The organism is Mycobacteroides salmoniphilum, assembly GCF_004924335.1.
In the GTDB taxonomy this organism is placed as follows: domain Bacteria; phylum Actinomycetota; class Actinomycetes; order Mycobacteriales; family Mycobacteriaceae; genus Mycobacterium; species Mycobacterium salmoniphilum.
Genome location: NZ_CP024633.1, coordinates 2,389,773 through 2,502,921 on the forward strand (window position 1 = coordinate 2,389,773; position 113,149 = coordinate 2,502,921).

115 protein-coding genes and 1 riboswitch (2 of these 116 only partly in view) are annotated in these 113,149 nt (G+C 64.7%); of the genes, 42 read left to right on the top strand and 73 right to left on the bottom strand.

Translation table 11 applies throughout. From position 1 onward, the window contains the following. Positions 1–335: the 3' portion of an HIT family protein gene (locus DSM43276_RS11790; protein ID WP_078329936.1), read on the top strand. 94 nt of this gene lie to the left of the window's left edge; the window shows 335 of its 429 coding nt (coding positions 95–429); its start codon lies off the left edge, out of view; the stop codon is at positions 333–335. Between the two features lie 10 nt (positions 336–345). Continuing rightward, positions 346–804 carry a peroxiredoxin gene (locus DSM43276_RS11795; RefSeq protein WP_078329935.1) on the top strand — a complete coding sequence of 153 codons (459 nt, stop codon included), beginning with the start codon at positions 346–348 and terminating at the stop codon, positions 802–804. Between the two features lie 10 nt (positions 805–814). Here the strand turns inward: DSM43276_RS11795 and hisI are convergent, their stop codons facing one another. Genes hisI through hisD form a run of 8 tightly spaced genes read right to left on the bottom strand, consistent with a single transcriptional unit; the run spans position 815 to position 7,175 of the window. Next, a complete protein-coding gene (hisI, locus tag DSM43276_RS11800) occupies positions 815–1,165 on the bottom strand; it encodes a phosphoribosyl-AMP cyclohydrolase (protein WP_078295581.1) in 351 nt (116 codons plus the stop codon). Then, positions 1,162–1,935 carry an imidazole glycerol phosphate synthase subunit HisF gene (gene hisF, locus DSM43276_RS11805; protein ID WP_078329934.1) on the bottom strand — a complete coding sequence of 258 codons (774 nt, stop codon included), beginning with the start codon at positions 1,933–1,935 and terminating at the stop codon, positions 1,162–1,164. The genes hisI and hisF overlap by 4 nt, the downstream gene beginning before the upstream one ends. After that, entirely contained in the window at positions 1,932–2,747 is an 816-nt protein-coding gene (locus tag DSM43276_RS11810) for an inositol monophosphatase family protein (protein ID WP_078329933.1), read from the bottom strand. The genes hisF and DSM43276_RS11810 overlap by 4 nt, the downstream gene beginning before the upstream one ends. A gap of 1 nt (position 2,748) precedes the next feature. Then, the gene (gene priA, locus DSM43276_RS11815) at positions 2,749–3,480 is read right to left on the bottom strand and encodes a bifunctional 1-(5-phosphoribosyl)-5-((5-phosphoribosylamino)methylideneamino)imidazole-4-carboxamide isomerase/phosphoribosylanthranilate isomerase PriA (RefSeq protein WP_078329932.1); all 732 of its coding nucleotides are present in this window, start codon (positions 3,478–3,480) and stop codon (positions 2,749–2,751) included. Next, the gene (gene hisH, locus DSM43276_RS11820; RefSeq protein WP_078329931.1) at positions 3,477–4,127 is read right to left on the bottom strand and encodes an imidazole glycerol phosphate synthase subunit HisH; all 651 of its coding nucleotides are present in this window, start codon (positions 4,125–4,127) and stop codon (positions 3,477–3,479) included. Before hisH ends, priA begins: the two co-directional genes overlap by 4 nt. Further along, positions 4,124–4,747, bottom strand: coding sequence for an imidazoleglycerol-phosphate dehydratase HisB (hisB, locus tag DSM43276_RS11825; protein ID WP_046253775.1), 624 nt, complete (start codon positions 4,745–4,747; stop codon positions 4,124–4,126). Before hisB ends, hisH begins: the two co-directional genes overlap by 4 nt. Continuing rightward, positions 4,744–5,877 carry a histidinol-phosphate transaminase gene (locus DSM43276_RS11830; RefSeq protein WP_078329930.1) on the bottom strand — a complete coding sequence of 378 codons (1,134 nt, stop codon included), beginning with the start codon at positions 5,875–5,877 and terminating at the stop codon, positions 4,744–4,746. Before DSM43276_RS11830 ends, hisB begins: the two co-directional genes overlap by 4 nt. Further along, positions 5,874–7,175 (bottom strand): histidinol dehydrogenase, encoded by a 1,302-nt coding sequence (gene hisD, locus DSM43276_RS11835; RefSeq protein ID WP_078329929.1) that lies wholly within the window; start codon positions 7,173–7,175, stop codon positions 5,874–5,876. The genes DSM43276_RS11830 and hisD overlap by 4 nt, the downstream gene beginning before the upstream one ends. A 221-nt stretch (positions 7,176–7,396) precedes the next feature. On the opposite strand from hisD, the gene DSM43276_RS11840 reads away from it, so the two are divergent. Further along, entirely contained in the window at positions 7,397–7,771 is a 375-nt protein-coding gene (locus DSM43276_RS11840; RefSeq protein ID WP_078329928.1) for a nitroreductase family deazaflavin-dependent oxidoreductase, read from the top strand. Positions 7,772–7,776: 5 nt separating this feature from the next. Beyond that, on the top strand, positions 7,777–8,433 hold the full coding sequence (locus tag DSM43276_RS11845) for a nitroreductase (protein ID WP_078329927.1): 657 nt from the start codon (positions 7,777–7,779) through the stop codon (positions 8,431–8,433). On the opposite strand, the gene DSM43276_RS11850 is transcribed toward DSM43276_RS11845, so the two are convergent. Together DSM43276_RS11850 and DSM43276_RS11855 are read right to left on the bottom strand one after the other, a co-directional pair. Then, positions 8,417–9,085, bottom strand: coding sequence for a response regulator (locus tag DSM43276_RS11850; RefSeq protein WP_078329926.1), 669 nt, complete (start codon positions 9,083–9,085; stop codon positions 8,417–8,419). The genes DSM43276_RS11845 and DSM43276_RS11850 overlap by 17 nt on opposite strands. After that, the gene (locus DSM43276_RS11855) at positions 9,082–10,764 is read right to left on the bottom strand and encodes an ATP-binding protein (RefSeq protein ID WP_234803045.1); all 1,683 of its coding nucleotides are present in this window, start codon (positions 10,762–10,764) and stop codon (positions 9,082–9,084) included. Before DSM43276_RS11855 ends, DSM43276_RS11850 begins: the two co-directional genes overlap by 4 nt. A gap of 140 nt (positions 10,765–10,904) precedes the next feature. Here DSM43276_RS11855 and DSM43276_RS11860 point away from each other — a divergent pair, with 140 nt between their 5' ends. From DSM43276_RS11860 to DSM43276_RS11870, 3 genes are read left to right on the top strand one after another with little or no spacing between them, the layout of a single operon-like run. Continuing rightward, complete coding sequence (locus DSM43276_RS11860) at positions 10,905–11,714, top strand: ABC transporter ATP-binding protein (RefSeq protein WP_109556132.1); 810 nt, start codon at positions 10,905–10,907, stop codon at positions 11,712–11,714. Further along, positions 11,704–12,570 carry an ABC transporter permease gene (locus tag DSM43276_RS11865; RefSeq protein ID WP_234803044.1) on the top strand — a complete coding sequence of 289 codons (867 nt, stop codon included), beginning with the start codon at positions 11,704–11,706 and terminating at the stop codon, positions 12,568–12,570. Before DSM43276_RS11860 ends, DSM43276_RS11865 begins: the two co-directional genes overlap by 11 nt. 2 nt (positions 12,571–12,572) lie before the next feature. Further along, positions 12,573–13,607, top strand: a complete 1,035-nt coding sequence (locus DSM43276_RS11870) for an ABC transporter substrate-binding protein (RefSeq protein ID WP_078329998.1) — start codon at positions 12,573–12,575, stop codon at positions 13,605–13,607. 2 nt (positions 13,608–13,609) lie between these two features. On the opposite strand, the gene nadC is transcribed toward DSM43276_RS11870, so the two are convergent. The 3 genes from nadC to nadA are packed head-to-tail and all read right to left on the bottom strand — an operon-like array spanning position 13,610 to position 17,054. Next, positions 13,610–14,476, bottom strand: a complete 867-nt coding sequence (nadC, locus tag DSM43276_RS11875; RefSeq protein WP_078329924.1) for a carboxylating nicotinate-nucleotide diphosphorylase — start codon at positions 14,474–14,476, stop codon at positions 13,610–13,612. After that, the gene (locus DSM43276_RS11880; protein ID WP_078329923.1) at positions 14,470–16,029 is read right to left on the bottom strand and encodes an L-aspartate oxidase; all 1,560 of its coding nucleotides are present in this window, start codon (positions 16,027–16,029) and stop codon (positions 14,470–14,472) included. The genes nadC and DSM43276_RS11880 overlap by 7 nt, the downstream gene beginning before the upstream one ends. Continuing rightward, on the bottom strand, positions 16,026–17,054 hold the full coding sequence (gene nadA, locus DSM43276_RS11885; protein WP_078326995.1) for a quinolinate synthase NadA: 1,029 nt from the start codon (positions 17,052–17,054) through the stop codon (positions 16,026–16,028). The genes DSM43276_RS11880 and nadA overlap by 4 nt, the downstream gene beginning before the upstream one ends. 83 nt (positions 17,055–17,137) lie before the next feature. On the opposite strand from nadA, the gene DSM43276_RS11890 reads away from it, so the two are divergent. Together DSM43276_RS11890 and DSM43276_RS11895 are read left to right on the top strand one after the other, a co-directional pair. Continuing rightward, positions 17,138–17,857: an NUDIX hydrolase gene (locus DSM43276_RS11890; RefSeq protein WP_078329997.1), complete on the top strand. Its 720-nt coding sequence runs from the start codon at positions 17,138–17,140 to the stop codon at positions 17,855–17,857. Between the two features lie 65 nt (positions 17,858–17,922). Then, the gene (locus DSM43276_RS11895; protein ID WP_078329922.1) at positions 17,923–19,245 is read left to right on the top strand and encodes a lipase family protein; all 1,323 of its coding nucleotides are present in this window, start codon (positions 17,923–17,925) and stop codon (positions 19,243–19,245) included. 7 nt (positions 19,246–19,252) lie between these two features. Here the strand turns inward: DSM43276_RS11895 and DSM43276_RS11900 are convergent, their stop codons facing one another. Next, complete coding sequence (locus DSM43276_RS11900; protein ID WP_078329921.1) at positions 19,253–19,789, bottom strand: TetR/AcrR family transcriptional regulator; 537 nt, start codon at positions 19,787–19,789, stop codon at positions 19,253–19,255. Between the two features lie 80 nt (positions 19,790–19,869). On the opposite strand from DSM43276_RS11900, the gene DSM43276_RS11905 reads away from it, so the two are divergent. Continuing rightward, positions 19,870–21,093, top strand: a complete 1,224-nt coding sequence (locus tag DSM43276_RS11905) for an FAD-dependent monooxygenase (RefSeq protein WP_078329920.1) — start codon at positions 19,870–19,872, stop codon at positions 21,091–21,093. 157 nt (positions 21,094–21,250) lie between these two features. Next, entirely contained in the window at positions 21,251–22,891 is a 1,641-nt protein-coding gene (locus DSM43276_RS11910; RefSeq protein ID WP_078329919.1) for a hypothetical protein, read from the top strand. Here DSM43276_RS11910 and DSM43276_RS11915 read toward each other — a convergent pair. After that, entirely contained in the window at positions 22,888–23,808 is a 921-nt protein-coding gene (locus tag DSM43276_RS11915) for a LysR family transcriptional regulator (protein ID WP_078329918.1), read from the bottom strand. The two genes, DSM43276_RS11910 and DSM43276_RS11915, sit on opposite strands and share 4 nt — an antisense overlap. Positions 23,809–23,874: 66 nt before the next feature. Here DSM43276_RS11915 and DSM43276_RS11920 point away from each other — a divergent pair, with 66 nt between their 5' ends. Then, entirely contained in the window at positions 23,875–25,371 is a 1,497-nt protein-coding gene (locus DSM43276_RS11920) for a malate:quinone oxidoreductase (RefSeq protein ID WP_109556131.1), read from the top strand. Here the strand turns inward: DSM43276_RS11920 and DSM43276_RS11925 are convergent. From DSM43276_RS11925 to bioB, 3 genes are read right to left on the bottom strand one after another with little or no spacing between them, the layout of a single operon-like run. Beyond that, positions 25,355–26,074 (bottom strand): DUF2567 domain-containing protein, encoded by a 720-nt coding sequence (locus DSM43276_RS11925; protein ID WP_078329916.1) that lies wholly within the window; start codon positions 26,072–26,074, stop codon positions 25,355–25,357. The genes DSM43276_RS11920 and DSM43276_RS11925 overlap by 17 nt on opposite strands. Continuing rightward, the gene (gene bsaP, locus DSM43276_RS11930; RefSeq protein WP_078327003.1) at positions 26,071–26,319 is read right to left on the bottom strand and encodes a biotin synthase auxiliary protein BsaP; all 249 of its coding nucleotides are present in this window, start codon (positions 26,317–26,319) and stop codon (positions 26,071–26,073) included. The genes DSM43276_RS11925 and bsaP overlap by 4 nt, the downstream gene beginning before the upstream one ends. After that, positions 26,316–27,350 carry a biotin synthase BioB gene (gene bioB, locus DSM43276_RS11935; RefSeq protein WP_078329915.1) on the bottom strand — a complete coding sequence of 345 codons (1,035 nt, stop codon included), beginning with the start codon at positions 27,348–27,350 and terminating at the stop codon, positions 26,316–26,318. The genes bsaP and bioB overlap by 4 nt, the downstream gene beginning before the upstream one ends. Positions 27,351–27,427: 77 nt before the next feature. Here bioB and DSM43276_RS11940 point away from each other — a divergent pair, with 77 nt between their 5' ends. After that, entirely contained in the window at positions 27,428–28,069 is a 642-nt protein-coding gene (locus tag DSM43276_RS11940) for a TetR/AcrR family transcriptional regulator C-terminal domain-containing protein (protein ID WP_078329914.1), read from the top strand. Here DSM43276_RS11940 and bioD read toward each other — a convergent pair. Genes bioD through DSM43276_RS11955 form a run of 3 tightly spaced genes read right to left on the bottom strand, consistent with a single transcriptional unit; the run spans position 28,062 to position 31,234 of the window. Further along, a complete protein-coding gene (gene bioD, locus DSM43276_RS11945; protein ID WP_078329913.1) occupies positions 28,062–28,745 on the bottom strand; it encodes a dethiobiotin synthase in 684 nt (227 codons plus the stop codon). The two genes, DSM43276_RS11940 and bioD, sit on opposite strands and share 8 nt — an antisense overlap. Beyond that, positions 28,742–29,887 carry an 8-amino-7-oxononanoate synthase gene (locus DSM43276_RS11950; RefSeq protein WP_078329912.1) on the bottom strand — a complete coding sequence of 382 codons (1,146 nt, stop codon included), beginning with the start codon at positions 29,885–29,887 and terminating at the stop codon, positions 28,742–28,744. The genes bioD and DSM43276_RS11950 overlap by 4 nt, the downstream gene beginning before the upstream one ends. A gap of 30 nt (positions 29,888–29,917) precedes the next feature. After that, on the bottom strand, positions 29,918–31,234 hold the full coding sequence (locus DSM43276_RS11955) for an adenosylmethionine--8-amino-7-oxononanoate transaminase (RefSeq protein WP_078329996.1): 1,317 nt from the start codon (positions 31,232–31,234) through the stop codon (positions 29,918–29,920). Positions 31,235–31,356: 122 nt separating this feature from the next. Here DSM43276_RS11955 and DSM43276_RS11960 point away from each other — a divergent pair, with 122 nt between their 5' ends. Both DSM43276_RS11960 and glgX read left to right on the top strand, forming a co-directional pair. After that, positions 31,357–33,537 carry an acyltransferase family protein gene (locus DSM43276_RS11960; protein WP_078329911.1) on the top strand — a complete coding sequence of 727 codons (2,181 nt, stop codon included), beginning with the start codon at positions 31,357–31,359 and terminating at the stop codon, positions 33,535–33,537. A 40-nt stretch (positions 33,538–33,577) separates the two neighbouring features. Further along, on the top strand, positions 33,578–35,719 hold the full coding sequence (gene glgX / locus DSM43276_RS11965) for a glycogen debranching protein GlgX (RefSeq protein WP_078329910.1): 2,142 nt from the start codon (positions 33,578–33,580) through the stop codon (positions 35,717–35,719). 6 nt (positions 35,720–35,725) lie between these two features. Here glgX and ilvA read toward each other — a convergent pair whose 3' ends face one another. Both ilvA and DSM43276_RS11975 read right to left on the bottom strand, forming a co-directional pair. After that, entirely contained in the window at positions 35,726–36,985 is a 1,260-nt protein-coding gene (gene ilvA / locus DSM43276_RS11970) for a threonine ammonia-lyase IlvA (protein WP_078329909.1), read from the bottom strand. Then, positions 36,982–37,419 carry a nitroreductase family deazaflavin-dependent oxidoreductase gene (locus DSM43276_RS11975; RefSeq protein WP_078329908.1) on the bottom strand — a complete coding sequence of 146 codons (438 nt, stop codon included), beginning with the start codon at positions 37,417–37,419 and terminating at the stop codon, positions 36,982–36,984. The genes ilvA and DSM43276_RS11975 overlap by 4 nt, the downstream gene beginning before the upstream one ends. A gap of 157 nt (positions 37,420–37,576) precedes the next feature. On the opposite strand from DSM43276_RS11975, the gene DSM43276_RS11980 reads away from it, so the two are divergent. From DSM43276_RS11980 to DSM43276_RS11990, 3 genes are read left to right on the top strand one after another with little or no spacing between them, the layout of a single operon-like run. Then, entirely contained in the window at positions 37,577–37,783 is a 207-nt protein-coding gene (locus DSM43276_RS11980) for a hypothetical protein (RefSeq protein ID WP_078329907.1), read from the top strand. 33 nt (positions 37,784–37,816) lie between these two features. After that, entirely contained in the window at positions 37,817–38,575 is a 759-nt protein-coding gene (locus tag DSM43276_RS11985) for a hypothetical protein (RefSeq protein ID WP_078329906.1), read from the top strand. A 2-nt stretch (positions 38,576–38,577) separates the two neighbouring features. Then, positions 38,578–39,396, top strand: coding sequence for a DUF6498-containing protein (locus DSM43276_RS11990; protein WP_078329905.1), 819 nt, complete (start codon positions 38,578–38,580; stop codon positions 39,394–39,396). Positions 39,397–39,403: 7 nt separating this feature from the next. On the opposite strand, the gene DSM43276_RS11995 is transcribed toward DSM43276_RS11990, so the two are convergent. After that, on the bottom strand, positions 39,404–39,820 hold the full coding sequence (locus tag DSM43276_RS11995) for a DUF5313 domain-containing protein (protein ID WP_078329904.1): 417 nt from the start codon (positions 39,818–39,820) through the stop codon (positions 39,404–39,406). A gap of 162 nt (positions 39,821–39,982) precedes the next feature. Between DSM43276_RS11995 and DSM43276_RS12000 the strand changes: the two genes are divergently transcribed. Beyond that, positions 39,983–40,366, top strand: a complete 384-nt coding sequence (locus DSM43276_RS12000) for an ArsR/SmtB family transcription factor (protein ID WP_078329903.1) — start codon at positions 39,983–39,985, stop codon at positions 40,364–40,366. Here DSM43276_RS12000 and dnaE read toward each other — a convergent pair. From dnaE to lspA, 4 genes are all read right to left on the bottom strand, one after another. Further along, entirely contained in the window at positions 40,337–43,894 is a 3,558-nt protein-coding gene (gene dnaE / locus DSM43276_RS12005) for a DNA polymerase III subunit alpha (protein WP_078329902.1), read from the bottom strand. The two genes, DSM43276_RS12000 and dnaE, sit on opposite strands and share 30 nt — an antisense overlap. A gap of 330 nt (positions 43,895–44,224) precedes the next feature. Beyond that, the gene (rarD, locus tag DSM43276_RS12010; protein ID WP_078329901.1) at positions 44,225–45,139 is read right to left on the bottom strand and encodes an EamA family transporter RarD; all 915 of its coding nucleotides are present in this window, start codon (positions 45,137–45,139) and stop codon (positions 44,225–44,227) included. Further along, positions 45,136–46,053, bottom strand: coding sequence for an RluA family pseudouridine synthase (locus DSM43276_RS12015; RefSeq protein WP_078295618.1), 918 nt, complete (start codon positions 46,051–46,053; stop codon positions 45,136–45,138). The genes rarD and DSM43276_RS12015 overlap by 4 nt, the downstream gene beginning before the upstream one ends. After that, on the bottom strand, positions 46,050–46,712 hold the full coding sequence (gene lspA, locus DSM43276_RS12020; protein ID WP_078329900.1) for a signal peptidase II: 663 nt from the start codon (positions 46,710–46,712) through the stop codon (positions 46,050–46,052). Before lspA ends, DSM43276_RS12015 begins: the two co-directional genes overlap by 4 nt. Positions 46,713–46,810: 98 nt before the next feature. Between lspA and DSM43276_RS12025 the strand changes: the two genes are divergently transcribed. Beyond that, positions 46,811–47,728: an asparaginase gene (locus tag DSM43276_RS12025; RefSeq protein ID WP_211196769.1), complete on the top strand. Its 918-nt coding sequence runs from the start codon at positions 46,811–46,813 to the stop codon at positions 47,726–47,728. Here the strand turns inward: DSM43276_RS12025 and DSM43276_RS12030 are convergent. Further along, positions 47,693–49,060 (bottom strand): DNA polymerase IV, encoded by a 1,368-nt coding sequence (locus DSM43276_RS12030; RefSeq protein WP_078329898.1) that lies wholly within the window; start codon positions 49,058–49,060, stop codon positions 47,693–47,695. The two genes, DSM43276_RS12025 and DSM43276_RS12030, sit on opposite strands and share 36 nt — an antisense overlap. A gap of 162 nt (positions 49,061–49,222) precedes the next feature. Here DSM43276_RS12030 and DSM43276_RS12035 point away from each other — a divergent pair, with 162 nt between their 5' ends. Then, a complete protein-coding gene (locus tag DSM43276_RS12035) occupies positions 49,223–49,792 on the top strand; it encodes a class I SAM-dependent methyltransferase (RefSeq protein WP_208861806.1) in 570 nt (189 codons plus the stop codon). An 8-nt stretch (positions 49,793–49,800) separates the two neighbouring features. On the opposite strand, the gene ileS is transcribed toward DSM43276_RS12035, so the two are convergent. Together ileS and DSM43276_RS12045 are read right to left on the bottom strand one after the other, a co-directional pair. Continuing rightward, positions 49,801–53,022 (bottom strand): isoleucine--tRNA ligase, encoded by a 3,222-nt coding sequence (ileS, locus tag DSM43276_RS12040; RefSeq protein WP_078329897.1) that lies wholly within the window; start codon positions 53,020–53,022, stop codon positions 49,801–49,803. A gap of 213 nt (positions 53,023–53,235) precedes the next feature. Beyond that, positions 53,236–54,492: an MFS transporter gene (locus DSM43276_RS12045; RefSeq protein ID WP_078329896.1), complete on the bottom strand. Its 1,257-nt coding sequence runs from the start codon at positions 54,490–54,492 to the stop codon at positions 53,236–53,238. Positions 54,493–54,582: 90 nt separating this feature from the next. Here DSM43276_RS12045 and DSM43276_RS12050 point away from each other — a divergent pair, with 90 nt between their 5' ends. Both DSM43276_RS12050 and DSM43276_RS12055 read left to right on the top strand, forming a co-directional pair. Continuing rightward, entirely contained in the window at positions 54,583–55,455 is an 873-nt protein-coding gene (locus DSM43276_RS12050) for a LysR family transcriptional regulator (RefSeq protein ID WP_078329895.1), read from the top strand. Between the two features lie 15 nt (positions 55,456–55,470). Further along, on the top strand, positions 55,471–56,520 hold the full coding sequence (locus DSM43276_RS12055; RefSeq protein ID WP_078329894.1) for a putative nucleotidyltransferase substrate binding domain-containing protein: 1,050 nt from the start codon (positions 55,471–55,473) through the stop codon (positions 56,518–56,520). On the opposite strand, the gene DSM43276_RS12060 is transcribed toward DSM43276_RS12055, so the two are convergent. Together DSM43276_RS12060 and DSM43276_RS12065 are read right to left on the bottom strand one after the other, a co-directional pair. Then, on the bottom strand, positions 56,509–57,093 hold the full coding sequence (locus tag DSM43276_RS12060) for an exonuclease domain-containing protein (RefSeq protein ID WP_078329893.1): 585 nt from the start codon (positions 57,091–57,093) through the stop codon (positions 56,509–56,511). The genes DSM43276_RS12055 and DSM43276_RS12060 overlap by 12 nt on opposite strands. A gap of 47 nt (positions 57,094–57,140) precedes the next feature. Continuing rightward, a complete protein-coding gene (locus tag DSM43276_RS12065; RefSeq protein WP_078329892.1) occupies positions 57,141–58,583 on the bottom strand; it encodes a carotenoid oxygenase family protein in 1,443 nt (480 codons plus the stop codon). A 161-nt stretch (positions 58,584–58,744) separates the two neighbouring features. Between DSM43276_RS12065 and DSM43276_RS12070 the strand changes: the two genes are divergently transcribed. Beyond that, positions 58,745–59,473, top strand: a complete 729-nt coding sequence (locus DSM43276_RS12070; protein ID WP_169053105.1) for a TetR/AcrR family transcriptional regulator — start codon at positions 58,745–58,747, stop codon at positions 59,471–59,473. A gap of 12 nt (positions 59,474–59,485) precedes the next feature. On the opposite strand, the gene meaB is transcribed toward DSM43276_RS12070, so the two are convergent. The 3 genes from meaB to mutA are packed head-to-tail and all read right to left on the bottom strand — an operon-like array spanning position 59,486 to position 64,585. Next, positions 59,486–60,478: a methylmalonyl Co-A mutase-associated GTPase MeaB gene (gene meaB / locus DSM43276_RS12075; RefSeq protein ID WP_078329890.1), complete on the bottom strand. Its 993-nt coding sequence runs from the start codon at positions 60,476–60,478 to the stop codon at positions 59,486–59,488. Beyond that, a complete protein-coding gene (gene scpA / locus DSM43276_RS12080) occupies positions 60,478–62,754 on the bottom strand; it encodes a methylmalonyl-CoA mutase (protein ID WP_078329889.1) in 2,277 nt (758 codons plus the stop codon). Before scpA ends, meaB begins: the two co-directional genes overlap by 1 nt. A 1-nt stretch (position 62,755) precedes the next feature. Continuing rightward, on the bottom strand, positions 62,756–64,585 hold the full coding sequence (mutA, locus tag DSM43276_RS12085) for a methylmalonyl-CoA mutase small subunit (protein ID WP_078329888.1): 1,830 nt from the start codon (positions 64,583–64,585) through the stop codon (positions 62,756–62,758). Positions 64,586–64,766: 181 nt separating this feature from the next. Here mutA and DSM43276_RS12090 point away from each other — a divergent pair, with 181 nt between their 5' ends. Then, positions 64,767–65,498 (top strand): TVP38/TMEM64 family protein, encoded by a 732-nt coding sequence (locus DSM43276_RS12090; RefSeq protein ID WP_078329887.1) that lies wholly within the window; start codon positions 64,767–64,769, stop codon positions 65,496–65,498. Here DSM43276_RS12090 and DSM43276_RS12095 read toward each other — a convergent pair. From DSM43276_RS12095 to DSM43276_RS12125, 8 genes are all read right to left on the bottom strand, one after another. Then, positions 65,495–65,869, bottom strand: a complete 375-nt coding sequence (locus DSM43276_RS12095; protein ID WP_078329886.1) for a DoxX family protein — start codon at positions 65,867–65,869, stop codon at positions 65,495–65,497. The genes DSM43276_RS12090 and DSM43276_RS12095 overlap by 4 nt on opposite strands. Further along, on the bottom strand, positions 65,866–66,234 hold the full coding sequence (locus DSM43276_RS12100; protein ID WP_078329885.1) for a DoxX family protein: 369 nt from the start codon (positions 66,232–66,234) through the stop codon (positions 65,866–65,868). Before DSM43276_RS12100 ends, DSM43276_RS12095 begins: the two co-directional genes overlap by 4 nt. A gap of 53 nt (positions 66,235–66,287) precedes the next feature. Next, positions 66,288–66,488 carry a hypothetical protein gene (locus DSM43276_RS12105; RefSeq protein WP_078329884.1) on the bottom strand — a complete coding sequence of 67 codons (201 nt, stop codon included), beginning with the start codon at positions 66,486–66,488 and terminating at the stop codon, positions 66,288–66,290. Positions 66,489–66,503: 15 nt separating this feature from the next. Beyond that, positions 66,504–68,225 (bottom strand): Nramp family divalent metal transporter, encoded by a 1,722-nt coding sequence (locus DSM43276_RS12110; protein ID WP_078329883.1) that lies wholly within the window; start codon positions 68,223–68,225, stop codon positions 66,504–66,506. Continuing rightward, positions 68,222–69,526 (bottom strand): magnesium transporter MgtE N-terminal domain-containing protein, encoded by a 1,305-nt coding sequence (locus DSM43276_RS12115; protein ID WP_078329882.1) that lies wholly within the window; start codon positions 69,524–69,526, stop codon positions 68,222–68,224. The genes DSM43276_RS12110 and DSM43276_RS12115 overlap by 4 nt, the downstream gene beginning before the upstream one ends. A 137-nt stretch (positions 69,527–69,663) precedes the next feature. Further along, positions 69,664–69,801 (bottom strand): hypothetical protein, encoded by a 138-nt coding sequence (locus tag DSM43276_RS23565; RefSeq protein WP_167668454.1) that lies wholly within the window; start codon positions 69,799–69,801, stop codon positions 69,664–69,666. A 231-nt stretch (positions 69,802–70,032) separates the two neighbouring features. Beyond that, a riboswitch (M-box (ykoK) riboswitch) is annotated at positions 70,033–70,201 on the bottom strand. A gap of 70 nt (positions 70,202–70,271) precedes the next feature. Continuing rightward, complete coding sequence (locus DSM43276_RS12120) at positions 70,272–71,426, bottom strand: SPFH domain-containing protein (protein WP_078329881.1); 1,155 nt, start codon at positions 71,424–71,426, stop codon at positions 70,272–70,274. Positions 71,427–71,456: 30 nt separating this feature from the next. Continuing rightward, positions 71,457–71,882 carry an NfeD family protein gene (locus tag DSM43276_RS12125; RefSeq protein WP_078329880.1) on the bottom strand — a complete coding sequence of 142 codons (426 nt, stop codon included), beginning with the start codon at positions 71,880–71,882 and terminating at the stop codon, positions 71,457–71,459. A 65-nt stretch (positions 71,883–71,947) separates the two neighbouring features. Here DSM43276_RS12125 and DSM43276_RS12130 point away from each other — a divergent pair, with 65 nt between their 5' ends. Further along, complete coding sequence (locus tag DSM43276_RS12130; RefSeq protein WP_078329879.1) at positions 71,948–72,775, top strand: hypothetical protein; 828 nt, start codon at positions 71,948–71,950, stop codon at positions 72,773–72,775. On the opposite strand, the gene DSM43276_RS12135 is transcribed toward DSM43276_RS12130, so the two are convergent. The 9 genes from DSM43276_RS12135 to DSM43276_RS12175 all read right to left on the bottom strand — a co-directional run bounded on the left by DSM43276_RS12135 (position 72,772) and on the right by DSM43276_RS12175 (position 81,883). Then, positions 72,772–73,794, bottom strand: coding sequence for a ferrochelatase (locus DSM43276_RS12135; protein WP_078329878.1), 1,023 nt, complete (start codon positions 73,792–73,794; stop codon positions 72,772–72,774). The two genes, DSM43276_RS12130 and DSM43276_RS12135, sit on opposite strands and share 4 nt — an antisense overlap. A 17-nt stretch (positions 73,795–73,811) precedes the next feature. Next, positions 73,812–74,621 (bottom strand): NADH-dependent enoyl-ACP reductase InhA, encoded by an 810-nt coding sequence (gene inhA / locus DSM43276_RS12140; RefSeq protein ID WP_078288053.1) that lies wholly within the window; start codon positions 74,619–74,621, stop codon positions 73,812–73,814. A 75-nt stretch (positions 74,622–74,696) separates the two neighbouring features. Further along, positions 74,697–75,443, bottom strand: a complete 747-nt coding sequence (gene fabG1, locus DSM43276_RS12145; RefSeq protein WP_078288052.1) for a 3-oxoacyl-ACP reductase FabG1 — start codon at positions 75,441–75,443, stop codon at positions 74,697–74,699. 74 nt (positions 75,444–75,517) lie between these two features. Then, entirely contained in the window at positions 75,518–76,528 is a 1,011-nt protein-coding gene (locus DSM43276_RS12150) for a VWA domain-containing protein (protein ID WP_078327041.1), read from the bottom strand. Further along, positions 76,525–77,484, bottom strand: a complete 960-nt coding sequence (locus tag DSM43276_RS12155) for a DUF58 domain-containing protein (RefSeq protein ID WP_078329877.1) — start codon at positions 77,482–77,484, stop codon at positions 76,525–76,527. Before DSM43276_RS12155 ends, DSM43276_RS12150 begins: the two co-directional genes overlap by 4 nt. Further along, positions 77,481–78,626: a chaperone MoxR1 gene (moxR1, locus tag DSM43276_RS12160; protein WP_099051790.1), complete on the bottom strand. Its 1,146-nt coding sequence runs from the start codon at positions 78,624–78,626 to the stop codon at positions 77,481–77,483. The genes DSM43276_RS12155 and moxR1 overlap by 4 nt, the downstream gene beginning before the upstream one ends. 173 nt (positions 78,627–78,799) lie before the next feature. Then, positions 78,800–79,486 carry an NlpC/P60 family protein gene (locus DSM43276_RS12165; RefSeq protein ID WP_234803050.1) on the bottom strand — a complete coding sequence of 229 codons (687 nt, stop codon included), beginning with the start codon at positions 79,484–79,486 and terminating at the stop codon, positions 78,800–78,802. Positions 79,487–79,560: 74 nt separating this feature from the next. Further along, positions 79,561–81,009 (bottom strand): NlpC/P60 family protein, encoded by a 1,449-nt coding sequence (locus tag DSM43276_RS12170; protein ID WP_078329995.1) that lies wholly within the window; start codon positions 81,007–81,009, stop codon positions 79,561–79,563. Between the two features lie 316 nt (positions 81,010–81,325). Continuing rightward, a complete protein-coding gene (locus tag DSM43276_RS12175) occupies positions 81,326–81,883 on the bottom strand; it encodes an Rv1476 family membrane protein (RefSeq protein ID WP_078329875.1) in 558 nt (185 codons plus the stop codon). Positions 81,884–82,155: 272 nt separating this feature from the next. On the opposite strand from DSM43276_RS12175, the gene DSM43276_RS12180 reads away from it, so the two are divergent. Genes DSM43276_RS12180 through DSM43276_RS12190 form a run of 3 tightly spaced genes read left to right on the top strand, consistent with a single transcriptional unit; the run spans position 82,156 to position 86,063 of the window. Beyond that, entirely contained in the window at positions 82,156–84,960 is a 2,805-nt protein-coding gene (locus DSM43276_RS12180; RefSeq protein WP_078329994.1) for an aconitate hydratase, read from the top strand. A gap of 16 nt (positions 84,961–84,976) precedes the next feature. Continuing rightward, positions 84,977–85,549, top strand: coding sequence for a TetR/AcrR family transcriptional regulator (locus tag DSM43276_RS12185; RefSeq protein WP_078327046.1), 573 nt, complete (start codon positions 84,977–84,979; stop codon positions 85,547–85,549). Next, positions 85,533–86,063 carry a DinB family protein gene (locus tag DSM43276_RS12190; protein ID WP_078329874.1) on the top strand — a complete coding sequence of 177 codons (531 nt, stop codon included), beginning with the start codon at positions 85,533–85,535 and terminating at the stop codon, positions 86,061–86,063. The genes DSM43276_RS12185 and DSM43276_RS12190 overlap by 17 nt, the downstream gene beginning before the upstream one ends. Here DSM43276_RS12190 and DSM43276_RS12195 read toward each other — a convergent pair. The 7 genes from DSM43276_RS12195 to DSM43276_RS12225 all read right to left on the bottom strand — a co-directional run bounded on the left by DSM43276_RS12195 (position 86,060) and on the right by DSM43276_RS12225 (position 91,798). Next, positions 86,060–86,626, bottom strand: coding sequence for a hypothetical protein (locus DSM43276_RS12195; RefSeq protein ID WP_078329873.1), 567 nt, complete (start codon positions 86,624–86,626; stop codon positions 86,060–86,062). The genes DSM43276_RS12190 and DSM43276_RS12195 overlap by 4 nt on opposite strands. Before the next feature lie 82 nt (positions 86,627–86,708). Then, positions 86,709–87,353: an AMIN-like domain-containing (lipo)protein gene (locus DSM43276_RS12200; RefSeq protein WP_078329872.1), complete on the bottom strand. Its 645-nt coding sequence runs from the start codon at positions 87,351–87,353 to the stop codon at positions 86,709–86,711. Positions 87,354–87,417: 64 nt separating this feature from the next. Beyond that, positions 87,418–87,600, bottom strand: a complete 183-nt coding sequence (locus DSM43276_RS12205) for a helix-turn-helix domain-containing protein (RefSeq protein WP_078329871.1) — start codon at positions 87,598–87,600, stop codon at positions 87,418–87,420. Between the two features lie 116 nt (positions 87,601–87,716). After that, the gene (locus DSM43276_RS12210) at positions 87,717–89,345 is read right to left on the bottom strand and encodes an ABC-F family ATP-binding cassette domain-containing protein (protein ID WP_078329870.1); all 1,629 of its coding nucleotides are present in this window, start codon (positions 89,343–89,345) and stop codon (positions 87,717–87,719) included. Between the two features lie 36 nt (positions 89,346–89,381). Then, on the bottom strand, positions 89,382–90,191 hold the full coding sequence (locus DSM43276_RS12215) for an enoyl-CoA hydratase (protein ID WP_078329869.1): 810 nt from the start codon (positions 90,189–90,191) through the stop codon (positions 89,382–89,384). 66 nt (positions 90,192–90,257) lie between these two features. Continuing rightward, positions 90,258–90,611: a thioredoxin gene (trxA, locus tag DSM43276_RS12220; RefSeq protein WP_078329868.1), complete on the bottom strand. Its 354-nt coding sequence runs from the start codon at positions 90,609–90,611 to the stop codon at positions 90,258–90,260. 59 nt (positions 90,612–90,670) lie between these two features. Beyond that, positions 90,671–91,798: an NADH:flavin oxidoreductase gene (locus DSM43276_RS12225; protein ID WP_078329867.1), complete on the bottom strand. Its 1,128-nt coding sequence runs from the start codon at positions 91,796–91,798 to the stop codon at positions 90,671–90,673. A gap of 52 nt (positions 91,799–91,850) precedes the next feature. On the opposite strand from DSM43276_RS12225, the gene DSM43276_RS12235 reads away from it, so the two are divergent. Together DSM43276_RS12235 and DSM43276_RS12240 are read left to right on the top strand one after the other, a co-directional pair. Then, the gene (locus DSM43276_RS12235) at positions 91,851–92,606 is read left to right on the top strand and encodes a DUF5666 domain-containing protein (RefSeq protein WP_234803043.1); all 756 of its coding nucleotides are present in this window, start codon (positions 91,851–91,853) and stop codon (positions 92,604–92,606) included. Positions 92,607–92,703: 97 nt separating this feature from the next. Continuing rightward, positions 92,704–93,480, top strand: coding sequence for a DUF5666 domain-containing protein (locus DSM43276_RS12240; protein ID WP_078329866.1), 777 nt, complete (start codon positions 92,704–92,706; stop codon positions 93,478–93,480). Here the strand turns inward: DSM43276_RS12240 and DSM43276_RS12245 are convergent. Genes DSM43276_RS12245 through DSM43276_RS12275 form a run of 7 tightly spaced genes read right to left on the bottom strand, consistent with a single transcriptional unit; the run spans position 93,477 to position 99,723 of the window. Then, positions 93,477–93,821 (bottom strand): metal-sulfur cluster assembly factor, encoded by a 345-nt coding sequence (locus DSM43276_RS12245; RefSeq protein WP_078288035.1) that lies wholly within the window; start codon positions 93,819–93,821, stop codon positions 93,477–93,479. The two genes, DSM43276_RS12240 and DSM43276_RS12245, sit on opposite strands and share 4 nt — an antisense overlap. Next, entirely contained in the window at positions 93,818–94,285 is a 468-nt protein-coding gene (gene sufU / locus DSM43276_RS12250) for a Fe-S cluster assembly sulfur transfer protein SufU (protein ID WP_078288034.1), read from the bottom strand. Before sufU ends, DSM43276_RS12245 begins: the two co-directional genes overlap by 4 nt. Positions 94,286–94,291: 6 nt before the next feature. Further along, entirely contained in the window at positions 94,292–95,572 is a 1,281-nt protein-coding gene (locus DSM43276_RS12255; protein WP_078329865.1) for a cysteine desulfurase, read from the bottom strand. A gap of 2 nt (positions 95,573–95,574) precedes the next feature. Then, positions 95,575–96,339, bottom strand: coding sequence for a Fe-S cluster assembly ATPase SufC (sufC, locus tag DSM43276_RS12260; protein WP_078329864.1), 765 nt, complete (start codon positions 96,337–96,339; stop codon positions 95,575–95,577). A gap of 14 nt (positions 96,340–96,353) precedes the next feature. Continuing rightward, positions 96,354–97,514, bottom strand: coding sequence for a Fe-S cluster assembly protein SufD (gene sufD / locus DSM43276_RS12265; RefSeq protein WP_078329863.1), 1,161 nt, complete (start codon positions 97,512–97,514; stop codon positions 96,354–96,356). A 2-nt stretch (positions 97,515–97,516) separates the two neighbouring features. Beyond that, the gene (gene sufB / locus DSM43276_RS12270; RefSeq protein ID WP_078327059.1) at positions 97,517–98,944 is read right to left on the bottom strand and encodes a Fe-S cluster assembly protein SufB; all 1,428 of its coding nucleotides are present in this window, start codon (positions 98,942–98,944) and stop codon (positions 97,517–97,519) included. Further along, a complete protein-coding gene (locus DSM43276_RS12275; protein WP_078329862.1) occupies positions 98,941–99,723 on the bottom strand; it encodes a helix-turn-helix transcriptional regulator in 783 nt (260 codons plus the stop codon). Before DSM43276_RS12275 ends, sufB begins: the two co-directional genes overlap by 4 nt. A 133-nt stretch (positions 99,724–99,856) precedes the next feature. Between DSM43276_RS12275 and mptB the strand changes: the two genes are divergently transcribed. The 8 genes from mptB (at position 99,857) to DSM43276_RS12315 (ending at position 106,191) form a co-directional block, all read left to right on the top strand. Then, a complete protein-coding gene (mptB, locus tag DSM43276_RS12280; protein ID WP_078329992.1) occupies positions 99,857–101,650 on the top strand; it encodes a polyprenol phosphomannose-dependent alpha 1,6 mannosyltransferase MptB in 1,794 nt (597 codons plus the stop codon). Continuing rightward, complete coding sequence (locus DSM43276_RS12285) at positions 101,592–102,491, top strand: ABC transporter ATP-binding protein (protein WP_078329861.1); 900 nt, start codon at positions 101,592–101,594, stop codon at positions 102,489–102,491. Before mptB ends, DSM43276_RS12285 begins: the two co-directional genes overlap by 59 nt. After that, positions 102,488–103,282 (top strand): ABC transporter permease, encoded by a 795-nt coding sequence (locus DSM43276_RS12290; protein ID WP_078327062.1) that lies wholly within the window; start codon positions 102,488–102,490, stop codon positions 103,280–103,282. Before DSM43276_RS12285 ends, DSM43276_RS12290 begins: the two co-directional genes overlap by 4 nt. 38 nt (positions 103,283–103,320) lie before the next feature. Continuing rightward, entirely contained in the window at positions 103,321–103,980 is a 660-nt protein-coding gene (locus DSM43276_RS12295) for a DUF899 domain-containing protein (protein ID WP_078329860.1), read from the top strand. 106 nt (positions 103,981–104,086) lie between these two features. Next, complete coding sequence (locus DSM43276_RS12300) at positions 104,087–104,782, top strand: hypothetical protein (protein ID WP_234803042.1); 696 nt, start codon at positions 104,087–104,089, stop codon at positions 104,780–104,782. After that, the gene (locus DSM43276_RS12305; protein WP_157896040.1) at positions 104,779–105,399 is read left to right on the top strand and encodes a cytochrome c oxidase subunit 3; all 621 of its coding nucleotides are present in this window, start codon (positions 104,779–104,781) and stop codon (positions 105,397–105,399) included. Before DSM43276_RS12300 ends, DSM43276_RS12305 begins: the two co-directional genes overlap by 4 nt. A 19-nt stretch (positions 105,400–105,418) precedes the next feature. Further along, on the top strand, positions 105,419–105,718 hold the full coding sequence (locus DSM43276_RS12310; protein WP_211196723.1) for a cytochrome C oxidase subunit IV family protein: 300 nt from the start codon (positions 105,419–105,421) through the stop codon (positions 105,716–105,718). 29 nt (positions 105,719–105,747) lie between these two features. Continuing rightward, a complete protein-coding gene (locus DSM43276_RS12315) occupies positions 105,748–106,191 on the top strand; it encodes a YybH family protein (protein ID WP_078329857.1) in 444 nt (147 codons plus the stop codon). A 19-nt stretch (positions 106,192–106,210) separates the two neighbouring features. On the opposite strand, the gene DSM43276_RS12320 is transcribed toward DSM43276_RS12315, so the two are convergent. The 3 genes from DSM43276_RS12320 to DSM43276_RS12330 form a co-directional block, all read right to left on the bottom strand. Further along, entirely contained in the window at positions 106,211–106,774 is a 564-nt protein-coding gene (locus tag DSM43276_RS12320) for a TetR/AcrR family transcriptional regulator (protein ID WP_078329856.1), read from the bottom strand. A gap of 99 nt (positions 106,775–106,873) precedes the next feature. Then, positions 106,874–107,089: a hypothetical protein gene (locus DSM43276_RS12325; protein ID WP_078329990.1), complete on the bottom strand. Its 216-nt coding sequence runs from the start codon at positions 107,087–107,089 to the stop codon at positions 106,874–106,876. A gap of 17 nt (positions 107,090–107,106) precedes the next feature. Next, positions 107,107–108,180 (bottom strand): oxygenase MpaB family protein, encoded by a 1,074-nt coding sequence (locus tag DSM43276_RS12330; protein WP_078329855.1) that lies wholly within the window; start codon positions 108,178–108,180, stop codon positions 107,107–107,109. A 190-nt stretch (positions 108,181–108,370) separates the two neighbouring features. On the opposite strand from DSM43276_RS12330, the gene DSM43276_RS12335 reads away from it, so the two are divergent. Further along, on the top strand, positions 108,371–109,357 hold the full coding sequence (locus tag DSM43276_RS12335) for a COX15/CtaA family protein (RefSeq protein WP_109556124.1): 987 nt from the start codon (positions 108,371–108,373) through the stop codon (positions 109,355–109,357). On the opposite strand, the gene DSM43276_RS12340 is transcribed toward DSM43276_RS12335, so the two are convergent. Together DSM43276_RS12340 and DSM43276_RS12345 are read right to left on the bottom strand one after the other, a co-directional pair. After that, positions 109,310–110,275, bottom strand: a complete 966-nt coding sequence (locus tag DSM43276_RS12340; RefSeq protein WP_078329853.1) for an ATP-grasp domain-containing protein — start codon at positions 110,273–110,275, stop codon at positions 109,310–109,312. The genes DSM43276_RS12335 and DSM43276_RS12340 overlap by 48 nt on opposite strands. After that, positions 110,257–110,580 (bottom strand): hypothetical protein, encoded by a 324-nt coding sequence (locus DSM43276_RS12345; RefSeq protein ID WP_078329989.1) that lies wholly within the window; start codon positions 110,578–110,580, stop codon positions 110,257–110,259. Before DSM43276_RS12345 ends, DSM43276_RS12340 begins: the two co-directional genes overlap by 19 nt. Before the next feature lie 34 nt (positions 110,581–110,614). Here DSM43276_RS12345 and DSM43276_RS12350 point away from each other — a divergent pair, with 34 nt between their 5' ends. Beyond that, the gene (locus tag DSM43276_RS12350) at positions 110,615–111,592 is read left to right on the top strand and encodes a quinone oxidoreductase family protein (RefSeq protein WP_078329852.1); all 978 of its coding nucleotides are present in this window, start codon (positions 110,615–110,617) and stop codon (positions 111,590–111,592) included. Here DSM43276_RS12350 and DSM43276_RS12355 read toward each other — a convergent pair. Then, positions 111,581–112,519 (bottom strand): heme o synthase, encoded by a 939-nt coding sequence (locus DSM43276_RS12355; RefSeq protein WP_078329851.1) that lies wholly within the window; start codon positions 112,517–112,519, stop codon positions 111,581–111,583. The two genes, DSM43276_RS12350 and DSM43276_RS12355, sit on opposite strands and share 12 nt — an antisense overlap. Positions 112,520–112,745: 226 nt before the next feature. Here DSM43276_RS12355 and tkt point away from each other — a divergent pair, with 226 nt between their 5' ends. Next, positions 112,746–113,149, top strand: partial view of a transketolase gene (gene tkt, locus DSM43276_RS12360; RefSeq protein ID WP_078329850.1) — the 5' end (the start) only. The gene runs 1,714 nt beyond the window's last position; the window shows 404 of its 2,118 coding nt (coding positions 1–404); it begins with the start codon at positions 112,746–112,748; the stop codon falls past the right edge of the window.

A 113,149-nucleotide genomic window follows, 5' to 3' on the forward strand; every position in this document is an offset into this window, starting at 1 on the left:
TCAACCCCGCCTCAGACGGACATCTCCTGGTGGTTCCGAAGCGGCACAGCAAGGATCTGCTCGAGATACCGGCCGATGATCTGAGCGCAGTCACGTTGACCGCCCAGCGGATCGCCCACGCAGTCGTCACCGAACTCAGGGCCGATGGCGTGAACCTTCTGAATTGCTGCGGCGCGCACGCATGGCAGACCGAGTTCCATTTCCACTTCCACGTGATCCCCCGGTATGTCAACAAGTCCAAAGACCGGCTGGGACTGCCCTGGGCGCCCGGCATCCGTGGTGACTTGCACGCGATCAGCGCCCTGGGAAACCGACTGTCCCGCGCGCTGGCGTAGCGTTCGACTCATGAAACCTGGTGATCGTGTCGCCGACTTCGAACTTCCGGACCAGACCGGAACAACCCGCAGCCTGTCCGCGCTCCTGGCCGACGGGCCCGTCGTGCTGTTCTTCTATCCCGCCGCGAACACGCCCGGCTGCACCGCCGAGGCCTGCCATTTCCGGGATTTGGCAAGCGAATTCAAGGAAGTAGGCGCCTCGCGCGTCGGCATCAGCGTCGATTCGGTCGAAAAGCAGGCCGACTTCGCCGACAAGCGCAAGTTCGACTACCCACTGCTCTCGGACAAGGGCGGGGCGATCTCCACGGCGTTTGGCGTCAAGCGCGGACTGCTGGGCAAGCTGGCGCCCGTCAAGCGGACCACGTTCATCATCGACACCGACAAGACGGTGCTTGAGGTGTTCGCAAGCGAGCTCAATATGAACGCGCACGCGGACAAGGCCTTAGAGTTCCTCCGCGCCCGCAAGTAGCACGCGCAACCTAACGCTCTTCACTCAGGAGTTCATCGGCATCGAAGCAGCTGTGCGCGCCGGTGTGGCACGCCGGTCCGGTCTGATCGACTTCGAGTACCAGCGTGTCGCCGTCACAGTCCAGCCGCACCGCGTGCACGTATTGGGTGTGACCCGACGTCTCGCCCTTGACCCACAGGCGCTGACGCGACCGCGAGAAGTAGGTACCGCGTCGCGTCTCCAGGGTCTGCGCCAGGGCCTCGTCGTTCATCCAGGCGACCATCAACACCGTGCCCGTGCCGTGTTCCTGCACCACCGCGGTCACCAGGCCGGCTGAGTCACGCTTCAGGCGGTCGGCAATGGCCGGATCGAGCTCGCTCATCGCACGGTGATCCCTTCTGCGGCCATGGCCGCTTTCACCTCGCCGATGGTCAGCTCGCGGAAATGAAAGACACTGGCCGCCAGCACCGCGTCGGCCCCGGCCTTGACTGCCGGCGCGAAATGCGCAGCAGCGCCGGCCCCGCCACTGGCGATCACCGGAACGTCCACCGCCGCACGCGCGGCCGTGATCATCGCGAGATCGAACCCCGCCTTGGTGCCGTCCGCGTCCATGGAATTGAGCAGGATCTCCCCTACCCCCAATTCAGCTCCGCGCGTTGTCCATTCGATGGCATCGATCCCGGTGCCCGTGCGGCCGCCATGGGTCGTGACTTCCCATCCCGACGGCGTCGGCGTGTCACCCTCGCGGACCCGGCGCGCATCCACGCTCAGCACAATGCACTGCGATCCGAACCGCTGTGCCAGCTCGGCCAGCAGCTCGGGGCGCGCGATTGCCGCGGTGTTGACGCCGACCTTGTCCGCACCGGCGCGCAGCAGCACGTTGACGTCTTCCACCGATCGCACGCCGCCGCCCACCGTCAACGGAATGAACACCTGCTCGGCGGTGCGCCGCACCACATCCAGCATCGTCGCCCGACCCGAGGACGAGGCGGTGACGTCGAGGAACGTCAGTTCGTCCACACCCTCGGCGTCATATGCGGCGGCGAGCTCCACCGGATCTCCGGCATCACGCAGGTTTTCGAAGTTCACACCCTTGACCACTCGACCATCGTCGACGTCAAGACAGGCGATGACACGGGTAGCAACACTCATCGGTAGTCCTCCGGATCCCCGACCTCAGCCAGTACTTCGAGGATCTGTTCGTGCGCGCCGGGCGCGGCCACCAGCACCGACGGCGATTCGGGGGTCCAGGGATTGCCGCCGAGGTCCGTCGCGTGACCGCCCGCGGCCTGAACCAGTGCGATACCGGCAGCGTGGTCCCACACGTGCGCGCCGAAACTCACCGCACCGCCCAGTATCCCGCCCGCGGTGAACGCCAAATCGATCCCGGTGCTGCCGTGCATACGCAGTCGCGACGTGATGCGGCTCAGCTTCTCCAGCACCGCCAGTCGATAGCGCCCCGGCACCCGGCCCTTCCAGTCCACATTGAAGGTGCCCAGCCCCACCGCCACATCCGCGAGATCGACGCGGGGCAACGGCGGCATCGGCACGCCGTTGCGCACCAGCGGACCACCCGTGAAGCCTGTGTACTTGTCCCCCATGAACGGCAACCAGGTCAGGCCGGCGACCGGTTCTCCATCCGAGAGCAGCCCGAGCAGAATTGCCGCCATCGGTGAACCCGCCGCGTAGTTCACGGTGCCGTCGATCGGGTCGACCACCCAGACCAGCCCGGAATCGACGGCCGGACCGCCGAATTCCTCACCGTGCACACTGATTCCGGTGCGCTCGTTGAGTGCCGCCACCACCATCCGTTCGATGGCCAGGTCCTCCTCGGTGGCGAAGTCCTTGCCGCCCTTGAAGACGACACCATCGGCCCCGTGCCCGGCCACGAAACGCTGCGCCGCCACGTCCAGAATCGCGGACGCCTCAGAAATCAGCGCAGCCAGCTCCGCAGTCGTAGGCATATCAGGAAACGGCAGTCAACGCGTCGGGCAGGGTGAAACGGCCGGCGTAGAGGGCCTTTCCGACGATCGCGCCCTCGATACCGGCCCCGGTCAGTTCTGCGATGGCCCGCAGGTCATCCAGGCTCGAAACCCCGCCCGAGGCAATGACAGGCGCGTTCGCCACACCCGCGACCTGTGCCAGCAGTTCGAGGTTCGGCCCGGTGAGGGTGCCATCCTTCGTGACGTCGGTGACCACGTAACGCGAACACCCTTGTGAGCGCAGACGTTCCAGCACCTCCCAGAGGTCGCCGCCGTCGCTGACCCAGCCACGGCCGCGTAACCGGTGCTCGCCGTCCACGATTTGGACGTCGAGCCCCACCGCGACCCGTTCACCATGCCGGGCGATGGCCGAGGCGCACCATTCGGGGTCCTCCAGCGCGGCAGTGCCGAGATTGACTCGGGCGCAACCGGTTGCGAGCGCTGCCGCCAACGATTCGTCGTCCCGGATGCCACCGGAGAGCTCCACCTTCACATCGAGCTCGCCGACCACCTGGGCCAGCAGCTCGCGGTTGGAACCGCGTCCGAAGGCGGCATCCAGGTCCACCAGGTGCACCCACTCGGCACCATCGTTCTGCCACGCCAGCGCCGCATCACGCGGTGAGCCGTAGGTGGTTTCACTGCCCGCCTTGCCCTGCACCAGGCGCACGGCCTGGCCGTCGGCGACGTCGACCGCTGGTAATAGAACGAGACTCAAGAGATTCCCTTCACCCAATTGCTCAACAACACGGCCCCCGCGTCACCACTCTTCTCCGGATGGAACTGTGTGGCAGCAAGTGACCCATTCTCCACCGCCGCGATAAACGGCACGTGATGGGTCGCCCATGTCAGCAGCGGCTTCGCAATGGGCGACTCGGCAGGAGTTTCCAGCTCCCATTTCTGCACCGCGTAGGAGTGCACGAAGTAAAAGCGCGTGTCGGCGTCCAGCCCGGCGAACAGGTCCGACCCGGTCGGGGCATCGACGGTGTTCCAGCCCATGTGCGGGATGACCGGTGCGTCCAGGCGGCTGACCACGCCTGGCCACTGGCCGCATCCTTCGGTGTCGACACCGAATTCAATACCGTGACCGAACAGGATCTGCATGCCGACGCAGATGCCCAGTAACGGGCGGCCACCGGACAGCCGAACGTCGATGATGCGCTCGCCGTCAATGCCGCGCAGCCCCTCCATACACGCCGCGAAGGCGCCAACGCCGGGGACGACCAGACCGTCGGCATTGAGCGCCGTATTGGCATCGGCGGTCACCGTGACGTCGGCACCGACTCTTTCCAGTGCGCGCTGTGCGGATCTTAGATTGCCCGAACCGTAGTCGAGAACAACGACTTTGGGCCCAGCACCGGTCACAGGCTGCCCTTGGTCGACGGCACGCCGGTGACCCGCGGATCGGGCTCGACGGCCTGGCGCAGCGCTCTGGCCACGGCCTTGTACTGGGCCTCGGTGATGTGGTGCGGGTCGCGACCGTACAGGGTGCGCACATGCAGCGCGATCCGCGCGTTGAGCGCCAACGACTCGAACACGTGCGCATTGATGACGGTGTGGTACGGAACCGAAGAGCCCGCGATCGTGGTGTGCAGCAGGTGGTCCGGCTCGCCGGTGTGCACGCAGTACGGTCGGCCCGAGACGTCCACCGCGGCATGGGCCAGGGTCTCGTCCATCGGGATGAAGGCATCCCCGAACCTGCGGATTCCCTTCTTGTCCCCCAGCGCCTCGGCGAGTGCCTGCCCGAGAGTGATGGCGGTGTCCTCCACGGTGTGGTGCGCCTCGATCTCGGTGTCCCCCTTGGCGGTGATCTTCAGATCGAAACTGGCGTGCGTCCCCAAGGCGGTGAGCATGTGGTCGAAGAACGGCACTCCGGTATCGATGTGCACCTGACCGGTGCCATCCAGGTTCAGTTCCACCACGATGTCCGACTCGCGGGTGGCGCGGGCTACTCGTGCCACCCGGTTCCACGCGGATGCTGTCATGAGGGCGCACCTTTCTCTAGGTCCGTCGCGGCCAGTGTGTCGCTGACCTTCAAGAACACGTCATTCTCGCTCGCCAGCCCGATGGTGACACGCAAATACCCCGGAATCCCGACATCCCGGATGAGAACGCCCGCATCGAGATACCGCTGCCAGCTCGCCGCCGAATCAACGAATCTGCCGAACAGCACGAAGTTCGCGTCACTGGGAATAACCCGGAATCCGCTGGCCGACAACCCCTCCGACACTCTGATGCGTTCGGTAACCAACGTCGCGACGCTACCGAGGGTCTCGGCGCGGTGTTTCACCGCGGCGCGAGCGGCGGCCTGGGTGAGCACCGACAGGTGGTACGGCAGCCGCACCAAGAGCAGCGCGTCAATAACGGCCGGCGCCGCCACCAGGTATCCAAGCCGTCCTCCCGCGAAGGCGAAGGCCTTACTCATGGTGCGGCTTACGATCAGCTTCGCCGGATACTCGTCCACAAGCGTGATTCCACTGGGCGCCGCCGAGAATTCGCCGTATGCCTCATCCAGGATCACCACTCCGGGAGCCGCGTCAAGGATCTGACGCAGGTCCTCCAACGGAACAGACTGTCCCGTCGGGTTGTTGGGGCTCGTCACAAACACAACGTCGGGCTGACGCTCCCGAATCGCCGCGACCGCCGTGCGGATATCCAGCGAGAAATCCTCCGAACGCTGGGCCTGCAGCCATTCGGTCTGGGTTCCATCGGAAATGATCGGGTGCATCGAGTAGGACGGCGTGAACCCCAACGCGGTACGGCCCGGACCACCGAAGGCCTGCAGCAGCTGCTGCAGTATTTCGTTGGAGCCATTTGCCGCCCATACATTCTCGGCACCCACGGGCACACCCGTCTGCTCTGCCAAGTAGGCCGCCAGATCGGTACGCAAGGCCACCGCGTCCCGGTCCGGGTAGCGATGCAGGTCCGCAGCTACCCGTCGGACCGAGTCCGCCACATCGTCGATGAGACCGGCCGACGGCTCGTGCGGGTTCTCGTTGGTGTTCAGCCGCACCGGCACGGTCAACTGTGGTGCGCCGTAAGGACTCTTGCCGCGCAGGCTGTCCCGCAGCGGCAGGTCCTCGAGTCGGGCCGCGCTGCCGATCAGAGCGCTCATGATCGCTCGAACCTGCGTCGAACCGCCTCACCGTGCGCAGGCAGATTCTCTGCGTTGGCGAGCGTGATCACGTGTCCGGAAACCTCTTTGAGAGCGGCCTCGGTGTAATCCACGATGTGGATACCGCGCAGGAAGGTCTGCACGGACAGCCCGCTGGAATGCCGTGCACATCCGGCGGTGGGGAGTACGTGATTGGATCCGGCACAGTAGTCGCCGAGGCTTACCGGCGACCATGGCCCCAGGAAGATCGCACCGGCATTGCGTACGCGCGCGGCCACCGGCACCGGATCGGCCGTCTGAATTTCCAAGTGCTCGGCCGCGTAGGCATTCACGACCTTGATTCCCGCACTGAGGTCATCGACGAGAACGATTCCGGATTGAGTGCCGGTCAGCGCGGCGGTGACGCGTTCTGCGTGCACCGTCGTCTCCAGCTGTGCGGCAGTCTCTTTCACCACCGCGTCGGCCAGCTTCTCGCTCGTGGTGACGAGCACGCTCGCCGCCAGCACGTCGTGTTCGGCCTGGCTGATCAGGTCCGCGGCCACATGTATCGGATCGGCGGTCTCATCGGCGAGCACGGCGATTTCGGTGGGGCCGGCCTCGGCGTCGATGCCTACCAGCGATCGGCACAACCGCTTGGCCGCGGTCACGTAGATATTGCCGGGCCCGGTGATCATGTCGACCGATGCGAGCTCGGCACCGTCGGTATCGGTCCCACCGTGCGCCAGCAGCGCGACACCCTGCGCACCACCCACTGCCCAGATCTCCTCGACGCCGAGTAGCTGTGCGGCCGCGAGAATCGTCGGGTGAGGCAGCCCGCCGAACTGGGCCTGCGGTGGTGAGGCGATGACGAGCGATCCCACCCCGGCTGTCTGCGCCGGGACGACGTTCATCACGACGCTCGACGGGTACACGGCGTTACCGCCCGGAACGTATAGGCCCACGCGCTCGACGGCAACCCAACGCTCGGTGACGGTGGCGCCATCCGCGACGGTGGTCACCGTGTCCTGGCGACGCTGATCGGCATGCACCGCACGTGCCCGCAGAATGGCCACCTCGAGCGCGTCCCGCACCGCCGGGTCCAGCTCTGCAAGGGCGCGCTCCCGCTCCGCGGCCGGAACACGGACGGTCGCGGGGCGAACGCCATCGAACTGGGCGCTGAATTCCAGTGCGGCCTCGGCGCCGCGGTCCCTGACCGCCTCTACGACGGGCCGCACCGTCGGCAGCACCGCATCGACGTCGGTCCCGCCCCGCGGAAGGGCAGAGCGCAGATGGGACGGGGACAGGTTCGCACCACGCATGTCGATACGGCGAAGCAGCGATGAGCCGCTTGCGCGAAGAGCATCTGATGGGGTGGGTCCGTCGCTCACACCACCATTCTCCCAGAGCTACTCAACACCATTTACCAGGCAGTCACCGGTTGTGTGTGACGCACGTCTAACTAGACTCATCGGCAGGAAGACCGTACCGACCCACAACGATCGGATCATCGATGACAGCAAACAATCAGCCCGGCGTGCCCATGCTCATGCCCGAGTGGCTTGAGCGAGCTCAGATCAAGCTCATGAACCCACTCATGGCCCCTATCGCGCGCTTTCTGCCTTCATTCGCCACAGTTACGCACTTCGGCCGCACGTCAGGCACCAGGTACGAAACCACCGTGAACGCATTCCGCAAAGGCAATGTCATCTCCATCGGACTGATTCACGGTAAGACCAACTGGACCAAGAATGTGATCGCCGCGGGCGGCGCCGACATCAAGCTCTTTCGCGGCAAGCAGATCCATGTGATCAACCCGCGCATCGTGGAGCAAGGCCAGGGAGATCCGGCACTGACCCGCTCGACCCGCCAAGTCAACAAGGTCGCAGGAGTCTTCGTCGCCGATATCGCGAAGTAGCTCCCGTGTTGGATGCCCCCGGCTTCGATCGCCTGGTCCGGGGGCGATCGGCGATACGCGCCTTTCTCGAAGCCCCGGTTCCGCGGGAGATCCTGCAGGCCGCGTTGGAAACCGCACAACACGCGCCATCCAACTCGAACATCCAGCCCTGGAGGGTCGCCGTTGTCGAGGGCCGGACGCGGGACACGCTGGCGACCGCGCTGACCGCATACGCGCAGGAGCACGGTCTGGCCCGCATGGATCTCCCCGATGAGTTCCAGCTCCAGCGGCGCGCGTTGGGCGCCCAGGTGTACGGATCGATGGGAATCGAGCGATATGACTCCGACGCGCGGTTCCACGCCACCCTGCGCAACTTCAGCTTCTTCGGGGCCCCGACGGCCGCGCTGGTGGGACTCGATGCCCGGCTGGGCATCCCCGACGCCGCGGGAGTCGGCATCTATCTGCAGACGCTGGCACTTGCCCTCTATGCACACGGAGTCGACACCTGCATGCAGGTGGCACCCGCCATGTTTCCCGAAGTGGTGCGCCCCGTTGTGGGTTTCTCCCCACAGATCGATCTGGTGTGTGCGGTGGCGATCGGATACCGCGACCCGTCGGCACCGGTCAATTCGGTGCGCTCGCCCCGCAATCCGGTTTCCGAGAACGTCACGTTCCTGGAATGAGGAACTCCTGCTCGGGCCGCCCCGTGGTGCCGTACCGCAACCGCATCTCCACGTCCGACGCCCCTACCAGCGACGCGAGATAGCGTTGCGCCGTCGCGCGTGAGATCCCCACCGCGACGGCAACTTCCGCTGAGGACATCGGTGAGGACGCATCCCGGACGGCCTGCAGCACGATCTGCTTGGTCGGTGACGACGGTGTCGCCAAACGTGGCGCGCCGGCACTCGGGCGCAGGCACTCCAACGCGGCGTCTATCTCTGCGGCGCTGAGCTCGTCGCCGTCAAGGATCTTGCGGTAGCGCGCATATGCGGTGAGCCGCGCCACCAGCGCGGCATGGGCGAACGGCTTCGCCAGGTAGCTCACCGCACCGGCGATCAATGCTTGCCGGATCGTGTTGCCCTCGACCGCGGCCGACAGGACAAGGGCATCGCAACGCAGCTCGCGCACGAAGTCGATCCCGGAACCGTCGGGCAGATACACGTCGACCAGCGCGAGATCAATGGCGATAGAGCTCACCGCGTCGTGTGCCGCGCTGATGCTGTTCGCGATCGCCACCACCGTGAATCCCGGAACGGCGTCGACGATCCCGGCGTGCAAGTTAGCCACCCGGAAGTCATCGTCGACAATCAGCACAGCGATCTCGGATTCATTCATTCCGGTACCTTCCCTCCGGTGTCGGCCATGACCGATGGCATTCGCGCGATGAACTCCGCCCCCGCGAGTCCGGGCCCCGCACCCGCTGCCGTCGCCAGCCACACGTCACCGCCGTGCCCCCGTGCGATCTGGCGAGCCAACGCCAGACCGACGCCGCGGCCACCCGGAACCGCCGCGTCCTCCTTGGTCGAGATCCCCTCCACGAACAGACCATCCGTCATGGATTCGGCAACCCCGTCACCGCTGTCGGCCACGGTGATATGCAGTGTCGAACCGTCCTGAACCACCCCGACCTCGACCCGTCGCTGCGGATCCGAGCCGGTGCGCGCCGCGTCGATCGCGTTATCGATCAGGTTGCCCAACACGGTGGTGACATCCACCAGGTGCACGAGAGTGCCGGATACCCAGGTGTTGTCTCCCAGCCTCAGCGTGACGCCCGCCTCTCGGGCATTCGCGGTCTTCGCGGCGATGAAAGCCTGAAGATAGGGATCGCTCACTGTCTCGATGTCCGGGAGCGCGGCGCCCAACGGGCCACTGCCGAGAAGCTCGTCCAGGAAATGTGCAGCCTCCTGGGTTCGGTGCGCGTGCACCAGCCCGCTGAGCAGGTGCAAGCGGTTCGCGAATTCATGCCGCTGGGCCCGCAGCACGGCGCTCATGGACTGCACGGCGTCCAATTGCCGGGTCAGCGATTCGACATCCGTGCGATCGCGCACGGTCAGTACCGCTCCCAGCGGGCGGCCTTCCCGAGTCACCGGACGCGCCGTGATCACCACGACGCGCTCGCCCACCATCGCCATAACCGGCACCGCGGACATGTCCCGCAGCACCGAAAGAACCCTTGGCGTCAAACCGATATCACCGACCTGCCGCCCCGCGACGTCGCCCAGTTCCAGTAGACGCGCGGCTTCGTCATTGACGACGGTGGTTCTTCCGTCGACATCAATGCCCAGCACCCCCTCCCCGATGCCGTGCAGAACCGCGGCCTGTTCGCGCACCAACTCGGCCAGCTCCTCGGGCTCCAGACCGAGCGTGAGGCTTCGCCACCGGCGAGCCAACAACACCGAGCCGGCGATTCCGCACAGAAATGCCGCGCCCACGATCCATCCCGCGATGCGCAGATCGGACAACAAACGGTCGCGTACCGCGGCCGTCGACACGCCTACGCTCACCTCCCCCACCACGGTCGATGAACCGGGTTGCCGCACCGGCACTTTGGCCCTGACGGAGCCGCCCAGGGTGCCGGTTTCCACCACGACGACGTCGCGCCCGGCGAGGGCGCCGGAGGGGTCGGTGCTGACGGGATGACCCAGTCGCTCCTGCGTGGGATGGGCCAGCCGGATCCCGTGCTCATCGGTGATCACCACGAACAGTGCCTCGTTGCGCTCCTGCACCGCGGTCGCGATGCGTTGCAACTGCCCGTCCGAAAGCTCGTTCGTGAGACCCACACCCGGAGTGAGCGTCCCCTGCGCGTAATCGGTGACCCGGGCACGGACCTCCGGCATGGCCGCGACGGTGCCCGCGATCGCCAGTGCCCGCTGCCCGTACTCGGAGGAAAGCCGTCTATCGCCCACCACAGCAAGGATCGCGAACGCCAACCCCAGGGCCAGGAAAACGACGGCAACCTGCAGAAGAAGCACTTGAGTGCGCAATCGCAGCACTGTGCGCTTCCCGGAACTCATGTGCCAGAGCGTAGGCAGACCGTGCGCAGAATGCGCAAAACTGACGAAATCCACGATTTGCGCGGGTAGCGCGCACAAGCAGAAATCTGTGACACGCACCACTTATGTTCAGTCTCCAGCGGCTAGCGAAGGAGAAGGCAATGGCGCTTCCACTCATCGAACTTCAGGGCGCAACCAAACGGTTCCCCTCCAATCGAGGCGACGGCATCCACACCGCGGTACGAGATCTGGACATCACCGTCGACGCCGGGGAATTCGTCGCCGTGGTCGGCCCCACCGGATGCGGCAAATCCACCACCTTGTCCCTCGTGTCCGGACTCGAGCCGCCGTCGGCCGGCCGTGTCCTGGTACGCGGCAAGGACGTATCCGGAATTCCGGCGGGTATCGGATACATGTTTCAGCAGGACGCGGTGCTGCCGTGGAAGAACGTCATCGACAACGTGGCCCTTGGCCCGATATACCGCGGCGCGGGCAAGGACGAGGCTCGTGAGAAGGCCGCCAACTGGGTGCGAACTGTCGGCCTCGCCGGTTTCGAGAAGTACTACCCACATCAGCTCTCCGGTGGCATGCGCAAGCGCGTGGCGCTGGCGCAGACGTTGGTCAACGAGCCCGAGATTCTGCTCATGGACGAACCGTTCAGCGCGCTGGACGTGCAGACCCGCCAACTCATGCAGGACGAACTGCTGCGGGTGTGGTCAGGCACCGGCGCGGCGGTCATCTTTGTCACTCACGACCTGGAGGAGGCAATCGCGCTCGCAGACCGGGTCGTGGTGATGACCGCCAGCCCCGCCACCGTGTGCGGCGACTTCCCTGTCACACTGTCGCGCCCCCGGGATGTCGAGGAGGTCAGGCTCACCGACGAGTTCCGAACCATCTACCGCGAGATCTGGGAAACACTGCGCGATCAGGTCGAGGCAGCCCGCGCGAAGGGAGAGTCTCGTGTCGCATAGCCTGCTCGAACGTCCGGCGGCAGAGAGTGACGAGGCGATCCTGCAACGCGCGCGTAAAAATAAGCGTCGCAGCCAGATTCGCATATGGGGACTGCGGACCCTGCTGGTGGTGGTGTGGCTGGTCTCGTGGGAGCTGGCGGCGACGCTGTGGCTGGACCCCTTCTTCTATTCGAAGCCCTCGTTGATCTGGGCGCGATTGGTCGAGTGGTTCACTACCGGCACCCAGTTCGGCTCGATATGGCTACAGATCTTCACCACCGTGGAAGAGGCCGTTCTGGGCTTCCTGATCGGCACCGTCGCGGGCGTCACCTTGGGTGTGTTGTTGGGCCGCAGTCGCTACTGGTCGGAGGTGCTCGCCCCGTTCATCAAGGCGCTCAACGCCGTTCCGCGCATCGTGCTGGCCTCCCTGTTCATCATCTGGTTCGGCCTGGGGCTGAGCTCCAAGGTTGCCACCGTAGTGGTTCTGGTGTTCTTCGCGGTGTTCTTCAACGCATTCACCGGTGCGCGCGAGGTCGATGGGAACGTGATCAACAACGCCCGGATTCTCGGTGCCAGCCCTACCCGCATCCTGACCTCGATCGTGCTGCCCAGTGCGACAAGCTGGATCCTGTCGAGTTTGCATACCGCATTCGGGTTTGCCCTCATCGGCGCCGTCGTCGGTGAATATGCCGGTGCGAGCAAGGGATTGGGCCTTTTGATCAGCAATGCTCAGGGCACGTTCGACTCCGCCGGCATCTACGCCGGCATGATCATCATCACGGTCGTTGCTCTGCTCGCCGAATGGCTTATCGGTATCGCCGAATCGCGGCTGCTGAAATGGCGGCCCTCGCAGTCGAGTTCGGGTCACGGGGTGTAGGGATGAGAAAGCTCGCACCCGCCCTCATTCTCATCATCGCGGTGGCGCTCACCGCTGGATGCCGCGACTCCCGGCACATCCCCATGGTCAACGGCAGACCGCAGGTCACGATCATGGTTGGCGGCCTGGAGAAGATCATCTACCTGCCGGCGATGCTCACCCAGCGGCTGGGCCATTTCAGCAACAACGACATCGACGTGACGCTGCTCAGTGAGCAGTCCGGAGCCACCGCGGAGACCGCGCTGCTCACCGGCGATGTGCAGGCGGTCGTGGGGTTCTACGACCACACCATCGACCTGCAGGCCAAGGAACAGTGCATTACCTCGGTAGTTCAGATGGCGGACGTTCCGGGTGAGGTGGAGCTGGTGTCGGCCCGAGACACCGCAACCATCGCCTCTCCTGCCGACTTTCGTGGCAAGAACCTCGGAGTCACCTCACTGGGGTCCTCCACCGATTTCCTGACACAGGCCCTGGCCGGGCAGGCCGGACTGAACACGGCCGACTACAACCGTGTGAAGGTCGGCGCCGGCCAAACCTTCATCGCCGGAATGAATCACGACGGAATCGATGCGGGCATGACCACCGATCCGACGGTGGCGCAGATGGTGAATTCGGGTGAGGCCAAGGTCCTCGTCGACCTGCGCACTGAATCCGGAACGCGCCAGGCACTGGGCGGGCTGTACCCGTCCACCTCGCTCTACATGCGGTGCGACACCGTGCAGGCGCATCCCGACATCGTGCAAAAGCTGGTCACGTCATTCATCCAGACGCTGCGGTGGATCAAGCTGCATTCGCCCGCACAGATCGCGGACAAGATGCCACCTCAATACGCGGGTGCAAACAAAGATCTGTACCTGCAGTCAATCGCCGATTCCATCGGCATGTTCAACGGCGACGGAATCATGAAATCCGATGGCGCACAGAACGCATTGCGCATCCTCGGCATCTACTCGAAGAATGTGGCACCCGTGAAACAACGGATCGACATCAATGCGACGTACACGACGGAGTTCGCACAGGCCGCGCAGCGGGATTGAGGCTACATATCCAAACCGATGTCGAGCACCCTGGCGGAATGCGTCAGCGCGCCGACCGCCAGGTAGTCGACACCCGTCTTCGCGTACGCCGCAGCCGTTTCGAGCGCAAGCCCCCCTGAGGCCTCCAGCTTGAGCTGCGGAGCGCGAGCATCGCGACGCTGCACGGCCACCTGGGCCTGCCACACGGGGAAGTTGTCGAGAAGCACCAGCTCCGCGCCCTCGGCTATGACCTCGTCGAGCTGTTCGAGTGAGTCGACCTCGACCTCGCACTCGATGTTTGGCGCTACCGCGCGGACCGCGCGCAGCGCGGCCACCACCGAGCCGGCGGCCACCACGTGATTGTCCTTGATCAGTGCGGCATCGCCGAGGCCAAGGCGGTGGTTCACGCCACCTCCCGCACGAACGGCATACTTCTGCAGGAGTCGCAGTCCCGGAAGGGTTTTGCGGGTGTCGCGGATCTGCGCGTGAGTACCATCGACCGCGTCCACCCACGCGGCAGTCGTGGTCGCGATACCGGAGAGATGACATACCAGGTTCAGCATGGTGCGCTCGGCGGTCAGCAGATCACGAGTGGGGGCGGTGACCGTAAGCAGCGCCGTTCCGGTACCCACTCGAGCGCCATCGGTGAGACGACTCTGCACGCGGTAATTCCCGGCGCCCACAACCGCATCGAGAACGATGAGAGCGATATCAACTCCGGCGATGACTCCACCGGAACGCGTCACCATCGAGGCGGTGCATTCGGCGTCGGCCGGCACGGTGGCCTGGCTCGTGACATCGGGTCCATAGTGCAGGTCCTCTTCGAGAGCGCGCTGGACCACCGAACGCGCCTCGGCGAGTTCGGTTTCCGTCAGCGTCCCGGTCAACATGGCACCCCAGACGGTAGCGCAACCTCGCATCCGTCGGCGTCCCGGCGCACCGGAAGACTGATGGCGAAATCGGGATCGGTGCCGGGCCAATCAGCGCGGGCATGACAGCCACGGGATTCGGTACGCGCCGAGGCCGCCGCGACCACGGCGGCGGCGGTGAGCGTCAGCGCGGCGTCTTCCACCTCGCGTGGAGTCGACGTCGGTACCGCAGCGCACGACCGCAACTCGTCATCAAGCGTTGTGAGCCCATCGGCGTCACGCAGTACAGACGCCCAACGGCTCATCGCCGCCTGCAGCCGTCGACGGTCGAGACGCGGTTGTGCATGGTGATGCTCGCCGGCAACGGCCGACCGATCGGCCACCTTCGCGGCGGCCTCCCCCGCACGCCTGCCCACCACGAGGCCCTCCAATAGGCTATTGGAGGCCAGCCGGTTTGCCCCGTGCATCCCGGTACGCGCGACCTCACCCGCGGCGAACAAACCTACGACCTCCGTCTGGCCGTAGGGATCGGTGACGACACCGCCACAGCTGTAGTGCGCCCCCGGTACTACCGGGATGAGCTGAGCCGTCGGATCGATACCCGCCGCCAGGCACGCGGCTGTGATGGTGGGAAATCTGCGCGCGAAGTTGTCGATCGTACGCGCGTCGAGATAAACGCACTGATCTCCGGTCTCGCGCAGCCTGCGGGCGATCGCCCCGGCCACCACATCGCGTGGGGCCAGATCGCCCATGGGGTGGACCCCGGACGTCACCGAATCCCCGCGCGCATCAACAAGAATGGCTCCCTCGCCGCGGACCGCCTCACTGATGAGCGGCCGGCATCCGGTGGCCCGCGGAGCATGCAGCATGGTCGGATGAAACTGGATGAACTCGATATCTGCCACCGGCACACCCGCACGCAAGGCCAGTGCCATCCCGTCTCCGGTTGATCCCTCTGGATTGGTGGTGGCCGAATACAGATGTCCGAGGCCACCGGTAGCAAGAACCACCGCCCCAGTACGGATCACGCCCAAGCCGTCACCGTTTCCGACGACCACACCACCCACGCCATCCGGCCCGATGAGGACGTCGTGCACCACATGGCTGCGCCGGATGTCGAGCATTGCCGCGGCGTGATCGAGCGCCCGCTGCACTTCCGCACCGGTGGCATCGCCGCCCGCGTGGATGATCCGGCGGGTGCTGTGCCCGCCTTCGCGTGTCAATGCCCATTGTCCGGAACGTGTTTCGTCGAATCGGGCACCGTCGGCCACCAGATCGCGCACCGCGCGGTAACCGTCCGACACGATCGACTGCACCGCATCGACATCGCACAGACCGCCGCCGGCGATCAGGGTGTCACGGACATGCGCCTGGACCGAATCGTCGGTGTCGGGCAGCACAACCGCGATACCGCCCTGGGCGAAATGCGTGGCAGTAGCACCGATCTTGCTGAGTACCACGACCTTTCGGCCGTGGCGGTGTGCCGCGAGCGCAGCCGCCAATCCGGCTACACCCGCACCGACGACAACCACATCTGCATCAGCACTCCAGGTGGTTCCCGCCGGCAGTGTCATTCTCCGCCGCCGGGCTGTCCGATCTCGATCATCCGCTGCACACTTCGCCGCGCCAGCCGCGCGGTTTCCAGGTCCACATGCACTTCATCGCGGCCCTCCACGAGGCAGCGCAACATCGCCGCAGGGGTAATCATCTTCATGTATGTGCACGAGGCCCGGTCGTTGACCGCCAGGAAATTCACGTCGGGTGCCGCCTTACGCAGCTGGTGCAGCATGCCGACCTCGGTGGCCACCAGGACCTCCCGTGCGCGCGTTTCGCGGGCCGCGTCGAGCATTCCGCCTGTCGAGAGGATTTTCACCCGGTCGTCGGGTACGGCCCCCTCACCGGCGAGGTACAGCGCCGATGTCGCGCAACCGCATTCGGGGTGCACGAACAGCTCGGCATCCGGGTGCGCACGTGCCTGCCCGGCAAGTTCCTCACCGTTGATTCCGGCGTGCACGTGGCACTCACCGGCCCAGATCTGCAAGTTCTGACGGCCCGTCACCCGCTTGACATGTGCACCGAGGAACTGGTCCGGGCAAAACAGCACCTCGCGGTCCGGGTCGATCGACGCAACGACCTCGACGGCGTTCGAAGAGGTGCAGCAGATATCGGTGAGCGCCTTCACAGCCGCGGTGGTGTTGACGTACGAGACCACTACGGCGTCGGGAAATTCGGCCTTCCATTCCCGCAGATCGTCGGCGGTGATGGAGTCGGCCAGCGAGCACCCGGCGCGCTGATCAGGAATGAGCACCGTCTTGTCCGGGCTGAGAATCTTGGCCGTCTCGGCCATGAAGTGAACACCGCAGAACACGATGGTGTCCTCGGGCGCCTCGGCGGCGATGCGGGAGAGCGCCAGCGAGTCGCCGACATGGTCCGCCACGTCCTGGATCGCCGGAAGCTGATAGTTATGCGCGAGCAGTGTGGCGCCGCGCTGCTTGGCCAGCCGGCGTACCTGCTCGGCCCAGCGGGCATCGCCCTCCACGCCGGTGTATCCACCGGGGCCGTCGATCACGCCGTCAAGTACTACGTCAGCTGCCGTCATGGCCGCCTCCTCGCGCCCTCGGGTCTCGGCCGGCCTTCGGGCTGCGTTTGGCCAACCGAGGTTTTCGACTTATGATCGAAAACATGGTCCATACTAGCACCGAGCACGAGGTGTTAGCCGTGGTGTTCCAAGTACGTCACTTCAGCGACACCGCAACCAGCGCAGACGGTCCTGCGTCCACACCCGAACTCGCCGTGCTGCTGTGGCAGCGCGCACTCGAGCCACACCGTGGCGCCTGGGCGCTCCCTGGCGGCCAGGTCCGCGCCGATGAGGACCTCCCCTCTTCTATCCGCCGACAGCTTGCCGAAAAGGTCGACGTGCGTGAGCTGGCACACCTCGAACAGCTGGCCGTGTTTTCTGCACCGAGGCGTGTTCCCGGTCCGCGCACCATCGCCTCGACGTTCCTCGGGCTCGTCCCCTTCCCCGCCACCCCCGAGCTTCCCGCCGATACCCAGTGGCACCGCGTGAGCAACCTGCCCGCGATGGCCTTCGACCACCACGTGATGGTCGCGCACGCGCACACCCGCCTGGTAGCCAAAATGTCCTACACGAACATCGGATTCGCCTTGGCTCCACAGCAATTCACGCTCTCAACACTCCGTGACATCTACTGCGCGACTTTGGGATATCCCGTCGATGCCACCAACCTGCAACGCGTGCTGGTGCGGCGTGGAGTGCTCACGCCGACCGGAACCACCGTGCGATCCGGCCGCAGCGGTGGCCGTCCCGCGGCGCTCTACCGATTCACCGATGACCGCTATCGGGTCACCGATGAGTTTGCTGCGCTACGCCCGCCCGGCTGACAGGACTAGCTTCTTAGAGTCTCCTTAGGGTATGAATGCCGGGGACCTTCGAAGGGAGCGCAGGCATGGCACCCCACGACCTGGCGATATCCGATGACGTCAAGTGGATCGGCGAACCGACTCATCAGGGCATAGAGCGCGGCGCTCGCCCGCTGCTGCCCACCGAGGATCCCTTTTACCTCCCGCCTCTCGGATTCGAACACGCCACACCGGGCACCGTGCTGCGCACCCGAGATGTCGACATGGCGTTCCTGGGCGTGATCCCCCAGCGATTTACCGCGACGCAGCTGCTGTACCGCAGCAACGACCTCAATCGGCGCGCCGATGCCGCGGTCACCACGGTGCTCACTCCCGTCGGCACCGACCCAGCGGCAACCGTCCCCATCGTGTCGTACCAATGCGCCATCGACGCCGTCACGGACCGCTGCTTTCCCTCCTACGCCCTACGCCGGGGCGCACACGCGCTCGGGTCCTTCGCGCAGTTCGAACTGCTCCTGATCGCGGCGCTCCTTGCCCGGGGCTGGGCGGTGTCCATACCCGACCACGAAGGCGTCGACGGGATCTGGGGAGCCCCGGAGGAGCCCGGATATCGGACCCTCGATGGACTTCGGGCGGCCCTGAACTGCGACAGGCTGGGGCTGTCCCGGCGCGCACCCATCGGACTGTGGGGTTACTCCGGCGGAGGCCTCGCCACTGCCTGGACGGCGGAGGTCAGTGCGGACTATGCACCCGAACTCACCATCGCCGGCGCGGTGCTCGGGTCCCCCGTAGGCGACCTGGGGCACACCTTCCGGCGACTCAACGGCGGGCTGTTCGCAGCCCTACCCGGCCTCGTCGTCGCCGCCCTGTCGCATGTGTACCCCGGCCTGGAGCGCGTGATCGAGGAACACGCGACACCCCAGGGCAAAGAATTCCTCGGGCGGCTCGAAGACATGCCGACCTTGCGGGCCATCGTCGCCATGGCCTTCAAGGACATGGATGATCTGGTGGACCAGCCGCTGGACCAGCTCCTCGAGACACCCGAGGTGCAACATGTTTTCGACAGCATCAAACTCGGTAAGACGGTCCCCACCCCGCCCGTCCTCATCGTGCAGGCCGTGCACGACCAGATCATTTCGACCTCATGCATCGACGAACTGGCCGATACCTACCGTGCCGGTGGCGCCCACGTCACTTATCACCGCGATCTGCTCAACGAGCACCTGCTGCTGCACCCCATGTCCGCACCCATGTCGATAGCGTGGCTGGGCGCACGGTTCAGCGGTGAGGCACTGCCGACGGTGCCGCGCCGTACGAGCTGGCCGCTGGCGTTCAAGCCCTCGACCTACGTCGGTCTACTGAAGCTCGGCTGGGTGAGCGCCAAGGTTATGGGCGGACGTCCTCTTTAAAAGCCGCTCAGCTGTTCAGTGCGGCAAGGGCGGCGTCCACCGCTGCCCTCTTGACCTGTCTGTGCGCCCGGTCCGCGTATTCGATGGTGCAGTCCGATAAGCCGCCGACCGCCACGGTCGCCCGGATCATCTGCCCCCCCGACGGTTTCGGGCCCGCGAGCAATGCGATCAGCTTGCGCCGCCATTCGATCATCCATTCGCCCAGTTCGAACTGCCCCATGGTGGCCAGATCACGCACGATGATGCCCATGACAACGCGGTGCGACCACAACACGTCGAAGTAGTCCTCGAGTAGTTGGCGTGGGTCCCGCGCGCCGCTGGTGGCCAGGAATGCCTCCAGATCGTCCGCCATCGGCTGCACGATGCTGCGCACCAGGTCATCTCGCGACGAAAAGTGATAGTAAAGAGCGGGTTTGGTGATTGCCAGCTGGGCCGCGATGTCCTGCAGGCTGGTGTTGCGCAGCCCATGCTCGGCGAACAGCTCGCGCGCGACGGCCTGGATGCGCTCCCTGGTGTTCGTTGCGCCGGGCGCCTCGGGGACCATCAGCCGATAATAGCCCCTGACTTTCCGGTCGGTAAGCAGTATGCTCGATCTACTTACCGATCGTTAAGTAAGGAGATGGTATGCGAGTGCTCGTTTCGGGAGCCAGCGTCGCGGGCCCCACACTGGCCTATTGGCTTGCGCGCTATGGATTTGACGTCACAGTGGTCGAACGCTCGCCGGCTCCACGTAAATCGGGGGGGCATGCCGTTGACCTGTTCAAGCCCGCGATGGACATCGTCGAGAAGATGGGCGTTCTCGACCGGATCGAGGCGCACAAGGTGAGCACCGACGTCCTCTCGATCCACCGCGAGGGCAAGCCTGGTCTGGTGGACCTCGCCGAGGCGCTGATCTTCTCGGCCGTGTCACAGCGCCACGTCGAGATCATGCGTGACGATCTCAGCGAGATCCTCTACGACGCCAGCGCCCCCACCGCGGAGTACATCTTCGGAGACTCGATCACGACGCTCACTGAAGACGACACCGCGGTGCACGTCACCTTCGAGCAGGGCCCGGAGCACCAGTTCGACCTCGTCATCGGCGCCGACGGATTGCACTCGAATGTTCGTGGTCTGGTGTTCGGTCCCGAGTCCGGCTATTCGCATTGGCTGGGCGAGTACCTCGCCGTCGCATCGATACCCAACTACCTCGATCTGACCGACCGCGCGCTCATGTTCCCCAGAGTCGACCGCATGGCCGGTATATACAGCGCCGCGCAGCTCCCGGATGCGCGGGCGTTCTTCCTTTTTCGTCCCCCGGAGCGACTTGACTACCACCACCGGGACATCCCGCGGCAAAAGGAACTCTTGCGCGATGCCTACGCCGACTTCGGCTGGGAGGTCCCCCGCATGCTCGCCGAGGTCGACGCGACCAACGCCTTCTACATGGACTCCATCACCCAGCTGCGGATGAACACCTGGTCGAAGGGCCGGATAACACTCGTCGGCGACGCGGGATACTGTCCCGGCCCGGCCGTGGGCGGAAGCACCAGCCTTGCGGTGGTTGGGGCATACGTGCTTGCCGGGGAAATCGCGACCGCCGCAGGTGATCACACCCGCGCCTACCCGGCCTGCGAGGCGGCCCTGGGCGAGTACGTGCGCCGCAGCCGTCAACTGGCTCTCACCGCATCGGACACCCTGGTGCCCAAGAGTCGTGTCGGCCTATGGACTCTTGTTCACGGCGCACGAATCCTCGGTCATTTGCCGTCACCACTGGCACACCTTGCCTCGCGGCTGGTCGCGGCACGCGCACTGAATATCCACGACACCTTCGCCATCCGCGACTACCAGGGACTCGTCCGCCCCTAGCACATTAGCCAGGTTCCGGATCGAAAAGCGCCAGAACATCATTGGAGACGGCGGTTGCCGTGTTGCTGGACGACACCGCCTCGGCAGAGTGGCCCGGTCACGCGTGAGCACCCCGTACGCTGACGTCCGGGTCGCTTCGAATCGACAGAGGAGTGAGATGGACCGGACCGCCAATCCCTTGTTCAAGGCGGGTATGGCCGCTATCACCGCGACGGCCTTGATCGTCGCACCGACGGTGGTTCCGCGCACGCCGCAAGCCATTTCATTGCCCGATATCCGATCCGCCCCAGTTCGTCTGAGCTCGTTCGCATTCACGCCGCAGGCCAACAAGGCCCCGCTGAGCACATTGGCCGCATTCAAGTTCCCGCTGCCGTCGACCGCCGCCGGGGCGTCCAGCGTGCCGATCAGCGCTGTTTCATTCGCGCCGAGCACCGATCCCGGCCTCTCGGTGCAGCCGCGCGCGGCAGCCGTCCAGCCTCTCGCGCCCTCCGCCGCACCGTCTCGGTCCAGTGCTCCCGCCGCGGCGGGAGCGGGTCCGGCCGTCGCGAACTCCATCACCAACGGCATCGACCAGGCCTACCAGTTCATCCAGTATTGGGTGGATTACGGCGTGGACCTCGCGCAGTGGGGCGCCGGGTTTGTTCCTGTCATCGGCGGACTTGTCAGCGCGCAGATCGGCATCGTCTACGACAACCTCATTCGGCCCATCGCCAACAGCTTTGTCTATAACCTCGTCGACCCGATCATCAACGACCCCAGCTTCTCCAACATCGTCAATTCGTTCGGGCGATTCGGTGGTGACATTGTCAACTCCGTTATCAATTTCGCATGGGCAGAGGCACGCTATTTCCTACCGCCGTTGCCGCCCCTTCCCGGTGTGGCCCTGCAAGCGACAGCGGATGACGTCGGTACGTCCCCCACCTCCGTGCACGAGGCATTGGCACCCTTCACCAAGGCGTTCAAGGATGCAGAGGCACATTTCGCGGAGGCACTGGGTCTGAAGAAGATCGATCAGAAGCTGACAAGCCTCGAAAAGACCGGCACCGCAGATGAAACCACTGGTGATGCCGCGAAGGACACCGTCAAGGGCCCTGCTGTCGATACCAAGGACGTACAGGGCCCTAAGGAAGCTGCCGAGAGCACGACGCCCGCCAGGGACAAGGCCGTTGCCGTCGTCGACAAGGAAAAGAAGTCGGACGAGAAGTCCACGTCCGAGAACAAGGAGACCGCGGCGAAAGGCACCAAGGAGTCTCCCAAAGATGCCGCATCCACCGGTGCGGTGACCGACACGCAGGGGGCTTCTGGCGAAGCACCCCAGGAGACCAAGCAGGCGAAAGACACCGAGAGCCCCAAGGATTCGGTGAAGGAAGACAAGTCGCCCACTCCCGCGGTGACCAAGGATCAGTCAGACAAGCCGGTCAAGCCGAAGGTTCCCGCGGCCAGCACGACCGAACACGGCACCGTCAGCGCGCAAGGCACCGTCCGCGGTCCCATCTCGCAGTCGACCACCGGGCAGACCGGGGCGTCCACGTCAGGTTCCAAGACCCCGGGCGGCAAGACATCAGATACCACGTCGGCAGACACCAAGACCATCGACACCAGGACAAAGGCTTCTGAGACCAAGGGCCCGGAGACGAAGACCTCCGACACGAAGCCATCCGAATCCAAGAGTTCCGGATCCAAATCGCCGAGCACCTCCGCGACACACGACTCGGGGAGCAAGTCCTCGGGATCCGCGAGCGGCTCCTCCACGTCCGGTGGTGGCAGTTCGAAATCGGGCGGCGGCAGCCACGATTAGGCGTCGCGCGTCTCGCCACTGTTGACGGCGGTCGGCGAGAAGTGTTGGAGCAAGAAGTCATTCAGGCGACGGGTGGGCGCCGCGCGGGTGGTGGTGCCCCACGCCAGGGCAATGGAACGGTGGCGGCCTCGGCCTGCGAGCGGAATTTCACAGATACCGGGCGGGGTGCGGTCGTCATGAGGCAGCAGTGCAATGCCGAGGCCGCGGCTGATGAGTTCACGGATCGTGCCGAACTCGGTGACTTCGATGGCGATGTTTGGGGTGTATCCGGCTTCGCGACACCATGTTTCGGTGAGTTGCCGGAGGTTGTAGCTGGGCGGGTTGGCGATGAACGTCTCGCCGGCCAGCTCGTCTAGACGTAGTTCGGCCGCCGCGGCGAGCCGGTGGGCCGCGGGTACCGCCACCTGAATCTGTTGAATACCGATCGGGGTGTGGTGCAGACGCTCTGGTGCGGGAATCACGACGGCAAGGTCGAGATGCCCTGTCATCAACTCTGCGCCGAGTTGTGTTCCGTGCGCCTGCTTGAGGAGTACCCGGATGCCCGGGTACCGATGCCGGAAGGCGGCGAGCAGATCTGGGATATGACCCGATCCCATGGTGAGCGGGAATCCGAAACGCACCGTGCCGTGCTCTGGGTCTGCGTCTCCGGTGAGCTCGGCGAGAGTGCGGTCGAGCTCCGCGAGGGGTTCACGCGCGCGGGCGGCGAGACGGCGCGCCTCAGGAGTCAGCCGCACCGTCCTACCGTCGTGGATGAGCAGCGGCACGCCCAGAGCGGTCTGCAACGCGTGGATCCGTCGACTCATCGATGACTGCGGAATGTCCAGCGCGAGGGCGGCCTGCGTCATGTGTCCGTCATGGGCGGACAGCTCTACCAGGGCCCGCAGCTGGGGTGCCAGCTGGGATGTCCATTGATCCATTATCGGATGCTACTCCCCCAATCATTCATTGGACGGAATGAATACCGGCGGCGGATGGTGGACGGTATGACCAGATTGCCACGCACGCCCGGCGCATCCCATGGCGATGCCGACATGGTGCTGATCGGCGGCGGCATCATGTCCACGACCTTGGGCTCGATGCTCTCGGTTCTAGAGCCCAAGTGGCGAATTGTGTTGCTGGAGAGGGCCGATGCGCTCGCCGTCGAGAGCAGCGGTGCCTGGAACAACGCCGGTACCGGGCACACCGGATTCTGCGAGCTCAACTACATGCCAGACCCCGGGGACGCCGCGAAATCTGCGGCGATAGCTCGCCAGTTCCACCTGAGCCGTCAGTGGTGGTCCTACCTCGCCGACAACGGGCTGCTGCAACCCGATGCATTCATTCACCCCGCGGCGCACATGGACGTGGTATTCGGTCAGCGTGATGTCGACTACCTACGCCGTCGATACGCAACGCTGTCCGCAGAGCCGATGTTCACCGGAATGCAGTTCACCGATGCCCCCGGCACCATCGGGCGCTGGGCACCGCTGGTGATGCGCGGCCGCACACCCGGTGAGCCTGTTGCCGCCACCCTGCACCCCGACGGAACCGATATCGATTTCGGCGCCCTCACTGGCGCGCTGACGCGCATCGTCACCGATCGCGGTGGCCAGGTCCGCCTCGCCCATGAGGTGCGCACGCTCCATCGATCCAGCGACGGATCATGGGCAGTAAGCGGGACACATCCCCATGGCCACTTCACCATACGAGCACGCAGCGTGTTCGTCGGTGCCGGCGGGCACGCATTGCGGCTCCTGCAACGCGCGCACCTTCCCGAGGTGCGTGGTTACGCAGTCCTACCCGTAGGCGCAGCCTTCCTGCGGTGCGGGGATCCCGCCGTGGCCGATCAGCACACCACCAAGGTGTACGGGCAAGCTCCCCGGGGCGCCCCACCGATGTCGGTACCGCACCTGGACAAACGCGTGGTTCACGGTCGGCCGTACCTCATGTTCGGACCGTATGCGACCTTCAGCACCAAGCTGCTCAAACATGGCCGGTGGCTCGATTTTTTCACCACAGTGCGGTGGCATAACCTACACGTGATCGCGGCCGCGCTCATCCAAAACCTCGCACTGATCCGATACCTGGTCGCACAGGCGGTAGCCGGTCCGCGACAACGATTTTCGCAGCTGCGCCGGTACTATCCCGCCGCTGAGCCCGGCGATTGGGAACTGGTCCCCGCGGGTCAACGGGCGCAACTCATCACACCCGATCGCCGACGCGTGGGCGTGCTTCAGCAAGGCACCGAGCTCGTGGTCAGCGCCGACCGGACCATCGCGGGACTACTCGGTGCCTCTCCGGGTGCGTCCACCGCGGTCCCGATCATGCTCGACGCCCTTCAACGCTGCTTTCCCGAGCAATGGCGCACCTCATGGCAGAGGACCATGATCGGCGCGATTCCCGGTGCCGGGGAGCTCATCTGGGATGCGGCGACGGTCACCAGCTCCGTGCGGGTCACCGCGCGCTCGCTGGGTCTCGATGAAGCTAGGCCGTCGAACTAGCACCTTCGACGGGCGGGACGGTCATGGGTGCGCGGTACATGGGGACCTTGGCCGACGGCCAGGCATCGAGATCGTCACGGGCACAGGCCACTACACAGAACATGTAGGTGACCGCCGCTAGACATGGTGCCAGCGCGAGCGTGACCGCGATCTGAGCCGGCGTGTGACCGTAGAACACCGCGGGCGCCTCGACGACATACTTGATGCGATGCCCTTCATCGAGCTGAGCACCCGCGATATCCAGTACGCCATAACGCAACCTGACCAGTGCGGCGCCGACAGCCGCGGCCACGGCCGCGCACGCCAGGGCACCTAGGGTGAGCGCGCCCATCATCATCGGGCCGCGGTGCGCCCGCCATTGCCAGACCGCGGCGGACACGATCACCGCGACCACCGTCGCCATTCCCATCAGCATGGTGGTGGCGATGAAGTAGTTGTCGGCCTCATTGCCCAGGTGAACGAATACCCGGCCGTTATCGCGCGTATCAGCGATGGCTCCATGCACACCCGGTGCGATGACGCTCCACAACGCTCCCACCAACGCCCCGGCGGCGGCGAGCCCACCGAACACGATCGCGGCCGCGCGAAGATGCGAAAAACGCGGGGGTGCAACCTGATCCACGGTGCTTGAAGCGACAGTTATGGGCGCCAATGGCTCTTCGCTGGCACTCATCGGCACCAATGGCTCTTCGCTGGCGCTCATCGCTGCTCGAGCTGCGTGGAGTCCGCCTCGCCGTGTCGCGAGCATTTCGCGCGCCAGCCGTCCGGACGCACCTGCACGATCATCCGCCGCCCGCAGGCCGCACAGAACCGCGGTGGCTCCAAGCCCAGCTGTGCCGCTGTGGGCACAAACAGTCCCGTCGACCCGTCCATTGATTCGCCGGTGTACACGTTGTACTTACCGGCGGCTACCGGTTCTGTACCCATCACGTACAGGCTATTGCTCACAGGCTGCTGTTGAGTGCCTTGATCGGCATCTGCAGATCGACGAGCAGTTCCAGGTCCGCCTCGGCCGGACGGCCCAGTGTCGTCAGATAGTTGCCCACGATGACGGCATTGATACCGCCCAGAATGCCCTGCTTGGCGCCCAGATCACCCAGGGTGATCTCACGCCCGCCGGCGAAACGCAGCATGGTGCGCGGCAGCGCGAGACGGAATGCGGCGACGGCACGCAGCGCGTCCGAGGCGGGGAGCACCTCCAGGTCGCCGAAGGGTGTCCCGGGGCGCGGGTTCAGGAAGTTCAGCGGAACCTCATCGGGTTCCAGTTCGGCCAGGTTCGCGGCGAATTCGGCGCGCTGCTCCAGTGTCTCGCCCATACCGAGGATGCCGCCGCAGCAGACCTCCATGCCCGCTTCGCGAACCATCCTGAGGGTGTCCCATCGCTCCTCCCAGCTGTGGGTGGTGACCACATTCGGGAAGTGCGACTTGGCAGTTTCGAGGTTGTGGTTGTAGCGGTGCACGCCCATCGCCGAGAGTCGGTCGACCTGCTCCTGGGTCAGCATGCCCAGCGAGCAGGCGATCTGAATGTCGACCTCATTGCGGATGGCCTCGATACCGGCCGCGACCTGAGCAAGCAGCCGCTCGTCGGGGCCGCGAACGGCCGCCACGATGCAGAACTCGGTGGCGCCGGACTTCGCGGTCTGTTTGGCGGCCTCGACCAGGCTGGGGATATCGAGCCAGGCGCTGCGCACGGGGGAAGCGAACAGTCCGGACTGTGAACAGAAATGGCAGTCCTCGGGGCAGCCACCGGTCTTGAGACTGATGATGCCCTCGACCTCGACCTCGGGGCCGCACCACTGCATCCGCACCTCGTGCGCGAGTGCCAGCAGCTCTTCGAGGCGGTCGTCAGGGAGCTGAAGTACCCGCAGCACCTGATCCTGAGTCAGGCCCACCCCTTGCTCGAGCACCTGCTCGCGGGCAATGGCCAGTACGTCGCGATCCGTGTCGCCCGCCGTGGTTGCTTCGGCTGCCTGAGTCACGCAGCGCTCCTCACAGTGTCTTGTCTTTGTGTCTTGTGTCTGACGGTCCCAATCCTGAACGGTGTTCAGGTTAGAGTATTGCCATCACCGAGCCAAACAAGGGGCGTGCCGCCCCGCTCAACCGACACGACCTGGTGCGCCGGGCCACCGCGATTCTGGACGACTACGGGATCGCGGATCTCACGATGCGCCGGCTCGCCCGCGAGCTCGATATCGCACCGAGCGCCCTGTACTGGCACTTCGCGAACAAGCAGCAGCTACTCGGCGCCGTCTCCGATCACGTGCTGGCGCCGCTGGCCGAAACCGATTGTCGTGATGTGCCCTGGCAGCAGCGTGTCGATTTCCTGTGCTCGGCGCTGCGCGACGCACTGCTATCCCACAAGGACGGTGCGGAACTGGTGTCGGCGAGCTTCGCCTCGGGACAAACCTCGCACATGATCACGGTGCTCGATCGCCTGGCCGAGGCCGCTGTCACCTCGGGACTAGGTGCGGTACCTGCCGCGCTGGCCGCCCGCAGCATCGTCTACTACGTATTGGGATATGTCGCGGACGAACAGTCGCGGCTGCAGTGGGACTCCGCCGGTGCGCTGGAAGAGGGCCAATCACTCCTCGCCGACGGCGCGGCGCTGACCGATCCCACCGCTCAGTTCGGCTTCGGCGTGCGTCTCCTGGTGGACGGCATCGACCAGTTGGCCCGTCAGTCCAGCCCGATCAGCTAGCGGCCACCAACTCGGCCACCCACTGCGGGTCGAAGAGCGCCACGCTCATCTCGGCGAACACCGCGGGCATCAGCCGCGGCGCCCCCTCGGGAATCACCGCGCGCACCGGCGTCTGGAACTGATTCGCGAGTTCCTCACGGTTGAGTCGTTGCGGCAGGTCCGGCTCTGCCGGGAAGCTCCCCACCACCAGGCCGGCACAGGGAACCGACTGCGCGGCAAGGGCTTCCAGTGTGAGGGCGGTGTGATTCAGGGTGCCCAGGTTGGCGGTCGTCACCACCAGAACCGGCGCGTCGAGAACAATCGCCAGGTCACGCAGAGTCTTGCCCCCCGCGGCCAGCTCGACCAGGAGGCCACCCGCACCCTCAACGAGTGTCAACGCCCCGGGGCGGTCGAGGGCGAAAATCGCCGTGGCCATCTGTACGTGGTCGAGCAAGGCCAGACCGGCCCGCGACGCCGCCGCCACGGGAGCCAGCGGTTCGGGATAGCGGACCAAGGTCTCGATATGCGTCACTCCGGACAGGCGGGCAACCTCATCGGCGTCACGGTCCTCACCGGTCTGCACCGGTTTGCATACCGTCACCTCGATGCCCTGGCTCGCCGCGGCCGCTGCGAGCGCCGCCGTCGCCACCGTCTTTCCCACCCCGGTCGATGTTCCGGTGACCAGGAGCACCGTCACCGGCGGGCCAGCGCCAATACTCCGGCGAGCACCTCACGCACGCGATCCATATCGGCGCCGGTGAGCGAGGCCCGGGCCGTCAGGCGCAGCAATGACTGCCCCTCGGGGACCGACGGCGGGCGGAAACAGCCCACCCGCACCCCATGGTCCAGGCATGCCTTGGCTGCGTTGAACGCGATCGTCGGGTCACCGAGTACCACCGGCACCACCGCGGACTCGGGCGTGTCCGCCAAACCGCACCACTGGCCCAGCGTTGCCGCGTGGTCGAGCACTGCGCGGACCCGTTCCGGTTCGTCGGCCATGAGCCGCAGCGCCGCCAACGCCGACCCGACCGCTGCCGGAGCGAGCCCGGTGTCGAAGATGAACGGGCGAGCGGCATCGATGAGGTGTGCCCGGACCGCCTCTGACCCCAGCACCGCCCCACCCTGGCTGCCCAGAGCCTTGGACAGCGTGACGGTGACGACGAGATCGTCGAAGCCGGCGAGACCGACTTCGGAGACCAGACCGCGCCCACCGACCCCGCGCACGCCGAGTCCGTGTGCCTCGTCGACAAGCAACACCGCTCCATGACTACGGCAGACCCGGTGCAGCTCGGTCAGCGGCGCGAGCGCACCATCGGCGCTGAACACCGCGTCGGTGAGAACCAATGCGCGTTCTTCGGGACGCTGCGCCAGGGCCGCCGCCACCGCCTGGGTGTCGCGATACGGAGTCACGACCACCCGTGCCCGCGACAGGCGGCACGCGTCGATCAGCGAGGCATGGGTGCGCGCATCGGAGACGATGAGCGTTCCGGGACCGGAAAGCGCGACGACCGCTCCGAGATTGGCGGTGTAGCCCGAGGAGAACACCAGCGCCGAGGGCGCGCCCATAAAGGTCGCCAGCTCGCGCTCCAGCTCTTCATGCAGCTCGGTATTGCCGGTGACCAGGCGTGAACCGGTGGATCCGGCACCCCACATCCGCAGCGCCTCGACGCCGGCCTCGATGACCTGCGGATGGCACGCGAGGCCCAGATAGTCGTTGGACGCCAGATCGATCTCGGGCTCGGCGGCGCTGCGGGTACGAAGCCGGCGGCGCAGTCCGGCGGCCTCCCGTTGACGCTCGACCTCACCCAACCAGGCAAGCGGTGATGATGCCTCGCCCACCGGCGCCTCCTCTCCTGAACGGTGTTCAGGTTAGCGCACCGCCGATGTGGCTCCTACCGCCGTCGCCGCGCTCACCATCGCCCGCGTGATTCGGTGGATCTCATCCTGATCGCAGATGTACGGCGGCATGGTGTAAATCAAGGTCCGGAAGGGGCGCAGCCATACGCCTTCGTCCAATGCCGCGTTGGTAGCGACGCGCATACCGTCCGCGCCCAACGGGTGGTCCATGTCGATGACGCCAATGGCACCACACACGCGCACGTCGGCAACCCCGTCGAGGTCTGCGGCGGGTGCCAGGCCCGCGCGTAATCCCCCGGATATCTCCGCGATCCGTGACTTCCAGTCCCCCGAGAGCAGTAGTTCGATCGAGGCGACCGCCACCGCACACGCCAACGGGTTGGCCATGAAGGTCGGGCCGTGCATGAGTGCGCCCGCTGCGCCGTCGCTGATGGTGCGCGCGATCTTGGCGGTACACAGCGTGGCGGCCAAAGTGAGATAACCGCCGGTCATGGCCTTGCCGACGCACATGATGTCGGGGCTCACCCCGGCATGATCGGCGGCGAACAGCTCACCGGTGCGTCCGAAGCCCGTCGCGATCTCATCGAAGATCAGCAGCACACCGTGCCTGTCACACATGGCGCGCAGCTCTGCCAGATAGCGCGGATTGTGGAACCGCATGCCCCCGGCACCCTGCACCACCGGTTCCACAATGACGGCCGCGAGTTCGGCGGCATGCTCCGACAGCTCTGCCTCGAAACGCTGGGTGTACTCCGCGTCGTACGCGCTGGGGACCCGCTCGGCGAAGACCTGTTTCGCCAGCACATCGGTCCATAACGAGTGCATGCCGCCCTCGGGGTCACACACACTCATCGGGGAGAAGGTGTCCCCGTGATAGCCCCCACGCCAGGTCATCAGTCGATGCTTGGCGGGCAGTCCCAGGCTGCGCCAGTACTGCAGCGCCATCTTGAACGCCACTTCCACCGACACGGACCCGGAGTCGGAGAAGAACACCGTTTCCAGACCGGGCGGGGTCAGCTCCACCAGTAGCTGCGCGAGCCGCGCCGCAGGCTCGTGGGTAAGTCCCCCGAACATGACATGGCTCATCGACGCCACCTGCTCGGTCACCGCGCGATCCAGTTCGGGGTGACCGTGGCCGTGAATGCACGACCACCACGAGCTCATCGCGTCGAGCACCTCCGCGGGACGGCCATCGCGCACCACGGTGATGTTCGGACCACTGGCACCGGTCACCACCAGCGGTCGCTGGGCTGTGTCGGAATCGCCGATGCCGCTATACGGATGCCACACATGCGCGGCATCGACCGCTCCGACCTCATCGGGTGTCAACCTCGGCACAGTCGTCGAGCCTGTCACAGACCCTCGGTACGGAGCCATTCGCCTCACGCGCACACGCCGTTGGCGCGCACCTGCGGAGACTCTCGGCAACCATGGGTACATTGGGGGCGAAAATGTTCTTCGTCTCAGCAACCAAGCCTATGACCGATCCCGAGGTGCCACCCGCCCCGGCGGTCGACGCCACCCCAAAACCCAAGAGCGACAAGGGGTTTTACCGCCATGACCTCGATGGTTTACGCGGTATCGCCATTTTTCTGGTCGCGGTGTTTCACGTGTGGTTCGGCCGGGTGTCGGGCGGAGTTGATGTCTTCTTAACCCTTTCGGGCTTTTTTTACGGCAGCAAGCTACTTCGCACAGCGACCACACAGGGAGCATCCCTCAACCCGATACCGGTCCTGAAACGACTGGTCCGACGCTTGCTCCCGGCGCTGGTTCTGGTGCTGGCGGCCTGCGCCGTACTCACCGTCCTGGTGCAGCCGGAAACTCGGTGGGAGACGTTCGCCGAACAGAGTCTGGCCAGCCTGGGCTACTACCAGAACTGGGAGCTCGCCAACACCGCCGCCGACTACCTGGCGGCCAGCGAGTCGGTGAGCCCGCTGCAGCACCTCTGGTCGATGTCGGTGCAGGGGCAGTTCTATGTCGGCTTCCTGGCGTTGGTGTACCTGCTGGCCGTTCTTCTGCGCAAACCACTCGGCCGGTACATGCGCCCCGTCCTCATCGCCGTCATCGCGGGCTTGGCCGCCGCATCCTTCGGGTACGCGATCTACGCCCATCTCGACTTCCAGTCGATCGCGTACTACAACACGTTCGCGCGTGCCTGGGAGCTGCTGCTCGGTGTGCTGGTGGGCGCGTTGGTGGCTGGAACGCGCTGGCCGATGTGGCTGCGCCAGGTGCTCAGCATCGTCGCCGTGGCGACGATATTGTCCTGCGGCGCGCTCATCAACGGTGTGCGCGAGTTCCCGGGCCCGCTGGCGCTGGTGCCCGTCGTCGCCACTCTCGTCCTCATCTTGTCGGCGGCAAACCTTCCCATAGGCACCGCACAACCGGTCGCCAACCGATTCCTTGCCACCAGGCCACTGGTCGAGCTGGGGTCACTGGCCTACTCGCTGTATCTGTGGCACTGGCCGCTGCTGGTCTACTGGTTGGTCTACAGCGGTCAGCCCAAGGTCTCGTTAGGGGAGGGCGCCGCCATCCTTGGGATCTCCCTGGCGCTGGCCTACCTGACCAACAAGTATGTCGAGACTCCCTTGCGTTATCCCCGGCTGCTCCCCGAGTCCTCCACGCTGTGGACCAGGTTGCGGCGCCCCACGCTGGCGCTGGGGACCGCGATCGTGTTGATGGCGGTCGGGCTGACCGCCACCTCGTTCACCTGGCTTGAACATGTCACCGTGCAGCGATCCAACGGAAAGGAGCTCTCCGGTCTGCGTCCACGCGATTACCCGGGCGCGGGGGCCCTGCTGTACGGCGACCGTGTGCCCGATCTCCCGATGCGGCCCACCACACTGGAGGCCTCCGACGATCTACCGATCAGCACCGAGCAGGACTGCATCAGCGATTTCCGGAATCGCGCGGTCATCTCCTGTACCTACGGCAATCCGCACGCCACGCGAACCATCGCACTGGCCGGCGGATCACATGCCGAGCACTGGATCACCGCGCTCGACATCCTGGGTCGCCAGCACAACTTCAAGATCACCACCTACCTCAAGATGGGTTGCCCGCTCAGTACCGAGGAGGTCCCTCGTATTGCCGGGTCGAACGACCCGTACCCCGACTGCAAGAAGTGGGTCGACGAGGTGATGTCGCGGTTGATCAAGGAACACCCCGACTACGTGTTCACCACCACCACCCGCCCCCGCTCGGCCCAGGGCACCGGTGATGTGATGCCCGATAGTTATCTGGGCATCTGGACGGCTTTCGATGAGGCCGGAATCCCTGTTCTCGGAATGCGCGATACCCCCTGGCTGATCGACAAGGACGGCACCACCTACACCGCGGCCGACTGCATCTCCGCGGGCGGAAACTCCGATACATGCGCCATGGATCGCAACCGCGCGCTCGACGACGTGAATCCCACGCTCGCCATCGCGAACCAGTTCCCGCTGTTGAAGATCCTCGACATGACCAAGGCGGTGTGCCGTCCCGACAAATGTCGGGTAGTGGAAGGAAACGTGTTGGTGTATCACGATTCTCACCACATCTCGGCGACCTATATGCGGACCATGGCCAAGGAACTGGGACGGCAGATCGCGCTCGCGACCGGCTGGTGGCGGGCGGCGCCGCCGGGCAAGTGAGGCGCGCGATCCCGACCCCGGACCGATAGGGTCTATCAACATGACCCTGCCACCACTTCAGGTATGGCCGGGTAATCCGTATCCGCTGGGTGCCACCTACGACGGAGCCGGTACCAACTTCTCACTGTTCTCCGAGGTCGCCACGACCGTCGAGCTGTGTCTCATCGCCAAGGACGGCGCCGAGACGCGGGTACCCCTCGATGAGGTCGACGGGTATGTGTGGCACTGCTATCTGCCGACCATCTCCCCCGGCCAGCGCTACGGATTCCGGGTGCACGGGCCCTGGGATCCCGAGAACGGGCACCGCTGCGACCCGGACAAACTGCTGCTCGACCCGTACGGCAAGGCGTTCCACGGCGAGTTCGACTACGTCCCCGAAGCCAGCCCGCCGCTGCTCTCGTACCAGACCGACCCGCTGAATACCGAGACACTTGTCGCGCGAGACTCGCTGGGCCACACCATGACCTCCGTCGTCATCAACCCCTATTTCGACTGGGGTTCGGATCGTCGCCCGCGCACCCCGTACCACGAGACGGTCATCTACGAAGCCCACGTCAAGGGCATGACACAGACCCATCCCGGGGTTCCCGCGGAGCTCAGGGGCACCTATGCCGGCCTGGCTCATCCTGTCGTGATCGACCACCTGCGTTCCCTCGGTATCACCGCCATTGAACTGATGCCGGTGCACCAGTTCTTTCACGACAGCCGGCTGATCACCCTCGGGTTGCGGAACTACTGGGGGTACAACACTTTCGGATACCTTGCTCCGCACGCGGGATATGCGTCGTCGCCGCACGCCGGTGGTGCCGTCGCCGAGTTCAAGGCAATGGTGCGCGCTCTGCATGAGGCGGGTATCGAGGTCATCCTCGACGTCGTCTACAACCACACGGCCGAGGGTGACCACATCGGTCCGACCCTGAGTTTCCGAGGCATCGACAACCGCGCCTATTACAAACTCAACGACGACAACCTCGCGCGGTACACCGACTACACCGGCACGGGGAACAGTCTCAACGCCCGCAACCCCCACACGCTGCAGCTCGTCATGGACTCACTGCGCTATTGGGTCACCGAGATGCATGTCGACGGCTTCCGCTTCGACCTGGCCTCGACACTGGCCCGCGAGCTGCACGACGTCGACCGGCTCTCGGCCTTTTTCGATCTGGTCCAGCAGGATCCCATTGTCAGCCAGGTCAAACTGATCGCCGAGCCCTGGGATATCGGCGAGGGCGGATACCAGGTCGGCAACTTCCCCGGGCTGTGGACCGAATGGAATGGCAAGTTCCGCGATACCGTCCGCGACTACTGGCGGGGACAACCCGCCACGCTCGGAGAATTCGCCTCCCGACTCACCGGTTCCTCGGACCTGTACGAGGCCACCGGGCGCCGCCCCAGTGCGAGCATTAACTTTGTCACCGCGCACGACGGCTTCACGTTGCGAGATCTGGTCTCGTACAACGAAAAACACAACGAGGCCAACGGCGAGAACAATCAGGACGGGGAAACCTACAATCGCTCCTGGAACTGCGGTGTGGAGGGGCCCACCGATGACGCGGCGATTGTCGCACTGCGCGCGCGCCAGATACGCAATATCTTCGCGACACTGGTGCTGAGCCAGGGCACCCCGATGCTCTCTCACGGCGACGAGATCGGCCGGACCCAGCAGGGCAACAACAATGTGTATTGCCAGGATTCGACGCTGTCCTGGATGGACTGGGGTTTGGCGGAAGAAAACTCTGACCTGCTGCGATTCGCCAGAACGGTGATCGCGCTACGCAAACAGCACCCGGTGTTCCGGCGCCGCCGATTCTTCGCCGGACGTCCTATCCGGGAAGGCGAGGAGGTACGCGATATCGCCTGGCTGACACCCGCCGGTGAGGAAATGACCACCGCAGACTGGGACAGTGGTTTCGGTAAGAGCCTGGCCGTCTTCCTGAACGGCGATGCGATTCCCGAACCCAACGCGCGCGGCGAACGCGTCTCCGGAGACTCATTCCTGTTGTGCTTCAACGCTTACGACGAGCCGCTGGATTTCGTGACACCCGACGGCGACTACGCGGCGCAGTGGACCGCGGTACTCGACACCGGCGAACCGGACGGCCAGTGCTCGGCGGTAGTCGACGCGGGCAAAGCCGTGCGCGTGCAGGACCGCGCCCTCGTCGTGCTGCGCAAGAGCGGATAGCCGGCGCTACGTCAGGTAGCGAAACGCCGCCGAACCCGGTTCCAGCCGTTCGATATCCAGATCGGAGGACTGCATCCGATCCAGCAGGCCCGCTAGATCGTCGGCATAGCTGAGCTCGATGCCCACCAGAGCGGCACCCATCTCGCGATTGTTCCGTTTGACGTACTCGAACAGCGTGATGTCGTCGTTGGGGCCGAGTATTTCCCCGAGGAACCGGCGCAACGCGCCCGGCTCCTGTGGGAAGTCGACGAGGAAGTAGTGCTTGAGTCCCAGGTGCACCAGGGAGCGTTCCAGGATCTCGCCGTATCGCGAAACATCGTTGTTGCCACCGGAAATCAGACAGACAACCGTCTCGCCCGGCGCCAGGTCCAGCTCTGACAACGCCGCAACCGACAGTGCCCCGGCGGGCTCGGCGATGATGCCCTCGTTCTGATAGAGCTCGAGCATCGCCGTGCAGGCCGCACCTTCGTCGACGGTCATCAGGGTGAGCGTTTCACCCGCCGCGGCCAGCAGGCGGTACGGAACCGCCCCGGCGACCTTGACGGCGCAGCCGTCTACAAACGGGTCGACGTGGTCGAGCGGGACCGGCCCACCGGCCCGCATGGCGGCCGCCATACATGCGGCGCCCGCCGGCTCAACGCCTACGACCCGTACCTGCGGAGCCCGTTCCCGCAGGTAGGTGACAATTCCGGAGATACATCCACCGCCGCCGACGGGGACCACCACCACGTCCGGCTGAACGTCCAGCTGGTCGAGGATCTCGGCGGCAATAGTGCCCTGCCCGGCGATGGTCCGGGGATCGTCGAACGCCGGGACCAGGGTCGCACCGGTACGTTCGACATCGGCCTTGGCCGCCGCGGCCGCCTCGTCATAACCGTGCCCCACTGCGATGAGATCCACGAATCCGTTGCCGTGGTAGATGATTCGTTGCCGCTTCTGCTTCGGAGTCTTACTGGGGATGTACACACGGCCATGTACGCCCATCGACTTGCACGCCAGCGCGAATCCCTGCGCGTGGTTACCCGCGCTGGAGCACACCACACCGGCGGCCTTCTCCTCATCGCTGAGCTGCATCAAGAGGTTGAAGGCACCGCGCAGCTTGTACGACCGAACCGACTGCAGATCTTCACGCTTGAGATACACGTTGGCACCAGTCAGCCCGGAGAGACGATCGGCGTGCTGAACGGGAGTCGGGTGCACCACCTCGTCGATGCGTTTGGCCGCCGCATCGATATCGCTGGCAGTGACGGCCTGGGCCGTGCTCAAGAGACGGGCGTCAGCACGAAAACCGGGATCTGACGGTCGGTCTTGGTCTGGTATTCCGCATATGGCGGGTACGCCTCCACGGCACGGTCCCACCATGGCGCCTTCTCGTCGCCGAGGACCTCGCGGGCTTGGTAGTCCTTGGTGGTGCTGCCGTCCTGCAGCTCGACGAGCGGGTTCTCTTTCACGTTGTAGTACCAGACGGGGTTTTTGGGCGCTCCGCCGAGCGAGGCGACAATGGCGTACTCGCCGTCGTGCTCCACCCGCATCAGGGCGATCTTGCGCAGCTTGCCGGACTTGGCGCCGAGTGAGGTCAGCAAGATCACCGGCATGTCCGCAATGGTGATGCCGTCGGTGGTCCCGCTCTCGATAATCTTGGCCACCTGCTTCTGCGACCAATCGAGTCCACTGGGTTCGTATTCACCGGTTAATGGCATGCCGACAACTGTATCGCTCCACCTATCGGGGAATCACGCCGATAACGCGGAACGCCCGGGGTCCGGCCTGCACCGGACACCCTATGACGTTAGTTCTGTCACCCACGATCGGAGTGTTCGGTTGACCGAACTTCCCCGTTAGGCATATCCTCTTTTCATGACGACCTTCGAACGCGCGACACATGGGGTGCGGTCGGTGGACGTCTCGGACGTCGTATGGGCCCCGTACAAGCTGCTCGCGCTCGCAGTAGGCACGGTGGTCTTCGTGGTCACCCTCTTGCTGGTGGCGTCCATGTCGACCGCGGTGCTCTCCGCTAGCGCAGTGGCCAGCATGGCCTGGCTCGCGGGCTCGCTCATTCACTGAGCAGAACCTGCCCACGGGGTGTAATACATCCCCATGTCTTCGCCAAGCGAATCGGCTGCCGAACATCCTGTCGGGCACCGCATGGAGCGGCTTGCCCATGAGGTCACCGATGACGTGCTGGCCGCCGAAAAGCATCTGCCGTCCTGGCTGCGCCCGGGTGCCCCCGAAAGCCGAATACCGGTTCTCATCGCTCTTATCGCGGCGATTGGTCTGCAGTTGGCGATCCCCGCACAGTTCAATCTGACGCCGCGCTGGCCGTTACCCGCTCTCGAGTCAGCGCTACTGCTCGTTCTGGTCATCCTCAACCCGTTAAAATTCACGCGTTCAACGACTTTCGGGCGTTGGTCGACCTATCTGCTGATCGCTGCCATTACCGCCGACAACACCATCTCGGCGGCAATGCTCGATTACAAGATCGTGACGGGCCAGATGGGTGACAACCCGCGCGTGCTCCTCGGCAGTGGCCTGGCGATCTTCATCACCAACGTCATCGTATTCGGTATGTGGTACTGGGAGTTTGACCGTGGCGGCCCCTTCGCGCGCCACACGCCCCAACGGCCGCATCCTGACTTCATGTTTCCGCAGATGGCCAATCCTGAACTCGCGCCGCCAGATTGGCGGCCGAAGTTCCCCGATTACCTGTACGTGAGCTTCACCAACGTCGTCGCGTTCTCCCCCACCGACACCATGCCACTCTCGCGGTGGGCCAAGATGTTGATGACGCTGCAATCCATCGTGGCACTGTCCACCGTGGCACTGGTGCTTGCCCGCGCCGTGAACATCCTGGGCTAGCTGTGATCTCACAGAACTCCGCGCCGACATCGGACGTCCCCGGGACCCTCAATCGGGTTCTTCACCTGGCCACGATGATCGCGGTGAATGCGATTCCCGTCACCGGCTGGTTCGTGGGCGGATGGTCGGCCGGTACGACGCTGGCGGTCTACTGGTTCGAGACCGTGGCGGCTTCCCTGTTCGTCGCACTCCGGGCTCTTCTACACAAGCGGTGGAGTCCGCGCCACGGACACTACCGATACGAAGCGCCCGGACCGGACCAGAGCTACTCGCGAACCTCCTTCGTCAGAGGATTCCTGTTCACGACACTCGTCTTCTCGGCCGCCCATGGGTTCTTTCTCGCGGTCATCGTTTTCCTGCTCACCCACAACGGCAAGGCCGCACTGATCGGTATCGACTGGCACAGTGTGTCATTCGGGTGCCTTCAGGTACTTGTCGCACTGGCCGTCGACTTCCTGGTGGATCTTCCCTCCCTGCGCCGATGGTCCTTCTGGCAACTGGAAGTGATGGCGAGTCGCGGGTTTATGCGGGTTGCCGTCGTGCATCTGACCCTGATCTTCGGGATGTTCGCGGTCGCTGTCACCGATGCGCCCTCGGCACTGTTCGGGGTGTTCGTCGTCCTGAAGACCATGTATTCGCTCAGCGTCACCTTCCCGCAGTGGGAGCCCGCTACCCCACCGCGCTGGCTCAGTAGCGCGATGAATCGGATCCCGAGCGCACGTCCTGGATTGACCTTCGAAGAGCAATGGGTCAAGGACCGTAAGGCCGAGACCGCACGGCGGAAGAAGAACGAAGAGCCGTGGACGGGGACGCGGCGCTAATCGCTCGTCAGATGGGGTCGCTGCTGGAGTAGGTGTCGTTCGACTCCGGTCGCGCACCGTAACGCTGGGCGTATGTCTCGTGCTTGCGCGCATGCTTTTCGCGGTTTCCGATGTCGGCGAGCTTGGGATCCAGATCGTGCTGGGCCAACCGGTAGCGGCGCCAAATCTTGTTGAGAGCGTGCGTCATCAGGATCGCCCAGACATAGATGGGCAGGGTGATCGCCACGTGCAGGAGCATTCCACCCGGCAGGAGCCAGAATGGAGCCAGGATGAAATGGGGCGGGATCACGTATCGGATCATGTGCCGCCGAATGGCCCCGGGGCCGGACAGATCGTTGGCCACCCAGTCACGCATAGAGTCGGGCAGGCGTCTTCCATAGGCGTAGGTGATGTACTGCCCAGCGGTGGGCCGATCGGTCGTCATGCAAGCTCCTGCGCGTCTGAGGCGGCCCTCGCTGGAGGACAGCACTGCGAATACAGACAGTGCCCCGGCAAGCGCCCTCAGGAACTATAGACGCGCCCCTGTCCTGCAGTGTTGTCGGGTTGCTAATCTGTGCAAGTTGTTGTGTGGTGAGGTGGACTTGATATGGATGCACGTCAGCCGCTGTATCGGATGAAGGCGGATTTCTTCAAAACGCTGGGACATCCCGTGCGGATTCGCGTGCTGGAGCTGCTCAGCGAACGCGATCGGGCCGTGTCAGAGATGCTGCCCGAGGTGGGTATCGAGGCAGCGAATCTGTCACAGCAGTTGGCCGTGCTCCGACATGCCGGCCTGGTGACAGCTCGTCGCGAAGGACTCTCCGTGCTGTACACCTTGACATCACCGCGAGTGGCGGAGCTGCTGGCGACTGCGCGCAAGATCTTGACCGGCGTGGTCGCCGATCAGGCCGAATGGCTCGATCCCGAACCCGCTGAGGTCGCGCAGGGCCGCCGTGGAGAACTAGCCGCCCAGACAGCCCGGCCCGAGTAGCGCCTTGAGATCCCCCATCAGGGCCGATGACGGTGTCACCCGAAGCGACTGATCGAGCTCCAACGTCGTGACGCGCTCCCCACTGATCAAACGCAGATGAACCTGGTTGGTGCCCGGATGCCGCGCCAACACTTGCTTGAGCGCGGTGACCTTGTCGATGGTGCACTGCCTCGTCGGCAGCGTCACGGCAACCGGACGGTCGTCGGATGCCTGCGAGAAGTCGGGTACCACAAGATCATTGGCGATCAAGGAGATTCGGTCATCGCGAATCGCCACCTTCGCATTCACCAGAACCACCGCGTCGTCGGCTATCTCGGCGCCGTATACCGAGTAGGCCTGCGGGAAGAAGAGCACCTCGATGCCACCCGTGAGGTCCTCGAGCTGCGCTGAGGCCCAGGGCATGCCGTTCTTGTTCACACGACGGTTGACCGAGGCGAGAATCCCGCCCACCCGCACCTGGGTGTCGTTGGCGATATCGCCTTCGAGGATCGTAGGGATCTGGGTGTCGGTCTGACGACCCAGCAGGTGCGCCACCCCGTTGAGCGGATGCCCGGATACATACAGGCCCAGCATTTCTCGCTCGAGGGCGAGCTTGTGCTTCTCTTCCCATTCGTCGTCGGGCACCTTGATGGCGAACACATTGGCTGCGTCGGCGTCGTCGTCCCCCGCACTGCCGAAGAGGTCGAACTGCCCCATCGCTTCGGCCTTCTTGGTGCCCAGCACCGAGTCGACGGCATCGGACTGGACAAGAAACAGCCCCTTGCGGGAATGCCCCAGGGAGTCAAAGGCCCCCGCCTTCACCAGCGATTCCGTGACCTTCTTATTGCAGGCCGCGATGTCAATCTTGTGCAGATAGTCGGAGAAGTCGGTAAAGGCGCCCTTCGATTCTCGGGTCGCGATGAGCGACTGCACCACGTTGGCGCCGACATTGCGGACGCCGCCGAGCCCGTAGCGGATGTCCTCCCCCACCGATGCGAAGTTGTGCACCGACTCGTTGACGTCCGGCGGTAGCACCGTGATGCCCAGACGACGGCAGTCGGCGAGGTAGATGGCCGCCTTATCCTTGTCGTCGCCCACGGAGGTGAGCAGCCCGGCCATGTATTCGCCCGGGTAATTGGCCTTGAGGTAGGCGGTCCAGAACGACACCAATCCGTACCCGGCGGCATGCGACTTGTTGAACGCGTAGCCGGCGAACGGAAGAATGGTGTCCCACAACGCCTTAACGGCCTTTTCGGAGAAGCCGTTGTTGGTCATGCCTTCGTAGAAGCCCTTGTACTCGGCCTCCAGGACCTCAAGCTTCTTCTTGCCCATGGCCTTGCGGAGCGCATCGGCCTTACCCATCGAGTACGAGGCGACCTTCTGGGCGATGAACATGATCTGCTCTTGGTAGACGATCAGACCGTAGGTCTCCGAGAGGATGTCCTTGAGTGGCTCTTCCAGCTCGGGGTGAATCGGCTTGATCGGTTGGCGACCGTTCTTACGGTCGGCGTAGTCGTTGTGCGCGTTCATGCCCATCGGGCCGGGACGATATAGCGCCAGCACGGCGACGATGTCGTTGAATCCGGTGGGCTGCATGCGGCGCAGCAGATCCCGCATGGGCCCGCCATCGAGCTGGAATACCCCGAGGGTGTCGCCGCGGGACAGTAATTCGTAGGTGGCCGGATCTTCCAGAGGCAGATGATCCAGGTCGAGGTCGACGCCACGGTTGGCCTTGATGTTGTCCAACGCATCGCCGATGACGGTGAGGTTGCGCAGCCCCAGGAAATCCATCTTCAACAGGCCGATGGCCTCACACGACGGGTAGTCCCAGCCGGTGATGATGGCGCCGTCCTGCGCGCGCCGCCACAGCGGGATGGCCTCGGTGAGCGGTTCCGAGCTCATGATGACCGCACACGCGTGCACACCCGCGTTACGGATCAACCCCTCCAGACCGCGCGCGGTCTGGTAGATGGTCCGCACATCCGGATCGGTGTCGATCAGGGTACGAACCTCGGCGGCCTCCTTGTACCGCTCATGCTCGGGATCGGTGATACCCGACAGCGGAATGTCCTTGGCCATGATCGGCGGTGGCAGCGCCTTGGTGATCCGATCCGCGATCGCGAACCCGGGCTGCCCGTAGTGGATACGCGCCGAGTCCTTCAGCGCCGCCTTGGTCTTAATCGTGCCGAAAGTGATGACCTGCGCCACCCGGTCACTGCCCCACTTATCGGTGGCGTACCGAACCATCTCGCCGCGGCGACGATCGTCGAAGTCGATATCGATATCAGGTGCCGACGGTCGTTCCGGATTGAGGAAGCGCTCGAACAGCAGCCCGTGCGGGATCGGGTCGATGTTGGTGATGCCGAGCGAGTAGGCAACCAGCGATCCGGCCGCCGACCCACGGCCCGGACCAACCCTGATACCGACTTCCTTGGCATGCGTGACGAGGTCGCCGACGACGAGAAAGTATGCGGGAAAACCCTTTTGCTTGATGACGTCCAGCTCGTAGTGCGCGCGGGTGAAGTACTCGTCAGGCACTCCGCCGGGGATACCGTGGAAGCGACGCTCCAGTCCGCGGTCGACTTCCTTGCGCAGCCAGGAATCCTGGTCTTCACCCTCCGGCACCGGGAACACCGGCATACGGTCCTTGAAGCTCCAGACGTCCTCGTATGACTGCACCCGCTCGGCGATGAGCAATGTGTTGTCACACGCGCCAGGCACCGAGTCGTCCCAAAGATCGCGCATCTCGGAAGCCGGCTTCAGGAAGTAGCCGTCACCGTCGAACTTGAAGCGCGTGGGGTCCGACATGGTCTTGCCGGTCTGCACGCACAGCAGTGCTTCGTGGTTGTGTGAGTGGTCCTTGGTGACGTAATGACAGTCGTTGGTGGCCAACGGCGGTATGCCGAGCTTCTTTCCCAGCTCCAGCAGGCCCTCGCGCACCCGGCGTTCGATGGACAGTCCGTGGTCCATCAGCTCCAGGAAGAAGTTGTCCTTCCCGAAGATCTCCTGCCATTTGCCGGCGGCCTCGACCGCTTCGGCCTCCTGACCGAGACGAAGCCGAGTTTGTACCTCACCCGAGGGACATCCCGTGGTGGCGATGATGCCGCTTGCGTGTTCGGTGATGAGCTCGGCGTCCATGCGAGCCCACTTACCGAGCTGCCCCTCGAACGAGGCCAGCGAGGACAGCTTGAACAGGTTGCGCAGGCCTGTCGCATTCTCGGCGACCATCGTCATATGGGTGTACGAACCCGAACCGGACACGTCATCGGACTTCTGTCCCGGATCGCCCCAGAAGACACGCTTGGTGTCGAACCGCGAGGCGGGTGCGATGTACGCCTCGATGCCGATGATGGGCTTGACCCCGGTGGCGGTGGCGACGTTGTAGAACTCGCTGGCGCCGTACATGTTCCCGTGGTCGGTCATGCCGACCGCCGACATGCCCAGACGCTCCACCTCCGCGAGCATCGGCTTGATCTTCGCGGCACCATCGAGCATCGAGTACTCGGTGTGGTTGTGCAGGTGCACGAACGAAGAATTCGAGGAGCTCACACGTGCCTTTCGTACCGACCCACGATGGGGGCGTCAATCGCTAGAGGGGTCAGTTTATGGCGAGGGTCCGACAGTCCCGGGCGTGTCGGGGGTGTGTCGCCTGGCTCATCCGGCTACCTGAATCACAGCGGTCACAAAAGCCCCGCCAGCAACGGTGAGAACCTGCGACAACACCATAGCTGGAAGCACGGCCCGGCTCTGCACGGCGACGGCGCCCCTCACCTCACATCGGCGGATTGGTCGACGAGACCCGAGTCGGCGGTGGCGCCCACCGCAGCACTCGGTCCATCTGCCGCGGCGGGATCGCGCCCCGACGATGTTCGGTGTGTGTCAGGTCGTGGCGGGCCGCGCCCGGCGCGCTCTGCGCACGGTGTCCACCGTAAAGATCGTCAGCGCCGCCCAAATCAGCGCGAAGCCCGCCCAGCGTTCCGGCGGCATCGCCTCATGTTTGACCAGCACACCCCACAGCATTTGCAGCGTTGGTGTCAGGTACTGCAGGAGCCCGAGCGTCACCAAGGGAATACGTTGTGCCGCAATACCGAACATCAGCAGTGGCAGCGCCGTCACCACGCCGCTGAGCACCATGAGCGCGGTGTGGCCCTCGGTGTAACCGAGGAAGTGCTGCTGACCGGTAACACCGAGGAACACCAGGTATGCGGTGGCGAACGGCACCGCGACGATGCCTTCGGCAGTCAGGCTCACACGCGGATCGACGGTCACCGTCTTCTTGATGGCTCCGTATCCAGCGAACGAGACGGCCAGTATCAGCGTGATGACCGGCAGCTGCCCATAGTTGACCGTGAGCACGGCGACCGCGGTGAACGCCAGCACCAACGCCAGCAGCTGCCATCTGCTGAGCGGCTCCCGGAAAATCACCACGCCCAACAGCACCGTCACCAACGGGTTGATGAAGTATCCGAGTGCGGCGTCGAGCACGTGCCCGGAGTTGACGGCGTAGATGTAGACACCCCAGTTGAGGGCGATGAGAACCGAGGCGCCGGCAAGGAGCCCCCAGTTGTACGGCCCCATCGTGATGAGGTCACGCAACCGCCGGGAGACGGCGACGACAATCACCATCAGCAGCAGTGTCCAGATCATCCGGTGCGCCAGGATCTCCAGCGCGCTCGCCGGTTCCAGCAGAGGGAAGAATGCCGGAAACAATCCCCACATCACATAGGCGGCCGCGCCGAACAGGTACCCGGACTTCAGGCGATTCTGTTCAGGTGTCGTGACGGCCCCGCTCATCGCAAGATGTCGAGTGCGTGCGCCAGATCCTCCGGGTACTCGCTGGTGATTTCCATCCAGCGCCCGTCTCCCGGGTGGGTGAAGGCCAGCGATTTGGCATGCAGCCATTGACGTTCCAGCCCAAGCTTGGCGGCCAGCGTCGGATCCGCGCCGTAGGTCAGATCGCCACAGCACGGGTGTTTGATGGCCGAGAAATGCACCCGGATCTGGTGGGTGCGACCGGTTTCCAGATGTACGTCCAGCAGGCTGGCCGCCACGAACGCCTCAAGGGTGTCGTAGTGGGTGATGGAGTGACGTCCGTCTTCGACGACAGCGAATTTCCAGTCGTGGCCCCGATGCCGCCCGATGGGCGCATCGATGGTGCCGCTGGACGGGTCCGGGTGTCCTTGTACGAGAGCGTGATAACGCTTCTCCACGCGCCGGTACTTGAAGGCGCGTTTGAGCTCGGTGTAAGCCTTTTCCGACAGCGCCACGACCATGACCCCGGACGTTCCGACATCCAGGCGGTGCACGATTCCCTTGCGTTCCGGCACGCCGGACGTAGTCATCCGGAACCCGGCGGCGGCGAGCCCGCCCAGCACGGTGGGACCGCTCCAGCCGACGGAGGCGTGGGCCGCGACACCCGCCGGTTTGTCGACGGCGACCAAGTCGTCATCGGCGTACAGGATCTTCATGCCCTCGATGGCCTCGACCCGATTCTCCGGTGGCGCCTTGGGCTCGGGAAGGGTGACTTCCAGCCAGGTACCCGCGGTGAGTTTCTCGGATTTGGTGACCACAACCCCATCCAGAAGCACGGCGCCCTCTTCGGCGAGAGTGGCGGCGGCCGTGCGGGACAGACCGAGCAGGCGTGCCAGCCCGGCGTCCACGCGCATACCGGAGAGGCCGTCGGGCACCGGCAGGGAACGCGAGGTCATAACGGCTTGGTCTGGGAAGCCTGCGCGTCGGCGTTCTCGATGTCCGCGTGATCGCCCTGGTCCTCGGCCGGGCGCTTGCCCGCCTCGCTCGATGCTCCTCGCGTCGAGCGCTCGTCGGTACCCGATACTCCTCGCGTCGAGCGCTCGTCGCTGTCGTAGTCGTATCCGAACAACGAGAGCGCCACCAGCAGAATCGCTCCGCCCACCACCGCCGGGTCGGCGACGTTGAAAACCGGCCACCACCCCACCGACAGGAAGTCGACCACATGGCCGCGTAGCGGTCCGGGGCCCCGGAAGAACCTGTCGATGAGGTTGCCCAGCGCGCCGCCGAGAATCATGCCCAGACCGATTGCCCACCACGTGGAGACCAACCGGCGACCGATGAGCAGGATTCCCACCACGACCGACATCGCGATGAGGGTCAGCACCCAGGTGTAGCCGGTGGCAAAGGAGAACGCGGCGCCGGAGTTGCGCACCAGCGTCCAGGTGACGGTGTCGCCGATGATCGGTACGGGCTTACCCGGCTGCAGCAGTCTGACGGCAATGACCTTGGTGATGACGTCCACCGCGAGCACCACCGCCGCCACGATGAGCAGCAGTTTTATCCGCCGTTTGGGCTTCGGGGCGGTCTCGGGCTCGTCACTCACGTCACCCATCATCCCCTACTCAGCGAGGCGCTCTGCGCCACCTGTCTGCGATGATCGCGGCTGTGCCCGATGTTCGTCGCCCCAAAGCCTCATCACCGACCCTTGTGCTGTTGAGCACCGGCGGAACCATCGCGACCGCGGTGGGCAGCGATGGCATCGCTCGACACCGCAGTTCAGGAAATGACCTGCTCGCGGCGTCCGGATACGGCGATGTCGCCGTCCACGACGTGATGGCGATTGACAGCGCGGAAATGACCCCGCAGCGCTGGCAACAGATCGCCGCCGCACTCCGCGGACATATCGCCAGCGGGGCCACCGGGGTCGTCATCGCGCATGGAACGGACACCTTGGAGGAGACTGCGCTCTGGCTCGCGCTGACGTGTGCGGTGCCGGTACCCGTCGTACTCACCGGGGCGCAACGCAGTGGCGACCACCCGGAATCCGACGGACCGGGCAATCTGCGTGACGCGTTGACGGTGGCGGCAAGCGGTGAGGCCCTGGGCGTGGTGGTGTGCTTCGCCGGCCAGGTGTATCCGGCGCTGGGCATCCGCAAGGTCGATCTGGCCACGCCCGCCGGATTCGCTGGTGTCGCCCCCATCGGCGATGTACGCGATGGCGTGTTCGTACGCAGCGGCGACGCACCCTCACCGTTCCTGGGCACCGTGACCCGAGCCGCGTTACCCCGCGTCGACATCGTGAGCCTCTACCCGGGTGCCGACGCCGTGGCGCTCGAGTCCTACGTGCGGGCCGGTGCGCAGGGACTGGTGCTGGAATCGATGGGCGCGGGCAATGCCAATGACGTTGTCATCGAATCTGTTTCGCGTCAGATTGAGGACGGTACCCAGGTTCTGGTCACCACCCGGGTACCGGGTGGTGAGCTGGCGCCCGGTTACGCGCCGGGACAGAAATTGATCGATGCCGGCGGAGTGATGGTGCCCCGGCTTCGTTCCGGGCAAGCGCGCGTGCTGTTAATGGCAGTGCTGGCCACCGGATCAGATCTCGTCTCCGTCATCAATCGACTCGGCTGACTCGCCCGGCCAGTCCAGGCTCGCCACCGGGTCAGCGCGGGTGACACCCGGATCGTCGACGCCAAACGTGCGCGCGATGCCCGGTCCGCTGCTTCGTGTCTCGAATCTCACGGTCATGACGCCATGTCCGGTGCCCTGAATCCAGCCGTGGCCATACTCGGAATGGATGACGTCATCACCAATTCCCCAGCTCGCGGCGCTCGGGGCGGGCGCGGAGCTCGACGGAGCCTCGTCGGTTTCGGCAACCGATTCGGTCTGGTCCAGATCCGGAAAGAGCGAGGCCTGCTGGACGTCGGAGAAGCCCGAGAATCCCACGCCGACAAGGCGAATGGGACCGATCTCGACGGGGTCCAGGAGCAGCCGACGCGCCGCCGACATCAGCACGGCACGTTCGGTGGTGGCATAGGGCAATGTGGCCGACCTGGTCAGGATGCTCATGTCCGAGCGCCGTAGCTTGACGGTGACGGTGCGCACGCCGCGACCGTGCGCGATGAGCCGCCGATGAGCGTGCGCTCCGATGGGTTCGATGGCCTCCCGTAATTGATCGAGAGTTGTCAGGTCATCGGCGAAGGTGGATTCCGCGCTGATCTGTTTGGTTTCTGCACGTTCTGCCACGGGGCGCTCATCGATGCCGCGTGCGAGGCGGTGCAGGGCGGGGCCGATCGTGCCGCCCAGCACCGAGGCCACCTCACTGGTCTGCAGTGCCGCCAGCTGACCAATGGTATTGATTCCCAATCGATTAAGGCGCTCTTCCGCCACGGGCCCGATCCCCCACAATTTGCGCACCGGGAGATCGGCGAGCAGCGAGCCCTGCTCCTCGGGCGCGATGATCCGCACCCCGTCGGGTTTGGCCAATCCCGAGGCGATCTTGGCAAGCTGCTTCCCGGACCCCGCCCCGACCGACGCGGTGAGCCCTGTTTCGGTGAGCACCCGTGAACGAAGTTCGCCGATGTACTCGGCCACGGTTTCGGTGGTGGCCCCGGCCAGTTCAACGGGCTCGCCGAAGGCCTCGTCGAAGGACAGCTGCTCGAGAACCGGGATCATCGACCGCACCGTCGCGAACACCCGTCGGCTGGCAACGCCGTACACCGCGCCACGAGGTGGCAGGACCACGACATTGATGCCGACCAGGCGTCGCGCCTGATGCATCGGCATCGCCGAGCGGGCGCCGAAAACGCGGGCCTCATAGCTCGCACCGGCCACCACTCCCCGGCCTCCGGTACCGCCGACGAGGACCGGACGATCGCGCAGGGTTGGCCGGGTCAGCTGCTCGACCGAGGCGAAGAAGGCGTCCATGTCGAGGTGCAGAACCCATCGACCGGCAGCACACACGCGATCATCGTATTGCGCAGGTCGGACGTCACCCTGCGCGGCGACGCCGGTCGAGCTCCGCGCCCCGAGGTGACCGCGTGGTCCTGGCCTGTGGCCGAACCCCGACAAGAGATGGCCGAATCACGCTACTCGGACAGCCATATCGTCCCTAGCCTTGGTGTCATGGCAATGAATCTGGTGCACCGCTGGTGTTGTAGCTCGGAGATGTGGGCACGTAAGACCGAGTCGCAGCTCCTCCCGTGGGCGCTGCAAGGTGTGGAGCTCGGTGAGGACGCCCTGGAGATCGGTCCCGGCTATGGCGCGAATCTGCGGGTGCTGACCCGGCGCACCCCGCGACTCACCGCGGTCGAGATCGACGAGACCATGGCCTCCCGGCTGCAGCGGCTCTACGGCGATCAGGCAACGGTGATCCAGGGTGACGGCACCAAGCTCGGTTTCGACAACGACCGCTTCAGCTCAGTGGTGTGCTTCACCATGCTGCACCACGTCCCGACATCCGATCTGCAAGATGAGCTGTTCACACAGGCGCATCGGGTGCTGGCCCCTGGCGGCGTTTTCGCCGGCAGCGACGGTGTGCATTCCACCTTCTTCCGGCTGCTGCACATCGGCGACACCTATAACCCGGTGCCCACCGCGTCACTGCCGGATCGCCTGCGCGCAGCGGGTTTCACCGACATCGAGCATCACCTCGACGGGGGCAACCAGCGCTGGCGGGCCGTGAAGGCCGCGTAGGGCCGGCGCTAACCCGCCGCCTTTTTCAAGGACGCCCGGACCCCGTCGCCGATATCGGTGGCGGGCGTCCCCACGTCCTGGCCGGCCTGGCCGATTTCCAGTGTCGTGGCGAGGATTTCGCCGGCGATCAGGCCGCGGTGACGTTCCGCCCAGGGCCGACGGTCCTCGGGTACCTCAAGGATGACCGTGACACGGTCGGACACCTCCAGACCTGTCGACTTGCGAAGGTCTTGGAGCTCTCGAATGAGATCGCGCGCCCATCCCTCGGCCTCCAACTCTTCGGTGACGGTGTCATCGAGGATGACCAGTCCGCCACCCTCGGGAAGCGCCGCCGTGGAATCCGGCTCCGCGGCCACCAGTTTCGAATCGAACTCACCCTCCTGCAGCGTGATCCCGGCGGCGACGACGGTTCCGTCAGCCTGCTGAGCCCAGTCGCCGGCCTTGACCGCCCGGATGACCGTCTGCACGTCCTTGCCCAGCCGCGGCCCCGCGGCACGCGCGTTGACGGTCAGTTCGAACTTGCCGTAGGCAGCGATATCGTCGGTCAGTTCGACGGATTTCACGTTCAGCTCATCAGCGATGAGGGCTGCGTACGGCTCCAACCGCTTGGGGTCGGGCACCGCGACCGTCAGTGTGAGCAGCGGCAGGCGCACCCGCAGCTTCTTGGCCTTGCGCAAGGACGAGCCCGTCGAGGCCACCTTGCGCACCTCGTCCATGGCGGCCACCAGATCGGGGTCGGCGGGCAGTGCCGATTCGGACACCCAATCGGTCAGGTGCACAGACCGCTCCCCCGTCAGTCCCCTCCAGATCACCTCGGTGGTCATCGGCAACAGTGGTGCGGCCAGACGGCACGTCGTCTCCAGGACGGTGTGCAACGTGTCGATCGCATCCGCGTCCTCGTCCCAGAACCGCGAACGTGACCGTCGCACATACCAGTTGGTCAATGCGTCGGTGAACTGCCGCAGCTGTTCACACGCTCCCGAGACATCGCAGATATCCATGGCCGCGGTGAGGTTGTCACGTAGCTGTGCCAGTTTGGCCAGGATGTACTTGTCGAGCACCTGAGTCGAATCGGTGCGCCACGTGCCGGGTTTGGGCGCATACAGCTGCAGGAAGCTCCATGCGTTCCACAACGGCAGTATCACCTGCCGCACGCCCTCGCGAATACCCTGCTCGGTAACGATCAGATTGCCGCCGCGCAGGATTGGCGACGCCATGAGGAACCAGCGCATCGCGTCGGAGCCGTCGCGGTCGAACACCTCGTTGACATCCGGGTAATTGCGCAGCGACTTGCTCATCTTCTGGCCGTCGTTGCCCAGCACGATGCCATGCGACACACAGGTTCTGAATGCGGGCCGATCGAAGATCGCCGTCGCCAGCACATGCATCACGTAGAACCAACCGCGCGTCTGGCCGATGTACTCGACGATGAAGTCGGCCGGGAAATGGTTTTCGAACCACTCGGCGTTCTCGAACGGATAGTGCACCTGCGCGTACGGCATAGAGCCCGAGTCGAACCAGACATCAAAGATGTCCGAGATGCGGCGCATGGTGGACTTGCCGGTCGGATCGTCCGGATTGGGCCGGGTCAGCTCATCGATGTACGGCCGGTGCAGATTTGTCGGACGGACTCCGAAGTCGCGTTCCAGCTCGTCGAGACTGCCGTATACGTCGATGCGCGGATACGCAGGATCGTCAGACTTCCACACCGGAATCGGGCTGCCCCAGTATCGGTTTCGAGAGACTGACCAGTCGCGTGCGCCTTCCAGCCACTTGCCGAACTGGCCGTGCTTGACGTGCTCGGGATACCAGGTGATCTGCTCGTTGAGCTCCACCATCCGGTCCCGGAATTCGGTCACCTTGATGAACCAGGAGGACACGGCACGGTAGATCAACGGGTTTCGGCACCGCCAGCAGTGCGGGTACGAGTGGTCGTAGGTCTCATGGCGCAACAGCACGGCGCCATTGGAGGCAGCGGCACCGGTGCCGTTCTTCAGGTCCTTGATGATCTGCGCGTTGGCATCGAACACCTGCTGACCCACGTAATCGGGCACGGTGGCGTCGAATCGGCCCTTCGAGTCGACGGGGGTGACGGGGGTGATCCCCGCCTTGTCGGTGACGTTCTTGTCTTCTTCACCGTAGGCCGGGGCCATGTGCACGATGCCGGTGCCGTCCTCGGTGGTGACGTAGTCACCCGAGAGCACCGTGAAGGCATTCGGCGACGCATCCTGCTGGAAATACGGGAATGGCGGGAGGTAGCGCATGCCCAGCAGCTCGGCGCCGGTGTAGGTGTCCAGCACCGTGGGCTCTTCACCAAGCTCACGGGCGTAAGACCCGACCCGCGCCTGCGCCAACAGGTAACGGTCCTCGGAGGCGTTCTCACCGGCGGGCTTCACCACCGCATAGGTCACCTCGGGGTTGACCGCGACCGCCAGGTTCGAGGGCAGCGTCCAGGGAGTTGTGGTCCAGATCAGCAGGCGCGCACCGTCGAGCACCGCCCACCGGCTGTCCTCATTGCCCGCGATCCGGTACCCCACGGTGACCGCCGGATCCTGACGACTCTGATACACGTCGTCGTCCATGCGCAGTTCATGATTGGACAGCGGTGTCTCGTCGCGCCAGCAATACGGCAGTACGCGGTAGCCCTCGTACGCCAATCCCTTATCCCACAATTGTTTGAATGCCCAGATGACCGATTCCATAAAGGTCGGGTCGAGCGTCTTGTAGTCGTTGTCGAAGTCCACCCAGCGCGCCTGCCGGGTGACGTAGTCGCGCCATTCCTTCGTGTAGCGCAGCACCGACTCGCGGCAGGCATCGTTGAACTCGGCGATACCCATATCGTCGATCTGCGATTTATCGGTGATGCCGAGCTGGCGTTCCACCTCCAGCTCTGCGGGCAAACCATGTGTGTCCCAACCAAATCGGCGGTCCACCTGGTACCCACGCATGGTCTGATAACGCGGCACGATGTCCTTGACGTAGCCGGTGAGCAGATGCCCGTAGTGCGGCAGCCCGTTGGCGAACGGAGGACCGTCATAGAAGACGTACTCCGGGGAGCCGTCACGATGAGCAATGCTGGCGCGGAAGGTGTCGTCCGCGTCCCAGTAGGCCAGCACCTGCTTTTCCAGCGCAGGAAGATTCGGCGATCCGCTGCGCTGATCGGCCCCGAGATTGGTGCGCGGGTACGCGTCGGTTCGCTCGCCCTGATGCTCTTCGCCCGAGGGGCTCATCGCGGTCTCCCTGTGCTCGCTGGCACGGGGACGATGGGACGCCGTCGGCGTACCTCCGCGGTACCACCCCGCTTGCCCCACGCTGTCGGGGCCTCTCACCACGGCTGTGACGGGCCTGCCCGTCCGGTTCTACTGGGTTATCCGCGCTGGGCACGAAACTTTTCTTCCGGAGACTCCCCGGTGATGGCCGGATCGGTGTCTATGGCGCCAATTCTATTCGGGTGCGTTGATATGGCCAAACCGGTTTCGCAGCACCATCACCGTGGCCAGGACCAGGGCAATCGTCAATAACGCCCCCACGAAGAGCACCGTCAGCGCCCACCCGCCCGCTTGGTATGCCAGGCCGCCCGCCGCCCCGGCCACCGAACTGCCGAGGTAGTAACTGAACAAGTACAGCGCGGACGCCTCGGCGCGGTCGCGCTGCACGACGGCGCCCACCCACCCGCTCGCGACGGTATGGGCGGCAAAGAAGCCCGCGGTGAACACACCCACGCCGATGATCACCGCGACGAGTGAATCCGGGATGGTCAGCGCGAGTCCGATGGCCGTGACGGCGACCGCGCCGATGAGGACCAGCCCCCGGCCGCGGCGGTCCGCCAGGCGGCCGGCCACTGCCGAGGACACCGTTCCCGCGAGGTACAGCAGGAACAGCAGTCCGGCGATAGCCGTGGGAAGCCCGAACGGAGGCGCCACCAGGCGATAGCCCAAATAGTTGTACACGGTGACGAATCCGCCCATCAGCAGGAAAGCCAGTCCGAACATGATGAGCAGTAACGGGTTTCGTACGTGCGTCCCGAGAATTCGCATCGTGGTGCCGACCCTGACCCGCTTGGGCACGAAGAATTGCGACCGCGGAAGCAGCATGGCGAAGAGCACCGTGCACACCAATGTCATGGCACCACTGCCTAATAACGCCATCCGCCAATTGCTCACGTCGAGTACCGAGGACGCCACCAACCGTCCGGCGAGTCCACCGACCGTGGTGCCCGCGATGTATCTGCCCATCGCCGAACCCAGCGAGCCCGGGTGCACCTCTTCGGCCAGGAATGCCATTGCCACTGCCGGAATTCCAGCCAGTGCAACACCTTCGGCGGCGCGACCGATCAGCAACACCGCGAAGGTGGGGCTGGCCGGTAGCAACAGCCCGAGGATCGTCGTGGCGATCGCCGAAACCAGCATGACCCGGGTGCGCCCGTACCGTTCCGAGAGTGCACTCGCCGGAATGATCGATAACGCGAGCATTCCGGTGGTCACAGAGACGGTCAGCGCGGCGGCGGCTGGGCTCACCCCGAAGTCCGCGGAGAGCGCCGGGAGCACCGCCTGCGTGCCATAAAGGGCGGCGAACGTCGCAAGCCCAGCGGCAAAGAGCGCGCCAGTCAGACGCCGATATCCGGCAGTGCCCGTTTCATGGGGCACCGGATCCGCGGCGCAGATCGCCGGACTGCTCTGGGTGCTCGGAGCCATCGTCATGGACCTAGATGCTCCCCCGACCGGGCATATCACGGAAATGAGCAATTTAGCGATCTATAATTCAATTTAGGCATATATGGAGGTGGCAGCATGGCGGAGGGTGACTACGAGTGGTACATCACACTCGCCGAGCGACAAAACGTCACCGCGGCCGCCGAGCAGCTCCAACTCGCCCAGCCCACGCTCACCCGAATGCTGGCCAGACTGGAGCGCCGGCTCGGCGTGCAACTGTTCGACCGGCACGGTAAGCGGCTCACCTTGAACCCGTCCGGGCGGATCTTCTACCAGCACGCCCGTCGCGCTCAGATGGAACTGGACTCTGCTCGTCGAACCATCAACGATCTCGCCAATCCCGCCGAGGGTGAGATCCGGCTCGGATTCCTGCACACCTTCGGCCCCACACTCGTCGCCCGCCTGATCGCGGGCTTCGCCGCGGCGTCGCCGCACGTACGGTTCGTGCTCGAGCAGGGCGCCGCAGGCAGCCTCGACGATCTTGTCGCCAACGGCGATCTGGACGTCGCAATCGTCTCTCCGCGCCCTCGCCGCGCAAATCTGGGGTGGCGCAACCTCTTCCGGCAGCGTCTCGGTGTCGCCGTGCCCACAGACCATCGGCTCACACAGGCCGAAGACGTGTCGATGGCCGACCTTGCCGACGAACCCTTCATCGGGATGCATCCGGGGTTCGGCATGCGCCGCCTCCTCGAAGAACTTTGTGCGGCCGCGCAATTCCAGCCGCGTATCGTGCTCGAATCGAGCGATCTGACGACGGTGGCGGGCTTGGTGGCCGCGGGCCTGGGCATCGCGGTGCTCCCCGTGGACGCCACCACCTACCCGCCCGACCTCAGGATGTTGCGCCTCGTAGACGCCGACGCGCACCGGGACGTCGGCATCATCTGGAGCTCCGGGCAGCCCCTTTCGCGCCCGGTCCGGGATTTCATATCCCACGCCATCGCCTCGACGTAGGTCACAATCATCCTCATGTCTGCCGATGTGCCGCCCGCGAACGGGATCGCCCAGGCGATAGCGCAGATCGATACCGCCGCCGACGAGGCCGAGTTCTGTGCTGCCGTGGGCGCGGCGCGGATGGTGATAGCCCTTGAGGTGCGAGTGCGCACGCCGGAGGCGGCCCTCGCCGCTGCCTGGTCCGAAGCGTTGCGGCACAGCATCGGCACGGCCGCACGACTCGTCACTGGCGGGGTGGATCCGGGCTGGACCTGGTTCGTTTCGGGAAGTGTGGCCCGAGGCGAGGCGGCACCCGGTTCCGATATCGAGACGCTGCTTGCCGTCGACGACGCGCTCGACGGAGACGGCAAGACTCACCTGATGGAGCTGGCAGCCCAGGTGCACGCGATGCTCGAACGCGGCGGCATTGGAAGCGATTCGAACGGCGTGCTGGCCAGTCGCGGGCGATTCTGCCGCCGGGCCTCCAACTGGTTCGAAGGAATCGAACGCTGGTGCGCCAACCCGCCCGAAGACCGCGGCGTCGTGATGGCGGGGCTGATGGCCGACTCCCACGGGGTGGGCGCGGGATCGTTGTTGTCGGACAACGCCCTGCGTACCGAGAATGCCCGCTGCGCACAGCGCCACTACCCCATCCGACTTGCCATGCTTCAGGACGCGGTGGCCATACGCGCCGGATTCCCTTCGCGGTTAAGGATATTCGCGACGCAATCCGACACCGTCGATCTCAAGGTCGCGGCGATCGATCCGGTGGTCAAGATCGCACGCTGGGCGGCGTTGTCCGCCGGAGCGGATGCACTGTCGACACCAGAGCGCCTCGACGCCGCCGCCGGCAACATCCTGGACGCCGATGATGCCTCGACACTGCGGGATTGCTTCGCCTGGCTGCTTCGATTTCGGTGGAGGTCTCGGGCCACGGCGTGGCAGGACGGCGAGCACATGTCCGACATCGTGTCGCTGTCTGCCCTTGCCCCGCAGGAGCGTGCGGTGCTGCGCTCCGTCGCGCGCGAGATCGCCGGCATCCGACGCAAGCTGATCTACCTGTCCTCGACATCCTCATTCAGATAGTCGGTCGTACCAGCGCATGGCCCAGCGCGCATCGCCCAGGGCCGTATGCCGCTGCCCGGCGCTGGGGGTCTTCACACCGAATTGCAGCGACAGATTGGAGTAGTCGGCGTCCGGTACCAACCCGCGTTCACGGATGCGTGCCGCGGTGAGGGCGACGACATCGACGAGAGCCGGATTCCACGCTGGGCCGGTCCCGTGGGCCAGGAACATCCGCGTCAGGCACTCAGCATCGAATTGAGGTATCACCCCGACGATGGTGGCTCCCGCCGTCCATTCGTCAACGAGCGAAACAGCTTCCGCGGCACGAAAAATACGAGGGAACTGCAGCGGTCTCAAGCGCACTTGCGGATGCCGCTTATGGAAACCGCTGATCTCAAGGCCGGCGGGATCCGCCGATTCCAGGTCTAAGTCCTGGACGTCTACACACAGGTGCAACTGCCGTTGCCCGGAATCGGTGCGGCGAATGATCGCTATTTCCCATGGCTGGCGCTCGCGATGAAGCCCGGTGGTCTCGGTATCGAGAAAAACCAACGGGGCTGAAGGTCCGTCGGGTTCACCAGCATCGCCAACCATGTGTGGGCAGTCTCCCATATCACGCCCACCTGCCGAGCCATCCTCGGTCAAGTCGTGGTGGGTACCCAGTTGCCATGGAATCCCGCTGGCACGCGGTGGGGCAGTTTGATGGTAGCGACGTCCTCGAGCGTTTGTGCGTCCAAAATTGCCAGCTCGCTTCGATCCGTGCGGCGGTCGTAGACGTAACCCATCAGGACTCCGTCATCTTCTTCGGCCTCGCTCGACCGAGGATGGAAGACGAACTCGCCCAAAGCCCTATCCGCACCGAATGAGCGTGCGCGCGAGCCGCCCGCAGTGAAGTCATGTTTGAGCAGGACTCCATCGGCGATGGCATCGGCCGCGAACGCCGGCGCATATCCATACCGATGCCGTTTACCCACCAGCCGCTCATCAACCCGAGGGAATTCCTGGCCCCTATCGTCAATGCGCGATTCGCGGACCTTGCCGTCGGCGAGATCGACGGTCCAGCGGTCCAACGTGGGCATCCCCTCGTTCGGAGCTAGATGATCGGTGTCGAACATCTTGGGATGACGTACGACATCGAGCACGACGGTGTCGCCCTCGTCGTAAGCATTCATAGGATGGAATACGTAGCACGGCTCGACCTCGAACCACCGAATATCGGAATTGCCGGCGTCGCGGGGCATGACACCAATACGTGCGGGGTACTTGGGATTCCACGAGTAAGGGAAACGATAGTCCCCACTTCTGGTCTGCGGCAGGCGCGCAAAGATGGGATCAGGAATACGGACTCGTCCGATCAATGCCGAGAGCAGCAGGCGCGTCGGCAGCCGCAGCCCACGGGGTACGGTCATCTCCGCTGCCTGCCTAGCGTCGAAGGTCACTGGCAGGTCATAGAAGATGACGTAACGATCTGTCAGCGAGAAATCGTGCATCATTGGGCTGCCGCCCACGGTGACGTCTACGGTCTTCCTGGCTCGGCCATCGGTTCCAATGACCGAGTACTGCACGGTACTTCCCTGTCCGATGCTGTAAGAGACAGCGTGCAGCTCGCCGGTTTGCGGATCTCGTTTGGGATGAGCCGTATAGCCGCCGCGGACGCTGTTGCCGAAATCGCACACTCCGACTGTCTCTAGCTCATCGGTCAGTTCGTAGTTCGGGACGCCGCTTTCGATCAAGGCGATGGTCTTGCCCGCATGACCGATCACGTTGGTATTGGCGCCGATCGGCGAGGCGCCGAAGTGCCCGGTAGGCGGCCGTTCGCCCAGGGCCCGCGCAGCTTGTGGTGACCGCACCCACCGATTGCGGTACCACTCGGCCTTGCCGTCGCGGATGCGGATGCCATGCACCATGCCGTCACCAACGAACCAGTGATACAGCGCGGGGTTGATCTCGCTTATGGGATTGGGTCCATTGCGCAAATACCGACCGTCCAGATACTCCGGGATACTGCCCACCACAGCCAAATCGGTGAGGGTGTACTCGCGGTGCAGAGGGGCGAACTCACCCTCAAGGAAGTTGCTCGTCATGACAATCCCTTCTTCGACGTATGGCACGCCAACTGCGAGAGCTTTCGCAAAACCAGAGTGCCGCCGCGGCGGGGCCCCCACCTGGTATAACCTCGAAATAACTGTGTTATAACGTTGTTCTACTCAGGGTATGCCGCCTGTGCCAATATGGCAAGACCATGATGAAGAAGGGCGCCTCCTCCACATCCGCAGAGAATGAAGACATGCGGCAGATGCTGATAGCTGCGGCCGTTGACCTGCTCAATAGCGATGGCCCCGAGGCCGTGCAGATCCGGAAGGTCGCCACGGCTGCCAGGACATCGACGATGGCGGTTTACAAACACTTTGGAGGCATGCCGGGCCTCGTCAACGCGGTCGCCGAGGAGAGCCTACGGCGGTTCGGGGCGGCTCAGGCCGCACCTGCACAGACCGATGACCCTGTCGCAGACTTCATGGTCACGGGTCTCGCGTACCGGCAGTTCGCCTTAGACAATCCGCACATGTGCCGCCTGATGTTCGGGGTGACCAGCGCCGACGGCATCAACGCGCCCAGACGCAACATGTTCGACACCACCGTAACGACGCCAATGCACCCCAGCGCCGAGTACCTCTTTCGATGCGTACAACGCTGCATGGCCGAAGGACGAATTGATGGCTCACCCGATGATCTATCCGCTGTACTGCTGGCTGCAGCCAAATTCTGGACCATGATCCATGGATTCGTCATGCTTGAACTCGCGGGGTTTTGGGGAACCAAAGACCACGCGGCATGGGTACTCGCCTCCCTTACCACCGATCTCTTTGTCGCCCTCGGTGACTCACACGACAAGGTTTACGGCTCTGCGGCATCAACTCTGTCGCGGGCTGCCACTGAACTCGATACGGCCCGCACTGCGACAGACGCACGGTGAATGATGCGGTGACTACGACTGGCCTGAGGGACCGAGGGACAGGATCTGTTCGGCGGCCAATGCAGGCGTCAGGGTGCCCTCACGCACCTGCTGCTCGATATCCGCACGCGCGGCCTCCACATCCGGTGCCCTGAGCACCCGATCCAGCACCGCGTCGCGCACCATCGCCCACATCCAGTCCACTTGCTGGCGGCGACGTTTCGCCTCGAACTCCCCGGCCTCGGTGAGCACCGCGCGGTGCTGCAGCACGGTGTCCCACATCTCGGAGACTCCTTTGTTTTCCAGTGCACTCATGGTGAGAACCGGTGGGCGCCACAGGGTGTCATGCGGGTAGATCAGGCGCAACGCACCCGACAACTCCCGCGCGGCCTTCTGGGCCTCGATGGCATGCGCGCCATCGGCCTTATTCACCACCACGATATCGGCGAGCTCGAGCACACCCTTTTTGATGCCCTGCAGCTGATCTCCGGTGCGCGCCAGCGTCAGGAAGGCAAAGGTGTCGACCATGTTGGCGACGGTGACTTCGGACTGTCCCACGCCGACGGTCTCGATAAGGATGACGTCGAATCCTGCCGATTCCAGCAGCACCACGGTCTCCCGGGTCGCCTTGGCCACCCCGCCCAGCGTGCCCGAGGTCGGCGACGGCCGGATGTAGGCATCGGGATGTACCGAGAGCCGACCCATTCTGGTCTTATCGCCCAGAATGGATCCGCCGGTACGCGTCGACGACGGATCGACCGCCAGCACGGCCACCCGATGCCCCTGCTCAATGAGGTACATACCGAGCGCCTCGATGGTGGTCGACTTTCCCACCCCCGGCACACCGGTAATACCCACCCGCAGGGCGTTCCCACCGTCAGGAGACAGCTCCAGCAGCAGCTGCTGGGCTCGCGCGCGATGATCGGCACGCGTCGACTCGACCAGCGTGATCGATCGGGCAAGCGCCGAACGATCCCCCGATCGGATCAGAGTCGCAAGATCATCAGGTGACTGTTTTTCCGCCATCAGACGAGGTCGTAACCGAGCCGCTCAGCCAGCTTGTGCAACAAGCCAATCGCGGCCTCGGCGATGACTGTTCCCGGGGGGAAGATGGCCGCGGCACCCGCCTCATACAGCTCATCGAAATCACCGGGTGGAATCACACCGCCGACGACGATCATGATGTCCGGACGCCCCGCCGCTGCCAATGCCTCGCGCAACGCCGGCACCAACGTCAGGTGACCCGCCGCCAGCGAGGACACCCCGACCACATGCACGTCGTTGTCCGCGGCCTGACGCGCAACTTCCTCCGGTGTCTGGAACAGCGGGCCCACGTCGACGTCGAAACCGATATCGGCGAAGGCCGTGGCGATCACCTTCTGTCCGCGGTCGTGCCCATCCTGGCCCATCTTGGCGACCAGCACACGCGGCCGGCGGCCATCGGCGTCGGCGAACTTCTGTACCAACTCTGTCGCTTGCGTCACGCTGCTAACGGCGCCGTCCCTTCCCACCTCGTCGCGGTATACCCCGCTGATGGTACGGATTTCGGCCTGATGGCGGCCATAGACCTTCTCCAGCGCATCGGAAATCTCTCCGACGCTCGCCTTGTGCCGCGCGGCATTGATGGCCAGCGCCATCAGGTTGTTGCCCAATCCGTCTTCCCCGGCACGGCTGGAATCGGCCGCTGCCCGTGTCAGTTCATCGAGTGCACGCCGTACCGCGTCGTTATCGCGCTCGGCGCGCAACTGCTGCAACTTGGCAAGCTGTTCGGTTTGCACTCGCGAGTTCTCGACCTTGAGAACCTCAATCTGCTGATCCTCGGTCACCTGGTACTTGTTGACGCCGATCACCGGCTGACGGCCCGAGTCGATACGGGCCTGGGTGCGCGCGGCCGCCTCTTCGATGCGAAGCTTCGGGATGCCCTGATCGATGGCCTGCGCCATTCCGCCGGCCTCGGTGACCTCCCGAATGTGCTCGCGTGCACGGGACGCGAGCTGATGCGTCAGCCATTCGACGTAGTACGAGCCACCCCACGGGTCGATCGGCCGGCACGTACCCGACTCCTGCTGAATGAGCAGCTGGGTATTGCGCGCGATACGCGCCGAGAAGTCGGTGGGCAGCGCGAGCGCCTCGTCCAGGGCGTTAGTGTGCAGCGACTGGGTGTGTCCCTGGGTCGCGGCCATCGCCTCGATACAGGTGCGCGCCACATTGTTGAACACATCCTGCGCGGTCAGCGACCAGCCGGAAGTCTGCGAATGCGTACGCAGAGACTGCGATTTCGCGCTCTTCGGATCGAACTGCGCGACCAACTCGCTCCACAACAGGCGCCCGGCCCGCAGCTTGGCAACCTCCATAAAGAAGTTCATGCCGATGGCCCAGAAGAACGACAGACGCGGAGCGAAGACATCGATGTCCAGGCCGCCCTCCAGCCCCGCCTTGATGTACTCGACACCGTCGGCGAGGGTGTATGCCAGCTCGAGATCAGCTGTGGCACCGGCTTCTTGGATGTGGTAGCCCGAGATCGAAATCGAGTTGAACTTCGGCATTTTGGCACTGGTGTAGGAGAAGATGTCCGAGATGATCCGCATCGACGGCTTCGGCGGATAGATGTAGGTGTTGCGGACCATGAACTCTTTGAGGATGTCGTTCTGGATGGTCCCGGCCAACTGCTGTGGCGAGACACCCTGTTCCTCGGCGGCCACCACATAGAGCGCCAGAATCGGGAGCACCGCGCCATTCATGGTCATCGATACCGACACCGAGCCCAGATCAATACCGTCGAAGAGCTGACGCATGTCCAGAATGGAATCGATGGCCACACCGGCCATTCCGACGTCGCCCTGTACCCGGGGATGATCCGAGTCGTATCCGCGGTGGGTCGCCAGGTCGAAGGCCACTGACAGGCCCTTCTGACCCGCGGCGAGGTTGCGGCGATAGAACGCATTGGATTCCGCGGCGGTGGAGAAGCCCGCGTATTGGCGGATGGTCCACGGCTGATTGACGTACATCGTCGGATAGGGCCCACGCAGGAACGGCACCTGGCCCGGGAAAGTATCCAGTGGATATCCCTCGGCCCGCACGGCTTCTCGGTCCGCAGCGGTGTAGACCGGTTTGACGGTGATCGACTCGGGCGTCTCCCAGTCGAGCTGCTCGCGGGTGTATCCGTGCGCGCCCGCGGCCTCCCCCACGGCGGCCTCTACGGCGGCGGCATCCGGCGCGACCGACACGCGGTCGCCGTGCAGCGGCACGTCGGCGAAACTGCCCAGAGTGGCGGATACCGAACGATCCGTGAGGTCAGTCATGTCACGCCCCCAACTTGGTCAGGATGGCCGAAAGAGCTTCGACGGCATTAATTTTCATGGTCAGGTAGCCATCAGGGCGCGATGCCTCCGCGACCTCCGCTACGGACTTCTCGGGCCCCGCGAGATAGATGTCGGTGGCCCCCGCCGCCCTGGCCGCGTCGACGACGGCACCCGCCTCGGCGGCATACCGTGCATCGGTGCCACACATGACGACGACACGCGCTCCCGCATCCGCGACTGCACCGGCGACTGTGTCGGCGTCGAGCACGCCGGGGTTGACGGCCTCGATGCCGCCGGAGGCCAACAGGTTCGAGGCGAAGGTGGTGCGCACGTTGTGCTCGGCCAGCGGGCCCAGCGGAATCAAGAGTGCGGTCGGACGCGTACCCGATGCGGCCAACGAGGCATCCGAGCGGTCCCGAAGGGCCTCGAAATCGGCTGCGTACCGGTAACCGTCGGCGGGATGCGGCGGCAACGGCACCTCTGACAGGTTCGGGAATTCGTTGACCCCCGTCACCGAGGTACGCCGATGGGCGATGTCCTCGGCACGCTGTACGCGCGTCGCGGCGATACGTTCCCTGATCAGATCGGCGGAAGCCTCGAATCCTCCTGCTCCCTCGATCTCAGTGAACAGCGACCATGCCTGCTGGGCAAGGGTTTCCGTGAGATCCTCGATGTACCAGGAGCCGCCGCCCGGGTCGAGCACCCGACCGACATGAGACTCCTCGATGAGCAGCAGTTGGGTGTTCCGGGCGATCCGCGCGGAGAACGCCGGAGACACCGAATCCAATCCACCGGCAATCGCGTCGTCGAACCTGCGCACCCGCACGCTGTCGGCCCCACCGACTCCGGCGCCGAAGGCGGCCAGCGTGGTGCGCAGCATGTTCACCCACGGATCGCGTTGCGCCATCATCGGTTCGGAGGTGACCGCGTGCATGAGGGCGCCACCGCTCTCTGCCACGCCGGCGACCTCGGCCACGCGAGCCCAGAGCACCCTGGCGGCGCGGAATTTGGCGATCGACAGGAATTGATCGTCGGTCGCGGCGAAGCGGAAACTGATCTGCCGCAGCGCTTCTGCGATACCCAGGCCCGCATTCTGCAGCAGCCGCAGGTATGCGACCCCGACGGCTACCGCGACCGCAAGCTCCTGGCTGTCACTGGAACCCAGCTCGTGCGCGATCGTGCCGTCGACGGTGATGGCCCGGATCTGCTCGGTCCGCGCACTCGCACGCTCGGCCAACACCACCGTGTCGTCGACCGATACCCCCGACCGGCCGGCGAACGCGTCACCGAGCGGATCGGCACCGAGGTCGACAACAACCCCGGCGGTGTTTCCCTCGTACGTGTCCAGGACCGTGAAGATCGCCTCGGCCACCCCGCCGAGCTCAGCGCCGGCCTCGACCTGGATGGGAGCCAGGTCGAGATACACCCCCTGCAACGCACGTCCCACCGACTCTGGTGCCAGACCGGCCAGCACGATGGCGCTGGCGCCCTGCCCCAGAGCGTCGAGAATGGCCTCGTTCAGGAGCGCGGCATCGGTGCCGTCCGCGCCGTCGAAACGCTCGGCGACCTTCCACCCACTGTTCACATCGCGCCGGGGATCGCCACCGCGCACAAAGGGCCACTGTCCGGGCAGCGACGGCTCGGGAAGTTCATCAAGCGATGTGTACAGCGGACGGATCGCTATTCCGTCATATGTCGGCGAATCGAGCAGTCGTTCGGGGTCGGCGGGCAGATCCTCGACCGCCTTACGGGTGGTCTTGGCCAGGACTCCGGCGACGTTCTTCTGCCACCGCGCGAAGTCGCGTCGAATCTCGGGCACCTCAACAGTCATAAAACTGCTCCCTGCTGCTCGTCGTCGAGCGACATATATGGCACTCCATGCCGAAATGCCTATCACACTTAGTCATCAGGCTAAATGACGCCATCGACTACTGCCCAGTACGGGGGCGCGGCCTCCGCGACACCCGTGCCCTATCCCCTTCGTTCATTCGGGCTCCGTAGGCTTGGCCACCATGGGATTCCGGCAGGTCTGGGGCGCGGGCGTCGCGGTGGCGCGACGGATCCCGCGGCGCCAGCTGCTGTGGACCGGTGTGGCCGTTCTCATCGTGGTCGCGGCCATGTTGTTTCTTCCGCTGCCCACCGCCCTCCAGATGAGGGATTGGGCTGGTGAACTCGGCCCATGGTTCCCGCTCGCCTTCCTGGGAGCGCACACGATCGTCACGGTGCTGCCCTTTCCACGCACCGCCTTCACCCTGGCCGCCGGATTGCTCTTCGGAACGCAGCTCGGCGTCCTGTTGGCTGTCGTCGCGAGCACCGCGAGCGCGGTCTTGGCGCTGTGGGGGGTGCGGGCACTGGGGTGGAAGCTCAGCACGCTGCATCACCGCCCCGGGGTGAAGAACGTTGACGACCAATTGCGCCGTCGGGGATGGATCGCGGTGATGTCGATGCGGCTTATCCCGGCGGTACCGTTCTCGGTCCTGAACTACGCGGCGGGAGCCTCCGCCGTGCGCGTGGTGCCCTACACGCTAGCCACCTTCGTCGGTCTGCTTCCGGGCACCCTGGCGGTCGTCGTGCTCGGTGATGCACTCACCGGTCACATCAGCGGCACGCTCTTCGCGGTCTCGTTGGCCACCTCAGTGGTCGGCGTACTGGGCATCCTGTACGAGATCCGGCGCTACAAGCGCGCACACACCGAGATCCCCAGTCCTGAGGCCTCTGATGAACCCGAACGGGTCGGCGGCTAGGCCACAGGTTTCCGCTCCTCGAATCCCTTGCCCGCAAGGACTGCGAACCACACCAGCAGGCTCGCCGCGGGCAGCGCGTTGAGCACCGTGTCGCGCACCCGGATGTGCGCTCCGACCGCCAGCGTGAAGTAGACGCTGAGCATGAACGCGGTCAATCGCCCCAGCGCTGCCCACCGAATACCGGCGATGAGCCCCACTGCCGACGCCAACTTGACGACCGGCAAAACCCACCAGATCTGTGCCGGCAAACGTACTTTCTCCAGCGACTCTTTGATGGGTTTGATCGGACGGACGCATACCGCGGCGTCGGCAGCCTGGATGGCCGCAAGTGCGGTCAGCACTTTCGGATTCGCCAAAAGCCGCTCTGTCATGACGATTTCGCTGCCAATCCCCTGGCGGCCAAGATGCCGTATGTGGCGAGCAGCGTCGAGGCCGACATCGCGTTCAGGCCGATGTCACGCACCCGCAGATGTGCGCCGACGGCCATACTGAAATACACGGTGAGCATGACCAGCGTCAGTTTGGCCAGCCTGGGGAACCGGATTCCACCGATCAGCCCGAGCGCGGATGCGGCCTTGATCGGCGCGAAGATCCATCGGTTTTGTTGCGGATAACGCACATCGTCAAGACATTTAGCCACATAGGGAACCGGCTGGATGCAGAGCACGGCATCGACGGCCTGGAAAGAACCCAACAAAGCTAGGACTCGGGGAGACAGAAAAGCGTCATTGCTCATAGCTCCAGTGAACCACTGCTACACCGCGTAATCGATAGGTCGGCCGATTCCCGCTAGTGAGGCGCGTGCGCACCGAGGGAGGCGGAGATGACCGCCAGTGGCGAGTGGGCCAGCCGCATGTTGGCGCGCTCCTGCGGGGTCAACTGATGGCGCTCCCAGAAACGACGTAACGCGCGAATACTCATGTATTCATTGGACGCGGTCGCGCCCAGACAGTCCAGCGCGACCGCGTATTCCCAACGATTTCCTGACACATTGCCTGCCGTTACTCAGCTCCCGTGTGCGAGTTGAATTGCCTTCACCACCAACAGAATGGCACCGACAACCAGATATCCGCGCAGTGCGAGCATTCCAAACTTGGTTCCCGGACTCCAGGAGACCGGCTCGAGCAATGCCAGCGGCGGCATACGCCAGGTCCGCGCGTCAACACCGTCGAGGGCCTTGTTCATCGCCACGACCGCCGGATCGATGCGTTGCCTCCCCGACGCCCACCACAGACCAATCCCGACCAGCACTGCGAGAACCGCGACACCCATGGCCAGGTCACCGGCAACCTCTACGACGTCCAGATCCGGGAACAGCGTCGTGGCCATCAAAATGCCGGAAAGGAACAGCAGCACACCGACGATGAGCCCGGCCACAACGTTGAGCCACGCCTTGTTGACCCACGGACCCAACACCGCCCTGTCATTACACAACAACAGCAGGAACACACTTGCGCTGGGCAAGAGCAGGCCGGCCAGCGCCTGCACCGCGGTAGTCATGAGCCCGAGCGGGGCATTCGGGATGAGCACGATGGCCGCTCCCACGCCGACCATCACCGTGTACGAGAGATAGAAGGGTTTGGCGTCCTTGAAGCTGCGGTGCAGAGAATGCTTGAGCCCAAAAGTGTCACCGAACGCGTAACTGGTGGCCAGGGTGACCGCCGCCGCTCCGATGATGGACGCATCCAGCAGCACGATGGCAAAGATCTTGCCCAACAACGGCTGAACCTGCCCCAGCCAGTCGGCGATCATTCCCGCATCGCCCACGTCGCCCCACTTGTCCGGACCCGAGTTGCCGGTCGCGCGGGCTGCGTAATCGGCCGTCATCAGCAGCGCGGCGGCACCGATCACCACCACGAGTGAGCCGATGATGGTGTCGGCGCGTTCGTACCCGATGAACCGGGGCGTGATGCGCTTGTCGACGATGTTGGACTGCTGGAAGAACAGCTGCCACGGCGCGACAGTGGTGCCCACCATCGCGATGATCAACAGCACCGCACCCGAGCTGATTCCGCCGTCGATACCCGGCACCACGAAACCGTGCGCGGCCCTTGCCCACTGTGGATCCGACATCAAGAACATGGGGATCTGCAGCAGTGTGATCACAATGAACACGAACATCGCTCGCTCCCAGCGGCGGAAGCTGCCGGTGGCCATGATGAGAATCAGTGCGATTGCGGCGATAGGCACCGTGTAGTACTTCGAAACTCCGAGGTACTCCGAAGCCAGTGCGACACCGATGAATTCGGTGACGAGAGTCAGGAAGTTCAAGATGAACAAGTCGCCTACGGAGAACCAGCCCCACCCACGACCGAACCGCTCGTTGATCAACCGCGCATGTCCGACTCCGGTAACCGCACCGAGGCGAACGACCATCTCCTGATTGACAATAAGAACCGGGATGAGCAGCAAGAGCACCCACAACAGGCTGTATCCATAGCTCTGACCGGCCTGGGCGTATGTCGCCACGCCGCCGGCATCGTTGTCGCCGACCATGACGATGATGCCCGGCCCCAAGATGGCGGCCATCGTCGCCATCCGTGTCTTGAAGGTGCGTGCCTGACCGGGATCGCTCACGCTGATCTTGCCGAATGCACCTTCGATATCACCCAGATGGGCCGAATCAAGCACGGCGCTCTTCGACTGGCCCGTAACTGCCTGGGACGCACCAACAACCCGGCCGTCCGGGCTTCCCATGGAGCTCTCGACGATTCCGTTCTCGCTCACGGCGCGACTCCGTCTGGGCTCGGCGCGACCTGGCGCACCGGACGGGGGGCGGGCTCGCGACGACGCCAATCCTCGGGGATAAGCGCGGCCAGCACATCGTCATAGGTGACGACACCGAGCACCTTGTCCCCCTCATCGACCACGGGAATCAAGGCAAGGTTGTAGTCCGCCATCAACAATGCGACGTCGGTCAGGTCGGCCTCCGGGGCGACGCGCACCGGGTCGTCATCCATGATCGACGCCACGGCAGCACCACGATCGGCCTGCAGAAGACGGATCACCGACACCACGCCCACCAATTCGCCATCGTCGGAAATCACGTGCACCTTCAGGAGCGCCTCGGGCTGAAGGGATTTCGCCACCGATATCGCACCGAGCGCATCACCGGCGGTGCTGCCGAGCAGGCAGGACACAATGTCGACATTCATCAGGCCACCAGCCGACTCGGGGCTGAACCCCATCAACGTGACCACCTTGGTACGTTGCGGTCCCGGCATCAGATCCAACACGGCTCGCCGACGTGACTGCCGCAGGTCGAAGATCGCATCCGCCGCGTCGTCCGCACGCATCCGGCCAAGAAGGGCAGCGACATCCGCATCGGACATGTCCTGGAACAGCTTGCTGGCCTTATCCGAATCGAGTTCCTCGAATACGTCGGCCTCGAGCTCCGGGTTGTCACGGACGCGATCGAGGATCTCGCCACCCTCCTCCTTGGTGGCCTCCTCGAGCAGGTCCGCGATCTCGGCGGGCTTGAGTGTGTTCACTCTCCCGCCGACGCGTCGCGCCAACAGTGACCCACCATGGCCGATCATCGGCTCGAAGGCCTTCCAATCCCTACCGGCCTGGCCGGCGCCGGCCCTGATCAGACCAAAAAACCTTGCTGGACGGCGGGTATCGAGCCGGGCGAGTATCCATCCTTCGGCCGATTCCACGAGCTCGATGTCGTAGGCGTGCACCAGTTCGGCGTTTTCCACATCGATGAACCGATGATCGAGCACATCCTCGTCAAGCAGATACTCGCCGTCGCGGCGTTCGAAACCACGAAGGTCAACCTTGTTCTTGCTCAATTCAATTCGATTCGGTGCCACCGCAGAAACCACATCCGAGGACACGAAGACCCTGCGTCCACCCATGTCGACGACGTACCCGGTGACGAGCGGGTATTCATCCGACCCGCGCAGCCGCACGATGACATCCTCCAACCGGCCGATCGTGTCGCCGGAGCGCGCGAAAACCGGAGCCTTCAACAGGTCCGAGAATTGAATTACCCGTGGCGTAGCCGCCTTGTTCGAAGTAGTCATGCCGACTCCTCAGCGTTTGAACCAATACGCTCCGTCCGCCCAGTGGGCGGCCGAAGCGTATTGGCCTCGAATGAATTCCGAATGTCCACGCACTGTGAATCGGCTGTGCGCAGATGCGATGGCAGCACCCCTCAGGGTTACCGCGGTGGGTGCGCCCCTAACGATGCCGAAACAACCGCAAGCGGTGAGTAGGCCAATTGCAGATTGGCGCGCTCTTGCGGGGTCAGCCGGTGCCGTGTCCACAGCCGGCGTACTGCGTTGAATGTTGTGCTCATGATCGGACTCCTTTGAGGAAGCCGCATACCCGAGCGCAAGCGTCAAAAGCGTTGACTAAAGCGAGGTTTCACCCTCGAATAAGCAGCAAGGTATGCGGCAGCTGTTGTCTATGCGGACTGTCACCGGATATCACGGTTGTGCCTCACCTCCTTGCCGTCGGGGCGCACGCGGGCGCCTGCTGTCGGCACAGCGACCACAAGAGAGAAACACCGGACAGCGACGCCGCCCGGCATGCACCCCTCTCGTCAGGGCTTCGGCACTACGTGACGTGTCCGCTCGCGGAAGCCACTTCGGGTCATCCCTTAGTCCGGGAAGACCTGTCCTAACCTTGGGCGTCTCTCGACGTCGTCAGATCAGTGGCCTGTATTCACGTAGGAGCCTCACCTAGCAAGGTGCTGAACCGCTACCCATGATGGGCCGGAGGAATCCCCTTGTCAAGGCGACAACGCCGGTGCGGACACCGCGCGTGTCACGCTCCCGGCAGCCCATGACCCCGCGTCGGGTTGATCGCGGGGTCCGCCGCCCCGATTTCCTGAGCCGCGGATTGCGCCGCGGCAACCGCCGCAGCGACTTCGGGCGTGGTCTTGGTCTCGAACCACCCGGCAACCTCGTCGGCGTCATCCTCGGGACGCTCGGATGACTCATCGTCCGGGGACGGTTCGTAGCGGAACACACCGTCAGATCCGGGGGCACCCAGCAACTTGGTGAACCCCTGCAACGCCGAACCGAAGTCACTGGGAATGAGCCACACCTTATTGGCTTCCCCCTGAGCCATCTTCGGTAGCGTCTGTAAATACTGGTACGCCAACAGCTCTGGAGTGGGCTTACCCGATTTCACTGCGGCAAAGACCTTTTCGATGGCCTTGGCCTGGCCCTGCGCCTGCAGATATTGGGCGGCACGCTCACCCTCGGCGCGCAGGATGCGGGACTGGCGTTCACCTTCGGCGGCCAGGATTGCCGACTGCCGCGAACCCTCGGCGGCGAGGATCTGTGCCTGCTTCTGCCCCTCGGCCGACAGGATCGCCGCCTGCCTGGCACCTTCGGCTGACAGGATCATGGCGCGCTTCTCACGGTCGGCCTTCATCTGCTTTTCCATGGATTCCTGCACCGAGGGCGGCGGATCGATCGATCGCAGCTCGACGCGCGCGACGCGCAGGCCCCACCGTCCGGTGGCCTCATCGAGCACGCCGCGCAACTGACCGTTGATCTGATCGCGTGACGTCAACGTCTGCTCCAGCGTCATACCGCCGACCACATTGCGCAGCGTGGTGGTGGTGAGCTGTTCCACACCGACGATGTAATTACTGATCTCGTACACCGCAGCTTGCGGATTGGTGACCTGGAAGTAGACGACGGTGTCGATATTCACCGTCAGGTTGTCCTCGGTGATCACCGGTTGGGGCGGGAAGGACACCACCCGTTCACGCAGATCAACCTTGGCCCGAATGCGGTCGACGAACGGCACCAGGATGGTCAACTGCCCGCTGACGGTCTTCGAATACCGCCCCAGGCGCTCGATCACCGCGGCCTCCGCCTGCGGGACGAGTGCCACCGACTTCAGCACGATGGTGACGCCCAGGATTATCAAGACGATCAGCACAAAGGCCCCGGCAGCTACTCCCATTCCCGTACTCCTGTCACTGAGGTTATTGCGCTAAATCTTCTCGACGACCGCCGTCGCACCGTCGATCTGGACAACCGTCACCGTCTCACCCTGCTCGAATCGACCTGACTTCTCCAGGCTACGGGCGGACCACATCTCGCCGCCGAGCCGAACCAGCCCGTGCAGGTCGTCGACCGGTTCAATCACAATGGCACTCTTGCCCTCCAACGCCCTGGCGTTGGTGTGCAGGATCGGGCCCGCCGTCAGTCGCTTGCGTAACGCCGGCCGCACACCGACCAGCAGAATGACCGCACTGATGACGAAGACCAGCCCCTCGGCCCACAGCGGCATGTCGAACACCCACCCGGCACCGGCCGTGACCAGGGCCGAACCGCCCAGCATCAACAGGAACATGTCACCTGTCATCAGCTCGGCGGCCGCGAGCAGGATGCCTGCGACGAGCCACACAATCGGCATAGGTCCACATTAGACCGCGTGGGCAACTGGTGGGGGCGGATACGGAGCCTTAGACTGCGAGCACTATGGCGAATCCGAGTGTGTCCCTGGCGGTGTGGGCAAGCGCGTGGCTGGCGGGCCGCGCGTCGCCGGACGACGTCATCGACGCCCTCATCGCCTGGGCGCCAAGGCATTTGGTTACCGCATACGACGCCGTCGCCGCCGGCCACACGGGACTCTCGTGGCCAGATATGGACGACAACGGCCCCATCGGCCTACTTCAGACGGTCCGTACCGCAACCGGCCAGCCACACGGTTCGCCCGACATCCACGTGATTCTGCCCGCGCCCGGCGACCCGCGGGGCCTGCCCGCCAATACCCAGTTTCAGCGTGACGCGATGGAGGCCAGCGAGGCGATTGTGCTCAGCGATCGCCAAAATAACTCCACGGCAATAGGATTGGTTCCCGCGGTGGAGTACGACGAGGACCGCGGCGAGACCACCGGCCTGTCCTGGACTGTGTACTCGCTTCCTGGCCGGATCCCCGCACAGGCGGTACCCGACCTCGGAGAAGCCGAATATCAACTACGCCAGGCGGTCCGAACGGCCACGGCGACACTCAACCGCGTGGACCGGGTTGTGGGCCCTACGGATGCAGACCCTCGCGCCCTGGTCGAAGACGTGCTCTCGACGCTACGTGGGCACCGCCTGCCGGACTACGCGCCACACCGGGCGGTCCGCGTGCTCGATTCGGCCAACCAGGTTGAGGCCATTGCCACGGCAGCGGCGGAGATCATGGAATCGCCCGGGGCGCTCGACGACGGAACGGTTGCCGACGCGCTGCGGCCCCTCGTCATTCTGGTGCGCGAAGCGCGGATGGCTGCCGCGGCCGCCGTCATCGCCGCCGCGCCCTAGACCTCCAGCCGGCCGCAGCACAGGGGTGAACACGGGGCGCCGTTCACGCTGAACCCGTATCCGGGGACCGGGTTCTCTCCCATTGCGCGCAGCGCGGGGTGCCCATCCGCAATCTCTGCGATCAGGTCCACCGCGATGCGCGCGAATCGCTCGTCGGCCCCCGGCGTCGCCGCCCGCGCGAGCTCGATGTCGTGTGCGACCGCATACTCATGCGCCTCGTTGTCCAAGTCCCACACCACCTCCAGGTGGTCCGACACAAACCCGATCGGCGCCACAACCACCGATCGGATTCCTCGGTCTTTGAGTGCCGCAAGATGATCAACGATGTCCGGCTCCAGCCAGGGCACCTGAGGCGGGCCCGAACGGGACTGCCACACCACGTCGTAATCCTGGTACCCGGCCGCCTCGGCGACCAATTGCGCGAGGTAGCGCACCTGGCGGCTGTAGAGCTCGGGGCCGTGCCGCTGGTCGGCAGCTATCGGGATGGAATGGGCGGTGAACACCAGCCGCGGCGCACCCCGCAGGCCCGAAACCGCGGCGGTGACCGCCTCGGCATACAGCTGCACCAATGCCGGGTGGTCGAAATACTGACGAAGCTTCACCAACTCGGGCGCCCCGTCCCCCACCGCGGCGCGGGCCCTGGCGATGTCCTCCACGTACTGTGTGCATCCCGAATAGCCACCCCAGGCAGACGTCGTGAAGACGGCGGCCCGCTGAATCCCTTTGTCGCGCATGTCGGCAACGGTCTCTTCCACCATGGGGTGCCAATTGCGGTTACCGAAGAACACCGGCAGGGGGCGCCCGGCCAGTTCTAACTGGCGCGAGATCTCATCGATCAGCGCTCGATTGATGCCGTTGATCGGAGAGACGCCGCCAAAATGGAAGTAGTGCTCGGCCACCTCGTCGAGACGTTCTGGCGGAATGCCTCGGCCTCGCGTGACGTTCTCCAGGAAGGGCCGAACCTCCTGCGGCCCTTCGGGACCACCGAAGGACAGCAGGAGCACAGCGTCGAATAACACAGCCGAATATCCGCCGCTCAGAGCAGCTGGGTGTGGGCGCCGCCGTCGGCGAAGATGATGTCGCCGGTGGTGGCGGGCAGCCAGTCCGATAGCAGGGCACACACGGTCTTGGCGACCGGTGTCGGGTCCTTCATGTCCCAGCCGATCGGGGCACGCTGGTCCCAGCCCTCCTCAAGCACGCTCATCTGCTTGCCGGCCTCGTCGCCCAGCGCACCGCCGACGATCGCACTCATGGCTAACGTCCGAATAGGACCGGCGGCAACAAGATTCGAACGAATACCGGCCGCACCCGCCTCGCGCGCGACGAACCGGTTGACCGATTCCAGCGCACTCTTGGCCACGGTCATCCAGTTATAGAACGGCATCGCGCGGGTCGGATCGAAGTCCATACCCACGATGCTGCCGCCGCGGTTCATGATCGGCAGCACTGCCTTGGCCAACGACGCGTAGGAGAAGGCCGAGATGTGGAAGCCCTTGGACACGTCCTCGAACGGTGCCTCGAAGAACGGATTCAGCCCCATGCCGGTCTGCGGCATGAAACCGATGGAGTGCACCACGCCATCGAGCTTGTTGCCCTCGCCGATCACCTCGGTGACACGGTCGGCGAGGCTGTCCAGATGCTTCTCGTCCTGCACATTGAGCTCCAGCAGGGGCGCCGGCTCCGGAAGGCGCTGGGTGATGCGCTCGATGAGGCGCAACCGGTCGAACCCGGTGAGCACCAGCTGCGCACCCTGTTCCTGCGCGACCTTTGCGATGTGGAATGCGATCGACGAATCGGTGATGATGCCCGTCACCAGGATCCGCTTGCCCTCGAGTAGCCCTGCCACGATTCTCCTTAGTTGTGTTCTCGCTCGTCTTACAGCTCGTCGCGTCAGCGGCGCATGGCCGCCGAATGCCTGTGCCTAGTGGCCCATGCCCATGCCGCCATCAACCGGGATGACTGCACCGGAGATGTAACTGGCATCTTCGGAGGCCAGGAAGCTGACGACCCCGGCGACCTCAGCTGCGGTTCCCACCCGCTTCGCCGGAATGAATTCCAGTGCGCCCTCCTGGACCCTCTCATCGAGCGCGCGCGTCATCTCGGTGTCGATGAAACCAGGCGCGACCACGTTGGCGGTGACGCCCGCCTTGGAGAGCTCCCGCGCGATCGAGCGCGCCAGGCCGATGACACCGGCCTTGGAGGCTGCATAGTTGGCCTGATTGCCGATTCCCCAGGTACCCGAGACCGAACCGATGAAGATCATCCGGCCGAAGCGCTTCCGCTGCATAGTGCGTGAGGCCCGCTGGGCCACCCGGAACGCCCCGGTCAGGTTGGCGTTGATGACTTGCTCAAACTTCTCCTCGGTCATGCGCATCAGGAATGCGTCCTGTGCGATGCCGGCATTGGATACCAACACCTCGACGGCGCCCTGGTGCTCCTCGACCTCTTTGAAGGCCCGGTCGACGGCATCGTTGTCGGTGACATCGCACTCCACGCCGAACAAGCCCTCCGGCACACCGGATCCGCGGTGGGTCACAGCCACCTTGTGCCCGTCCGCGGCAAGACGTTGCGCGATCGCAAGGCCGATACCCCGGTTGCCACCGGTGACCAGGACAGAACGAGAGACAAAGTCGGGACGGGCGGCGCTAGCGCCGAGAGCATCAGACATAGGAGTCAATTTATCGTCTTCTTAGACTTTGGCCTAACCGACGGGCCCAACCGATCCCGCGAGCGGACACCGAATCAGTTGGGGAGACGCCGGTTAATCACCAGCCCGACGAAGGCCGCCGCGAGCACCAAGAGCGCACCCAGACGCAGCCATCCGACGCTGGCATCGCCGCGGATCGTCTCGTACCCAATCTGCTGCTGCAGGTTGGCGTACACCTCCTTGAGCTGGCCGAGCGTGGACGCCGTGTAGGTTTCCCCACCCGACAGCTTGGCCACCTTCTCCATCATGTCGGGGGCATACGGGACGTTCTGGCGCTGCCCATTGATCTCGACATACCCGTCCTTGGTTCCGAACGCGATCGTCGAAATCGGCACCTGCTGGTCCTTGGCGGTACGTGCCGCGGTGTAGGCACCCTTGGGATTGTCAGGGTTCGACGGAACGGTTTCCTTACCGTCGGACATCAACACGATGCGCGCTGGGGGCGCCTTGTCACCGCCGCCGATGACCGCACCCACCGTCGCGATGGCCTGCAGCGCCGTGAAGATGCCCTCACCTGTGGCGGTGCGATCCGCGAGCTGCAGGTTATCCAGGGCGTTGACGGTGGCGTCCCGGTTGGTGGTGGGTGAGACGAGCACTGTCGCAGTACCTGCGTAGGCGATGAGGCCCAGGTTGATACCCGGGGTCAGATTGCGGGCGAATTCCTTACCGGCTTCCTTCGCGGCACCCAGGCGATTGGGGGCGACGTCGGTCGATTCCATGGACCGCGAGACGTCGATGACGAGCATCACCACGGCGCGGTTACGCGGGATCCTCACGTCATGACTCGGGCCTGCCAGAGCGATGGTCAACACCAGCAGGCCGACCACCAGAAGCGCCGTCGCGGCGTGCCGCCAGGCGCGAGGCCGAGTCGGTGCCACCGAGTCCAGTAGCTCAGTGTTCGCGAATCGCAGTACCCGCTTCTCCCGCAGATACTGCGCAAACACATATAGCCCGACCAACCCGGCCACCAGCAGCAGCACCAGGAAGAACCACGGGTGGGTGAAGCCCGTGAGAGTCATCGGCCCGAAGAACGGCAGATCACTCATCGAGCCACCGCCACCGCACCGCGGCGCTGTTGGGAGACGAATCTCACGATGTCATCAATCCAGTCACGGTCCGTCCGCAAGCTCAAAATCGGAGCGCCGCAACGGCGCAATGTGCGTGCCACCTCGTCATGATGCTGCGCCGCCGCCTGCTCGAAGTCACGCCGCAGGTTCTCGTCGATCCGGTACTCCTTGGTGACCCCGGTCTCGGCATCCTGCAACAGCACCTCGCCGACATCGGGCAGTTCCACGTCGCGCGGATCGAGTACCTCGATCCCGAGTACCTCGTGCCGGGCACCGATGGCACGCAGCGGCCGCATCCAGTTGATGGGCCCGAGAAAGTCACTGATGACGACGGCCATTCCGCGGCGGCGCTCCGGCCTGCGAAGAGCCTCGATGGCCACCGACAGGTCCCCGCGCACTCCCTGCGGCGCCTTGGGCATGGTGGCGATGCTGCGCAGAATGTCCTGTTCGTGGGCCCGACCCGATCGCGCAGGCAAGCGAACAATCTTGTCCCCGTTGGCAATTATCGCGCCGAGCCGGTTCCCGCCGCCGCTGTTCAAGAAGATGACGGCTGCGGCGGCAGCCACCGCGAGATCGCGTTTCTCGCAGTTGGTGGTGCCGAAGTCCAGGCTCGCGGACATGTCGACCACCAACCACGTCTCCAGTTCGCGGTCCGCGATCATCTGGCGCACATGCGGGCTGGTGGTCCGGGCGGTCACCGACCAGTCCATCCGGCGCACGTCATCACCGGGCTGATACAGCGTGGATTCCCCTGGTTCCGATCCCGGGCCGGGAATCAGACCGAGGTGATTACCGTGTAACACCCCGTCGAGCTTGCGCCGGACTTTCAACTCCAATGTCCGCAGTGCCGCCGACAGCTGCGGGTCACGGATCTCGCCACGGCGCAGCGACGGGATGTCTACCGGCCGGGCAGAGCCGGGACTGGGAGTGCTCACCTGGGCGCGGCGTTATGGGTGGCCGGGACCGGGCCGTTTGTCCCCACCATCGCCGGTTGCACCGAATGTCCTTGCTGCTGCACTGCATTCACCTGCGGCAGGCCCACCGTTTGCAGAATGCGGTTGATCGCGGTGTCGGCGGAGACGTCATCGGCGAGGGCGTCGTAGCTCATCACCAGGCGGTGGCGGAGCACATCCGGGATGACCTCGATGACGTCCTGCGGGATCACATAGTCACGCCCGCGCACCAGAGCCAGCGCACGGGACGCCGCGATAATGCCCAGCGAGGCACGTGGGCTGGCACCATAGGAAATCCAGTTGGCGACGTCGCCAAGGCCGAACTGCGCCGGGTTACGGGTGGCGGAGATCACCCGGACCACATAGTCGACGAGGGCGTGGTGCACGAAGTTCCTGGCCGCCAGCTCCTGCAGGCCCAGCAGCGTGTCCGCCGACAGGATCTGCTTGGGCTCGGGCGGCGTGACGCCCATCCGGTAGATGATCTCCCGCTCTTCTTCGACGGTCGGGTAGTCGACGTTGATCTTGAACAGGAACCGGTCGCGCTGCGCTTCGGGCAGCGGGTACACACCCTCGTTCTCGATGGGGTTCTGCGTGGCCATCACCAGGAACGGCTTGGGCATCGGATACGTCTTGCCGCCGATCGAGACATGCCGTTCGGCCATGACCTCGAGCAGCGCCGACTGCACCTTGGCGGGCGCACGGTTGATCTCGTCGGCCAGCAGGAAGTTGGCCACCACCGGACCGAGCTCGGTATCGAACTCCTCCTTGCCCTGGCGGTAGATACGGGTACCGATGATGTCGGTGGGCACCAGGTCGGGGGTGAACTGGATGCGCGAGAACGTACCGCCCACCACCTTGGCGAACGTCTCCACTGCCAGCGTCTTGGCGACACCGGGCACGCCCTCGAGCAGCACATGCCCCTTGGCCAACAGGCCGACCAGAATTCGCTCGACGAGCCGGTCCTGGCCCACGATGATGCGCTTGACCTCGAAGATGGCGCGCTCAAGGTTCTGCACGTCGGCCGCCAGCGCCGGCGATGTCGCACCCTGCGGCGCGTGCGGCACGGGGCCGGCACTTCCGCCGGGGTACCCGGCACCTCCCCCTGGTGACCCTGGTGATGACATCAACTTCCCTCCGGCTCTGCCTGACGATTTCATGCCCTGTTGGTGGCGCGATGCATGTGAGCGGCACCCAAACCCGGGCGGCGCCTCCGGTCCACTATTCCAGCATCCCGGGATTTGGTCCACGTACCCGTTCGCTGGCGCGCCGTTCTAGCTCATATGAAGGATCAGAAGAGCTACCACGCGATGATGCGTACGGCATAAGGAGTCATGCCTCCGGTGCGCACCGGAGACACGGTCACCTTCCCCGCGCTGCCGCTGGCTTCGAGCATCTGACCGTTGCCGAGGTAGATCACCACGTGCTGAGAACCACCCGGGCCGTAGAACAGCAGATCCCCACGCTTTGCCTGCGAAACGGGAATCTTCTGGCCCGCGTTGTACTGATCGCCCGAGTACTTGGGCAGCTTCACGCCGGCCGCCGCGTAGGAGAACATCGTGAAGCCTGAGCAGTCATAGCCCACCTTCCCGGCGTCGTAGTCCACGCCGCCGCTGGGCCCGCGCACAGTGCCGCCACCCCATGAGTACGGAACATTCAGCTGTGTGCCACCGCGCTGGATCACAGCTTCCACCGCCTGACGGCCGTACACGAGTGGACGGCCGGCCCCCGCGGACCCACGATTCCCGCCGATGCCCAATGCACCCAATGCGGTCTGTCCGACCCCCATGACCCCGTTCATGATCTTCGTAGGGTCGGCGCCCTGACTCGGCCCCGCGAAGGGCAGGGTGTTGTCCCAATCGCCGCCCGACGGGTTCAGTCCGAGGGCGTTGAGGAACGCCGTGCCCACATTCGGGCTGATCGGGTTGTCGTCGGCAGCGGCTCGCGGCACACCCATGAACAGCACCAGCGCGACAGCGATCCCCACTGCGAGGGCCGCACGTAACACGAAGAGGCCCTGAACTTTGAGCAATTTCGTCGTTTTCGCGGTGTTCACAGGTTCTACCACTCAATCAATCGGGTTACGAAGGGCGTCATGCCGCTGGTCCGCACCGGCGACACCTTGACCACATCGCCGGTGTTCGGCGCTTCGAGCATCTGACCATTGCCGAGGTACAGCGCAACGTGCTGACTTGCGTTGGGGCCGTAGAAGATCATGTCGCCGCGCTTCATTTGAGCACTGGGTACCTGACGCCCCGAGGTGTACTGATACCCGGTGTAGTGCCTGAGTCTGATGCCAACCGCGGCAAAGCCGTACATCATCAGCCCGGAGCAGTCGTATCCGACGGTTCCTGCACCGGAGTCGATTCCGCGAGTCGGCCCGTTGTAAGAGCCACCGCCCCACGAGTACGGCGTGCCCATCGCGCTACCGGCACGGGCAATCACCCGCTCCACATTCTCCCGGCCGTAGACCTTGGGAATGTATTCGCCACCCGAGGTAGAAGACGCCGCCGGTGCGGGCTTGGGGCAGAACATACCGATGACACCGCATACCGCGGACTGACCGACATTGGCCGCAGTGTTGCCGATGCCCAACACCATGTTGATGGTCTGCGTCGGATCGGTAGGCACGTTGGCGCTCGCGATCATCGGAAGCGTCGTATCCCACTGACCACCCGACCCCGCCGAGGCCACAGCCGCCGGGGCTGACGTCCACTCGTTGCCGTTACCGGCGATGGCGGCATCGGGGTTGATCACCCGCGCGGTCGCGGTTGTCGCCGCATAGGCCGGGCCACGCGCGGCGGCGAGCTGTGCCTCCGCACTCTTCTTCTTGGAGGCGAGATCCGCGGCGGCTCCGCGCTGCGCTTCGAGCTTCTTCTGCACATCCTTCATCGCCGACACCAGGTCGTCCTGCTGCTTCTGTGCGTCAGCGGCGGCCTGGTCGGCTTTTTCCTGGATGGCCCGCGCCTGCGACTCCTTGTTGACCTGTTCGGTGCGTGCACGGCGCAGGTTGTCCATGACGGTCTGCGAGCTGGCCTCGACACTCTTAGTCACCGAGGCCAGGCGCACCACGTCGTCGGGGTTGGTGGCGGTCAGATACGACCCCGAAGGGCCCGCCATATAGGTAGCCGCGGCCATCCGGTCGAACTTGCCCTGCGCTTCGGTGATCGCACCGTTGGCGGTATCGACGGCGTGCTGGCCCTCTTCCACCGCCTGGGCGGCTCCGGCCGCGTTGTCACGCGCGTCCTGAAGATCGACCAATCCCTTGTTGATGGACTCCTGCTGGGTCTGCACGTCGGCGGTGAGCTGTTCGATCTGCTGGTTGGTGTCGGCCAGTTGACTGATCAGAGAGGCCATGTCGTTCGGTTCGGCAGAGGTAACGGCGAGTGTGTTGGGCCACATCATCAGACCGGCCACCATCAGCGGGGGCACTACCAGGGCGACTGCCGCGGCCCGTTTGCCGCGCACCGCGAAACGGTCCGCGGAATTCTGCGGGGCTGTCCGTTTCATTCGGCCTGCCGTCTCCTCGATCTTCGGCGCTCGGTGAGCCTTCTCGGTCATAGCGGCCCTTCCCCGACACGCTCCCAGTTGTCACATAAGACGCACTAATCACTTTGGCGCCACTTGCACCGTACGTCACTTTGGCAACTAATGAAACTTTAGTCACAAATTACAAAGTTGTAATTAATTGGCCTCTGACGGGCAATAGACGAGACGTCTTCTGACGGTTAATTGGCCCGAATTGAATACCGGCAGATCATCCCGGTTCCATAGTGCGCGCGGCTATTTCGCGAAGAAACAGGCTGCGCGAATGGTTTGCAAATCGTTACTTAACCGAGTCATTCGTGAATCGGGTGCGCACGAGCGTAATTCCGGCGCACGCCGCCGCGACGAGTAGCACAAGCACAATGGTCAGCGCCGTCCACGAGAAGTGCTCGCGCCCGAGCTCGTCCACGAAGTTGTTGGCAGAGAGCACCGGGTTGCCGGTCTTGGCGACATCCTGCCCCGCCTCCAGCGTCACCCTGTCGAACGTGGCGCTGTAGGTGCCGGCGAAAGACGGACTGATGACGAGGATCGTCGCGTCCGGATGGTCCTTACCGATCTCGGTGGCGATATCGCGCAGCGGTGTGTCGATCCCGGGATTGTTGGGAAGCGCGATGACCTTCAGATCGATGTTCTTGGCATGCGCCTTCGCGACGACATCCTTCAATCCAGCGACATCCGCCGAGGGAGCGGCGACCCCGTCCTCATTGACATCCGTGCGCGTCATCTCCAGGCACTTGGCCGACCAGCCCAGCGGATCGGTACCCGCGGTCTGGACTGACACGCCCACCGCCTGGCACAGCTCGGCGGGGATGAAGGTCGGCAAGTGCTGCGGCGTCACGCGATCAATCTAACCCCCGCCACGCGCGGCACTGCGCGCACAGACACGCGCATTTAGCGTGCATATCGACGCCCGCCGCGACGGTGGCGGGTGCAGGCGTGGGAACGGGGTGTGAAATTTGGGCATCCCCCTTATTACGGGACAAGCGTACTGTTAGACTGAGGACGGAAGGCAGCCATCTGCGGTGGCGCCTCCGGAACCCCGCCTGGCACAGCCCGCCGGCGGGTGGCCTTCGAACGAGCTTTGGAGCTGATGTGACTAGCAACGAATCGGTGAATTCCTTCGGCGCACGCGGCACTCTGCAGGTTGGTGACGAGTCGTATGAGATCTTCCGACTGAACGCCGTGCCCGGTACCGAGAAACTGCCTTACAGCCTGAAAGTGTTGGCGGAGAACCTGTTACGCACCGAGGACGGCGCGAACATCACCAAGGACCATGTTCTGGCCCTGGCCAACTGGGACCCCTCGGCGGAACCGAGCGTGGAGATCCAGTTCACCCCGGCCCGGGTGGTTATGCAGGACTTCACCGGCGTGCCCTGTGTCGTCGACCTTGCCACCATGCGTGAGGCCGTCTCCGCACTCGGCGGCGACCCCGACAAGGTGAACCCGTTGTCCCCCGCCGAGATGGTCATCGACCACTCGGTGATCCTCGACGTCTTCGGTACCGCCGACGCCTTCGAGCGCAACGTGGAACTCGAATACGAGCGCAATGCCGAGCGTTACCAGTTCTTGCGTTGGGGCCAAGGCGCTTTCGATGATTTCAAGGTCGTCCCCCCGGGCACCGGCATCGTGCATCAGGTCAACATCGAGTACCTGGCCCGCACCATCTTCACCAGGAACGGCCAGGCGTACCCGGACACCTGTGTGGGTACCGACTCGCACACCACGATGGTCAACGGCCTCGGCGTCCTTGGTTGGGGTGTCGGCGGTATCGAGGCAGAGGCCGCCATGCTCGGCCAGCCGGTCTCGATGCTGATCCCGCGCGTCGTCGGCTTCAAGCTCACCGGTGAGATCCAGCCGGGCGTTACCGCCACCGACGTGGTGCTGACCGTCACCGACATGCTGCGCAAGCACGGTGTGGTGGGCAAGTTCGTCGAGTTCTACGGCAAGGGCGTGGCCGAGGTGCCGCTGGCCAACCGCGCCACGCTGGGCAACATGAGCCCCGAATTCGGTTCTACCGCAGCGATCTTCCCGATCGACGACGAGACCATCAACTACCTGCGCCTGACCGGCCGCGACGATCAGCAGTTGGCGCTCGTCGAGGCGTACGCCAAGGAACAGGGCATGTGGCACGACGCCGATCACGAGCCCGCCTTCTCGGAGTACCTGGAACTCGACCTCTCCACCGTCGTGCCCTCCATCGCCGGACCCAAGCGCCCGCAGGACCGCATCGAGTTGACCGATGCGAAGAACGCGTTCCGCAAGGACATCCACAACTACACCAACGATGCCGAGAGCGGCCCGGCCGCTGCCACGCCGCACACCCAACTCGACGAAGCGATCGAAGAATCCTTCCCCGCCTCCGACGTGGCGGTGCTGTCCTTCGCCGAAGATGACGCCGTCATCCCTTCCGCGGCCAACGGCGGCGAGGGCCGCCCGTCCAAGCCGGTCAAGGTGACATCCGCCGAGCGCGGCAACTTCGTTCTGGACCATGGCGCGGTCGTGGTCGCGGGCATCACCTCGTGCACCAACACCTCCAACCCGTCGGTGATGCTGGGTGCCGCCCTACTGGCCAAGAAGGCCGTCGAAAAGGGCCTCACCACCAAGCCGTGGGTCAAGACGAACATGGCTCCCGGGTCGCAGGTCGTCACCGATTACTACAACAAGGCCAACGTGTGGCCGTACTTGGAGAAGCTGGGCTACTACCTGGGCGGCTACGGCTGCACCACGTGCATCGGCAACACCGGCCCGCTGCCCGACGAGATCTCCCAGGCCATCAACGACAACGATCTGTCGGTGACCGCGGTGCTCTCCGGTAACCGCAACTTCGAGGGCCGCATCTCCCCCGACGTCAAGATGAACTACCTGGCCTCCCCGCCGCTGGTCATCGCCTACGGCATCGCGGGCACCATGGACTTCGACTTCGACACCGACCCGCTGGGCAAGGATCACGACGGCAACGATGTCTTCCTCAAGGACATCTGGCCCACCGCCTCGGAGATCGAGGAGACCATCGCCTCGTCGATCAACCGCCAGATGTTCACCGATTCCTACGCCGATGTCTTCAAGGGCGACGAGCGCTGGCGCGGTCTGCCCACCCCCGAAGGCAACACCTTCGAGTGGGTCGACACGTCCACCTACGTGCGCAAGGCTCCGTACTTCGACGGGATGCCGCTGGAGCCCACTCCGGTCACCGACATCGCGGGAGCGCGCGTGCTCGCCCTGCTCGGCGACTCGGTGACCACCGACCACATCTCTCCCGCGGGTTCCATCAAATCGGGCACCCCGGCGGCGCAGTACCTCGACGAGCATGGTGTGGACCGCAAGGACTACAACTCGCTGGGCTCGCGGCGCGGTAATCACGAGGTGATGGTGCGTGGCACCTTCGCCAACATCCGCCTGCGCAACCAGCTGCTGGACGATGTTTCGGGCGGCTACACGCGCGACTTCACCCAGGACGGCGGTCCGCAGGCCTTCATCTACGACGCCTCGGTGAACTACCAGAAGGCCGGCATTCCGCTGGTGGTGCTGGGCGGCAAGGAGTACGGCTCCGGCTCGTCCCGCGACTGGGCCGCCAAGGGCACCCGCCTGCTGGGCGTCAAGGCCGTTATCACCGAGTCCTTCGAGCGCATCCACCGGTCGAATCTGATTGGTATGGGCGTCATTCCGCTGCAGTTCCCGGCCGGAGAGTCGGCGGCCTCGCTCAAGCTCGATGGCACCGAGACCTACGACATCAGCGGTATCGAGAAGCTCAACGAGGGCTCGACGCCGAAGACCGTGCACGTGACGGCGACCAAGCTCGATGGGTCCAAGGTCGAGTTCGACGCGGTGGTCCGGATCGACACCCCCGGTGAAGCCGATTACTACCGCAACGGCGGCATCCTGCAGTACGTGCTGCGGAACATGCTGGCCGGCTAGAAACGGCTGACTAACAGTGCCGCGCGTTAGCGAGGATCACCTCGCGGCCCGTCGCCGCCAGATCCTCGATGGCGCGCGGCGCTGTTTCGCCGAGTATGGGTATGACGGTGCCACTGTGCGCCGCCTGGAGCACACCATCGGCATGTCGCGGGGGGCGATCTTTCACCATTACCGCGATAAGGACACGTTGTTCTTCGCACTTGCCCGCGAGGATGCCGAACGGATGGCCAACGTCGCCAGCCGCGAGGGTCTGGTGCAGGTGATGCGCGATATGCTGGCCGATCCGGATCAATTCGATTGGCTGGCAACACGTTTGGAGATCGCGCGCAAGCTGCGCAACGATCCTGAATTCCGGCGCGGCTGGAACCAGCGTTCCGAAGAGCTCAACACCGCTACCTTGGCCCGGCTACAACGCCAGAAGAAGGCCGGCCGGCTGCGCGAAGACGTGTCCAGCGAGGTGATTTTGGGCTATCTGGATCTGGTGCTCGATGGCCTGGTAGCACGCCTGGCCTCCGGCGAATCCACCGAAAGCCTCAGCCGCGTGTTGGATCTCGTCGAGGACTCGGTGCGCCGTGCCGATCACGCCTGACTCCAAGGACTGGACCTGGGTCCTCGAACGCCCGTGCGGAGAATGCGGATTTGATCCCGCAGCAACATCATTCGCCCGAATACCCGATATCGTGCGGGACGGCCTGGGGGCGTGGCATCGGGTACTGACGCGCCCCGAGGTGCGTCTACGCCCTGACGAGCAGACCTGGTCGCCGCTGGAGTACGGAGCGCACGTCCGCGACGTGTTCCGCATCTTCCTGGCCCGGCTGCAGCTCATGCTCGCCGAGGACAACCCCTTGTTCGAGAACTGGGACCAGGACACGACGGCCGTCGAGGACCGGTATGCCGAGCAGGACCCGCAGGCGGTAGCCGCCGAACTCGCCGCGGCGGGCGAGGCCGTCGCGGCCGCCTTTGCCGGTGTCCCCGAGTCGGCGTTACAGCGACGCGGGAGGCGAAGCAACGGTTCGATTTTCACGGTGGAGACACTGGGTCTGTACTTCGTGCACGATCCGGTACATCATCTGCACGATGTATCCCGCCTGCCGGCGGATTAGTGCGGGAAGTCGATGACGGCCCGTGCGGGCGTGTCAGCGATGTACACCACCGGGCATTTAGACGCCTGTGCTGCGACCTTCCACGCCATCACACCGTTCTTGTTTTTGAAGATGTCCGCGTCCTGAATGAGACGAGCCGATCGGACCACCGGAGAGCCGGGAGGGGCTCCGAGGTCATTGGGCTCCGGAAATGACTTCACGTGCCGGTTCTCGGGATGGTCGACGGTCCCCATGATGGTGTCGTGCGCCGCCGCCCCGCGGAATGCCACCGCATATCCCCCGTCGACCGGTGTGACCGAGAATGGCGGAGCCTGCCAATAAGTCACCGGCCCCACCGGCGGCGCCAGCCTGTCCGCTCCGAAGCTGAACGTCACTCTGTCCAGGTCATCGAGGGTTTCAATGCGCACATCGTGCAGGATATTGGCGTAGTTCTCGGCGCCGCCGTCGGTCAATGTCGGGCACGCCGGTGCGGCCGCCGCCTGCGGGGCACCCACGAGCGGCCCAACTACCATGACAAGCGGTACCAGGTATCGATACATGGTTAGCGAATGTACGGTGTCCAACGCCGAACCGTGGGCATTCGACCGGGGATTGTCCCCCGTGGCTAACCGTGCGCCGGGCGGTGGTGTCCGATCACAAACACCCCTAGTGGGGCAGATCCACCACTAGCCGAGGCGGGTTGGTCAGCGTGCTCACCTCGGGACAGCGCTGTTTGTTCAGACCCAATGCCCACCGGACCTTCCCCTCGAAATCCTCGCCCTGCTCGGCCTCGGCCAGGATCGGAAAGTCCTTCGGCTTGATCTCGCTCGGACCCGGATACGACCGGATGGGCTTATCGGCCTCATGCGCGGACGCGCCATCGAACAGCACGCCGAGCAATGCGGTACCAGCGACGATGACGTTGTCCCCCTTGGGGCCCGCAGAGACGCTGGCGGGGCTGTCCACCGAGTACTTGGGAACCACCAGCTGATCCAGCGCCACCCTATTCTTCGGGTCGGCCTTGGCATCCGGCCCGAATTCGAAGGTGACCCTGTCGAAGTCGTCCTGTTTACCCACGCGGACATCTCGCAGCTGGGTGGCCACATTCTTACCGCCACCGCCGCTGACCGTCTCGCAGGCCGTGACGCGGAACGTCTCCGGGGCAGGTGTTGATGTTTGCGGCAGCGCCGTTGTCGTGGCCACGGGCGACACCGAGTCGCCCAGCTGGCGCACCTCACCTGCGCAGCCGGATGCCGTCATCGCTGCCAGCGCCAGCACGCCGATGTTCCGGATACCGCCTTGTCCTCGCATCGCATAACGGTAGCAACAATTGGTGCCCGAAAGCTCAACGGGCACACTGCGTGTCGGATGGCAGTTAGGCCTTGCGGCCGCGCCGATTCGGGCCGCCGCGCCCGCGCAGGGTGACACCCGATTCCACGAGAGCGCGATGCACGTAACCATATGATCGGCCCGTGTCCGCGGCGAGCGTGCGAATGCTCGCGCCCTTCTCGTACGACGCCTTCAGCTCGGCACGCTCCTCGTCGCGTGTTTTGGCCATCGCGACCTCTCTCCCGACTCCATACCGCTGCCCCTGTGGACGGCTCGACCCGGTTGCACCATAGCGCAAATGTGATCACGCAGGTGCACGAGACGCAGACGGCGTCTGAGAAATGGTCAGGCCAGCTCGATGAGGTCCCGATACTCGTCCGACCAGTAGTCTTCGGTGCCGTCCGGCAACAACACAACGCGTTGCGGATTCAATGCTTCAGCGGCTCCCGGGTCGTGCGTGACGAGAACGACCGCTCCCAGGTAACTGCGTAGCGCATCCAAAACCTGTTCGCGTGAGGCGGGATCCAGGTTGTTGGTCGGCTCGTCGAGCAGCAGCACATTCGCGGTCGAGGCCACCAGACCGGCCAGGGCCAGACGGGTCTTCTCACCGCCGGACAGTGTGCCCGCCGGCTGTTCCAGCTGCGGACCGCTGAACATGAACGCACCCAGGATTCCGCGCAGCTCCTGCTCACCCGTATCCGGAGCGGCATGGCGGATGTTCTCCCACACCGTCGCGTGATCATCCAGGGTGTCGTGCTCCTGCGCGAAGTATCCGAGCTTGAGGCCGTGGCCTGGCTCCAGCGCGCCGGCATCCGCGGTCTCCGCGCCCGCCAGGAGTCGCAGCAGCGTCGTCTTCCCGGCGCCGTTGAGCCCAAGAACCACAACGCGCGAGCCGCGGTCGATGGCCAGATCGACCCCGGTGAATATCTCCAGAGACCCGTAGTTCTTGGTCAGCCCCTTGGCCACCAAGGGCACCCGCCCGCAGGCCGCAGGCGTCGGGAACTTGATGCGGGCCACCTTGTCGGCCACCCGCTCTTCGTCAAGTCCCGACAACATCTTCTCGGCGCGACGCAACATGTTCTGCGCGGCAACGGCTTTGGTGGCTTTGGCGCCCATCTTGGCCGCCTGGGTACGCAGGGCCGACGCCTTCTTCTCCGCGTTGGCGCGCTCACGCCGGCGTCGCTGCTCATCCAGCGACCGCGCGTCCAGGTACTTCTGCCAACCCATGTTGTAGACGTCTACCTCGCCACGGACCGCATCCAGGAACCACACCTTGTTGACCACATCGGCCAGCAGATCGACATTGTGACTGATCACCACGAGCCCGCCCTCGTGGTTCTGCAGGAATCCGCGCAACCAGCCGATCGAGTCCGCGTCGAGGTGGTTGGTCGGCTCGTCGAGCAGCAGCGTCATGTTCGACCCCGCACCGCCTTCGGCCGCACCGAACAGAATCCGGGCCAACTCCACGCGTCGCCGCTGACCGCCTGACAGTGTGCGCAGCGGCTGGATCAGCACCCGCTCGGGCAACCCCAGGCTGGAACAGATGCGGGCTGCCTCGCTCTCCGCGACGTACCCTCCCAGCGAGGAGAATCGCTCCTCCAGCTGCCCGTAACGGCGAATGGCCTTATCGCGCAGATCATCGTCGGCCTGCTCCGCCATCAACGTCTGCTGCTTCTCCAACTCGCTGATGATGGTGTCCAGACCGCGCGCCGACAGCACCCGATCACGCGCCAGCATCTCCAGGTTCCCCTCCTTGGGATCCTGTGGCAGGTAACCGATTTCACCGATGCGAGCCACCGATCCGGCGTACGGCTCGCCCTCGCCGGCCAGAATTCTCATCGAGGTGGTCTTGCCGGCCCCGTTACGCCCCACCAGCCCGATGCGGTCACCGGGCTGGATGCGTAACGCGGGGCCCGGCGCATAGACGAGCGTGCGGGCGCCGGCGCGGACCTCGAGGTCCGTCGCGGTAATCACTACTTACTCCTTGAATGCTGTGCGCGTCTCGCGCGGTCAGCGCTTGTCTCTGAACGCCGCCGCCCGCTTTTCCTTGCGCGCTGCGGTGGCTTCTTCGAAGTTATCGGTGAGCAGCCGGACATATAGCTGGCCCAGGCCCTCTTGGTGCATGTGACTTTCCAGGCTAGCGGCGTCCAGCCCACTCCAAATGGTGCGCTTGGTCAACTCGATCCCTGGACGGGAGAACCCGGCGATGCGCTCTCCAATCGCGTAACACTCTTCCAGCAGCGATTCGGAGGACACCTTGCGGGATACCAAACCGATGCGCTCGGCCTCCTCCGCGTCGACATCGCGGCCGGTCAGCATGATGTCCGAAGCGCGGGACGTGCCGATCGCGCGTGGCAACAGGTAGCTCAGGCCCAGCTCACTGGCCGTCAATCCGTTGTTGATACCGGCGGCCCGAAAGTAGGCGGCCTCGGATGCCACCCGAACATCGCAGGCCAGCGCCAGGCACAGACCCCCACCGATGGCGGCGCCGTTGATAGCGGCAATCACCGGCTGGTGCATGCGGCGCAGGGTGAGGATGACCTCGTCGAGCAACTCCATCGATCGCAGCGCGATCGTCGGCTGGGTCAGCCCTCCGATGTGCGGGATGGGCCCGGCGGATTTCTGATCGGCTCCCGAGCAAAAGCCTTTGCCGGCCCCGGTGATGATGACGGCGCGCACGTCGTTGTCGTGGCTGATGTCGACCAGCATCTCCTTGAAGGGCAGCATCACGTCGAACGCCATGGCATTCATCCGCTCGGGCCGGTTCAGGGTCACCAGGGCAATATCCGGACGCGGACGATCCACCAGCACGAAACTCATGCGTCCATATAACCGACCCCGCCGGATTGCACCAAATCGTTTCTGGGCGGTGCCGCCCTTGAGGGGTTACGCCTCTTGTTCGCGCAGTGCCGCCTCGACGTCCAGATCGCGGACCTTCTGCACCAGATCGGCCAACGATGCCGGGGGCAGCGCGCCTGCCTGGTTGAACACCAGCTGGCCCTGCTTGAACACCATCAGCGTCGGAATGGAGCGGATATTCGCCGCCGCCGCCAGGGCCTGCTCGGCCTCGGTGTCCACCTTCGCGTGGACGACGTCAGGGTTTTCCTCCGACGAGGCCTCAAAGACCGGCCCGAACTGACGGCACGGTCCGCACCAGGACGCCCAGAAATCGACCAGCACGATGTCGTTCTCGTGGACCAAGTCATTGAACGCGTCAGCGGTGATGTCACGTGTTGCCATGTCGTCCTCAACGTTGCCGGGGTGCGCGATGTTCCGTCGTCGCTCAGTACAAGGTTCGATCAGTACAGCGCGGCCAGGGCCTTGCCGATGTTGAATCCGACGAACTCGTCCTGCCGCCCGGCCCGCAGCTTGTTCACCCATTCGGGGTCCGACAGCAGGGCACGGCCGACGGCGATGACATCGAACTCGTTGTTGGCGAATTGACGCAACACCGCCTCGACGGGTGCGGGCTCGATATCCCGGACCTCGGTGGGTTTGAATTCCGTCTGCAATCCCACAGAACCGACGGCAATGGCCGGCAATCCCGTGACACGTTTGGTCCAGCCAGCAAGACTCAGCTCTCCGTCAGCGCCGGCCAAACCTGCGAAGGCGGGCAGATAGTGCCGGCGTGTAGACGGATGGAAGACATCGACACCCGCCTCGACCAGGGGTGCGAGCAGCCGTTCCAATTCCGCCGGGCTGTCGGCCAGCGTGGCCGTGTAGTCCGCCTGCTTCCACTGCGAAAACCGGTACAGGATAGGGAAATCAGGCCCGACGGCGGCACGTACCGACCGCACCACCTCGACCGGGAATCGCACCCGGTCGACGATCGAGCCGCCATAGCCGTCGGCCCGAACGTTAGTGCGCTCCCACAGGAACTGGTCGAGGAGGTAACCGTGGGCACCATGCAACTCCACAGCGTCGAATCCGGCCGCCCGGGCATTGCGGGCCGCCGTCGCATACCGCTGTGCCAGCGGAGCGAGCTCCCCGGTCTGCAGTGCCCGACCTTGTGGGGAGGCATCTCCGCCCAAGCCGGACGGGCTCACCGACTCCACCTGAGGATTGAACTCCGGATCGACGCCGCGTTCGACACCCTGGTGCCACAGCTGCGCGGCGATCACCGACCCTTCGTCATGCACGGCATCGGTCACGGCGGACCATCCCGCCAGCACCTCATCGCCGACGAGGCGCGGAACGCTGGACTGACCGCCCGCGGCGTCATCCGGAATGAAAACGCCCTCGGTGATGATCAGCCCCACACCGCCCGCAGCACGGCGGCGGTAGTACGCCGCGACATTCTCGCCGGGCACACCGCCGGGTGATGCCGACCGCGTCATCGGGGCCATCGCGAACCGGTTGGGAGCGGTCAGCGATTTGACGGTGAACGGTTCGAAGAGGGGCGCTACGTCTGGTCTCACGTCGGTCACGAGGTGTCAAACTACGCCGACGCCCATTCCATTCCGGATAACGTGGTCAACCATGTCACCAAATCTCTGGCCACGGCCCACGTTGCTGGTGATCGTCGGAGCCGTCGTCTTGTCCAGTGCGGCATGTGGGGGCTCCGCGGATAAGCCCACCGAGTCATCACCGGGACCTGCCTTGACGACCGCCATACGGCATGCGGGTGGCCAGGACAGGGCCGGCGGACTGATCTCCTCGGTATCGGGTCACACGGTCCAGGTGACCAACCCCGTCGGCAGCGTCGATATCGACTTCAACACCATGACAAAACTCACCGAGGTGCACTCCGCGGAACTTTCGGATGTGGTCGTCGGCAGCTGTGTCAGCGTGCTGGCGACGGCCGACACGGATGCGTCCGACCAGGTTACGGCGCAGCGGGTGCTGATCAGTGCGGCCGAGGACAACAAATGTGCCATGGAGACCCCGCCCGGCAGCGCGCCGCCTCCCGGCATACCGCAGGGACCGCCGCCCGGCGCGGCGCAGGGACCGCCGCCATTCGGCGGCCCGAGCGTCCAGGGCGCCGTCGCCTCGGTCAACGGCAGCACCATCGTGGTCGCCAACACCGATCCCAGTGGGGCCTCGGAGATCCAGACCAATGTCACGGCGACTGCTGATACCGCCTACGAGAAACGGCAACCCACCGAGGCCACTGCGATCATCACCGGCAAATGCGCGGACGCACACGGCACCAAGGATGCCAGCGGAGCGCTTCAGGCCACCAAGATCGATTTGGGTCCCGCCACCGACGGGCGATGCGGACCGCCACCGCGGTAGATCCCGACACACAGCAACTTCGCACAGACACCAGAGCGCAACCTCAGCCAGCGCAAGCACGCTGAGGTGTCCTATTCGTCAACCATGGAGAACATCGATGTCCCCAACCCAGATACTCACCCCACCACGGTTCGCCCGCGGCGCCCTGCTCGCATTCGCCGGACTGACCGCGCTGTCGGTGGCCGCGTGCGGCTCGCCTACCGAGACCAACGGCGCCTCCACAAACTCAGCGGCCCCGACCACGTCATCGGCCACGCACCGGGGTGAGCACAACGACAAGGACCAGGTGATGGGACTTATCGCCTCGGTATCGGGCAACACCATTCAGGTGACCAAGAAGGATGGCACCGCGACCGTCGGCTTCGGCCAGTCGACGAAGATCTCCGAAATCACCACCGCAAAATTGCCAGACGTCACCACGGGAAGCTGTATTGCCGCCATGGCACAACAGGACTCGAACCCGCTGACGGCCCGGCGAGTGATGCTCTGGCCTGCCGCGGACGGCAACTGCACACGGTCGCACCCCAAGGACCGACAGGAGTCCGCTTCCCCCACCCCGACGTCGGGTAGACCCCGCGAGCATCAGGCCATTGAGGGAACAGTCGCCTCGGTCAGTGGAAATACGATCACGGTGAGCAGCACCGATTCCGATGGCGGGGCCGCGACCCCGACGACAGTGACCGTGAACAACGAGACCAGGTACGCCAAGCGCGCCCCGGCGGACCAGAGTGCCATCGCCGCGGGCAAGTGCATTGCCGCGCATGGCCCCGATGACGCGTCGGGCACCCTGCAGGCCTCGACGATCACCCTTCGTGCGGCCAAGGACGGTTCCTGCGGGGGACCTGGTGGCCCCGAAGGCCACCCCCAGCGCTAGACCGTGAAGCCGAGGGCCCGGAGCTGCTCCCGACCATCGTCGGTGATCTTGTCCGGGCCCCACGGCGGCACCCAGACCCAGTTGATCTTGATCTCCTTGACCAGCCCCGCGCCCACCAGCGCGTTACGCGACTGATCCTCGATGACGTCGGTGAGCGGGCATGCCGCCGAGGTGAGTGTCATGTCGATGGTGGCGACCTTGCCGCTCTCCCCCTCTTCGACGTTGAGGCCGTAAACAAGCCCCAGATCGACGACATTGATACCGAGCTCGGGGTCGACAACGTCACGCATTGCCTCCTCGAGATCTTCGAGAAGCTTCACTTCCGCGGACACTTCGGTCATCGCTTCACCTTCTCAGTTGTGCCGCTGGTCGCGGCGTCTGCCTGGACGAGCGCGTCTTTGAATGCCATCCATCCTAGGAGCGCACACTTCACGCGGGCTGGGTACCGCGAAACCCCAGCGAAGGCGATGCCGTCGCCGATGATGTCTTCGTCGCCGTCGATGGTGCCGCGCGAGGAGATCATCTCGTTGAACGAAGCCACCGTCTTGAGCGCCTCATCCACCGTCAACCCGATCACCTGATCCGTCAACACCGAGGTTGCGGCCTGACTGATCGAGCATCCCTGCCCGTCATAGGATACGTCGGCAATCTTGTTGTCATCCAAGGCAATCCGGAGGGTTACCTCGTCGCCACAGGTCGGGTTGACGTGGTGCACTTCGGCCGCGAACGGCTCACGCAGCCCTCGGTGATGCGGGCGCTTGTAGTGATCCAGGATGACTTCCTGATACATCTGCTCAAGGCGCATGCTCGGTCAGCCCCCCGTCGCCGTGCTCGCCCCGATGCCGAAGAACTCCTGCGCGCGGCGGACGCCGGCAACCAGTCGATCGACTTCCTCCAGGGTGTTGTAGACCGCGAAAGAGGCACGAGCGCTCGCCGCGATACCGAACCGGCGATGCAGCGGCCAGGCGCAGTGATGCCCGACCCGCACCGCGACACCCTCGTCATCGAGAACCTGCCCCAGATCGTGCGCGTGGATGCCGTCCACCACGAAGGCGACCGCACCCCCACGGTCGACGTTCTCGGTGGGGCCGATGATGCGGACGCCCTGGATACTTCCGAGCCCGGCGAGCGCGGCCGACACCAGCTGATGCTCGTGCGCGGCAACGGCTTCCATGCCAACCGCATTCAAGTACTCAACGGCGGCGCCGAGTCCGACAACCTGGGAGGTCATCGGGACACCGGCCTCGAAACGCTGGGGCGGCGGCGCGTAAGTGCTGGTCTCCATGGTGACCGTCTCGATCATCGAGCCACCCGTGATGAACGGGGGCATGACCTCCAGCAGTTCGCGGCGGCCGTAGAGCACCCCGACACCCGACGGGCCGAGCATCTTGTGACCGGAGAAGGCGGCGTAGTCGACGCCCAGTTCCCGAAAATTCACCGGCATATGCGGAACCGACTGGCAAGCATCCAGAACAACGAGGGCGCCAACGGATTTCGCGCGGCGCACCAACTCGTCAACGGGGGCAATCGCACCGGTCACATTGGACTGGTGGGTGAACGCGACAACCTTGACGGCCTCGGTCAGCTCGAGCGAGTCGAGATCGATGCGGCCGTCGTCGGTGACGGCGTACCAGCGCAGGGTGGCGCCGGTGCGGCGGCAGAGCTCTTGCCAGGGCACCAGATTCGCGTGGTGCTCCAGCTCGGTGATCACCACCTCGTCACCCGGTCCCACCGCGCGATCGAACCGGTCGTCGCCGAGCGTGTACGCCACCAGGTTCAGCGATTCGGTGGCGTTCTTGGTGAAGACGATCTCGCCGTCGTCGACGCCCACAAAGCGGGCGATCGCATCGCGCGCTCCCTCGTAGGCGTCGGTGGCTTCTTCGGCGAGCTGGTGAGCACCGCGATGCACCGCGGCGTTGCGCTCGGTGAGGAAGACCCGCTCGGCATCGAGTACCTGGTTAGGCCGCTGCGAGGTCGCACCGGAATCCAGGTACACCAACGGCTTACCGCCGCGCACCGTTCGGCTCAGGATCGGGAAGTCATCCCTGATCTGCGAGATCCGAGTAGTGTCCAGCGGCACCGTGGCCGTCACGGTCAGGCTCCCACCGCTTGGGTAAAGCGCACGTAGCCGTTTTCCTCCAGCTCGTCGGCCAGCTCGGGACCGCCGGACTCGACGATGCGCCCGCCGACGAAAACGTGCACAAACTGCGGCTGGATGTAGCGCAGGATCCGGGTGTAGTGGGTGATGAGCAGAACGCCGCCATTCTCGCGCTCGGCATACCGATTCACACCCTCGGACACAATCCGCAGGGCATCGACGTCCAGCCCGGAGTCTGTCTCATCCAGAATGGCGATCTTCGGCTTGAGCAGGCCCAACTGCAGGATCTCGTGGCGCTTCTTCTCGCCGCCCGAGAAGCCCTCGTTGACGCTGCGCTCGGCGAAGGCGGAGTCGATCTCCAACTCCCCCATGGCTTCCTTGACTTCCTTGATCCAGTGCCGCAGCTTCGGAGCCTCGCCGCGGACGGCGGTGGCAGCGGTGCGCAGGAAGTTCGACATCGACACTCCCGGAACCTCGATCGGGTACTGCATCGCCAGGAAGAGACCGGCACGGGCACGCTCGTCCACGGACAGTTCCAGCACGTCCCGCCCGTCGAGAGTGATCGACCCCGAGGTCACCTGGTACTTGGGATGTCCGGCGATGGCATAGGACAGCGTGGACTTCCCGGAACCGTTGGGGCCCATGACCGCATGGGTCTCCCCCGAGTTCACCGTCAGGTTGACGCCCTTGAGGATCTCGATGGTTTCGCCCTCATTAGGCGAGATGCTGACGTGCAGGTCCTTGATTTCCAGAGTGGTCATGAGTTGCTTTCTATCTACGAGTTGGTCTGGGCGAGTTCGTTTTCGATGGCCTCGGTAAGGCGATCTCGCACTGACTCGATCCCGATCCGGCCAATGATGTCCTGGAAGAAGCCACGCACCACCAGACGGCGTGCATCCTCCTCGGCGATACCGCGCGAGCGCAGGTAGAACAGTTGCTCGTCATCGAATCGCCCGGTGGCACTGGCGTGCCCCGCCCCGGCGATCTCGCCGGTCTCGATTTCGAGGTTGGGCACCGAGTCGGCCCGAGCGCCGTCGGTGAGGATCAGGTTACGGTTCAGTTCGAAGGTGTCGGTTCCGGTCGCCTCGGCGCGGATGAGCACGTCACCGATCCAGACGGTGTGCGCATCGGGCTTGTCGGAGGCCGGATTGCCCTGCAGCGCACCCTTGTACGTGACATGCGAACGGCAGTTGGGTTGGGCGTGATCGACCAGCAGCCGATGCTCGAAGAACTGACCGTCATCGGCGTAGTAGAGACCGAGCAACTCGGCGTCGCCTCCCGGGGCCTCGAACCGGACGGTGCCGGTGAGACGAACCAGATCACCACCGAGGGTGACCGCGATATGGCGCAACACCGCGTCCTTGCCCAGCTTGGCGTGATGCGCGCTGACATGCGCGGCGTCATCGGCCCAGTCGGCGATCGAGACGACGGTCAGCCGAGATGCGTCCTCGAGCAGGAATTCGACATTCTCGGCGTATGTTCCGTTGCCGCGGTAGTCGATGACCACCAGCGACTCCGACAGTTCAGCGGCTCGCACCTGCAGATGTCCGTAGGCCACCTCGCCCGCGCCGGGGCCGCTCACGGTGATCTCGATCGGGTCTGCGACCACAGCCTGCCTACCGACCGAGACGACGGTCGCGGACGAGAACGCGGAGTATGCCTGTGCGGCAACGCGATCTGACGGAACCCCGCCCCTGCCGAGCCGTTCGTCACCGCGATCGACGGTCTCGACGGTTACGCCGTCACCAGCCGTGACTCCCACAGCCGGATCTGCCGTCGCGACAGCAGATCCGTCGTGCAGACCACGCAGACGGCGCAGCGGGGTGAACCGCCACAGCTCGTCGCGGCCGCCGGGAACCTCGAAGGCTTCGACGTCATAGGAGCTGAACAGTTCGCCCTTGTTGGAGCCCTCGACAGCTTGAGTCAACTGCGTCATGACTAACCGACCGAACCTTCCATTTGCAGCTCGATGAGCCGGTTGAGCTCGAGTGCGTACTCCATCGGCAGTTCCTTCGCAATCGGTTCGACGAACCCGCGCACCACCATGGCCATCGCCTCGTCCTCGGTCATACCGCGGCTCATCAGGTAGAACAACTGATCGTCACTGACCTTCGAGACGGTCGCCTCATGCCCCATGGTGACATCGTCTTCGCGGATGTCGACGTACGGGTAGGTGTCGCTACGGCTGATCGAGTCGACAAGCAGCGCATCGCATTTCACCGTCGAGCGGGAGCCGTGCGCACCCTTGTTGACCTGGACCAGGCCACGATAGGAGGCACGCCCACCGCCACGCGCCACCGACTTGGAGACGATGTTGCTCGACGTGTTCGGCGCCAGGTGCAGCATCTTGGCGCCGGTGTCCTGGTGTTGCCCCTCACCGGCGAAGGCGACCGACAGCACCTCACCCTTGGCGTGTTCACCAGTCATCCACACGGCCGGGTACTTCATGGTGACCTTGGAACCGATGTTGCCGTCGACCCATTCCATGGTGGCCCCCGCCTCGGCGCGGGCCCGCTTGGTAACCAGGTTGTACACGTTGTTCGACCAGTTCTGGATGGTCGTGTAGCGGCAGCGCCCACCCGGCTTGACGATGATTTCCACCACGGCCGAGTGCAACGAATCGGACTTGTAGATCGGTGCGGTACATCCCTCGACGTAGTGCACGTAGGCGCCCTCGTCGACGATGATGAGCGTCCGCTCGAACTGGCCCATGTTCTCGGTGTTGATGCGGAAGTAGGCCTGCAGCGGGATATCGACCTTCACGCCCGGCGGCACGTAGATGAACGAGCCACCCGACCACACGGCGGTGTTGAGCGCCGAGAACTTGTTGTCGCCGGCCGGGATGACGCTGCCGAAGTACTCCTTGAAGATCTCCGGGTGCTCGCGCAGGCCCGAATCGGTATCCAGGAAGATCACGCCCTGGGCCTCGAGGTCCTCGCGGATCGAGTGGTAGACGACTTCCGACTCGTACTGTGCGGCAACTCCGGACACCAGGCGCTGCTTCTCGGCTTCGGGGATACCGAGGCGGTCGTAGGTGTTCTTGATGTCGGCGGGCAGGTCATCCCACGTGGCGGCCTGCTTCTCGCTGGAGCGCACGAAGTACTTGATGTTGTCGAAGTGAATGCCCTCAAGGTTCGATCCCCAGTTCGGCATCGGCTTCTTGTCGAAGGTGCGCAGCGCCTTCAGGCGGACGTCGAGCATCCATTCGGGTTCGCTCTTCTTCGACGAGATATCGCGCACGACAGCCTCGGACAGACCGCGCTGCGCGCTGGCTCCGGCCGCGTCGGAGTCAGACCAGCCATAGCCGTAATTGCCCAGTGACGCGATCGTCTCGTCCTGGGTCAGCACCTCACGCTCGAGGGTCATCGTGACTCCTTACTGATCGTTGTATCGGGCGCGGGGCTGGGCGCCAGAGTTGGAGATACGTGCAGGGGAATATGGGTGGTGCAGGCACAGTCACCGTTGGCGATGGTGGCCAGCCGCTGTACATGTGTTCCCAACACCTCGGCGAAGGCCTGTTGTTCCGCCTCGCAGAGTTCGGGGAACTCTGCGGCCACATGCGATACCGGACAGTGATGCTGGCATATCTGCACACCGCTCAAGGACGCACCTGCTCCACCGACCCGCTGGGTGCTGGCCGCGTAACCGGCCTTGGTCAGCGCGGCGGCCACCTGATCCACCGCGGCCTCGGTGTCGTCGAACGGCGCGCCGACCGCGACATCGCTCAAGATCGAGTCAATGCGACGCCGCGCGAAGATGCGCACCGCATCGTCGCCGCCGATCTCGCGCAGCTGGCGCATGGCGGCAGATGCCAGGTCGTCGTAGGCGTGGTTCAGCTTGCCGCGACCGTCCGCGGTGAGCTGGAACCGCTTGGCCGGGCGGCCTCGGCCGTTGTGCTGCCATGCGGCCGCCGGATTGGAGACGGCGTCGCCGGCCTCGATCAACGCGTCGAGGTGGCGGCGCACACCCTGCGGCGAGAGACCGAGCTGTTCCCCGATCTCACCCGCGGTGACCGGCCCGGACTCCATGAGTAGCCGCACCACCGCGACGCGTGTCTGGCCATCATGGGACACGGCCGGGGCAGCGTCCAGCACCTGCGACGTCGCCGCAGCAGACGCCACCACAGAGGCCTGGCCGAATTTCACAACACCAGTGTGACGCAATTCGGAATGCCACGTCTAGCAAGGGTTACCTATGTTCAGCGCCACCCTGCCGGCCGGACAGGCCCTGCCCGGCTGGTTCCCCGGAGCAGGCATGGCGGGCCGATACGCTGCTGGCGTGTCGGTACGTGGTCAGTGGCTCAGCTCGTCGCTGTCGCATCTGCATGATGACGAGCGCTCGTCGGCCCCGCTGAATGAGCGTGAGCTCACAGCCATGAACCGAACTCGCCTGTTCGGCGCCACCGGAACGGCTCTTATGGCGATCGGCGCCCTCGGTGCTGGCGCACGACCCGTCATCCAAGATCCGATCTTCGGAGTGCGGCTGCTCAACCTGCCGTCGCGGATTCAAACGGTATCGCTGACGATGACAACCACCGGCGCCGTGATGATGACGTTGGCCTGGCTCATGTTGGGCCGCTTCGCTATCGGCAGCCTGCGGAACAAAAACGCCAACGGCGAACGTGGACCGGTCCGCCGGATGTCCCGCGGCCAGCTGGACCGAACCCTGCTGCTGTGGATTCTGCCGCTGCTCGTTGCGCCTCCGATGTACTCCAAGGACGTGTACTCGTATCTGGCGCAGAGCCAGATCGCGCGACTCGGCAAGGACCCGTATACCGAAGGCCCGGCGGTCGCTCTGGGGCTGGATCACGTATTCACCCTGTCGGTGCCCAGCATGTGGCGGGAAACTGCGGCGCCGTACGGTCCGTTGTTCCTATGGATCGGCAAGGGAATCTGCCGACTCACCGGCGATGACATCGTCGCCGGGGCGTTGTGCCATCGACTTGTCGAACTGCTCGGGGTGCTGCTGATCATCTGGGCGACGCCGCGTCTAGCCCAGCGCTGCGGAGTCGCGGAGGTCAGCGCGCTGTGGCTCGGCGCGGCCAATCCGCTGCTACTGATGCACCTTGTCGCGGGAATCCACAACGAGGCACTGATGCTGGGCCTGATGCTGGCCGGCACCGAGCTGGCGATGCGCGGTGTCGATTCGACGCGCGCGCTCGTGGGGGTGAGACTGAGGTTGGGCCCTTGGGGGCCCCGCACCCGCGCCGAATGGGCCACCTGGGCGCCGCTGGGCAACCTCCTGGCTGGCACGGTGTTGATCACCGCCTCATCACAGGTCAAACTCCCCTCCCTGCTGGCCCTGGGTTTCGTCGGCATGGCGCTGGCACGCCGGTGGGGCGGCGGCGTTCGCGGTCTCTTCCGGGCAGGCGCGCTGCTGGGCACCGTCACCGGCGTCTGCACGGTCCTCATCGCCTGGGCGAGCGGTCTCGGTTTTGGCTGGATGTTCACGCTGGATACCGCCTCCCAGGTGCGCAGTTGGATGTCGCCGCCCACTCTCGTGGCATTAGGCACCGGGCAGGTCGGCATCCTGCTCGGTCTCGGCGATCACACCACCGCGATACTGTCGCTGACCCGCGGCATCGGCATCGGCATCATCGGTATCGCGGTGTCGTGGCTGCTGTTGGTCGTGCTGCGCGGACGCCTGCACCCCGTGGGTGGGCTGGGTGTCGCCCTCGGCATCACGGTGCTGCTATTTCCGGTGGTGCAGCCCTGGTACCTGCTGTGGGCGATCATCCCGCTGGCCGCGTGGGCTACCCGCCCCGCTTTCCGTGGCACCGCAATCGGCATCACCCTGCTCGTCGGCATTTTCGGGCCCACAGCCAACGGCGACAGGTTCGCGCTGTTCCAGATCATCGACGCGACAGCGGCAAGTGCGATCATCGCGCTCCTGCTCATCGCTATCACGCACGACTATCTGCCGTGGCGTCGGCTGCCTAACGGTGACAAAGGCGCGCCGCTTACGCTGACTGACCGTGACGCAACCACCGACAAGGACAGCACCACCGGTGCGGATGCGGTCGGTAACGAAGCGATACGGGACAACGACAGCACTCCACAACCTCAACCTTGAGGTAGAGCAGGCCCAGGTCTTTGCACTGCTCGGCCCCAACGGCGCCGGGAAAACCACCTCCGTCGAATTGTGCGAAGGCTTCTTACATCCGGACGAGGGCACCGTCGAGGTGCTGGGCATGGATCCGGTCGCGAAGAACTCGGCGGTGCGCGCACGGATCGGTGTGATGCTGCAGGGCGGCGGCGCTTACCCCACCGCACGGGCCAGCGAGATGCTCGGGCTCGTGGCCTCATACTCCGCCAAACCACTTGACCCGCAATGGCTTCTGGACACTCTTGGGCTGACCGACGCCGCCCGCACCCCCTACCGGCGTCTTTCCGGAGGACAGCAGCAGCGCCTCGCGCTGGCATGCGCGCTGGTAGGCCGGCCTGAGCTGGTGTTCCTGGACGAGCCGACCGCCGGCATGGACGCCCACGCCCGGCTGGTGGTGTGGGAACTCATTGACTGTCTGCGGCGCGATGGCGTCTCGGTGGTGCTGACCACGCACCACATGAAGGAAGCCGAGGAGCTCGCCGACCAGCTGATGATCATCGACCACGGCGCGGTGGTGGCCGCCGGTACCCCGTCGGAGCTGATGCAGTCCGGCGCCGAGAACCAGCTGCGCTTCTCCGCCCCACCACGACTGGATCTGACCCTGCTCACCTCCGCGCTGCCCGAGGGGTACAAGGTCGCCGAGGTCACTCCCGGTGAGTACCGCGTCGAAGGCGTCGTCGACCCACAGGTGCTGGCCACCGTCACCGCCTGGTGTGCCCGGATGGATGTGCTGACCACGGACTTGCGGGTGGAGAAACGCAGTCTCGAGGATGTGTTTCTGGAATTAACCGGCAGGGAATTGCGATGACCGACACCACACCCCGTTTCGCCCCGGGCACTTTCAGGCCGGACCCGCGACCGAGCGCCGTGCACACCATGTTGTTCGCGCAGTTCTGGCTGGAACTCAAGCTGCTGCTGCGCAACGGCGAACAGCTACTGCTCACCATGTTCATCCCGATCACCCTGCTCATCGGGCTGACACTGCTGCCTCTGGGCCAGTTCCCCGGCTCGCGTACCGACATCTTTGTGCCTGCCATCATGGCACTGGCGGTCATCTCCACCGCGTTTACGGGGCAGGCCATCGCCGTCGGGTTCGACCGCCGCTACGGCGCGCTGAAACGCCTGGGCGCCACCGCATTACCTGTGTGGGGCATCATCGCCGGCAAGGCGCTGGCCGTGGTTACGGTGGTGGTCTTGCAGGCCGCGGTGATCGGCGCGATCGGCGGGGCGCTGGGTTGGCGCCCGCATCCGTTGGGGCTGCTCCTCGGCGCCGTGGTCATTGCCCTGGGCACCGCGACGTTCGCGGCGATGGGGCTCCTACTCGGCGGCACACTGCGTGCGGAAATCGTGCTGGCCCTTGCGAATCTGCTGTGGTTCATTTTCGCCGGGCTAGGGGCATTGACGTTGGAGGACGGTCGCACCACCGACGCGATCCCCCATGCCGTGGTGCTGCTGGCTCGGTTGTCGCCCTCGGGCGCCCTTTCGGAGGCGCTGGCGGCGGCCATGACGCTGTCGGTGGACTGGTTCGCGCTGGTGGTGCTCGCCGTGTGGGGCGCGCTCGCCGGATACGGCGCCCTGCGCTGGTTCCGATTCACCTGACCCGATGAGATCGGGGCCTGCGGCCGGTCTCTATCGGTATGTCCGATACCACGCCCCTGCCCCCGATCGTTTCCCGTGACGAGTGGCTTAGCGCCAGCGCCGAGCTGCTGGTTCACGAGAAGGCAGCCACGCGAACCCTCGATGCGCTGGCAGCGCGGCGTCGCCGGATGCCGATGGTCGCCATGCCCGGCGGTTACACGTTCACCGGGCCCGACGGCGAGCTGTCACTGCCGGATCTGTTCGACGGGCGTGACCAGCTCATCGTGTACCAGTTCATGGACAACGGACCCGACGACCACTGCTCCGGGTGTGCCTCGGTATGCGACAACATCAGCAGGCATGAGCATCTGAACGCCCGCGACACCAGCTTCGCGGTGGTGTCCGACATGCCGTATCCACAGATCGAAGCGGTCCAGCACCGCATGCAATGGTCGTTCCCGTTCGTATCCTCCCATGGCACCGTCTTTGCCGGGGATTGCGGCGCCGGAAGAGGATTCGGCATCAGCGTGTTTCTGCGCGACGGCGACAACGTCTACCAGACGTACTTCAGCACCGACCGCGGCGCAGACAAAATGCGCTTGGACTTTGTACTGCTCGACCTCACACCGTATGGCCGTCAAGAGGATTGGGAGGACTCACCGGACGGCTGGCCACAGACACCGCCGTATCAATGGTGGCGCTTGCATGACGAGTACTAGCGCCTATCTAGACAGCACTCCCGCCGATCGCTACGCTGGGCCCGGCTAATTAAACGATCGGTCATATTTTCCCCGTTCGACCGATCACCTCAACGAGGAGGACGTCGTGAAGCACGATCGGTTTCTGATGAGCGCGGGCATCTGGTCCCCGCTGGCGTACTTGCTCACCTTTGGGTTCGGATGGCTTGTCCTTGCTCACTGGTTTCCACCGATCGCACCGACCAAGAGCCCCATGCAGGTTGCGGAGATCTTCCGTAACAACCACTTTGTGCTTGAGCTGGCCGCCGTCTCCATCATGGTCTCCACCGTCGTGCTCGTTCCCACCTCCGCCTTGTTGGTCCTGGTGATTCGGAAGATCGAAAAGCAGACCAGCCTGCTGACACTCATGGCCGGTTTCACACTTACCTGTTTCTTGGTGCTGAACTTCTACGCAGGCTTCTCGTTCTCCACAGCAGCGTTCCGTGTTGAGCGTTCTCCCGACCTAGTCCAGTACGCCAGCGACGCGGGCTTCCTCCAATTCATCGGCGGAATACCGATGTTCATCATGGTGTGGATATTGACGGCATACGCCATCCTCGTCACCGACAGAGGACCGGAGCCGGTCGCCCCCCGTTGGTTCGGCTATCTCAACCTGTGGATTGCGCTGCTGTATCTACCCGAGCTGCTGGTCTTCTTCTTCAAGACCGGGCCGTTCGCATGGGACGGCATCGTCGGATTCTGGATTCCCGCAGTCCTTTTCATCGTGTATTTTCTTGTCGCGCCGTTCGTGCTGAAACCGATTGTCAAACGCCACTTTTCATGACCGCCCAACCGAGCACCGACGTGGGAACCGTCGACGCCACCAATCGTGGCCGGAAGATTCCGGGCGAACCTGAGTTCTGGATCTTCGTGCTGGGAGACATGGCTCTTTTCGCAGTGTTCTTCATTCTCTGGGGGTGGAACAACGCCCATCAGCCTGAGCTGTTCGATGCGAATCGCGCGACTCTGAGCAAAGGGATCGGCCTCACCAACACCCTGCTTCTGATCACCAGCTCCACTCTGGTGGCGGCTGGGCTCACGCGGGCCAGAGATGGCCATGTCCAGGTGGCTCGCCGCCTCTATCAGGGCGCGATGACGCTTGGCGGCGGCTTCCTCGTGCTCAAGGTCGTGGAATACGAGGCGCACATCCGACACGGAATGAGTGCCGTCAGTAACGACTTCTTCATGCTCTATTTCGTCTTCACCGGCATCCACGCTCTGCACGTCGTCGCCGGACTGGCCGCGCTCGCACTGGGCGCCCGGCAGTGCACTGCACGGGCGGATCCGGAGCGGGCGGGTACACAGGGGCCGAATCTGGTACTCCTGGAATCCGTTGGCGTCTATTGGCACATGGTCGATGTGTTCTGGCTCTTCCTGTTCGCCATCATCTACCTCGTTTAGGAAGCCGGTGAGTACGCATATGGCACTGAATATCCGGACTGATACTCCCGTCCGTGTTATCGCGACATGGGCGGTGCTGGTAGCCGCAAGTCTCGCCTCGGCGTTCTTGAGCCATGACCAACTGTCCGCGATGGGTATCGCCGGCGTTCTGATGCTGGCTGCGTTCAAAGCACTTCTGGTGATGGGCGAATACATCGAAATCCGGCGCGCTCCGATATGGCTCATTGCAGTCTGCGGCCTCTGGACCGGTGGCGTGTCGTGCTGCCTCATTCTGCTGATCGCCGCACCCGCGTGGACGCTCACATTGTTGGGTCAATGAGCTAGCGCCAAGTCTCGTACGCTCCTCGTATGGCGGATATCGCGGCAGCCCTGAACCGCTTCGTGACTGCGTTCAACACCAATGACCTGGACCTGGTCATGGAGCATTTTGCCGATGACGCCGAGTACCTCCCCGGCGATGGGTCACGGCATATCGGATTGACCGCCATTCGTCGCGAATTCGAACCGCAGTTCACCGGCGCCTACGGCGCAATGACATTCGACGAGCACGACCGGCTGATCGATCAGTCCGCACGCAAGGCGACCATTCGGTGGACATGCCGCCACGACATCCGGGCACGCCAGTCCCCGACGCGACTGCTTGGTGCGGCGACTCGCCTTGCGGCGTTTGCCTTCCCCCGTTTCGGATGGGAAGGCTTGGACGTCTTCCACTTCGACGCGGACGGGAAGATCACCGGCAAGTACTCGTATTCCAATTACGTAGTACCCAGGATCAGTCGACGACTCGGCTAGTCGTGCGGATATCTCGCCCTCAGCCGGGAGTGGCCCGCAATGCCCGGTACGCGGCTCGGCCGACAATTTCGGCCAGGTCCGCGGCCGACCATCGCGGTTCGGGACTGAGCATCAACCGGATGGCCCCCTCGCTGATCGCCAGGAGTGTTTCCACCAGCGGGGGCATAACAAAGTCGACATCGCGCACCTGCCACCGCTGCAGCAGGGGGCGCATGACTTCGCAGATCTGCGCCCGGATCTGCGAACGCCCCTGCGAAATAGCCTCGGCAAGAACGGGATCTGACTGCGCCGCCGCGATGATCTGCCACGAGGCCGGGCGTCCCGCGACGTCGGCAAGCAGAGCTCCGAATCCGTCGACGAACATCTGCTCGACGGAGCTTGTCCGCCGCGGCGGAAGGATCGCACGCAGACTGGTCAGAGCCAGCCGTGTTTCGCGTTCCAGCAGCTGCGTCAGTACCTCACTTCGCCCGTTGTAGCACGCATACACAACGGGGCGGGTAACGCCCATGCGCGTGGCGATAGCAGCCATCGTCACATTCGCCACGCCCTGTTCAGCGGTGATCTGCAGGGCCGTATCCAGCACCTGCGCCCGCCTGCGCTCCGGTCCGAGATGTTCGGCCCGGGCGCGCGGATTCGTCGAGGCTGGCGGCGCGGTGACGGTGTCCTCCTACGGCTGGCCCGGCTACTGCAGATACACGTTGGCGATGATGAGCACCGGCCAGGCGACAATTTCTCCCAGCATAGAGAACAGCTTGTCCAATCCGGTGAGTTGTTCAAGGTGGTCACGGTGGGTCATCGCCCAAATCACGCCAATCACGAAGTACGGCACGCCAACGACGATCGCCAGATAGACGAGCTGGCGGATGCTGAGGCGACGGTCGAGCAGATCCTTGATCATGATGTGTTCCTTCTCAATCATCCAACGGTGCCGAGAATCGGCTCGGACTCTCTAATTCCCTCGTCGCTGGGAGCTTGTCCCTCTCCGAACACGCGTGCCTTCTGCTTATCCCGGAGTCCACGGTGCGCCTGGCTCGGAATCTCATAGCCGTAAAGCTCCTGAGCCTCCCTGGGCGTCATGGTGATCGGGCTTTTCGGCGGTACCGACAGCAGCACGCGGGCGCCGATGGGCACGGTGCCGGGTGAGATCAACCGGAGCAGGATCAATTGCAGCCGTTTGCTCATGCTGATCGCCGTGAATGCGGCGCTCATCGGTGGCACGATCGCCGCGTCGAGCAGGGGGGCAACGCTGAGCCCGGCCATCTCGCGCATCCACCGGGGCATGGTCGCCAAGGTGCCCCGGCGCAAGAACCATGTGATCACCTTGGTGAACGGTCGCAACACCAGCGGCATCGGCGGCAGCATCACCTCGGCGCTGAGCAAGTGCCGCATCGCCTGTCGGGCGATATCAGAGCCGAGGAGCAGCGGCCGCATCATCTCGAAGTACTCGCTTACCCCCTCACGCGTTCGGGGGATGTCCCGCGGGTCGCATGTCTGCAATTCGGCGGCACGGGCGCATTCGGTCCAGAACTGCGCTTCTTCCCCGTCAGAAAGCCGCCCTGGGCCGTACTTCTCATAGGCGAGCAGAATCGAATGCCAGGCGGTGAGGTGAATCCACAACTGCGATGCGGGATTGTTCGCGTCGTAGTTGTCGCCGGTGACCGGATCGACGCCGATGGCCTTGGAATGAATTTTGACCAGAACATCGGCAGCCTTGGCTGTCGACCTGCTGTCATCAAAGGCGACCATCGCAAAGTACCGCAAGGTCCGGTCATAACGGGTCCGTGGCCGCGCATAGATCTCATGCGTCTTATCCACGGCCGCAATCAATCCGGGATCGAGTTCCTCGATCACCACGGCACGCTGAAACCCAATGGACAGTGACGTCGGGTAGCTCCACACGCGCCATGACACCGATTCGGGGCCAAAGAAGCCGTAGTCCTCAGCAGGTTCAACCTTCGGTAGTGACAGCCACTCCCGGATCACACTCACAGGCCCGCTCCCTCTGCATCAGTAATCCTACGACATGTAGGAATTTAATACACTGTGTAGGATTCATCACTGGGTCGCTTACGTCAAGGGGTCGCGCGTCAACAATTGCCCCACCGCCCGAACCCCGCATGCACACGAGATCTGCAGTGATTACTACAAGGCGTAGTTGGCAGTGGCATAGACTCATCGCGTGCTATATCGGGCGTTTTTGCGGGTAGTCGATCTACTGCCGATGCCGAGCCTGCGGACGCAGCGCCTCATCGCCGCGGCGGTAGTGCTGACCCAGGGCGGAATCGCCGTGACCGGTGCCGTGGTTCGCGTCACCGCCTCCGGCCTGGGGTGCCCCACCTGGCCACAGTGCTTCCCCGGGAGTTTCACCCCCGTCGCCGTCGCCGAGGTGCCGCGCATCCATCAAGCCGTCGAATTCGGCAACCGGATGATCAGCTTTCTGGTGGTCATCACCGCTGCGTTGGCAGTACTCGCCGTCACACGTGCTCGGCGCCGGCGCGAGGTCCTCGTGTACGCCTGGTTGATGCCGGCCTCGACGGTTCTGCAGGCGGTCATCGGTGGCATCACCGTACTGACCGGCCTGTTGTGGTGGACGGTCGCGATCCATCTGCTGGTATCGATGGGCATGGTGTGGCTGGCGACACTGCTCTACGTGAAAATCGGTGAGCCCGATGTCGTTTCCGATTTCCCCATGGTGCCGCCGCCACCCGTACCGCTGCGCCGGCTGACCGCACTGATCGGCGTGACATTGGCCGCGGTCCTGGTGGCCGGAACACTGGTCACCGGAGCAGGACCACATGCCGGCGACAAGAGCGTGACCCGCGTGGTGCCCCGGTTACAGATCGAGATCACCACACTGGTGCATGTGCACGGCACGCTGCTCATCGCCTACCTGGCACTGCTGCTGGGGCTGGGATTCGGGCTGGCGGCGGTCGGTGTGACCAGACCCATCTGGGCACGCTTCACGGTGCTGGTGGCACTCACACTGGCCCAGGGCTTCGTGGGCGTCGTGCAGTTCTACACGGGGGTGCCCGCGGTGCTCGTCGCCGTCCACGTCGCCGGCGCGGCCGCATGCACGGCGGCCACCGCTGCGCTGTGGGCGGCGCTGACCTCCCCGGCGCTAGCCGCGTCGGTGCTGCCCCAGCGGGCCCAGGCCCAGGCGCTCTAACGCATCCTCGACCCCGATCACAAACTTTCGTTGCGCCAGGTCGCGCTCCTCGGTCTCCAGCTGACGCCATCCCAGAGACGGTTCGACCAGTTCCAGCTCTAGCAACCGTGGGTCGTCGTCGTGCACCCCGCCGATGACATCGACGCGCGCATACAGCAGTTCCGTCATGGCGACACCTGATTTCGTGGCCGCCGCGGCGAGCGCGGTCGCACCGAATCTCCACAACGCCGACGACGGCTTCACCGGCGCCAGCTGCTCGGCGTGGAACAGGCCCGACTTGTCGACCTCGGCGGCGGCACCCGGCGGAGGCAGCAACGCCCCCTTGATAAACGCATGGGAAGGTTCACCGTTGAGGAAGACCAAGGCCGTCTCGCCGTGCATGTCGACGCGCGGGTCGTAGGGCTGAATGAGCAGCGTGCGGCCCTCATCTTGTAGCGCCTCGGCATGATTGCGTGCGGCCTCCGGGCACGTGAAGCGGCCCGCACCGCGCGAACCGCCGGCCACCGCGGGCTTGATCACCAGTTCGCCGTCGGGCAGGACGATCGGCTCATCGGGTGCGAAGAAAGTGCTCGGGACAGTTGGAATGCCCACTGCGGCAAGATCATTCAGATAGCGCTTATCGGTGTTCCAGCGCACTACCGGCAGCGGGTTGAGCACATTGCGCACCGATCCGGCCCAATGCAGGAACTCATCCAGGCGTTCGGGATAGTCCCAGGTGGCACGGAGAATCACGAGATCTGCCTGCGCCGCCTCGGGGTCATCCCAGGACAGCCACTGAGCGTGCAGATCGCGAACACGCAACGCGGCAACAAGTTCGGCGTCGTCACCGTCACCGGAGACGAGTTGTGGGCAACCGGCCAGAACGATGCGCGGATGGAAGATATCCGGCCGTCCCAGCCTTACGTCCGGGCGACCCACCCGGCCATCTTCTTGGCGTGACCCGGTGCCGGGTTGGCAGTACTGACCAGTTCGCGGTCCCATTCCTCGACAGGCTCGATGCCTTCGACGGCTGCCACAGCAGCGTGCGCCGTGGCGAAGTCGGCGACCACCTGATCACCCAGGATGCCGTCGGCACCGACCAGGGTGATCCGGACACCGGCCTGCCCGACGGGCTGCAACACGGCCTTGGTCGGCATGTGATGCGCCTTCACGAATGCGGTCAGTGCGCGATGCACGGTCGACGGAACGGACACCTTCGCGTCTGGCTGGGCTTCGTCGGTCATATGTAGAGCGTACGTGGCCTGGATACTGGTACCCATGCGCGCCATCGAAGTGCCTGTGACCGGCGGACCCGACGTCCTCACCCTCGTCGAAAAGACCGACCCGACACCGGGCCCCGGCCAGGTGCTGATCGACGTCGACGCGGTGGGGGTCAACTTCCGCGATATCTATCTACGCAACGGCAGCTACCCCGCTCCGCTCCCCCATATCCCGGGGTCCGAGGTCAGCGGAGTGGTGAGGTCAGTCGGCGAGGGCGTCGAGAACCTCGTCCCCGGAGACCGCGTAGCCAGCCCGGTCGCGGCCTGGGGGTATGCCGAATCCACCACTGCACCCGCAGATTTCACCGCGAAAGTGCCCGAAGGCCTGTCCGCAGAAGTTGCCGCGAGCGCACTACTGCAAGGCATCACCGCCCATTACCTGCTCACCTCGGTCTACCCCGTAGCGGCGGGTGACACCGTGCTGGTGCACGCCGGCGCCGGCGGTATGGGCTTGCTGCTGACCCAATGGGCATCCCATCGCGGCGTCAGGGTCATCACCACCGTGTCGAGCGAGGCCAAAGAGAAGCTGTCGCGCGAGGCCGGCGCCGCCGAGGTGCTGCCCTACCCCGATCCTGTCGATCCGGCGGAATTCGCCGCACGAATCCTGGAAATGACCTCGGGAGAAGGCGTCGCGGTCGCCTACGACGGCGTCGGCAAGTCGACCTTCGAGTCAAGCCTGGCGGCAATCCGGGTGCGTGGCCTGATCGCGCTGTACGGCGCGGCCAGTGGCCAGGTGCCACCCTTCGATCCGCAGCGCCTCACCGCCAAGTCGGCGGTGCTCACCCGCCCCACCATGGGCCATTTCATCCGGACCTCCGAAGAATTCACCTGGCGAGCAGGCGACGTGCTGGACCTCGTGTCGCGCGGGACGTTGAAGATCACCGTCGGCGCACGGTATCGGCTGGATCAGGCCGCGCAGGCGCATATCGACCTGGAGGCGCGTAGGACCACCGGGTCGGTCGTGCTAGTGCCCTAGCAACCCATTGCTCAACAACAACGGCCAGCCGACCACCGAGTCGACGGCCAGCGCGCAGAAGACGACGGCCAGATAGTTGTTCGACTGCAAGAACAAGCGCAGCGGTTTGATCGGCTGTCCCTTGCGCACGCCCGAGTACAGCTGGTGTGCCATCGCCAGGAACCACACCCCGGCCAAGAACGCGACCACGGCGTAGATGATGCCCGCGGCCAGCGCGAGTGCCAGCGTGGCCAGCACCGTCAGCCAGGTGTAGATGAGGATCAGCTTGGTGACCTTCTCCTCGGTGGCGATGACGGGCAGCATCGGGACGCCCGCGGCCCGGTAGTCCTCCTTGTAGCGCATCGCCAGTGCCCAGGTATGCGGCGGCGTCCAAAAGAAGATGATCGCGAACATCACCAACGCCGGCCACTGAATCGTGTCGGTGACCGCCGACCAGCCGATCATCACCGGCATGCAACCGGCCGCACCGCCCCACACCACGTTCTGCGCGGTGCGGCGCTTGAGCACCAGCGTGTAGATGAACACGTAAAAGGCAATGGTGGCCACGGCGAGCACACCGGAAAGCAGGTTGGCGGTCCACCACAGCCACGCGAACGCCCCGATGCCGAGCACGATCCCGAAGATCAGCGCGTTACGGGTGGTGACCGATGCGGTGGCCAACGGCCGGCGCGCGGTGCGCTTCATGACCTTGTCGATATCGGCATCGGCCACGCAGTTCAGGGTGTTGGCACTGGCCGCGGCCATGATCCCGCCGAGCAGCGTATTCAGGATGAGCAGCGGATTCACGTGACCACGATCGGCAAGCAACATCGCGGGAATCGTGGTGACCAGCAGCAGCTCGATGACCCGCGGCTTGGTCAGGGCGACATAGGCGAGGATGGTCGAAAGGAACGGGCCGCGGGCACGCGCGCCTTGCGTCTCTCGCATCCGCACCGCGCTGATCCTCCTGGGTAATTATCCGGTGAGCCAGCCGACCCGCGGCAGTGAACGCTCTACTACAGACGATGGTAGACCGACAGGGTCATGCGTCGACAACCAAGGTCGGCCCACGGAAGTGAACACAGGTTGTCCACCACCGGACTATCACATTGCCTGAATGGCGTGACCCGGCCGTGAGGCAGCGGCGCGAAATCGGCGGCACTACGATGGGCCCGTGACCGCGATCGACGAGATCCCGACCGATATCCCAACCCTCACCCGGGCCAACCACCCGGATGACTGGACTGACCTGGACTCGCGCGCGGTAGACACCGTGCGGGTGCTGGCCGCCGACGCCGTGCAGAAGGTCGGCAATGGCCACCCCGGCACCGCGATGAGCCTGGCGCCCTTGGCGTACACGCTTTTCCAGCGCCAGCTGCGCCACGACCCCAGTGACACCACCTGGATCGGGCGCGACCGATTCGTACTGTCCTGCGGCCACAGCAGCCTGACCCTGTACTTGCAGCTGTACTTGGGCGGGTTCGGCCTGGAGCTCTCCGACATCGAGGCTCTGCGCACCTGGGGCTCGCTGACCCCGGGCCACCCCGAGTACCACCACACCAAGGGCGTGGAGATCAC

What these genes read in the sequence shown, in the direction of transcription:
- lspA (WP_078329900.1), bottom strand. Translation starts at nt 46,712, where the DNA reads ATGATGGGTGACGTGAGTGACGAGCCCGAGACCGCCCCGAAGCCCAAA.
- DSM43276_RS11810 (WP_078329933.1), bottom strand. Translation starts at nt 2,747, where the DNA reads ATGCCTACGACTGCGGAGCTGGCTGCGCTGATTTCTGAGGCGTCCGCG.
- glgX (WP_078329910.1), top strand. Translation starts at nt 33,578, where the DNA reads ATGACCCTGCCACCACTTCAGGTATGGCCGGGTAATCCGTATCCGCTG.
- rarD (WP_078329901.1), bottom strand. Translation starts at nt 45,139, where the DNA reads ATGAGCGGGGCCGTCACGACACCTGAACAGAATCGCCTGAAGTCCGGG.
- DSM43276_RS11915 (WP_078329918.1), bottom strand. Translation starts at nt 23,808, where the DNA reads ATGGATCAATGGACATCCCAGCTGGCACCCCAGCTGCGGGCCCTGGTA.
- DSM43276_RS11925 (WP_078329916.1), bottom strand. Translation starts at nt 26,074, where the DNA reads ATGAGCGCCAGCGAAGAGCCATTGGTGCCGATGAGTGCCAGCGAAGAG.
- DSM43276_RS23565 (WP_167668454.1), bottom strand. Translation starts at nt 69,801, where the DNA reads ATGAGCACAACATTCAACGCAGTACGCCGGCTGTGGACACGGCACCGG.
- DSM43276_RS11995 (WP_078329904.1), bottom strand. Translation starts at nt 39,820, where the DNA reads ATGACGACCGATCGGCCCACCGCTGGGCAGTACATCACCTACGCCTAT.
- DSM43276_RS11880 (WP_078329923.1), bottom strand. Translation starts at nt 16,029, where the DNA reads ATGACACTGCCGGCGGGAACCACCTGGAGTGCTGATGCAGATGTGGTT.
- DSM43276_RS12290 (WP_078327062.1), top strand. Translation starts at nt 102,488, where the DNA reads ATGACCGACACCACACCCCGTTTCGCCCCGGGCACTTTCAGGCCGGAC.
- DSM43276_RS11980 (WP_078329907.1), top strand. Translation starts at nt 37,577, where the DNA reads ATGACGACCTTCGAACGCGCGACACATGGGGTGCGGTCGGTGGACGTC.
- DSM43276_RS12115 (WP_078329882.1), bottom strand. Translation starts at nt 69,526, where the DNA reads ATGACTACTTCGAACAAGGCGGCTACGCCACGGGTAATTCAATTCTCG.
- DSM43276_RS12325 (WP_078329990.1), bottom strand. Translation starts at nt 107,089, where the DNA reads ATGATCAAGGATCTGCTCGACCGTCGCCTCAGCATCCGCCAGCTCGTC.
- DSM43276_RS11840 (WP_078329928.1), top strand. Translation starts at nt 7,397, where the DNA reads ATGCTCATGCCCGAGTGGCTTGAGCGAGCTCAGATCAAGCTCATGAAC.
- DSM43276_RS12170 (WP_078329995.1), bottom strand. Translation starts at nt 81,009, where the DNA reads ATGAAACGGACAGCCCCGCAGAATTCCGCGGACCGTTTCGCGGTGCGC.
- DSM43276_RS11890 (WP_078329997.1), top strand. Translation starts at nt 17,138, where the DNA reads ATGGTCCATACTAGCACCGAGCACGAGGTGTTAGCCGTGGTGTTCCAA.
- DSM43276_RS11905 (WP_078329920.1), top strand. Translation starts at nt 19,870, where the DNA reads ATGCGAGTGCTCGTTTCGGGAGCCAGCGTCGCGGGCCCCACACTGGCC.
- DSM43276_RS12050 (WP_078329895.1), top strand. Translation starts at nt 54,583, where the DNA reads ATGGCGGAGGGTGACTACGAGTGGTACATCACACTCGCCGAGCGACAA.
- DSM43276_RS11795 (WP_078329935.1), top strand. Translation starts at nt 346, where the DNA reads ATGAAACCTGGTGATCGTGTCGCCGACTTCGAACTTCCGGACCAGACC.
- moxR1 (WP_099051790.1), bottom strand. Translation starts at nt 78,626, where the DNA reads ATGTCATCACCAGGGTCACCAGGGGGAGGTGCCGGGTACCCCGGCGGA.
- DSM43276_RS12055 (WP_078329894.1), top strand. Translation starts at nt 55,471, where the DNA reads ATGTCTGCCGATGTGCCGCCCGCGAACGGGATCGCCCAGGCGATAGCG.
- DSM43276_RS12245 (WP_078288035.1), bottom strand. Translation starts at nt 93,821, where the DNA reads ATGACCGAAGTGTCCGCGGAAGTGAAGCTTCTCGAAGATCTCGAGGAG.
- DSM43276_RS12355 (WP_078329851.1), bottom strand. Translation starts at nt 112,519, where the DNA reads ATGCGAGAGACGCAAGGCGCGCGTGCCCGCGGCCCGTTCCTTTCGACC.
- DSM43276_RS11960 (WP_078329911.1), top strand. Translation starts at nt 31,357, where the DNA reads ATGTTCTTCGTCTCAGCAACCAAGCCTATGACCGATCCCGAGGTGCCA.
- DSM43276_RS12200 (WP_078329872.1), bottom strand. Translation starts at nt 87,353, where the DNA reads ATGCGAGGACAAGGCGGTATCCGGAACATCGGCGTGCTGGCGCTGGCA.
- sufU (WP_078288034.1), bottom strand. Translation starts at nt 94,285, where the DNA reads ATGCGCCTTGAGCAGATGTATCAGGAAGTCATCCTGGATCACTACAAG.
- fabG1 (WP_078288052.1), bottom strand. Translation starts at nt 75,443, where the DNA reads ATGTCTGATGCTCTCGGCGCTAGCGCCGCCCGTCCCGACTTTGTCTCT.
- DSM43276_RS12150 (WP_078327041.1), bottom strand. Translation starts at nt 76,528, where the DNA reads ATGAGTGATCTGCCGTTCTTCGGGCCGATGACTCTCACGGGCTTCACC.
- DSM43276_RS11900 (WP_078329921.1), bottom strand. Translation starts at nt 19,789, where the DNA reads ATGGTCCCCGAGGCGCCCGGCGCAACGAACACCAGGGAGCGCATCCAG.
- DSM43276_RS11895 (WP_078329922.1), top strand. Translation starts at nt 17,923, where the DNA reads ATGGCACCCCACGACCTGGCGATATCCGATGACGTCAAGTGGATCGGC.
- DSM43276_RS12120 (WP_078329881.1), bottom strand. Translation starts at nt 71,426, where the DNA reads ATGGGAGTAGCTGCCGGGGCCTTTGTGCTGATCGTCTTGATAATCCTG.
- DSM43276_RS12035 (WP_208861806.1), top strand. Translation starts at nt 49,223, where the DNA reads ATGGCAATGAATCTGGTGCACCGCTGGTGTTGTAGCTCGGAGATGTGG.
- sufB (WP_078327059.1), bottom strand. Translation starts at nt 98,944, where the DNA reads ATGACCCTCGAGCGTGAGGTGCTGACCCAGGACGAGACGATCGCGTCA.
- trxA (WP_078329868.1), bottom strand. Translation starts at nt 90,611, where the DNA reads ATGGCAACACGTGACATCACCGCTGACGCGTTCAATGACTTGGTCCAC.
- DSM43276_RS12130 (WP_078329879.1), top strand. Translation starts at nt 71,948, where the DNA reads ATGGCGAATCCGAGTGTGTCCCTGGCGGTGTGGGCAAGCGCGTGGCTG.
- DSM43276_RS11855 (WP_234803045.1), bottom strand. Translation starts at nt 10,764, where the DNA reads ATGAGTTCCGGGAAGCGCACAGTGCTGCGATTGCGCACTCAAGTGCTT.
- nadA (WP_078326995.1), bottom strand. Translation starts at nt 17,054, where the DNA reads ATGACGGCAGCTGACGTAGTACTTGACGGCGTGATCGACGGCCCCGGT.
- DSM43276_RS12125 (WP_078329880.1), bottom strand. Translation starts at nt 71,882, where the DNA reads ATGCCGATTGTGTGGCTCGTCGCAGGCATCCTGCTCGCGGCCGCCGAG.
- DSM43276_RS12295 (WP_078329860.1), top strand. Translation starts at nt 103,321, where the DNA reads ATGTCCGATACCACGCCCCTGCCCCCGATCGTTTCCCGTGACGAGTGG.
- DSM43276_RS12310 (WP_211196723.1), top strand. Translation starts at nt 105,419, where the DNA reads ATGGCACTGAATATCCGGACTGATACTCCCGTCCGTGTTATCGCGACA.
- hisI (WP_078295581.1), bottom strand. Translation starts at nt 1,165, where the DNA reads ATGAGCGAGCTCGATCCGGCCATTGCCGACCGCCTGAAGCGTGACTCA.
- scpA (WP_078329889.1), bottom strand. Translation starts at nt 62,754, where the DNA reads ATGACTGACCTCACGGATCGTTCGGTATCCGCCACTCTGGGCAGTTTC.
- DSM43276_RS11985 (WP_078329906.1), top strand. Translation starts at nt 37,817, where the DNA reads ATGTCTTCGCCAAGCGAATCGGCTGCCGAACATCCTGTCGGGCACCGC.
- DSM43276_RS12100 (WP_078329885.1), bottom strand. Translation starts at nt 66,234, where the DNA reads ATGAGCAATGACGCTTTTCTGTCTCCCCGAGTCCTAGCTTTGTTGGGT.
- meaB (WP_078329890.1), bottom strand. Translation starts at nt 60,478, where the DNA reads ATGGCGGAAAAACAGTCACCTGATGATCTTGCGACTCTGATCCGATCG.
- DSM43276_RS12070 (WP_169053105.1), top strand. Translation starts at nt 58,745, where the DNA reads ATGAAGAAGGGCGCCTCCTCCACATCCGCAGAGAATGAAGACATGCGG.
- sufC (WP_078329864.1), bottom strand. Translation starts at nt 96,339, where the DNA reads ATGACCACTCTGGAAATCAAGGACCTGCACGTCAGCATCTCGCCTAAT.
- DSM43276_RS12060 (WP_078329893.1), bottom strand. Translation starts at nt 57,093, where the DNA reads ATGGTTGGCGATGCTGGTGAACCCGACGGACCTTCAGCCCCGTTGGTT.
- DSM43276_RS12345 (WP_078329989.1), bottom strand. Translation starts at nt 110,580, where the DNA reads ATGACCGACGAAGCCCAGCCAGACGCGAAGGTGTCCGTTCCGTCGACC.
- DSM43276_RS12215 (WP_078329869.1), bottom strand. Translation starts at nt 90,191, where the DNA reads ATGAGTTTCGTGCTGGTGGATCGTCCGCGTCCGGATATTGCCCTGGTG.
- DSM43276_RS11920 (WP_109556131.1), top strand. Translation starts at nt 23,875, where the DNA reads ATGACCAGATTGCCACGCACGCCCGGCGCATCCCATGGCGATGCCGAC.
- DSM43276_RS12305 (WP_157896040.1), top strand. Translation starts at nt 104,779, where the DNA reads ATGACCGCCCAACCGAGCACCGACGTGGGAACCGTCGACGCCACCAAT.
- DSM43276_RS12350 (WP_078329852.1), top strand. Translation starts at nt 110,615, where the DNA reads ATGCGCGCCATCGAAGTGCCTGTGACCGGCGGACCCGACGTCCTCACC.
- DSM43276_RS11850 (WP_078329926.1), bottom strand. Translation starts at nt 9,085, where the DNA reads ATGAATGAATCCGAGATCGCTGTGCTGATTGTCGACGATGACTTCCGG.
- DSM43276_RS12000 (WP_078329903.1), top strand. Translation starts at nt 39,983, where the DNA reads ATGGATGCACGTCAGCCGCTGTATCGGATGAAGGCGGATTTCTTCAAA.
- DSM43276_RS12065 (WP_078329892.1), bottom strand. Translation starts at nt 58,583, where the DNA reads ATGACGAGCAACTTCCTTGAGGGTGAGTTCGCCCCTCTGCACCGCGAG.
- DSM43276_RS12240 (WP_078329866.1), top strand. Translation starts at nt 92,704, where the DNA reads ATGTCCCCAACCCAGATACTCACCCCACCACGGTTCGCCCGCGGCGCC.
- DSM43276_RS11975 (WP_078329908.1), bottom strand. Translation starts at nt 37,419, where the DNA reads ATGCCATTAACCGGTGAATACGAACCCAGTGGACTCGATTGGTCGCAG.
- sufD (WP_078329863.1), bottom strand. Translation starts at nt 97,514, where the DNA reads ATGACGCAGTTGACTCAAGCTGTCGAGGGCTCCAACAAGGGCGAACTG.
- DSM43276_RS12015 (WP_078295618.1), bottom strand. Translation starts at nt 46,053, where the DNA reads ATGACCTCGCGTTCCCTGCCGGTGCCCGACGGCCTCTCCGGTATGCGC.
- DSM43276_RS11830 (WP_078329930.1), bottom strand. Translation starts at nt 5,877, where the DNA reads ATGAGCGCTCTGATCGGCAGCGCGGCCCGACTCGAGGACCTGCCGCTG.
- hisF (WP_078329934.1), bottom strand. Translation starts at nt 1,935, where the DNA reads ATGAGTGTTGCTACCCGTGTCATCGCCTGTCTTGACGTCGACGATGGT.
- nadC (WP_078329924.1), bottom strand. Translation starts at nt 14,476, where the DNA reads ATGTTGACCGGGACGCTGACGGAAACCGAACTCGCCGAGGCGCGTTCG.
- DSM43276_RS12045 (WP_078329896.1), bottom strand. Translation starts at nt 54,492, where the DNA reads ATGACGATGGCTCCGAGCACCCAGAGCAGTCCGGCGATCTGCGCCGCG.
- mutA (WP_078329888.1), bottom strand. Translation starts at nt 64,585, where the DNA reads ATGACTGTTGAGGTGCCCGAGATTCGACGCGACTTCGCGCGGTGGCAG.
- DSM43276_RS12235 (WP_234803043.1), top strand. Translation starts at nt 91,851, where the DNA reads ATGTCACCAAATCTCTGGCCACGGCCCACGTTGCTGGTGATCGTCGGA.
- DSM43276_RS12285 (WP_078329861.1), top strand. Translation starts at nt 101,592, where the DNA reads ATGCGGTCGGTAACGAAGCGATACGGGACAACGACAGCACTCCACAAC.
- DSM43276_RS11870 (WP_078329998.1), top strand. Translation starts at nt 12,573, where the DNA reads ATGAGAAAGCTCGCACCCGCCCTCATTCTCATCATCGCGGTGGCGCTC.
- hisD (WP_078329929.1), bottom strand. Translation starts at nt 7,175, where the DNA reads ATGCGTGGTGCGAACCTGTCCCCGTCCCATCTGCGCTCTGCCCTTCCG.
- DSM43276_RS12205 (WP_078329871.1), bottom strand. Translation starts at nt 87,600, where the DNA reads ATGGCCAAAACACGCGACGAGGAGCGTGCCGAGCTGAAGGCGTCGTAC.
- DSM43276_RS12095 (WP_078329886.1), bottom strand. Translation starts at nt 65,869, where the DNA reads ATGACAGAGCGGCTTTTGGCGAATCCGAAAGTGCTGACCGCACTTGCG.
- DSM43276_RS12090 (WP_078329887.1), top strand. Translation starts at nt 64,767, where the DNA reads ATGGGATTCCGGCAGGTCTGGGGCGCGGGCGTCGCGGTGGCGCGACGG.
- DSM43276_RS11910 (WP_078329919.1), top strand. Translation starts at nt 21,251, where the DNA reads ATGGACCGGACCGCCAATCCCTTGTTCAAGGCGGGTATGGCCGCTATC.
- DSM43276_RS12315 (WP_078329857.1), top strand. Translation starts at nt 105,748, where the DNA reads ATGGCGGATATCGCGGCAGCCCTGAACCGCTTCGTGACTGCGTTCAAC.
- DSM43276_RS11860 (WP_109556132.1), top strand. Translation starts at nt 10,905, where the DNA reads ATGGCGCTTCCACTCATCGAACTTCAGGGCGCAACCAAACGGTTCCCC.
- ileS (WP_078329897.1), bottom strand. Translation starts at nt 53,022, where the DNA reads ATGAGCCCCTCGGGCGAAGAGCATCAGGGCGAGCGAACCGACGCGTAC.
- hisB (WP_046253775.1), bottom strand. Translation starts at nt 4,747, where the DNA reads ATGACAGCATCCGCGTGGAACCGGGTGGCACGAGTAGCCCGCGCCACC.